85 protein-coding genes, 1 pseudogene and 1 riboswitch are annotated in these 103,837 nt (G+C 67.3%); of the genes and pseudogenes, 49 read left to right on the top strand and 37 right to left on the bottom strand.

All coding sequences use genetic code 11. The annotated features are described in order from the left end of the window. Positions 1 to 85: 85 nt before the first annotated feature. Positions 86 to 541 carry an O-acetyl-ADP-ribose deacetylase gene (locus NX068_RS17015; protein ID WP_263462454.1) on the top strand — a complete coding sequence of 152 codons (456 nt, stop codon included), beginning with the start codon at positions 86 to 88 and terminating at the stop codon, positions 539 to 541. 61 nt (positions 542 to 602) lie between these two features. On the opposite strand, the gene NX068_RS17010 is transcribed toward NX068_RS17015, so the two are convergent. Next, positions 603 to 998 (bottom strand): cupin domain-containing protein, encoded by a 396-nt coding sequence (locus tag NX068_RS17010; RefSeq protein ID WP_263462452.1) that lies wholly within the window; start codon positions 996 to 998, stop codon positions 603 to 605. A 68-nt stretch (positions 999 to 1,066) separates the two neighbouring features. Here NX068_RS17010 and NX068_RS17005 point away from each other — a divergent pair, with 68 nt between their 5' ends. The 22 genes from NX068_RS17005 (at position 1,067) to NX068_RS16900 (ending at position 34,639) form a co-directional block, all read left to right on the top strand. Continuing rightward, positions 1,067 to 1,846: an SDR family oxidoreductase gene (locus NX068_RS17005; protein WP_263462451.1), complete on the top strand. Its 780-nt coding sequence runs from the start codon at positions 1,067 to 1,069 to the stop codon at positions 1,844 to 1,846. Between the two features lie 54 nt (positions 1,847 to 1,900). Beyond that, positions 1,901 to 2,965, top strand: a complete 1,065-nt coding sequence (locus tag NX068_RS17000; protein WP_263462450.1) for a phosphotransferase — start codon at positions 1,901 to 1,903, stop codon at positions 2,963 to 2,965. 314 nt (positions 2,966 to 3,279) lie between these two features. After that, on the top strand, positions 3,280 to 5,160 hold the full coding sequence (locus NX068_RS16995; protein ID WP_263462449.1) for an acyl-CoA dehydrogenase: 1,881 nt from the start codon (positions 3,280 to 3,282) through the stop codon (positions 5,158 to 5,160). 60 nt (positions 5,161 to 5,220) lie between these two features. Continuing rightward, positions 5,221 to 7,521, top strand: a complete 2,301-nt coding sequence (locus NX068_RS16990; protein ID WP_263462448.1) for a 3-hydroxyacyl-CoA dehydrogenase NAD-binding domain-containing protein — start codon at positions 5,221 to 5,223, stop codon at positions 7,519 to 7,521. 32 nt (positions 7,522 to 7,553) lie between these two features. Further along, positions 7,554 to 8,738, top strand: a complete 1,185-nt coding sequence (locus NX068_RS16985; RefSeq protein ID WP_263462447.1) for an acetyl-CoA C-acyltransferase — start codon at positions 7,554 to 7,556, stop codon at positions 8,736 to 8,738. A 179-nt stretch (positions 8,739 to 8,917) separates the two neighbouring features. Then, the gene (locus tag NX068_RS16980; RefSeq protein WP_263462446.1) at positions 8,918 to 10,135 is read left to right on the top strand and encodes an acyl-CoA dehydrogenase family protein; all 1,218 of its coding nucleotides are present in this window, start codon (positions 8,918 to 8,920) and stop codon (positions 10,133 to 10,135) included. 195 nt (positions 10,136 to 10,330) lie between these two features. After that, positions 10,331 to 11,905 carry a long-chain-fatty-acid--CoA ligase gene (locus NX068_RS16975; protein WP_263462445.1) on the top strand — a complete coding sequence of 525 codons (1,575 nt, stop codon included), beginning with the start codon at positions 10,331 to 10,333 and terminating at the stop codon, positions 11,903 to 11,905. Between the two features lie 344 nt (positions 11,906 to 12,249). After that, entirely contained in the window at positions 12,250 to 12,630 is a 381-nt protein-coding gene (locus NX068_RS16970) for a hypothetical protein (RefSeq protein WP_263462444.1), read from the top strand. 144 nt (positions 12,631 to 12,774) lie between these two features. Further along, complete coding sequence (locus NX068_RS16965; RefSeq protein ID WP_263462443.1) at positions 12,775 to 13,503, top strand: enoyl-CoA hydratase-related protein; 729 nt, start codon at positions 12,775 to 12,777, stop codon at positions 13,501 to 13,503. Between the two features lie 125 nt (positions 13,504 to 13,628). Next, on the top strand, positions 13,629 to 14,420 hold the full coding sequence (locus NX068_RS16960) for a TIGR03084 family metal-binding protein (RefSeq protein ID WP_263462442.1): 792 nt from the start codon (positions 13,629 to 13,631) through the stop codon (positions 14,418 to 14,420). Continuing rightward, positions 14,413 to 15,339, top strand: coding sequence for a phosphatidylglycerol lysyltransferase domain-containing protein (locus tag NX068_RS16955; RefSeq protein ID WP_263462441.1), 927 nt, complete (start codon positions 14,413 to 14,415; stop codon positions 15,337 to 15,339). Before NX068_RS16960 ends, NX068_RS16955 begins: the two co-directional genes overlap by 8 nt. Positions 15,340 to 15,544: 205 nt before the next feature. After that, positions 15,545 to 17,170, top strand: a complete 1,626-nt coding sequence (locus tag NX068_RS16950; RefSeq protein WP_263462440.1) for an acyl-CoA carboxylase subunit beta — start codon at positions 15,545 to 15,547, stop codon at positions 17,168 to 17,170. 71 nt (positions 17,171 to 17,241) lie between these two features. After that, a complete protein-coding gene (locus NX068_RS16945; RefSeq protein ID WP_263462439.1) occupies positions 17,242 to 19,353 on the top strand; it encodes an acetyl/propionyl/methylcrotonyl-CoA carboxylase subunit alpha in 2,112 nt (703 codons plus the stop codon). Beyond that, positions 19,350 to 20,180, top strand: coding sequence for an enoyl-CoA hydratase/isomerase family protein (locus NX068_RS16940; RefSeq protein WP_263462438.1), 831 nt, complete (start codon positions 19,350 to 19,352; stop codon positions 20,178 to 20,180). Before NX068_RS16945 ends, NX068_RS16940 begins: the two co-directional genes overlap by 4 nt. 202 nt (positions 20,181 to 20,382) lie before the next feature. Further along, positions 20,383 to 22,317, top strand: coding sequence for a linalool isomerase (gene lis, locus NX068_RS16935; protein ID WP_442806760.1), 1,935 nt, complete (start codon positions 20,383 to 20,385; stop codon positions 22,315 to 22,317). A 473-nt stretch (positions 22,318 to 22,790) separates the two neighbouring features. Continuing rightward, positions 22,791 to 24,437, top strand: a complete 1,647-nt coding sequence (locus tag NX068_RS16930; RefSeq protein WP_263462436.1) for a DUF1302 domain-containing protein — start codon at positions 22,791 to 22,793, stop codon at positions 24,435 to 24,437. A gap of 33 nt (positions 24,438 to 24,470) precedes the next feature. Continuing rightward, complete coding sequence (locus NX068_RS16925) at positions 24,471 to 25,829, top strand: DUF1329 domain-containing protein (RefSeq protein ID WP_263462435.1); 1,359 nt, start codon at positions 24,471 to 24,473, stop codon at positions 25,827 to 25,829. Between the two features lie 229 nt (positions 25,830 to 26,058). After that, the gene (locus tag NX068_RS16920; RefSeq protein ID WP_263462434.1) at positions 26,059 to 27,282 is read left to right on the top strand and encodes a WD40/YVTN/BNR-like repeat-containing protein; all 1,224 of its coding nucleotides are present in this window, start codon (positions 26,059 to 26,061) and stop codon (positions 27,280 to 27,282) included. 65 nt (positions 27,283 to 27,347) lie between these two features. Beyond that, on the top strand, positions 27,348 to 29,918 hold the full coding sequence (locus NX068_RS16915) for an efflux RND transporter permease subunit (protein WP_263462433.1): 2,571 nt from the start codon (positions 27,348 to 27,350) through the stop codon (positions 29,916 to 29,918). Between the two features lie 72 nt (positions 29,919 to 29,990). After that, positions 29,991 to 31,091 carry an NAD(P)-dependent alcohol dehydrogenase gene (locus NX068_RS16910; protein WP_263462432.1) on the top strand — a complete coding sequence of 367 codons (1,101 nt, stop codon included), beginning with the start codon at positions 29,991 to 29,993 and terminating at the stop codon, positions 31,089 to 31,091. A gap of 71 nt (positions 31,092 to 31,162) precedes the next feature. Beyond that, on the top strand, positions 31,163 to 32,533 hold the full coding sequence (locus NX068_RS16905) for an aldehyde dehydrogenase family protein (protein WP_263462431.1): 1,371 nt from the start codon (positions 31,163 to 31,165) through the stop codon (positions 32,531 to 32,533). 240 nt (positions 32,534 to 32,773) lie between these two features. After that, on the top strand, positions 32,774 to 34,639 hold the full coding sequence (locus NX068_RS16900; protein WP_263462430.1) for an acyclic terpene utilization AtuA family protein: 1,866 nt from the start codon (positions 32,774 to 32,776) through the stop codon (positions 34,637 to 34,639). Positions 34,640 to 34,695: 56 nt separating this feature from the next. On the opposite strand, the gene NX068_RS16895 is transcribed toward NX068_RS16900, so the two are convergent. Further along, a complete protein-coding gene (locus tag NX068_RS16895; RefSeq protein WP_263462429.1) occupies positions 34,696 to 35,520 on the bottom strand; it encodes an SDR family oxidoreductase in 825 nt (274 codons plus the stop codon). A 226-nt stretch (positions 35,521 to 35,746) separates the two neighbouring features. After that, a complete protein-coding gene (locus tag NX068_RS16890; RefSeq protein WP_263462428.1) occupies positions 35,747 to 36,508 on the bottom strand; it encodes a helix-turn-helix transcriptional regulator in 762 nt (253 codons plus the stop codon). A gap of 477 nt (positions 36,509 to 36,985) precedes the next feature. Between NX068_RS16890 and NX068_RS16885 the strand changes: the two genes are divergently transcribed. From NX068_RS16885 to NX068_RS16875, 3 genes and pseudogenes are all read left to right on the top strand, one after another. After that, positions 36,986 to 38,071 carry an MBL fold metallo-hydrolase gene (locus tag NX068_RS16885; RefSeq protein ID WP_263462427.1) on the top strand — a complete coding sequence of 362 codons (1,086 nt, stop codon included), beginning with the start codon at positions 36,986 to 36,988 and terminating at the stop codon, positions 38,069 to 38,071. After that, complete coding sequence (locus tag NX068_RS16880; RefSeq protein WP_263462426.1) at positions 38,068 to 38,907, top strand: tyrosine-protein phosphatase; 840 nt, start codon at positions 38,068 to 38,070, stop codon at positions 38,905 to 38,907. The genes NX068_RS16885 and NX068_RS16880 overlap by 4 nt, the downstream gene beginning before the upstream one ends. A 605-nt stretch (positions 38,908 to 39,512) precedes the next feature. Continuing rightward, positions 39,513 to 39,710 (top strand): annotated as a pseudogene (locus tag NX068_RS16875) (helix-turn-helix domain-containing protein); the annotation flags it as partial. 136 nt (positions 39,711 to 39,846) lie between these two features. On the opposite strand, the gene NX068_RS16870 reads toward NX068_RS16875, so the two are convergent. The 3 genes from NX068_RS16870 to NX068_RS16860 are packed head-to-tail and all read right to left on the bottom strand — an operon-like array spanning position 39,847 to position 42,443. Further along, positions 39,847 to 40,302, bottom strand: a complete 456-nt coding sequence (locus NX068_RS16870; protein WP_263462424.1) for a DUF411 domain-containing protein — start codon at positions 40,300 to 40,302, stop codon at positions 39,847 to 39,849. Further along, complete coding sequence (locus NX068_RS16865) at positions 40,299 to 41,726, bottom strand: heavy metal sensor histidine kinase (RefSeq protein WP_263462423.1); 1,428 nt, start codon at positions 41,724 to 41,726, stop codon at positions 40,299 to 40,301. Before NX068_RS16865 ends, NX068_RS16870 begins: the two co-directional genes overlap by 4 nt. A 3-nt stretch (positions 41,727 to 41,729) precedes the next feature. Then, entirely contained in the window at positions 41,730 to 42,443 is a 714-nt protein-coding gene (locus NX068_RS16860) for a heavy metal response regulator transcription factor (protein WP_263462422.1), read from the bottom strand. A 169-nt stretch (positions 42,444 to 42,612) separates the two neighbouring features. Here NX068_RS16860 and NX068_RS16855 point away from each other — a divergent pair, with 169 nt between their 5' ends. From NX068_RS16855 to NX068_RS16840, 4 genes are all read left to right on the top strand, one after another. Further along, the gene (locus NX068_RS16855) at positions 42,613 to 42,978 is read left to right on the top strand and encodes a copper-binding protein (protein WP_263462421.1); all 366 of its coding nucleotides are present in this window, start codon (positions 42,613 to 42,615) and stop codon (positions 42,976 to 42,978) included. A gap of 119 nt (positions 42,979 to 43,097) precedes the next feature. Beyond that, positions 43,098 to 44,423, top strand: a complete 1,326-nt coding sequence (locus NX068_RS16850; RefSeq protein ID WP_263462420.1) for a TolC family protein — start codon at positions 43,098 to 43,100, stop codon at positions 44,421 to 44,423. Continuing rightward, positions 44,420 to 45,961, top strand: a complete 1,542-nt coding sequence (locus NX068_RS16845) for an efflux RND transporter periplasmic adaptor subunit (protein ID WP_263462419.1) — start codon at positions 44,420 to 44,422, stop codon at positions 45,959 to 45,961. Before NX068_RS16850 ends, NX068_RS16845 begins: the two co-directional genes overlap by 4 nt. Continuing rightward, positions 45,954 to 49,181: an efflux RND transporter permease subunit gene (locus NX068_RS16840; protein WP_263462418.1), complete on the top strand. Its 3,228-nt coding sequence runs from the start codon at positions 45,954 to 45,956 to the stop codon at positions 49,179 to 49,181. The genes NX068_RS16845 and NX068_RS16840 overlap by 8 nt, the downstream gene beginning before the upstream one ends. 343 nt (positions 49,182 to 49,524) lie before the next feature. On the opposite strand, the gene NX068_RS16835 is transcribed toward NX068_RS16840, so the two are convergent. From NX068_RS16835 to NX068_RS16820, 4 genes are all read right to left on the bottom strand, one after another. Next, positions 49,525 to 50,214: a helix-turn-helix domain-containing protein gene (locus tag NX068_RS16835; RefSeq protein ID WP_263462417.1), complete on the bottom strand. Its 690-nt coding sequence runs from the start codon at positions 50,212 to 50,214 to the stop codon at positions 49,525 to 49,527. Between the two features lie 284 nt (positions 50,215 to 50,498). After that, positions 50,499 to 53,999 (bottom strand): DEAD/DEAH box helicase, encoded by a 3,501-nt coding sequence (locus NX068_RS16830; RefSeq protein WP_263462416.1) that lies wholly within the window; start codon positions 53,997 to 53,999, stop codon positions 50,499 to 50,501. After that, entirely contained in the window at positions 53,986 to 54,792 is an 807-nt protein-coding gene (locus NX068_RS16825) for a HamA C-terminal domain-containing protein (RefSeq protein ID WP_263462415.1), read from the bottom strand. Before NX068_RS16825 ends, NX068_RS16830 begins: the two co-directional genes overlap by 14 nt. Positions 54,793 to 55,232: 440 nt before the next feature. Next, complete coding sequence (locus NX068_RS16820) at positions 55,233 to 56,360, bottom strand: aminotransferase class V-fold PLP-dependent enzyme (protein ID WP_263462414.1); 1,128 nt, start codon at positions 56,358 to 56,360, stop codon at positions 55,233 to 55,235. A 190-nt stretch (positions 56,361 to 56,550) separates the two neighbouring features. Here NX068_RS16820 and NX068_RS16815 point away from each other — a divergent pair, with 190 nt between their 5' ends. After that, positions 56,551 to 57,450, top strand: coding sequence for a DUF4351 domain-containing protein (locus NX068_RS16815; RefSeq protein ID WP_263462413.1), 900 nt, complete (start codon positions 56,551 to 56,553; stop codon positions 57,448 to 57,450). Between the two features lie 88 nt (positions 57,451 to 57,538). On the opposite strand, the gene NX068_RS16810 is transcribed toward NX068_RS16815, so the two are convergent. The 17 genes from NX068_RS16810 to NX068_RS16730 form a co-directional block, all read right to left on the bottom strand. After that, positions 57,539 to 58,549, bottom strand: coding sequence for an ABC transporter ATP-binding protein (locus tag NX068_RS16810; protein ID WP_263462412.1), 1,011 nt, complete (start codon positions 58,547 to 58,549; stop codon positions 57,539 to 57,541). Then, entirely contained in the window at positions 58,546 to 59,604 is a 1,059-nt protein-coding gene (locus NX068_RS16805) for an ABC transporter ATP-binding protein (protein WP_263462411.1), read from the bottom strand. Before NX068_RS16805 ends, NX068_RS16810 begins: the two co-directional genes overlap by 4 nt. Next, a complete protein-coding gene (locus tag NX068_RS16800) occupies positions 59,601 to 60,521 on the bottom strand; it encodes an ABC transporter permease (RefSeq protein WP_263462410.1) in 921 nt (306 codons plus the stop codon). The genes NX068_RS16805 and NX068_RS16800 overlap by 4 nt, the downstream gene beginning before the upstream one ends. 10 nt (positions 60,522 to 60,531) lie before the next feature. Beyond that, a complete protein-coding gene (locus NX068_RS16795; protein ID WP_263462409.1) occupies positions 60,532 to 61,512 on the bottom strand; it encodes an ABC transporter permease in 981 nt (326 codons plus the stop codon). Between the two features lie 141 nt (positions 61,513 to 61,653). Further along, positions 61,654 to 63,246, bottom strand: coding sequence for an ABC transporter substrate-binding protein (locus NX068_RS16790; RefSeq protein ID WP_263462408.1), 1,593 nt, complete (start codon positions 63,244 to 63,246; stop codon positions 61,654 to 61,656). 169 nt (positions 63,247 to 63,415) lie between these two features. Continuing rightward, positions 63,416 to 64,747, bottom strand: a complete 1,332-nt coding sequence (locus NX068_RS16785; protein WP_263462407.1) for an ATP-binding protein — start codon at positions 64,745 to 64,747, stop codon at positions 63,416 to 63,418. Next, on the bottom strand, positions 64,744 to 65,403 hold the full coding sequence (locus tag NX068_RS16780; RefSeq protein ID WP_263462406.1) for a response regulator transcription factor: 660 nt from the start codon (positions 65,401 to 65,403) through the stop codon (positions 64,744 to 64,746). Before NX068_RS16780 ends, NX068_RS16785 begins: the two co-directional genes overlap by 4 nt. Positions 65,404 to 65,406: 3 nt before the next feature. Beyond that, entirely contained in the window at positions 65,407 to 65,760 is a 354-nt protein-coding gene (locus tag NX068_RS16775; RefSeq protein ID WP_263462405.1) for a PepSY domain-containing protein, read from the bottom strand. A gap of 109 nt (positions 65,761 to 65,869) precedes the next feature. Then, the gene (locus NX068_RS16770; RefSeq protein ID WP_263462404.1) at positions 65,870 to 66,301 is read right to left on the bottom strand and encodes a DUF1841 family protein; all 432 of its coding nucleotides are present in this window, start codon (positions 66,299 to 66,301) and stop codon (positions 65,870 to 65,872) included. A 90-nt stretch (positions 66,302 to 66,391) separates the two neighbouring features. Continuing rightward, the gene (gene nth, locus NX068_RS16765; RefSeq protein ID WP_263462403.1) at positions 66,392 to 67,024 is read right to left on the bottom strand and encodes an endonuclease III; all 633 of its coding nucleotides are present in this window, start codon (positions 67,022 to 67,024) and stop codon (positions 66,392 to 66,394) included. 13 nt (positions 67,025 to 67,037) lie between these two features. Then, positions 67,038 to 67,739, bottom strand: coding sequence for an electron transport complex subunit E (locus NX068_RS16760; protein WP_263462402.1), 702 nt, complete (start codon positions 67,737 to 67,739; stop codon positions 67,038 to 67,040). Then, the gene (gene rsxG, locus NX068_RS16755) at positions 67,736 to 68,410 is read right to left on the bottom strand and encodes an electron transport complex subunit RsxG (RefSeq protein ID WP_263462401.1); all 675 of its coding nucleotides are present in this window, start codon (positions 68,408 to 68,410) and stop codon (positions 67,736 to 67,738) included. The genes NX068_RS16760 and rsxG overlap by 4 nt, the downstream gene beginning before the upstream one ends. Next, positions 68,407 to 69,411, bottom strand: coding sequence for an RnfABCDGE type electron transport complex subunit D (locus tag NX068_RS16750; RefSeq protein ID WP_263462400.1), 1,005 nt, complete (start codon positions 69,409 to 69,411; stop codon positions 68,407 to 68,409). The genes rsxG and NX068_RS16750 overlap by 4 nt, the downstream gene beginning before the upstream one ends. 4 nt (positions 69,412 to 69,415) lie before the next feature. After that, positions 69,416 to 71,191 (bottom strand): electron transport complex subunit RsxC, encoded by a 1,776-nt coding sequence (gene rsxC, locus NX068_RS16745; protein WP_263462399.1) that lies wholly within the window; start codon positions 71,189 to 71,191, stop codon positions 69,416 to 69,418. Then, positions 71,188 to 71,739 (bottom strand): electron transport complex subunit RsxB, encoded by a 552-nt coding sequence (rsxB, locus tag NX068_RS16740; RefSeq protein ID WP_263462398.1) that lies wholly within the window; start codon positions 71,737 to 71,739, stop codon positions 71,188 to 71,190. The genes rsxC and rsxB overlap by 4 nt, the downstream gene beginning before the upstream one ends. 16 nt (positions 71,740 to 71,755) lie before the next feature. Beyond that, a complete protein-coding gene (gene rsxA / locus NX068_RS16735) occupies positions 71,756 to 72,340 on the bottom strand; it encodes an electron transport complex subunit RsxA (RefSeq protein WP_263462397.1) in 585 nt (194 codons plus the stop codon). Positions 72,341 to 72,418: 78 nt separating this feature from the next. After that, positions 72,419 to 72,961 (bottom strand): NUDIX hydrolase, encoded by a 543-nt coding sequence (locus NX068_RS16730; RefSeq protein WP_263462396.1) that lies wholly within the window; start codon positions 72,959 to 72,961, stop codon positions 72,419 to 72,421. Positions 72,962 to 73,124: 163 nt separating this feature from the next. On the opposite strand from NX068_RS16730, the gene NX068_RS16725 reads away from it, so the two are divergent. From NX068_RS16725 to NX068_RS16680, 10 genes are all read left to right on the top strand, one after another. Next, positions 73,125 to 75,098 (top strand): sensor domain-containing diguanylate cyclase, encoded by a 1,974-nt coding sequence (locus tag NX068_RS16725; protein WP_263462395.1) that lies wholly within the window; start codon positions 73,125 to 73,127, stop codon positions 75,096 to 75,098. 142 nt (positions 75,099 to 75,240) lie between these two features. After that, positions 75,241 to 75,558, top strand: coding sequence for a flagellar transcriptional regulator FlhD (flhD, locus tag NX068_RS16720; protein WP_263462394.1), 318 nt, complete (start codon positions 75,241 to 75,243; stop codon positions 75,556 to 75,558). A 9-nt stretch (positions 75,559 to 75,567) separates the two neighbouring features. After that, positions 75,568 to 76,158 carry a flagellar transcriptional regulator FlhC gene (gene flhC, locus NX068_RS16715; protein WP_263462393.1) on the top strand — a complete coding sequence of 197 codons (591 nt, stop codon included), beginning with the start codon at positions 75,568 to 75,570 and terminating at the stop codon, positions 76,156 to 76,158. Positions 76,159 to 76,417: 259 nt separating this feature from the next. Further along, a complete protein-coding gene (gene motA, locus NX068_RS16710) occupies positions 76,418 to 77,272 on the top strand; it encodes a flagellar motor stator protein MotA (protein ID WP_263462392.1) in 855 nt (284 codons plus the stop codon). 44 nt (positions 77,273 to 77,316) lie between these two features. Further along, positions 77,317 to 78,351: a flagellar motor protein MotB gene (gene motB / locus NX068_RS16705; protein WP_263462391.1), complete on the top strand. Its 1,035-nt coding sequence runs from the start codon at positions 77,317 to 77,319 to the stop codon at positions 78,349 to 78,351. 92 nt (positions 78,352 to 78,443) lie between these two features. Continuing rightward, complete coding sequence (locus tag NX068_RS16700; RefSeq protein WP_263462390.1) at positions 78,444 to 79,415, top strand: chemotaxis protein; 972 nt, start codon at positions 78,444 to 78,446, stop codon at positions 79,413 to 79,415. Between the two features lie 9 nt (positions 79,416 to 79,424). Further along, on the top strand, positions 79,425 to 80,384 hold the full coding sequence (locus NX068_RS16695; protein WP_263462389.1) for a chemotaxis protein: 960 nt from the start codon (positions 79,425 to 79,427) through the stop codon (positions 80,382 to 80,384). A 29-nt stretch (positions 80,385 to 80,413) separates the two neighbouring features. Continuing rightward, positions 80,414 to 80,809: a chemotaxis response regulator CheY gene (gene cheY / locus NX068_RS16690; RefSeq protein ID WP_263462388.1), complete on the top strand. Its 396-nt coding sequence runs from the start codon at positions 80,414 to 80,416 to the stop codon at positions 80,807 to 80,809. A 91-nt stretch (positions 80,810 to 80,900) separates the two neighbouring features. Then, entirely contained in the window at positions 80,901 to 81,761 is an 861-nt protein-coding gene (gene cheZ / locus NX068_RS16685; RefSeq protein WP_263462387.1) for a protein phosphatase CheZ, read from the top strand. Between the two features lie 90 nt (positions 81,762 to 81,851). Continuing rightward, on the top strand, positions 81,852 to 83,729 hold the full coding sequence (locus NX068_RS16680; protein ID WP_263462386.1) for a chemotaxis protein CheA: 1,878 nt from the start codon (positions 81,852 to 81,854) through the stop codon (positions 83,727 to 83,729). Between the two features lie 74 nt (positions 83,730 to 83,803). Here the strand turns inward: NX068_RS16680 and tal are convergent, their stop codons facing one another. The 4 genes from tal to xseA all read right to left on the bottom strand — a co-directional run bounded on the left by tal (position 83,804) and on the right by xseA (position 88,110). After that, a complete protein-coding gene (tal, locus tag NX068_RS16675; RefSeq protein WP_263462385.1) occupies positions 83,804 to 84,883 on the bottom strand; it encodes a transaldolase in 1,080 nt (359 codons plus the stop codon). Between the two features lie 125 nt (positions 84,884 to 85,008). Further along, complete coding sequence (locus NX068_RS16670; RefSeq protein ID WP_263462384.1) at positions 85,009 to 85,806, bottom strand: pseudouridine synthase; 798 nt, start codon at positions 85,804 to 85,806, stop codon at positions 85,009 to 85,011. A gap of 112 nt (positions 85,807 to 85,918) precedes the next feature. Next, complete coding sequence (locus tag NX068_RS16665; RefSeq protein ID WP_263462383.1) at positions 85,919 to 86,503, bottom strand: superoxide dismutase; 585 nt, start codon at positions 86,501 to 86,503, stop codon at positions 85,919 to 85,921. A gap of 254 nt (positions 86,504 to 86,757) precedes the next feature. Further along, entirely contained in the window at positions 86,758 to 88,110 is a 1,353-nt protein-coding gene (xseA, locus tag NX068_RS16660; protein ID WP_263462453.1) for an exodeoxyribonuclease VII large subunit, read from the bottom strand. Positions 88,111 to 88,554: 444 nt separating this feature from the next. Here xseA and NX068_RS16655 point away from each other — a divergent pair, with 444 nt between their 5' ends. The 7 genes from NX068_RS16655 (at position 88,555) to NX068_RS16625 (ending at position 93,700) form a co-directional block, all read left to right on the top strand. Further along, a complete protein-coding gene (locus NX068_RS16655; protein ID WP_263462382.1) occupies positions 88,555 to 89,163 on the top strand; it encodes a MotA/TolQ/ExbB proton channel family protein in 609 nt (202 codons plus the stop codon). 9 nt (positions 89,164 to 89,172) lie between these two features. Continuing rightward, entirely contained in the window at positions 89,173 to 89,595 is a 423-nt protein-coding gene (locus tag NX068_RS16650; protein ID WP_263462381.1) for an ExbD/TolR family protein, read from the top strand. Between the two features lie 20 nt (positions 89,596 to 89,615). Further along, positions 89,616 to 90,614: a tetraacyldisaccharide 4'-kinase gene (gene lpxK / locus NX068_RS16645; protein WP_263462380.1), complete on the top strand. Its 999-nt coding sequence runs from the start codon at positions 89,616 to 89,618 to the stop codon at positions 90,612 to 90,614. Continuing rightward, entirely contained in the window at positions 90,595 to 90,786 is a 192-nt protein-coding gene (locus NX068_RS16640; RefSeq protein ID WP_263462379.1) for a Trm112 family protein, read from the top strand. The genes lpxK and NX068_RS16640 overlap by 20 nt, the downstream gene beginning before the upstream one ends. An 11-nt stretch (positions 90,787 to 90,797) precedes the next feature. Continuing rightward, a complete protein-coding gene (gene kdsB, locus NX068_RS16635) occupies positions 90,798 to 91,598 on the top strand; it encodes a 3-deoxy-manno-octulosonate cytidylyltransferase (RefSeq protein ID WP_263462378.1) in 801 nt (266 codons plus the stop codon). A 98-nt stretch (positions 91,599 to 91,696) separates the two neighbouring features. Further along, positions 91,697 to 92,350, top strand: coding sequence for an adenylate kinase (gene adk, locus NX068_RS16630; RefSeq protein ID WP_263462377.1), 654 nt, complete (start codon positions 91,697 to 91,699; stop codon positions 92,348 to 92,350). Positions 92,351 to 92,434: 84 nt separating this feature from the next. Next, positions 92,435 to 93,700 carry a 6-phosphofructokinase gene (locus NX068_RS16625; RefSeq protein WP_263462376.1) on the top strand — a complete coding sequence of 422 codons (1,266 nt, stop codon included), beginning with the start codon at positions 92,435 to 92,437 and terminating at the stop codon, positions 93,698 to 93,700. A 58-nt stretch (positions 93,701 to 93,758) separates the two neighbouring features. Here NX068_RS16625 and NX068_RS16620 read toward each other — a convergent pair whose 3' ends face one another. After that, positions 93,759 to 96,374: a glycosyltransferase gene (locus NX068_RS16620; RefSeq protein ID WP_263462375.1), complete on the bottom strand. Its 2,616-nt coding sequence runs from the start codon at positions 96,372 to 96,374 to the stop codon at positions 93,759 to 93,761. Between the two features lie 254 nt (positions 96,375 to 96,628). Here NX068_RS16620 and NX068_RS16615 point away from each other — a divergent pair, with 254 nt between their 5' ends. Continuing rightward, a complete protein-coding gene (locus NX068_RS16615) occupies positions 96,629 to 97,075 on the top strand; it encodes a hypothetical protein (protein ID WP_263462374.1) in 447 nt (148 codons plus the stop codon). Here the strand turns inward: NX068_RS16615 and NX068_RS16610 are convergent. From NX068_RS16610 to NX068_RS16590, 5 genes are all read right to left on the bottom strand, one after another. Further along, a complete protein-coding gene (locus NX068_RS16610; RefSeq protein WP_263462373.1) occupies positions 96,965 to 98,587 on the bottom strand; it encodes a glycoside hydrolase family 17 protein in 1,623 nt (540 codons plus the stop codon). The two genes, NX068_RS16615 and NX068_RS16610, sit on opposite strands and share 111 nt — an antisense overlap. 111 nt (positions 98,588 to 98,698) lie before the next feature. Next, positions 98,699 to 101,605, bottom strand: coding sequence for an aminomethyl-transferring glycine dehydrogenase (gcvP, locus tag NX068_RS16605; RefSeq protein WP_263462372.1), 2,907 nt, complete (start codon positions 101,603 to 101,605; stop codon positions 98,699 to 98,701). A gap of 29 nt (positions 101,606 to 101,634) precedes the next feature. Further along, the gene (gcvH, locus tag NX068_RS16600; RefSeq protein ID WP_263462371.1) at positions 101,635 to 102,021 is read right to left on the bottom strand and encodes a glycine cleavage system protein GcvH; all 387 of its coding nucleotides are present in this window, start codon (positions 102,019 to 102,021) and stop codon (positions 101,635 to 101,637) included. A gap of 76 nt (positions 102,022 to 102,097) precedes the next feature. Then, positions 102,098 to 103,186, bottom strand: a complete 1,089-nt coding sequence (gene gcvT / locus NX068_RS16595; RefSeq protein WP_263462370.1) for a glycine cleavage system aminomethyltransferase GcvT — start codon at positions 103,184 to 103,186, stop codon at positions 102,098 to 102,100. Positions 103,187 to 103,412: 226 nt separating this feature from the next. Beyond that, a riboswitch (glycine riboswitch) is annotated at positions 103,413 to 103,501 on the bottom strand. Between the two features lie 148 nt (positions 103,502 to 103,649). After that, a partial coding sequence (locus NX068_RS16590) for a hypothetical protein (RefSeq protein WP_263462369.1) occupies positions 103,650 to 103,837 on the bottom strand: 188 nt, incomplete at its 5' end.

Raw genomic sequence — 103,837 nt, 5'->3', positions numbered from 1 at the left:
CTCAACGCCATGGTCCGCACAGGCAAACATTGGGACAAATCGCTTCACGATGCTTGACTTCTAAGACGGTTACTCAGTCGATGCCATCGTGAACGCTGCGAACAGTTCGCTGCTGGGCGGTGGCGGCGTGGATGGAGCAATCCATCGGGCAGCCGGGCCGGAGCTCGTTCATGAGTGCAGGTCCTTGGGCGGTGGCAAGACGGGTCAAGCAAAGGCGACGAAAGCTTATCGCTTGCCCGCCAAGTACATCATCCATGCAGTTGGTCCAATATGGCGTGGCGGAAGCGATGGCGAGCCTCGGCTTCTGTCCGACTGCTACGCAAACTCGCTGGCCGTGGCCGAGAGTCTTGGCATTCGTTCAATTGCATTCCCAAGTATCAGCACCGGCATTTACGGCTATCCAAAGCTTGAAGCATCCCGGATTGCAGTCAGCACTGTCTTGGCGCATCGGTCAGCATGCATCGAGCAGGTCATATTCTGCTGCTTCAGTGATGAAGATTTGGATATCTACCAGATAACCATGGCAGGCCTTGCGGCCTGAAGATTTACTCAAGCCGGCACCTGTTGATCGAGTATTCACCTGACGCCGGGCAAAGCTGCCGCTATCGCTTGGAACGATCGTCGATGACGATCAAAAAGCTCGTGGGCTCGTCGGTTTCGTTGCGAAACTCGTGGATGCAATCGGACGGGAAGAACAGGGTATCTCCAGCCGAGACGACGAACGGTGTCTCGTCCAAAGTCACAGTCAGTGTGCCCTCATGGACATAAAGATGTTCTTCCACGCCTCCATGATGGGCAGGGAAGCGTACCGAGCGCTTGGCGGGCAAGACATTGAAGGCGAGGTCGACACCGCCATCTTCGAGTTGACCCGCCGGGCGGGGCCAGCCAATAGACGCAAGACGCCCGTTCCACCCCCGAATAGCCTGAATGCCAAGACCGGAGCCGCCAAGCGCGGCGCCCCGGCGGCGCGTCCGCCTATCCCGCGGATGCCGCCCCATGAAACCCCACGAGTCGGCATGATTTGACGCGAATCAGCCCAAGTCAGCGCATTCAGGAGGCTGCCCAGGTGTCATCGACCTTTTCCATTCCTTCGTTCGATCTCACCGGCCAACTGGCGTTGGTGACCGGCGCCAGCCGCGGCATCGGCGAAGCCGTCGCGCACACGCTGGCCGCCAGCGGTGCGCAGGTGCTGGTGGCCAGCCGCAAGGCCGATGCCTGCGAGCGGGTGGCTGGGGCGATCCGCGAGCAAGGCGGGCTGGCGCGGGCCTTGCCGTTCCATACCGGCGACGTGGAACAGATCCAGCACGCCTTCGAGATCGTCGCCGCCGACTACGGCCGGCTCGACATCCTGGTGAACAACGCCGCGACCAATCCGTATTTCGGCCCCATCGTCGACACCGATCCGGCCGCGTTCCAGAAAACCATGGACGTGAACGTGCGCGGCTTTTTCTTCTGCTCCTCGCTGGGCGCCAAGCTGATGGCGCGCCACGGCAGCGGCAGCATCGTCAATGTCGCCTCGATCAATGCCGTCGCCCCGGGGCCGGGGCAGGGCGTGTATTCGATCACCAAGGGCGCGGTGGTCACGATGACGCGCGCCTTCGCCGCCGAATGCGCGCCGCTGGGGGTGCGCGTCAATGCGCTGCTGCCCGGCGTGACCGATACCCGCTTCGCCGCGGCGCTGGTGAACGACCCGGCGCTGCTCGACACCATGCTGGCGCGGGTGCCGCTCAAACGCGTGGCGCAACCTTCGGAAATGGCGGGGGCGGTGCTGTATCTGGCCTCCGCCGCGTCGAGCTACACCACCGGCGCCTGCCTCACGGTGGATGGCGGTTTCCTGGCCCACTGAGCCAGCGGTCCAGCAACCCATCCATCCAGCGAACCATTGACGCGGAGCGCAATCATGCGGAACGACTTTGTCGGCACGATGCCGGTGCAGCAAAAACAGGCTTTCGAGGTCGAGCGGCTGGCGGCCTATCTGCGCGGGCACATCGCCGGCTTCGACGGCCCGCTGACGGTGGAGCAGTTCAAGGGCGGGCAGTCCAACCCCACCTTTCTGCTCAGTGCCGGCGAGGCGCGCTACGTGTTGCGCCGCAAACCGCCGGGCAAGTTGCTGCCGTCGGCGCACGCGGTGGACCGCGAATACCGCGTCATCACCGCGCTGCGCGACAGCGGGGTGCCGGTGGCGCGCACCTACTGTCTGTGCGAGGACGACGGCGTGATCGGCACGCCCTTCTACGTCATGGAATACGTAGCCGGCCGGGTGCTGTGGGAGGGCGACCTGCCCGGCTTCGGCGCGGCCGAGCGCGGCGCGGTGTATGACGAGATGAACCGCGTCATCGCCGCCCTGCACCGCGTCGATCCTCAAGCGGTGGGGCTGGCCGACTACGGCAAGCCGGGCAACTACTTTGAACGCCAGATCGCGCGCTGGAGCCGCCAGTACCGCGCCTCGGAAACCGAGCGCATCGACGCCATGGAACGGCTGATCGCGTGGCTGCCGGCGCATATTCCGCCGGGCGAGGAAACCGCCATCGTGCACGGCGATTTCCGCCTCGACAATCTGATCTTCGCCGCCGACGCGCCGCGCCTGATCGCGGTGCTGGACTGGGAGTTGTCCACCCTCGGCCATCCGCTGGCGGATTTCTCCTATCACATGCTGCCGTGGTATCTGCGGCCGGACGAGTTTCGTGGGCTGGTGGGCTTCGACCTGCCCGCTCTCGGCATCCCGTCGGCGGAAGACTATCTGGCACGCTACTGCCGGCGCACCGGCCGCGTCGTCGAGCCCGAGGCCTGGCGCTTCTATCTGGCCTACAACCTGTTCCGGCTGGCGGCGATCCTGCAGGGCATCATGGGGCGCGTGGTTGATGGTACCGCGTCCAGCCAGCATGCGCAGACCACTGGCGCGCGCGCCCGCGTCGTCGCCGAAGCCGGCTGGCGACAGGTCGAGCGCATCGGCCACGCCGGGTAGACGCGCACCGTGCCCGGCTCGGGGCAGGGCGCTAGCGGTTGTCACCGCCGCCGGGCGCCCCCTCTCTCCCCGACCCTCTCCCGCAGGGCGAGCGTATGCACACATCTCGGCATGCCCGGTTTTTCTCCCTCTCCCCCCGTGGGAGAGGGCCGGGGGAGAGGGGGCGCCACCACCGCTCCGTCCCAGCCCCGATCCTCCCATGTCCTCCCATCCGACACGACCAATTGACGCAAGCCCCCGGCCGCCCGCTTGGCTAACGTGTCTGCCATCGGCGCCGCCCACCCCGGCGCGCCACCTCATTTCGGGAGAACGCCATGGCCGAACTGCTGGGCCGCCGCGAGCTGGATTTTCTGCTCTACGAACTGCTCGACACCACCGCGCTGCTGGTGCGTCCGCGCTACCGCGAGCATTCGCGCGAGGTGTTCGACGCGGCCATCGATTTGTTCGCCCGCATCGCCGCCGCGCAGTTCGCACCCTATTACCGCAAGGGGGACGTCGAAGAGCCGCGCTTCGACGGCGAGCGGGTGCATCTGATTCCGGAAACCCAGGTGGCCTGGGACACGCTGCGCGCCAGCGGCTTTCTCAAGGCCCACTGCGACGAGGCCGAAGGCGGCCTGCAACTGCCCGAGATCGTGCTGCGTGCCGCCATGGCGCACCTGATGGTGGCCAACGGGCCGGCCACCGCGTATCCGTTTCTCACGCTGGGGGTGATCAACCTGCTGCGCGCCTTTGGCAGCGAGGCGCAGAAACAGCGTTATCTGGGGCCGCTGATGGACGGCGAATGCGCCGGCACGATGGCACTCACCGAGCCGGACCAGGGCTCCGCGCTCGGCGACATCCGCACCCGAGCCGAGCCGCAGCCGGATGGCAGCTACCGCCTGTTTGGGCAGAAGATGTTCATCTCCGGCGGCGAGCACGAACTGAGCGCCAACATCGTGCACATGGTGCTGGCCCGTATTGCCGGCGCGCCGGCCGGAGCGCGCGGCATCTCGCTGTTCCTGGTGCCGAAATGGCTGCCGGGCGATGGCGATGGAGAGGGGGGCATCGAGGTCGCCGGCACCGCCGCCGCGCCTGCGGCCATCCGCAACGACGTGGCGCTGGCCGGCCTGCTGCACAAGATGGGGCAGCGCAACTCGGTTACCACGGTGCTCAACTTCGGCGAGGCCGGCGGCGCGGTGGGCCATCTGGTGGGCGAGGCCGGGCAGGGGCTGGCGTGCATGTTCCAGATGATGAACGAGGCCCGCATCGGCGTCGGCCTGAATGCCGCCGCCACCGCGCTGCGCGGCTATCGCTACGCGCTCGACTATGCCCGCAGCCGCAAGCAGGGCCGCCCGGCGTCGCACAAGCAACCGTTGTCGCCGCAGGTGGCACTGACCGCGCATGCCGACGTGCGGCGCATGCTACTGGCGCAGAAAGCCTATGCCGAAGGCGGCCTGGCGTTGTGCCTGTATGCCAGTGCGCTTTTCGAGGACGAGCGCACCCACCCCGAGGCGGCGGCGCGGCAGCGTGCCGGCGAACTGCTGGACCTGCTCACCCCGGTGGTTAAGTCGTGGCCGTCCAGATACGGCTTCGTCGCCAACGACCTGGCCATCCAGGTGCTCGGCGGCGCCGGTTACACCCGCGAGCACCCGGTCGAGCAACTGCTGCGCGACCAGCGCATCAACGCCATCCACGAAGGCACGGAAGGCATCCACGCGCTCGATCTGCTCGGCCGCAAGCTGCGCCAGCACGGCGGCGCCGGTTTCGGCCACCTGCGCGCCGAGGTCGCCGCAGCGGTGGCCGCCGCGCGTGGCGAGGCGGTGCTGGCACCGTTGGCGACGGCACTGGAAACCCACTGGCGACTGCTCGACGACACCTCTACCGCGCTGCTGGCCGCCCAGGCGGCCGACGTCGACCGCGCGCTGGCCAACGCCACCGCCTACCTCGACGTCTTCGGCCGCGTGGTGATGGGTTGGCTGTGGCTGCGCCAGGCGTGCATCGCGGCGCAACGGCTGGCCGGCCTGGGGGCTGACGGTGGTGACTGCGCCGAGGCTAAGGACGAGCGCGAGGGCGCAAGCGAAGCCCATTTCTACCGCGGCAAGCTGCAGGCGGCACGCTGGTATCTGGCCTGGGAACTGCCGGCCATCGTGCCGCTGTGCCGGCTGCTGGGCGACGGCGACACCGTGGCGTACGAGATGCGCGATGCGTGGTTCTGAGGCGGATGACGAGGATGCATCGCGGCTCGGACGGGCAGGCTACCGGAATGCAGGCGAACGATGAACGGCAAGGCAATCGTGGATGGAGAGGACAAGCGGATGCGTGATGCGATGAACGACAGTGTGACCCATGTGACCCTGGAGCGGGCAGGCCGCATCGGCCTGGTCCGCATCGACCACCCGCCGGTGAATGCGCTCGCTGCGCCGGTGCGCGCCGGGCTGCGCGCGGCGGTCGATCGGCTGGCCGCCGAGGTGGCCGCCAACCCGGCTCCTGATCCGGCCCCGAACCCGATCACCCATCCGGCTCCTGATCCGGCCCACGCGGCATTGGCGGCGGTGGTGGTGTATGCGGCGGGGCGCACCTTCGTCGCCGGTGGCGACATCGCCGAGTTCGACGACCCGGACTACGACGTCACCCATTTGCTCGACACGCTGGCGCGGCTGGAAGGGCTGGCGCTGCCGGTGGTGGCGGCGCTGCACGGCAGCGTGCTCGGCGGCGGGCTGGAAATCGCCATGGCCTGCCACTACCGCGTGGCGCAGGCCGGCACGCGGCTGGGGCAGCCGGAAGTGCGCCTCGGGCTGCTGCCCGGTGCCGGCGGCACGCAGCGCCTGCCGCGCCTGGTGGGCGCCGGGCGGGCGCTGGAGATGATGCTGGACGGCCAGCCGATCGGCACCGACGAGGCGCTGCGGCTGGGCCTGATCGATGCGGTGGTCGACGGTGACCCACGCGCCGCCGCGCTGGCCTATGCCGAAAACCTGCTGGCGCAGGGGGCCGGCCCGCGCCGCAGTGCCGAACGCCCGGTAGCGATCGAGGCCAGGGCCGAGACCAGGGCCGGTGCCGAGACGGGGGCGGGGGCGTCGCCCCCGGCGCCCGATTGGGCGGACTTTTTTGCCCGGCGCCGGGCCGCGCTGGGTGCGCGGGCGGCGGCCTACCCGGCCTTGCCGCGCATCGTCGACGTCGTCGAGGCCGGCTGCACGCAAGGCTTCGCCGCCGGCCTGGCGGCCGAAACCCGGGCCTTCCAGGATTGCCTGCGCGCGCCGCAGTCGCAGGCCATGCGCGCGCTGTTCTTCGCCGAGCGCGAGGCGGCCAAGCTGCCCGGCCTGCCGGCCGACCTGCCCTTGCGCCCGATCCGCCGCGTCGGCGTGGTCGGCGCCGGCACCATGGGCGGCGGCATCGCCATGAACTTCGCCAACGCCGGCATTCCGGTGGTGCTCGTCGACAGCAGCGCCGAGGCGCTGGCGCGCGGCCTGGACATCGTGTGCCGCAACTACCAGGCCAGCGCCGCGCGCGGCAAGCTCGATGCCGCCGAGGTCGAGCGTCGCATGGCCTGCCTCAACGGCACGCTGGCGCTGGCCGAGCTGGGCGGCTGCGACCTGGTCATCGAGGCGGTGTTCGAGAACATGGCGCTCAAGCTGCAGATCTGCGCGCAGCTTGGCGAGGTGTGCCGGCCAGGGGCGATCATCGCTACCAACACCTCGACGCTGGACGTGGACGCGCTGGCGCGCGCCAGCGGCCGCGCCGGCGATTTCGTCGGCATGCACTTCTTCAGCCCGGCCAACGTCATGCGCCTGCTCGAAGTGGTGCGCGGCGCCCACACCGCCCCCGAGGTGCTGGCCACGGTGATGCGGCTGGCGCGCAGCATCGGCAAGGTCGCGGTGGCGTCCGGGGTATGCTACGGCTTCATCGGCAACCGCATGCTCGAAAGCTATCTGCGCGAATCCGAGTTCCTGCTGCTCGAAGGCGCCAGCCCGGCGCGCATCGACGCAGCCATCCAGTCGCTCGGCCTGCCGATGGGGCCGTGCCGCATGCTCGACATGGCCGGGCTCGACGTGGCCGCCAAGGTGGTGATCGAACACCGCGAGGCCGGCGGTCTGCCGCCCGACCCCAGCTACCGCGCCGCGGTGCAGCGCATGTTCGCGCTCGGCCGCTTCGGCCAGAAAACCGCCGCCGGCTACTACCGCTACGACGGCCGCACGCCGCTGCCCGACCCCGAGGTGGCCGACATCTGCCGCGCGCTGGCCGCCGAGCACGGCATCGCGCAGCGCGACGACATCGGCGACGACGAAATCATCGAGCGCTGCCTGTATCCGCTCATCAACGAAGGCGCGCGCATCCTCGAAGAAGGCATCGCCTACCGCACCGGCGACATCGACGTGGTGTGGACCTGCGGCTACGGCTTTCCCGACCACCGTGGCGGGCCCATGCACATGGCTGACCGCCTCGGTGCCGCGCACATCGTGCGCCGCCTCGAACACTACGCGCGCCAGCGCGGTAACCCGCACGGCTACTGGGACCGCTCGGCGCTGCTGGCGCGCCTGGCCGAACATGGCGGCCGCCTGGCCGATTTTCGCGGCGCCTGAACCCCGCCGCCCCACACTCTGGAGTCTGAACCATGCGTGAAGCAGTCATCGTGTCCACCGCACGAACCCCGATCGGCCGTGCCTTCCGCGGCGCGCTGAACAACATCAAATCGCCGACCCTGCTCGGCCACGCCCTGCGCCACGCGGTGGACCGCGCCGGCATCGACGGCGGCGAGATCGAAGACATCGTGCTCGGCAGTGTCCTCAGCGCCGGCACCGCCGGCCTGAACCTGGCGCGCACCGCCGGTATCGCCGCCGGACTGCCGGTCGGCGTGGCCGGCCAGACCCTCGATCGCCAGTGCTCCTCCGGCCTGATGGCGGTGGCCACCGCTGCCAAGCAGATCATGGTGGATGGCATGGACGTGGTGGCGGCCGCCGGCCACGAGAACATCTCCGCGGTGCAGAACCGCTACATGGAATGGGTGGCGGCCGAAACCGACCCGCGCGTCATCGAGCGTGTCCCTCACGCCTACATGCCGATGCTGCAGACCGCCGAACACGTGGCGGCGAAATACGGCATCTCGCGCGCGGCGCAGGATGCCTACGCGCTGCAATCGCAGCAGCGCACCGCGCAAGCGCAGCGCGACGGCCGCTTCGATGCCGAAATCGTGCCCATCGACACCGTGATGGCGGTGACCGACAAGATCACCCGGGTGCTGTCCTACCGCCCGGTGACGCTGGCGCGCGACGAGGGCAACCGCCCGGACACCACGCTGGACTCGCTCGCCGAACTCGAACCGGTGCTCGACGGCGGCACCGTCACCGCCGGCAATGCCAGCCAGCTGTCGGACGGCGCATCGGCCTGCGTGCTGATGGAGCGCTGCCTGGCCGAACGCCGCGGCCTGGCGCCGCTGGGCCTGTACCGGGGCATGGCGGTGGCCGGCTGCGCGCCGGAGGAAATGGGCATTGGCCCGATCTACTCCATCCCCCGGCTGTTGCGCCGGCACGGCCTCACGGTGGACGACATCGGCCTGTGGGAGCTCAACGAGGCCTTCGCTTGCCAGGCACTGTACTGCCGCGATTTTCTCGGCATCGACCCCGAACGCTACAACGTCGACGGCGGCGGCATCTCCATCGGCCACCCCTACGGCATGACCGGCGCGCGCCAGGTCGGCCATGCGCTCATCGAGGGCAAGCGGCGCGGCGTGCGCTACGTGGTGATCTCGATGTGCGTCGGCGGCGGCATGGGCGCGGCCGGGTTGTTCGAGGTGGCGTGATCCCGTCCCGCCAAAGGGCCGGCCGGCAGCCACTAGGCGCAAGACCGGCGTCATGGCGGGTTTTAAGCTGAAGCTGGTGTGATCGGCGGCAATAAATACTTTTATCTGATTTTTGCCGCTGTTCGTCGATATTCACCTCGTTATGCCGTTTTCCTCACCGACAGTCAGACGGAGATGCCATGGATTTCGCCTATTCCGAGAAGGTCATCGCCTTGCAGCGCCGCTTGGGCGCCTTCATGGACGAGTACCTGTACCCCAACGAACAGGCGGTGCTGGCCGAGCTGGAGCAGGGAGGCCCGTGGCAGTTCTCGCCCCTGATCGAAGGCTTCAAGGCCAAGGCGCGCGCGGCCGGGCTGTGGAATCTGTTCCTGCCGGACTCGGAATACGGCGCCGGGCTGAGCAATCTGGAATATGCGCCGCTGTGCGAGATGATGGGGCGGATCACCTTCGCCGCCGAAGTGTTCAACTGTTCCGCGCCGGACACCGGCAACATGGAAGTGCTGGCGCGCTATGGCAGCGAGGCGCAGAAAGCGCAGTGGCTGGTGCCGCTGCTGGAAGGGCGCATCCGCTCGTGCTTCGCCATGACCGAGCCGGCGGTGGCCTCGTCGGACGCCACCAACATCCAGGCATCGATCCGCCGCGATGGCGATGAATACGTCATCGACGCGCACAAATGGTTTTCCTCCGGCGCGACCGACCCGCGCTGCAAGATCTTCATCCTGATGGGCAAGACCGACCCGCACAACCCGGACCGCCACAAGCAGCAATCGATGATCCTGGTGCCGCTGGAAACGCCGGGCGTCACCGTGGTGCGCCCCCTGCCGGTGTTCGGCTTCGACACGCTCGACCGTGTGGCCGAAGTGCGCTTCGAGCAGGTACGGGTGCCGGCCGGCGCCATGCTGCTGGGCGACGGGCGCGGCTTCGAGATCGCCCAGGGCCGTCTCGGGCCGGGCCGCATCCACCACTGCATGCGCCAGATCGGCCTGGCCGAACGGGCGCTGGAACTGATGTGCCGGCGCACGCAGCAGCGGGTCGCGTTCGGCAAACCCATCGCCGAGCAAGGCGTCACGCTGGAGCGCATCGCCGAAGCCCGCATCCTCATCGAACAAGCGCGGCTGCTGACGCTGAAAGCGGCCTACATGATGGACACCGCCGGCAACAAGGCCGCCCGCGCCGAAATCGCCATGATCAAGGTGGCCGCACCCAACATGGCCGCCAGGGTCATCGACTGGGCCATCCAGGCGCACGGCGGCGCCGGCGTCACCAACGACGTGCCGCTCGCCGCTGCCTACGCCTGGGCGCGCCTGCTGCGCATCGCCGACGGCCCGGACGAAGTGCACCGCAACCAGATCGGCAAGCTCGAACTGAAGAAGTACCGTCCGGCGGTTCAGATCTAACGCCTGCCCGCGATGCCCGGGCAGGCCGGGCGGCACCAGACCTACGGCGCCGTCGCGGCAGGCGTTACAGTGGCCGTCGCGTCCAGCAGCGGGGTGCGGCAGGTGGCCGGTGCTTGCAGCCCTGCTGTGTTTCGATGCCAGACAAAAAACAAGCAACGGAGGACCGGCGCAGCGCCGGCCGCAGAGGAGACAGACGTGCAAACGCAAACCCTGAGTGAGCTGATCCGTTCGCGGGCCCGCGAACGGGGCGACGCCCCCGCGTTCGTGACCCCCGCGCGCACCTGGCGCTACACCGACCTCGATGCCGAATCGAACCGCCTCGCCAACGGCCTCACCGCGCTCGGCGTGGGCCCCGGCGACCGTGTCGGCTGCCTCACGCGCCACACCGCCGAATGCATCTGCCTGCTGCTGGCCTGCGCCAAGCTCGGCGCGGTGTGCGCCCCCTACAACTGGCGGCTGGCCGCCGGCGAGCTGGAATACGTCATCGGCCACGGTGAAGCGCGCGTGCTGCTGAGCGACGCCTTCATGCTGCCGACGCTGGCGCAGATCGCCATGCCCGGTGTGCGCCGCATCCTGGTGATCGACGCCCCCGACGGCGCCGATGCCTTGTCGGCCTTCCGCGCCGGTTTCCCCGCCACCGACTCCGGCGGCCCGGCACAGCCCACCGACACCGTGCTGCAACTGTGTTCATCCGGCACCACCGGCCTGCCCAAGGGCGTGGAGCTGACGCACTTCGGGCTGCTGGAAATGTGCGGCTACCTGCGCATCCTGTTCGGCCAGGGGTGCGACATCGTGCAGCTCAACGTGCTGCCGACCTTCCATGTCTCGGGTACCGTCAATGCGCTATGGACGGTGTTCGAAGGCGCCATGACCGTGGCCTACCCCGAGTTCGAGCCCGAGCGCGTGCTGCAGGCCATCGCCGAGCACCGCGTGCGCTGTGCCTTCCTGGTGCCGGCGATGATGCAGTTCCTGCTGCACAGTCCGGCCATCGGCAGCGCCGACCTGTCTTCGCTGCGCACCATCGCTTACGGCGGCTCACCGATCGGCGAACAACTGCTCACCGAGGTCATGCAAGCCTTCGGCTGCGACATGGTGCAAGTCTATGGCGCCACCGAAGCGTCCGGCACCCTCACCGTGCTGTCGGCGCAGGACCACCACCCCTCGCCGGAGCGCGTCGACCTGCTGCGCTCGGCCGGCAAACCCATCGCCGGCGTGGAACTGCGCATCGTCGATCTGGAAAGCTTCGCCGAACAACCCGAAGGCGTGGTCGGCGAAGTGTGGGTGCGGACCCGCACCCTGATGAAAGGCTACTTCCGCAACGACGAGGCCACCCGCGAAGCCTTTCCGCTGGGCCGCGACGCCGACGGCTTCGGCGGCTGGTACCGCACCGGCGACGCCGGCTACCTGCGCGGCGGCTACCTGTACATCCATGACCGTGTCAAGGACATGGTGATTTCCGGCGGCGAGAACATCTATCCCGCCGAAGTCGAAAACGCCGTGGCCCTTCACCCCGCGGTGGCCGAAGTGGCGGTGATCGGCATGCCCGACCCGGTCTGGGGCGAATCGGTGAAAGCCTGCGTGGTGCTGCGCGACGGTGCGCAAGTCAGCGAGGCCGAACTGCTGGCCTTCACCCGCGAACGGCTGGCCCACTACAAATGCCCCAAATCCATCGACTTCATGCCCGAACTCCCCCGCAACCCCAGCGGCAAACTGCTCAAGCGCATGCTGCGGCAGCGGTACTGGCCCGACGCGGTGAGGCCGATCGGGTAGGGGGCTGTTTCCGGCATCGGCCGATGAGGTCGACAAGGAGACTACCGCAGCAGCTCAGCCCCTCTCCTGAAGATGCTGCATGAAGCGAGCTGCATCGATGATTGCTCGGCGATGCGTAGCCATCTGCAGAACGCACCAGGAAGTGTCCAGCCTCACCCACGGTCCGTACGATGATCATGCGCCGCAGCATGGGCCGACGCATCACGCGCGAATCTGGAAAAAACGCCCCTCGGCCAGCCACTCAACACAAGTCCCCGCCCCGCCCATCCCCTATAGTCTCCCAACAACGCTGTGCGCCCGCTTCGTGGTGGGCCAGCGCATGCGGCGGGCAGACGGAGGACGGCATGGGGTGCTGTATTTTCGCGGTGATGATCGTCGGGCAGATCTTCGAGGGCTGGCGGCGTTTGAAGCGGTTTTTTGGCCTCGCGGCGGATGACTTCGATGACCTGCGGTTGGGCGGGCCGTCGCTCAGTGAGCGGCTACGCGGCTGGCTGCGGCGACCGGCGTTGCGGGTGGTCTTGGGCATGGTGCTGGCCGGTGAGGCGGTGGCCCTGGGGTATTGGGTCGAGACCGAGCATGGCGAGCATGTGCGCGGTGCGGTGGCGACGGTGGCGCGGGTGTTTGGCGCGGGCGGCGCGGGGGTGCCCGACGATGCGATCTGCCGGGCCGACCCGGAGGCCGTGGTTGCGGCGCTGCCGCTGGCGGTTCCCGCCGTGGCGCGCTGAGGGGGAGGGTATGAACAGTCCCGCAGGGCACAGGCCGGCATGGCCATCCGCACGCAGCGCCCGGTTTTCGCCGGGGTGGTGGTCGTATGATGGCAGCGGAGGGGCGCGATGAGTGAGCACATTCTCACCGCGCTGGAAGACGGCGTGCTGCGCATCCAGATCTGCCGGCCGCACAAGCGCAATGCGCTCGATTTCGCCATGTATGCGGCGCTGCATGCGGCGCTCGAACGGGGCGACGCCGATCCGGCGGTGCACGTGATGCTGCTGTGCGGGCAAGCGCAGGTTTTCAGCGCCGGTAACGATCTCGACGACTTTCTCGACCCGCGCACGCTGTCGCTGGACAGCCCGGTGTGGGCCTTCATGCGCACCATTGCGGCGGTCGGCAAACCGCTGGTGGCAGCCGTCGCGGGCAATGCCATCGGGGTCGGCACTACGCTGCTGCTGCATTGCGATCTGGTCTACGCGGCCGGGTCGGCGCGCTTTCGCCTGCCTTTCGTGCCGCTGGGCATTTGCCCGGAGTTCGGTTCGTCGTGCTTGCTGCCGCAGCGTATCGGCCATGCGCGGGCCGCCGAGCTGCTGTTTTTCGGCGAGGGCTTCGATGCGCACACCGCCTGGCGGCTCGGGCTGGTGAATGAGGTGTGTGGCGAGGCCGAATTGATGGCGCGTGCGGATGAGCGCGCCCGCACGCTGGCGGGTTTGCCGCAGGCGGCGCTGCGCTTGGCCAAGCATTTGCTCAAGGCGCCCGGGGCGCGGCATACGCAGCAGATCATGGACGACGAGATGCGGCACTTCATGACGCGCGTGCGCAGCGACGAGGCCCGTGCGGCGTTCCGGCACCTGGGGGTGGGGGCGGTGTCCCGTGCCACCGGGTAGGCGCGACCTCAGCCGCGAATGCCTGCTTTTTCGCGGCTGAAGCCGCGCCGACAATCCCTGTGGGCTGCGGATCGAACGAGTGCATGCGGTATCACCCCCACACACACAACCTCAGGATGACCCTCATGCGCGATCTGTGCACCGATCTGCTTGCGGAATACACCGAACTGGCGGTGCTGGCCGATACGTTGACGCCGGCGCAGTGGTCGCTGCCGACCGACTTCCACGGCTGGACGGCATTCGACGTGATCGGGCATCTGTGCTTTTTCGATCAAGCCGGCTTGCAGGCCGCCACCGATGCCGACGCCTTCGTCCGCGACCGTGATGCGGTGATGGCCGAGCTGGCGCGTGGCCGTCAGATCAGCGAAATCACCCGCGCGCGCTACGGCCATTTGAGCGGTGCCGAGCTGCTGGAGACGTGGCGGACGCAGTTCGGCCGGCTGGTGGCGGTGCTGGCCACCCGCGATGCCAAGGCGCGCCTGCCGTGGTACGGGCCGAGCATGAGCGCGCGCTCCTTCGCCACCGCCCGGCTGATGGAAACCTGGGCCCATGGCCAGGACCTGTACGACGCGCTGCGGCTGCGCCGTGTGCCCACCGTGCGCCTGAAGCACATCGCCCATCTGGGTGTGTCCACTTTTGGCTGGAGCTTCGTCAATCGCGGTCTGGCGGTGCCCGAGCCGCCGCCCCGGGTGAGCCTCGCCGCCCCCGACGGCGGCGTGTGGACCTGGCAGGGGCCGTCGGCCCACGAGTACCTGCGCGGCACGGCCGAAGAGTTCTGCCTGCTGGTGACGCAACGCCGCCACCGCGACGACCTGGCCCTGGATTACGGCGGTCTGGCCACCACGGCGTGGTTGGCGATTGCGCAGTGTTTCGCCGGCCCGCCGGCGGACGGCCCGGCGCCGGGGCAGCGTGGCTGAGGGCGCGGCGGCAGCCCCGGTGGTGGCCGAGGCCTTGTGTCCGTCGCAAGCGGATTGGGTGGAGGCCCGCCTGCGGCCGTTGCGGGTGGCGCAGGGGGCGGGATGCCCGGCGGAGTACAGCTTTTCCAACCTGTACCTGTTCCGCGCTGCGCACGACTACCGCTTGATACGCGACGCGGCGCTGCCGTGCATCGTCGGCCGCACCTACGACGGCGAAGCCCACGTGCTGCCGCTGTTCGACGTGGCCGGCGCCGATCCTGGCCATCTGGCGGCGCTGGTGGCCCGCCACGGCGCCTTGTATCCGCTGGCCGGGCACACCGTGGCCGGGCTGGATGCGGCCCGATTCACGGCACGGGCAGTGCGCGAAGATGCCGACTATTTGTACCGCGCCGCCGAGCTGCGCGCGCTGGCCGGCCCGCGGCTGCGCAAAAAGCGGGCGCAGATCCGGCAGTTGCTGGGCGCGCACCGCCTGCGCTGCTGCCCGCTCGGTGCGGCCGCCGATGACACGCTGGATGCCGCCGCCACCGCGTGCGACGACGCGTTGCGCGTGCTGGACGGCTGGATTGCTGAAAAGGGCAAGGCCGCTGGCGAAGCCGACCAACCCGCATGCGCGGCGGCGCTGCGGGCGCCATGGCTGGCCGCGCATGCGGGTTGGCTGTGGTACGCCGACGACCAGCCGGCGGGCTTTCTGCTGGCGCAGCGGCTCAACGCCGAGGTGATGGTGGTGCGTTTCGCCAAGGGGCTGGCAGCTTATGCGGGCGTGTTCCCGCTGATGTTCCACGCCCTGGCGCAGCACACCGATGCGCCGTGGATCAACTTCGAACAGGACCTTGGCGTGGCCAATTTTCGCCGCGCCAAGCTGGCCTACGCGCCGGCCATGCTGCTGGCGAAGTACCGCGTGGACCTGCGGCCGGGTTGAAGCGAGGTCGAGGCAGGGGCAGGTGTGGGGCGGCAAGCTGCCATCGACCTCACTCCCTCGTCTCTCCGCGCAATCGCCACGGCATGCCCGATGTCGGCGCCGGGCGACCAGCCAATTGACACAAGACCCCCGCGCGGCGGCGCCGTTAGGCTATGCCCATGCGGTGGCCGGCGCCGCCAGCAACGACCCAACGGGATGGTGAGACATGCAACGAATCGAATCGGAGATCCAGACGAGCGGCGACGCCTTCCAGGCCAACCGCGACAGCATGCTTGCGCTGGTGGCGCGCGTGCGCGAGCTGGAGGCCCGTACCCGCCAGGCTTCGGCCGCGTCCAAGCCGCGCTTCGAGCGCCGCGGGCAGTTGCTGCCGCGCGAGCGGCTGGCGCTGCTGCTCGACCCGGGCAAGCCGTTTCTCGAATTGTCCACGCTGGCCGGCTACTGCCTGGATACGCCCGATCCGGACACGAGCGTGCCGGGCTGCGGCGTGATCTGCGGCATCGGCTACGTGTCCGGCGTGCGCTGTGTCATCAATGCTTCGGATTCCGGCATCGACGCCGGTGCGATGCAGAGGATGGGGTTGCCGAAAGTGCTGCGCGCGCAGGAACTGGCGCTGGAGAACAAGCTGCCCTACGTGCAGCTCATCGAAAGCGCCGGCGCCAATCTGTTGCAATACCGCGTCGAGCACTTCGTGCAGGGCGGCAACATTTTCCGCAATCTGGCGCGGCTGTCGGCGGCCGGGCTGCCTGTGCTGGCGGTGGTGCATGGCTCGTCGACCGCCGGCGGCGCCTACATCACCGGGCTGTCGGACTACATCATCATGGTGCGCAACAATGCCCGCGCCTTTCTCGCCGGCCCGCCGCTGCTCAAGGCCGCCACCGGCGAGATTGCCACCGAAGAGGAGCTGGGCGGCGGCGAAATGCACACCACGGTGTCGGGGCTGGGCGATTACCTGGCCGAGGACGACCGCGATGCCATTCGCCTGGCGCGCGACGTGATGGCCCGCCTCGACTGGAACCGCGACCTGCCGCCCCCGTCGGTGGCGTGCGCGGTGCGCCCGCCGCGCTATAGCGGCGAGGAGTTGCTGGGCATCATGCCCACCGACCCCAAGCGCCCGGTGGACATGCGCGAGGTGCTGCTGCGCGTGGTCGACGATTCGGATTTCCTCGAATTCAAGCCCGGCTACGGCGCCGCCACCGTGTGTGCCCACGCTGCCATCGATGGCCACTCGGTCGGTATCATCACCAACAACGGCCCCATCGACCCGGCCGGCGCCACCAAGGCCACGCATTTCATCCAGGCCTGCTGCCAGGCGCGCATACCGCTGCTGTACCTGAACAACATCACCGGCTACCTGGTCGGCCGCAGCGTGGAAGAGGCCGGCATCATCAAACACGGCTCGAAGATGATCCAGGCCGTCTCCAACGCCACCGTGCCGCAGATCACGCTGTACTGCGGCGCCTCCTTCGGTGCCGGCAACTACGGCATGTGCGGCCAGGGTTTTCATCCGCGCTTCTGCTTTTCGTGGCCCAATGCCAAGACAGCGGTGATGGGCGGGGAGCAGGCGGCGCAGACCATGACGATCGTGGCCGAGGCGGCAATGAAGCGCAAAGGCCAGGCGGTGGATCAGGCCCGACTGGACAACATGCGGCAGCAGATCATCGACACTTTCGAGTCGCAGATGAGCGCCTTCGTCACCAGCGCGCGCCTGCTCGACGACGGCGTGATCGACCCGCGCGACACGCGGGCGGTGCTGTCCTTCGTGCTGGCGACCTGCCGCGAGGCCGCGTTGCGCCAGCCGCAGCCGATGCAGTTCGCGGTGGCGCGCCCCTGAGCACCGGCGCGGGCCACGCCCTGCGGCGGGCCGCGACGGCTTTCCCCGACAGCGAGAACAAACGTCACATCATGACCGACAAGACCCCCTTCACCAAGATTCTCATCGCCAACCGGGGCGAGATCGCGCTGCGTGTGATGCGCACCGCGCGTGCGCTGGGCTACCGCACCGTGGCAGTCTATTCCAGCGCCGACCGCCACGCCCGCCATGTCCGCGACGCCGATCAGGCGGTGTTCATCGGCGAGGCGCTGCCGGCGCAGTCCTACCTCAACATCGCTGCCATCATCGAGGCGGCACGCCGCAGCGGCGCCGACGCGGTGCACCCCGGCTACGGCTTCCTCGCCGAGAACGCGGACTTTGCCCAGGCCTGCCGCGATGCGGGGCTGGTGTTCATCGGCCCGTCGCCCGCCGCCATCGTCGCCATGGGCAACAAGGCCGGCGCCAAGCGGCTGATGCTGGAGGCCGGCGTGCCGTGCATTCCCGGCTATCAGGGTGACGACCAGCGTGACGACACGCTGACGGCGGCGGCGCGCGAGATCGGTTTTCCGCTGATGATCAAGGCTACCGCCGGCGGCGGCGGGCGCGGCATGCGCTTGGTGCATGGCGAAGCGCAATTCGCCGCCGAGCTGCGCAGCGCCCGTTCGGAGGCGCACAGCGCCTTCGGCAGCCCCGAGGTGATTCTCGAACGCGCCATTCTTGAGCCGCGCCATATCGAGATGCAGATCTTCGCCGACCGCCACGGCAACGTCATCCACCTGGGCGAGCGCGACTGCTCGGTGCAGCGCCGCCATCAGAAGCTCATCGAGGAAGCGCCGTCGCCGGCCGTGGATGCCGCGCTGCGTCAGCGTATGGGCGATACCGCGGTCGCGGCGGCGCGCGCCATCGGCTACGAAGGCGCCGGCACGCTGGAATTTCTGCTCGATGCCGAGGGCCGTTATTACTTCATGGAAATGAACACTCGGCTGCAGGTGGAGCACCCGGTAACCGAGTTGATCACCGGGCTGGATCTGGTCGAACTACAGTTGCGCGTTGCCGCCGGCGAAGCCCTGCCGCTGACGCAGGAGGGGGTACGCTTCAGCGGCCACGCGGTCGAAGTGCGGCTGTGCGCCGAGGCGCCGTCGCAGGGCTTCATGCCGCAAAGCGGCACCATGCACGTCTGGCAGATGCCCGCCGACGTGCGCGTGGAGCACGCGCTGGCCTCCGGCGAGGCGATTCCGCCGTTTTACGATTCGATGATCGCCAAACTCATCGCCCATGGCGAAAACCGCGAGGCCGCCTGCCGCAAGCTCGCCCGTGCGCTCGACGACGCCGTGGCACTGGGGGTGCCGACCAATCAGCACTATCTGGCGCGCTGCCTGCGGCACCCCGCGTTCCTGGCCGGCCACGCTACCACCGCATTCATCGCGGCGCATGGCGACGCCCTGCTGCAAGCCGACTCGGTGCCCGGCGAGGGCCATGGGGGGAATGGCGAACGCGATCCGGCCCTGTCGAAGACGTCGGGCGTGTCGAACCCGGGCGCGCAAGCCCTGGCGACGCTGCTGCTGCATGTGACGGCGGGCGAAGCCGGCGCGGCGACGGCGTCGAGGACGTCCGCCGCGCTGCCCGGCAGCGACATCACACACCGCCTGCCGATCGACTACCGCTTCACACTGGACGGCGCTGCGTGTGCCACCCGGCTACTCGAACTCGGCGCGGGCCGTTTTGCCGTGACGGTGGCGGGCGGCGAGCGGGTGCTGCGCCTGGCCGGCCGTTGCGGGCACGAACTGCGCTACGTGCATGACGGCCTGCTGCAGCGCGCCGCCTGCGTGCGCGACGGCGCAAGCTTGTGGTTCGACGATGGCGTCGCCGCCTACCGCGTGGAGGACGGCACCCATGCGGCGGCGGCGCGCAGCGACGGCGGTGATGCCGACGGCCGCATCCGCGCGGCGATGAACGGTCGCGTGGTGGCGGTGCATGTGGTGGTCGGTGACACCGTCGCGGCGGGCCAGCCGGTGCTGACGCTCGAAGCGATGAAAATGGAATACGTGCACTCGGCGCCGCTGGCCGGGCGGGTCGGCGCGCTGCATGCCGAAGTGGGCGGGCAGGTGGCGGCCTACCGGGTGGTGGCGGAAATCGCGCCGGAGCCGGCCCAGGGTGAGGCGCCGGCCGGCACGCCGGACGTGGCGCGGCAGGAGGTGGCATGATGCAGACCGATTCGCTTGCCGCCGGCGTTGCCGGTGCCGCCGTGGAGGCGGTGGCAGACGGTGCAGTGCTGCTGCACAAGCATGCCGCAGCGCTGTGGATCACCCTCAACCGCCCGGACAAACGCAATGCCCTCAACCTCCAGGTGATCGAGGGCATTGGCGAGGGCTACCGCCGCGCCCATGCCGATCCGTCGGTGCGCGCCATCGTCTTGACCGGCGCCGGCGACAAGGCTTTTTGCGCCGGTGGCGATCTGCAGCCGGGGCAGGGTTTCGTCTTCGATCATGCCCGCCCCAACGCCCCCTATGCCGATCTGCTGCGGCTGGCGGCCAACGCCACGCTGCCGTCGATTGCGCGCATCAACGGCACCTGCATGGCCGGCGGCATGGGCTTGCTGGCGATGACGGACATGGCGGTGGCTGCCGACCATGCGCTGTTCGGTCTGCCGGAAGTCAAGATCGGGGTGTTTCCGATGCAGGTGCTGAGCCTGTTGCAGCATCTGGTGCCGCCGCGCCTGCTGCGCGAGTGGTGCTTCAGCGGCGAGCCCTTCGACGCCGCCACGGCACGCGACAGCGGGCTGCTCAACCATGTGGTGCCAGCCGCCGAGCTGGATGTCAGGGTGGCGTGGCTGCTGGCGCGCCTCACCGACAAATCGCCCACCGCGGTCCGGCGCGGCCGCTACGCGATGCGGGCGATGGCGGCGATGAGCTTCGACGAAGCCATCGCCTATACCGAAGGCCAGCTGGCGCTGCTGAGCCTGACCGAAGACGCGCAGGAAGGGCTGGCCGCCTTCAGCGAGAAACGCCGCCCGGTGTGGCGCGGCCGCTAGTGGGGGGGGATGCGCTGCCGCCTGGTGTTTGGTATTGCCAGCGGGGGCCGGCGCTAGCCAATAAGCGCAAGTGTGGCGCGAGGACCGCCGGTATGGTGGCATCGGAGCATCCGTGCCGCGCGGGACGGACGGGTGCCATGAACGCCGCCAATACATGACGACCGGAAAGCGCGACCTTTCTAAGGAGGAGACAATGAGCAATATGGAATCGACCCGCACGCTGCGGCAGCCGATACAGTTGTTGCAGGGACACAAGGGGCCGGTCACGGCATCGCGCCACCGCCGCAATGCCGTGGTGTATGCGTTGCTGTGCGTGCTGGCGCTGACACCGGTGGCCACCGGGCAGTCGGCGGCGTGGCAGGCGGCCGGTCTGGGGCTGTTCATGCCCGGTGCAGGTTTCCTGGCGCTGGGCGGCGCCTGGGCCGTGCTGTTCCCGGTGACGGTGTTCGTCTTCTGGCTGTCGATCATCGCCTGGTTTTGGTCGGGCATGGTGGTGGCGCCGCTGACCATCTGGCTGGGCAGCGCCGCGCTGGCCGGCTGGCTGGCGGGCGAGGCGATCTGGCCGCCGGCGGTGTATCTGGCGCCGGCCGCCGCCGCCGCCACCTTCCTGTTCTTCCAGTATCGCGGCGCCAAGCGGCGGGCCAAGGACCGCGAGCACTTCAAGTTCCGCCAGAGCTTCTTCGCCGAGTCGCTGGCGGAGGTGCATCGGCGCGCCGCCAGCGAGCCGGTGCCCGGCGAGCGCGAGCTGACGCCGGATCAGTTGCAGGGCGTGCGCTATCTGCTCGATCTGGCCTTGCAGCCGGTCGGCCAGTACAAGGGCTACACCGTCATCGACCAGTTCCAGCCGGCGGCCCTGCGCTACCAGCTCAACCACCTCGGCTTCGCGCTGGGCATGGTGCAAGGGCATTACACGCCGAATTTCCAGAGCTATCTGGGCCAGGCGCAACGCAACGTGATCGACACTTACCGCGAACGCAAGGTGTGGGGCTACTGGGTGTATGAGTCGATGTGGGGGCACTTCAACTTCGCCGACTTCGACCCCGCCCGCAAGGACAACATCATGCTCACCGGCTGGTACGGCATGCATGTGGGCCAGTACATGCTCAATACCGGCGACACCCGCTACGGCCAGCCCGGCAGTCTTAGCTTCCGCCTCAACGACAAGACCTGCTACAGCCACGACATCCATTCCATCAACCAGTCGGTGCGGGAGAATTTCCAGCGTTCGGACTTCTGCCTGTATCCGTGCGAGCCGAACTGGGTGTACCCGGTCTGCAACATGTATGGCATGGGTTCGCTGGCGGTGTATGACGAGCTGTTCGAGCGCAGCGACACCGCCCAGGTGCTGCCCAAGTGGCTGCATATGCTGGATACCGAGTTCACCGACCAGAAAGGCTCGCTGGTCGGCCTGCGTTCGTACTGGACCGGGCTGGAAATGCCGTTCTATACCGGCGAGGCGGGCTTCGCCTTCTTCGCCAACATCTTCTCGACCGATCTGGCGCGCAAGCTGTGGGCGGTGGGGCGCAAGGAGTTGTCGATGTGCCTGACGCAGGACGCCGACGGCCAGACCCGGCTGACGCTGCCGAAGGAGGCGCTGGCTTTCTTCGACACCATCGACGCCGGCAACTACCGGCCGGGCAAGCTGTTCGCCTATGTGGCGGTGCAGATGTGTGCGCGCGAGTTCGGCGACGACGAACTGGCCGAGGCCGCGCGCCGCTCGATGGACCAGGATTGCGGCCCGGTGGTCGAGAACGGCGTGGCGCGCTACACCAAGGGCTCCACGCTGGCCAATATCTGGGGCGTGGAGGGCCGGCTGATGAGAACCGGCGATTTTCGCAACAGCTTCGTCAAGGGGCCGCCGCAATCGGTGTTCGCCGGCCCGGTGCTGGGCGATGCGCGCTATCCGGAGGTGCTGGTGGCCAAGGCCTTCAGCCGTGGCGAGGATCTGGAACTGGTGCTCTACCCGGGGGCCGGCGACGGACCGCAGACGCTGGGCCTCGAACGCCTCAAGCCCGGCGCCCGCTATGCGGTCGAGGGCGCGGCCAACGGCGACTTCACCGCCGATGCGGCCGGCCGTGCGTCGCTCACGGTCACGCTCAGTGGCCGCACGGCGCTACACATCGTGCCGAGCCATTGAGACGCCGCGTCGTTTCTGGGCGCCGGCTTCGCCCCTGCGCCCATGAGGGCCGGTGAGGCCGGGCGCACGCATGTCGCCTGCCGTACCAGAGTTCGAACCCTTTGCTCCTCGCTGGAGAGGGGGCGAGGTTGGCATGAATCTCCATTCTGCCGACACGATTTTGCGTCTCTGTGGGGGGCTCTCCCTCTCCCGGCTCTCCTCCACAAGGGGGAACTCTGCATGAACGCATCCGGCACCCCGCCGCTGGAGGGGTGCCGGCTTTTTTCGTTGTAACGCCGCCTCGCGGCGTACTGCACGCACATGGGGTAAACGGCTCCGCCGCGCACAGCCAATTGACGCAAGACGCCCCCCGTCGCGCTCCCTATCTTTACTGACACCTCGTCGCGTTGCGGCCGCTTGCCGGCGGTTCGGCCAGATGAGGCGGGCGCGGCGGATCGCGCTGCGAGCAGGTAAGAATAATTCGGAGGAGTCAGATGAACAATGCTTCGGTATCGGGCGCAAGCGTCAAGCGTGCCCTCAACAAGACCGCGCTGGCGGTGGCCTGCGCCATGACGGCCAGCGGCGCGGCGCAGGCTTTCAACATCGACACCGGCAACCCGGATCTTTCGATCCGGCTCGACAACAGCGTGCGCTACAACCTGGGCGTGCGCACCGAAGGGCGTGACGCGAAGATAGCCGACAACCCGAACTTCGACGAATCCGACGCCAGGTTCGACCGTGGCGACATCGTCACCAACCGCCTCGACCTGCTGTCTGAACTCGACATCACTTATAAGCGCAACTTCGGCCTGCGCCTCAGCGGGGCTGCCTGGTACGACCATGCCTATCGCAGCACCTCGGTGAAATCCAGCCCGGCGGTGGCCGCGCAGGGCTTTCACAGCAGCTACGACGGCGACCGCTATTCCAGCCATACCAAGCGCTATCACCGCGGCCCGTCGGGCGAGATTCTCGATGCCTTCATGTTCGCCAACTTCGACGTCGGCGACGTGCCGGTCAACTTCAAAGCCGGGCGGCACACCATCTACTGGGGCGAGTCGCTGCTGACCGCCGCGCACGGCATCGCCTATTCGCAGCAGCCGGTGGACTTCCTCAAGGCGCTCAACAACCCCGGTTCGGAAGTGAAGGAGTTGTACAAGCCGCTCGGGCAGATCTCCGCGCAGATCGGCCTCACCGATACGCTGTGGGTGGCCGGGCAGTATTACCTGGAGTGGGATCCGTTCCCCTTTCCCGAGGGCGGCACCTACCTGGGCCTGATGGACGGGCTGCTTGAAGGGCCGACCCGCCTGCCCCTGGCGCCCGGCTTCGCCGTACCGCACAGCAAGGACCTGAAGCCCAAGGACCGCGGCAACTGGGGAGTGATGGCGCGCTGGAGCCCGGCCTGGCTCGAAGGCACGCTCGGCTTCTACTACCGCAAGTACGACGAAAAGATTCCCTGGCTGACGCTGGGCGGCAACCCGGCCGACCCGGCCAGCCAGCACTACCGCTGGAGCTACGCCCAGGACGTGGAGCTGTACGGCATCAGCCTGAGCAAGGAAATCGGCGGCGTCAGCGTCGGCGCGGAAGTGTCCTACCGCAAGAACGGCGCCTTCAACAGCGCGGCCGGCTTCTCCAACGAGGGCGCTCGCGGCAATTCGCAGCACGTGGTGGTCAACGCGATGGGCCTGATCGGCAAGACGCCGCTGTTCGATACCGCCGTATATCTGGCCGAATTCACCTATGCGCGCTGGGACAAGGTCACCAGGAACCCCGAGCTCTTCAACGCCATGGGTTTTGCCCCGTGTGCGGGCAAAAGCAAGACCGACGGCTGCATCACCAAGGACTACTACGGCATCGGTGTGAATTTCACCCCGACCTGGTTCCAGGTGCTGCCGTCGCTCGACCTGAAGATGCCGATGACCTACTCGGTGGGCCTCAAGGGCAACGCCGCCAACCGCGCCGGCGGCTACCAGGGGCAGGGTGACTGGAGCATCGGCCTGAGCGCCGACTGGAAGCAGAAATACAACTTCACGCTCAAGTACGTCGATTACCTGATCAAGGTGAAGAACGACGGCACGGTGAATGGCGAACAGCCGATCAGCGACCGCGGCTGGCTGGTGTTCACCTTCAAGACCTCGTTCTGACGCGGGCGCAACCGGACAAAGGAGGAGACAGGCATGACATTCCCGAAAACTCTCATCGCTCTCGGCGTGGCGGCAGCGCTGGCCGGGCCGGTAAAGGCCGAAGTGACGCCGGAAGAAGCGGCACAGATCGGCACCACGCTGACCTGGATCGGCGCCGAACAGGCCGGCAACGCCGACGGCAGCATCCCGCCCTACACCGGCGGGCTGACTACGCCGCCGGCCGGCTACGACCCCAAGCAGCCCGGACTGCGGCCGGACCCGTTCGCCGATGAAAAGCCCTTGTTCTCCGTCGATGCCGGCAACATGGCGCAATACGAGGACAAGCTCACCGAGGGTACCAAGGCGCTGATGAAGAAGTTTCCCAGCTTCCGCATCGACGTCTATCCCACCCACCGCACCGCCGCGGTACCGCAATACGTGCGCGACAACACCGCCAAAAACGCGCTCGAATGCAAGACCACGCACGGCGGCGAGGGCGTGGACGGGTGTTTCGGCGGTATCCCGTTCCCGATTCCCAAGGACGGCTATCAGGCCATGTGGAACCACCTGCTGCGCTTCGGCGGTTTCTCGTACTACGTCACGCAGCGCAGCTACTACGTGGATAGCGCCGGCAGCAAGGTCATGACCGGGCAGAACGAGATCTACCAGGAGTACCCGTACTACGATCCCAACAAGACCAGCGCCGACAAGTACTGGATGCTGGCCTATACAGCCACCGCGCCGGCCCGCCTGGTGGGCGAGCAGACGCTGATGATCGACCCGCTCAACTGGGCCAAGGACAACCGCCGCGCGTGGCAGTACCTGCCGGGCCAGCGGCGCGTCAAGCTGGCGCCGGAAATCGCCTACGATACGCCGAACTCGCAGTCCGCCGGGGCCAACACCTACGACGACACCGCGGTGTTCTCCGGCAAGATGGACCGCTTCGACTTCAAGCTGGTCGGCAAGAAGGAAGTCTTCATCCCGTACAACCTGTACAAGTTCAGCGATCCCAAGCAGTGCCCGGACGAGGTGCTGGTGACGCCCAACCACCTCAACCCCGACTGCGTGCGCTGGGAACTGCACCGCGTGTGGGTGATCGAGGCCACCCTCAAGCCCGGCAAGCGCCACGTGTATTCCAAGCGCGTTTTCTATTGGGACGAGGACAGCTATTCGGCCGGCGCGTCCGATCAGTACGACGCCAGCGGCAAGCTGTACCGCATCGGCTTCGCCTACATGACGCCGCGCTACGAGGTGCCGGCGCCCACCGCCGACGTCTATGGCCACTACGACCTCGCCAACGGCATCTATGTGATCAACAGCATCGGTGCGGAAACCGGCGGCTACTACGACGTGCCACCGAATCCGTCGCGCTGGTGGACGCCGGAAGCAATGGCCGGACGCGGGGTGCGCTGAGCGGCCGGACCGTGCCCGCGGCGCGCCGATGGCGGCTGCGGGCACGGGTTTTGCCCTCGTGCCCGCGGTCCGACACTGCAGGAGCGGCTCCCGCCGTGGGCAGGCGGCAACAGGTCATTATTCGCGGCTAAAGCCGCTCCTACGGCATCACGCTCGAACGCTTGTAGACCGGGCTCCGGCCCCACTTCACTACCACCGCCACTGACGTGCGCGGCGGCAAGGAACACCTATGCAACGCCTCATCTTTTGGCCGCGGAGCTGCGCCGGTGCGCTGCTGGCCGTACTACTGGCTGCGCTGTGTGCGGCACCGGCAAGTGCCGAACGCGGCGCCCCCGGCAGTGCCGCAACGCCACCGGCCGTCGCACTCCCTGGAGTCCCTGCGCCATCTGCCTTCCGCGATCCGCTCGACACGCCGGCGCAGCCCAGCGCGCTGGCTGCCAGCAGTCGGCTGATCGCCGTGGCGGCGGCCGGCGCCGGCGCCGTCGCGGTGGGGCCGCGCGGGCACATTCTGTATGCAGAGGCGAGTGTCCAGCAGTGGACACAGGCGCAGGTGCCGGTCGGCTCCGATCTGGTGGCGGTGCATTTTCCCACCGCGCAACTGGGCTGGGCGGTGGGACACGACGGCGTGGTGTTGCACAGCCGCGATGGCGGCCACCACTGGCACAAGCAACTCGATGGCCGCCAGGCGGCGCAGCGCATGCTGGAATTCTATGAAGCCGAAGTGGCAGCACGCGGCGGCACGGCGACGGCGGTGGCCTCAGAGGCGGAGGCTGCGTCCGAATCGGAGTCGGAGGCTGGCGCTGCGCTCGAACGCGCCTTGTCCGAGGCGCGGCACTTTGCCGAGGACGGCCCGGTGCACCCGTTTCTCGACGTGTGGTTCGAGAACGAACGGCAGGGCTTCATCGTCGGCGCCTTCGGCTTGATTTTCCGCACCGAGGATGGCGGTGAAAGCTGGACGCCGTGGTTCCATCGCGTCGACAACCCGATGGGCCTGCACCTGTACGGCGTGCGCGGAGGCGGGCCGGGGCAGTCGGTATATGCGGTTGGCGAACGCGGCCTGATCCTGCGGCTGGACCACGACGTGGGGCGCTTCGTGGCGGTGCCCGGCGACTACGAAGGCACGTATTTCGGTGTTCTGCCGGGGGCGGCGGCGACGCTGGTGTTCGGCATGCGCGGCAACGCCTACCGCAGCACCGACGACGGGCGCAGTTGGCACAAGGTGGACACTGGCACCCGCGCCGGCATCCCCGCTGGCGCGGCGCTGGCGGCGGGGCGGGTGGCGCTGGTCAGCCAGGGCGGCGAACTGCTGCTCAGTACCGACCACGGCGCCTCGTTCGTGCGCAAGGCGGGCGAACGCGCGCGGCCGGGGGCGCTGGCAGGCATCGCGGCGCTGGGCGAGAACGGCATCGCCGTGGTCGGCGAACACGGCGTCGGCGCCGAAATACTGCAATGAGCGGGCACCGACCCGGCCCGGCATCCACTCCCCGCGAGTGACCGGAAAGCACAGGAAGCAAGGCTATGGCTATGGGCAACAACCGCATCGACGATATGCCGGTGATCCGCGATCTGCGGCAGTTCGATCCGCATTCCGGCAACCGCTTCGAACGGCTCATCTTCAACCACCGTTTCTGGGTGGTGCTGCTGTGTACCGTGGTGACCGGGCTGCTGCTGGTGCAGGGTACCCGGGTGGTGATCAACGCCAGCTTCGAGAAGATGCTGCCGCAGAACCACCCCTATATCCAGAATTACCTGGAACATGAAAAAGAGCTGCGTGGCCTGGGTAATACCTTGCGCGTGGTGGTGGAGAACCCGCACGGCGACATCTTCGATCCCGGCTACCTGCAGGCCCTGGCGGAGATCAACGACGCGCTGTTCCTGATGCCGGGCGTGGACCGCAGCTGGATGAAATCGCTGTGGACCCCGGTGGTGCGCTGGACCGAGGTCACCGAAGAAGGTTTCGAGGGTGGCCCGGTGATTCCCGACACCTACGACGGCTCGCCGGAATCGATGGCGCAGGTGCGGCTCAACATCGCACGCGCCGGCATCGTCGGCAGCCTGGTCGGCAACGACTACCGCTCCAGCATGATCGTGGTGCCGCTGCTGTCGCGCATCGAGGAAACCAATCAGCCGCTCAACTACGGTGCGTTATCGCGCATGCTGGAAGACAAGGTGCGCCTGCAGTACGAGGTGGCGCAGCAGGTCGAGGAGCGGGTGCGGCCGCTGCAGTCGGGCACGGTCAGGATTCACATCATCGGCTTCGCCAAGCTGGTCGGCGACCTCATCGACGGGCTGGTGAAGGTGATGATGTTCTTTGCCGTGGCGGCGGCGGTCGCCGCGCTCATCATTTACCTGTATACCCGCTGCGTGCGCAGCACCGTGCTGGTGGTGCTGTGCTCGCTGATCGCGGTGGTCTGGGAGGTGGGGCTGGTCAACATGCTCGGTTTCGAGATCGATCCGTTCTCGATCCTGGTGCCGTTCCTAGTGTTTGCCATCGGCGTGTCGCACGGTGCGCAGAAGATGAACGGCATCATGCAGGACATTGCGCGCGGTACCCACAAGCTGGTGGCGGCGCGCTACACCTTCCGACGCCTGTTCGTTGCCGGGCTGACCGCACTGCTGGCGGACGCAGTGGGGTTCGCGGTGCTGATGCTGATCGACATTCCCGTAATCCAGGATCTGGCGGTCACCGCCAGCATCGGCGTCGGTGTGCTGATCTTCACCAACCTGATCCTGTTGCCGGTGCTGCTGTCCTACGTCGGCGTCAGCCAGTCGGCGGCACAGCGCGCGCTGGCCGACGAGGCCGCCGAGCGGCGCGGGCGCGGTCTGGGCGCGGTGTGGCTGTGGCTGGACCGCTTCACCGAACGGCGCTGGGCGGTGTCGGCGCTGTTGGGCGCCGCCTTGCTGGCGGTGAGCGGTTTCATGGTGGCGCTGGAACTGCAGATCGGCGATCTCGATGCCGGTGCGCCGGAACTGCGGCCGGATTCCCGCTACAACTTGGACAACGCCTATGTGACCGCCAAGTACGGGCTCTCCAGCGATGTGTTCGCGGTGATGGTGAAAACCCCCAAGGACGGCTGCGAGCGCTTCACCACGCAGGTGGAGGCCGACCGGCTGGCGTGGACGCTGCGCCAGGTGCCGGGCGTGCAGACCACCGTGTCGCTGGTCGATTCGCTGCGCCATCACGTGGCCGGCACCTTCGAGGGCAGCCCGAAATGGAATGCGCTGGTGCGCAACGAGAAAATCACCAACGTATCAATCCACAGCATTCTCGGCTCGGGCACCGATCTGGTGAATTCCGAATGCTCGATCCTGCCGGTGATCGCCTATTTGTCCGACCACAAGGCCGACACCCTGGCGCGGGTGGTGGCGGCGGCGGAAGCCTTCGCCGCCGAGCACACCACGCCGGAGCGGCAGTTCCTGTTGGCGGCGGGCAGCGCCGGCATCGAGGCGGCCACCAACATCGTGGTGCGCGAAGCCAACCGCGAGATGTTGTTCTATGTGTATTGCGCCGTCACGCTGCTGTGCTTGGTGGCCTTCCGCAGTTGGCGGGCCACCGTGGTGGCAGTAGTGCCGCTGGTACTGACGTCGATTCTGGCCGAGGCGCTGATGGTGGTGCTGGGCATCGGCGTCAAGGTGGCGACGCTGCCGGTGATCGCGCTAGGCGTGGGCATCGGCGTGGATTACGCGCTGTATCTGCTGAGCGTGCAACTGGCCAACCAGCGCGCGGGGCAGTCGCTGGCTCAGGCCTACCGCGGCGCGGTGGCCTTCACCGGCAAGGTGGTGGCGCTGGTGGGCATCACGCTGGCGGCGGGCGTGGTGACCTGGGCCTGGTCGCCGATCAAGTTCCAGGCCGACATGGGTATCCTGCTGACCTTCATGTTCCTGTGGAACATGCTGGGCGCGCTGATCCTGATTCCGGCGCTGTCGCACTTTCTGCTCGGCCAGCCGGCCTTGGCGGGGGCGCCGCTGACGCCGACGGCGCCTCCGCCGTCGGCCGCTGCCGGCAGCCCGACGCGGAGCGCCGCACCACAGGGCGGGGGCCGTCCGCAGGCAGGGGCGGCCAAGCCATCGGTGGTGGCGATGAAGTAGTTCGCTCGACTCACCGGCATCGGCATCGCAAGGCACCGAATCCATACAGCAAGAACAGGAAAGGAGACTCCCATGGAAATTCAAGCCGCCATCGTCAAGGAAACCCACGGCCGCTTCTCGATCGAATCGCTCGAGCTGTCGGCGCCGCAGGCTGACGAGGTGCTGGTGCGCATCGTCGCCAGCGGCATGTGCCATACCGACCTCGCAGTGCGCGACCAGCACATTCCGCTGCCGTTGCCGATGGTGCTGGGGCACGAAGGGGCCGGCGTGGTGGTCGAGGTGGGCGCCAATGTGCGCAAGGTGGCGCCGGGCGACCACGTGGTGCTCACCTTTGCCTCGTGCGGGCAGTGCCCACGCTGCCTGCAAGGCAAGCCGGCCTACTGCGACGCCTTTCTGTCCTACAACGTCGGCACCTGCCGGCCTGACGGTAGCTGCACCCACCATCAACATGGCCAGCCGGTGGCGGCCAGCTTCTTCTACCAATCGTCGTTCGCCACGCATGCGATTGCGCACCACCGCAACGTGGTCAAGGTGCCGTCCGACTTGCCGCTGGAAACGCTGGCGCCGCTGGGCTGCGGCATCCAGACCGGTGCCGGCACGGTGCTCAACTGCCTGAAGCCGGCGGCCGGCAGCAGCATCGCAGTGTTCGGCATCGGCGCGGTCGGCCTGTCGGCGGTGATGGCGGCCAAGGTGGCCGGCTGCGCCACCATCGTCGCGGTAGACGTGCATGCCGAGCGGCTGACGCTGGCGCGCGAGCTGGGGGCGACGCATGCGGTGAACGGCCGCGACGGCGACGCGGTGGCGGCCATCCAGGCGCTGCAGCCGGGCGGCGTGGATTTTTCGGTGGAGGCGACCGGCATCCCGGCGGTGATGACGCAGGCGGTGGAGGCGCTGTCGGGCCTGGGCACGGCGGTGCTGCTGGGGGTGGCGCCGGCCGGCGCGCAGGTGTCGTTCAACGCCGCCACCTTGCTGGGCGGGCGCACCATCCGCTCGTCGATCGAGGGCGACAGCGTGCCGGACGTGTTCATTCCGCAACTGATCGAGCTGTACCGGCGCGGGCTGTTTCCGTTCGACCGCATGGCGCGCCACTACGCGCTGGCGGACATCGATCAGGCGGTCGCCGACTCGGAAAGCGGCGCCACGATCAAGCCGATCCTGCGCATGCCGGCCTGAGCGCTTCGGCCTGCTGCCGCGCCACCCGTTCTTCTCCTCCGTTCTTTCGAGGTTTCCTACCGAGGTTAGCCATGTCCGACATCTCTTGCCACGACGTACCGCTGGCCGACATCCAGCGTGTGTTCGCGCTGCAGAAACAACATCGATGGGTGCTCAAGGCCACCTCCGCCGAGGAGCGCAAACACAAGCTCGAACGGCTCAAGAGCGTGCTGCTGGCGCATGCCGGCGAGGTGGCCGAGGCCTTGCGCCAGGATTTGCGCAAACCGCTGGAAACGCCGCTGCCGCAGGAGCTGGCCGGCGTGATCGCCGACATCGACGACGCGCTGGCCCACCTGCACGAATGGATGGCGCCGGTGGCGGTGCCGTCGTCGCCGGCGCTGGCCGGCACGCAGGCCACCATCCACTATGAGCCGCGCGGCGTGTGCCTGTTGTTCGGGCCGTGGAATTTTCCCTTCCTGCTGGTGTTCGAGCCGCTGGTGCCGATGATCGCCGCCGGCAACTGCGTCATCGTCAAGCCCAACGAACTGGCCCCGGCCACCAGCCGGCTGGCGGCGAAGCTGATTCGCGAGGTGTTCGACGAGCGCGAAGTGGCGGTGTTCGAAGGCGGCGTGCCGCTGGCCGGTGCGTTGCTCGACCTGCCGGTCGACCACATCTTCTTCACCGGCAGCCCGAAGGTGGCGCGCACCGTGATGGCGGCGGCGGCGCGCCACCTGGCCTCGGTGACGCTGGAGCTGGGCGGCAAGTGCCCGGCGATCATCGACGCCACGGTGGATCTGAAGAAGGTGGCGGCCCTCGTCGGCGAGGGCCGCATGATGAATGCCGGGCAGATCTGCCTGTGCGCCGACCATGTGTGGATTCCGGAAGCCCTGCGCGACGCCTTCGTCGCGCACCTGACGGCGTTCCTGCGCGAGCGCTACTACCCTGGCGGCACGCTGGACAAGACGCGGTTCGGCCGCATCGTCGATACGCGCAACTTCGCCCGCGTCGGCGCGTACATCGACGACGCGCTGGCGCGCGGCGCGCGGCTAGCCTGCGGCGGCGAGCGCGAGGCCGACGACCTGACCGTGCATCCCACGGTGCTGGTGGACGTGCCAGCCGACGCCGACGTCATGCAGGAAGAAATCTTCGGCCCGGTGCTGCCGGTGATGACCTACCGCGACCCCGCCGAGATCGTCGACTTCGTGCGGCGCGGCGGCAAGCCGCTGGCGATGTACGTGTTCAGCGACGACGCGGCTTTCGTCCACACCCTGCGTCACCACACCTCGTCCGGCGGCGTCACCGTGAATGGCTGGGCCCTGCACTGGTTCGAGCCCAATCTGCCGTTCGGCGGCGTCAATGAAAGCGGCATCGGCCGTTATCACGGCGTGCATGGCTTCCGCGAGCTGTCGCACGAGCGGGCGGTGCTCGAGGTGCCCGGTGCCGCCGTCGCCCGGACGGGTTGAAGGGCCGCCTGTCGTTCTGTACCAACGCTGCCGTAGCAGCGGCGTCAGCCGCGAATAGTGACCCGCTGCAGCCTGTTCGCGGCTGGTGCCGCTTCTACTGTGATGTGCTGGTAGGGGGAAGGCCGGCTCAGCCTGCCACCACGAAGACCAACAGCCGCTTTCACGGGCGCTCGCTGTACTGGCGACCCCACCTTTTTCAAACGGATTTTTCATCCGATCACCGAGCGAGATTGCATAACGATGAGCACTCAAGACAAGATCGTCCGCATCGGCGGCGCGTCCGGCTTCTGGGGCGACAGCGCCGTGGGCGCGCCACAATTGGTGTACCAGGCCGAGATCGACTATCTGGTGTTCGACTACCTGGCCGAAACCACCATGGCCATTCTGGCTGCTGCGCGCAACAAGCACGCTGAACTGGGCTACGCCACCGACTTCGTCGAGGTGGCGATGCGCAGTGTGCTGGGCGAGGTGGCGCGGCGCGGCATCAAGGTGGTGTCCAACGCCGGCGGCATCAACCCGCGCGGCTGCGCCGCCGCGCTGGCGCGGCTGGCCGACGAACTTGGCGTGCGGGTGAGGATCGCGGTGGTCGAGGGCGACGACGTCGGCGCGCAGTTGCCGGCCTTGCGCGCCGCCGACCAGCGCGACATGTTCACCGGCGCCGCGCTGCCTGAGCGCATTCTCAGCGCCAACGCCTACCTCGGCGCCTTGCCGGTGGCGCAGGCGCTGGCGGCGGGGGCGGACATCGTCATCACCGGCCGCTGCGTCGACAGCGCCACCACGCTGGGCCCGCTGATGCACGCCTTCGGCTGGCAGGCCACCGATTACGACTTGCTGGCCGCCGGCAGCTTGGCCGGGCACATCATCGAATGCGGCTGCCAGGCCACCGGCGGGCTGCATACCGACTGGGAAAAGGTCGAACGCTGGGCCGACAGCGGCTATCCGGTGCTGGAATGCCGGCGCGACGGCAGCTTCGCCGTCACCAAACCGGCGGGTACCGGCGGCCTGATCGCGGCAGCGGCGGTGGGGGAGCAACTGCTGTACGAGATCGGCGATCCCGGCACCTATCTGCTGCCCGACGTGGTGTGCGACTTCCGCGATGTGCGCATCGAGCAGGACGGGCCCGAGCGCGTGGTGGTCAGCGGTGCGCGCGGGTGCGCGCCGACCGGCAGCTACAAGGTGTCGGCCACCTACCAGGACGGTTTCCGCTGCGCCGGCACCATGGTCATCATCGGCGTCGATGCGGTGGCCAAGGCGCGGCGTACCGGCGAGGCGATTCTTGAGCGCACGCGCACGATGTTCCGCCAGCGCGGCTGGCAGGATTACAGCGCGGCGCTGGTGGAGGTGATCGGCGCGGAAACTATGTACGGTCCGCATGCGCGCACCGCGCAGGCGCGCGAGGTGATGATGCGGGTGGCGGTCAACCACCCGCAGCGGGATGCGCTCGAACTGTTCGCCCGCGAAATCGTGCCGGCCGGCACCTCGTGGGCGCCCGGCACCACCGGCCCGGCCGGCGGGCGCCCGGGTGTGTCGCCGCTGATCCGGCAGTTTTCCTTCACGCTGCCGAAGCGCGCGGTGGCGGTGCAAGTGGTGCTGGACGGCGTGGACACGGCGGTGGCCATCCCGCTGGACGGCGCCGGCCCTGTGGCATCGGAGAATATTCAGGCGGCTACAACGGTGGCGACGACGGTGCATGCAGCGGCGCGCGGGGCGGGTATCGGAGAGGGAATCGGGGAGAATGAGGGCGCAGGCACCGAGACCGCGGTTTCGATGCCGCTACTGAAGCTGGCTTACGCCCGCAGTGGCGACAAGGGCAATATCTCCAACATCGGTGTGATTGCGCGCCACCCCGATTACCTGCCGCTGCTGCGGGCGCAGCTCACCCCCCAGGCGGTGGCGGCTTACTTCGCCCATCTGGTGCGCGGCGAGGTGCGGCGCTACGAGGTGCCGGGCATCCATGCCTTCAATTTCATGCTGTTCGACGCGCTCGACGGCGGTGGGCCGGGTTCACTGCGCATGGATCCGCTGGGCAAGGGCATGGGCCAGATGCTGCTGGACCTGCCACTGGCGGTGCCGCTGCCGCTGGCGCGGGCGCACGCGCTGATATGAGTGTGGGGAGACCGGCAGCCCGACGGGGCCGCCGGTCTGCTTGTCGTTGGCCGGTTTTACGCGGCCACGAACAGATCGAGCTCGGGCGCGATGCCCGGGATGGTGGCGTATGCATCGAAGTCGGTGACGCCGTGTTCGCGCAGCACTGCCTCGTCGAGGTGGAAGCGGCCGCTGGCGCCGGGGGCGCGGCTGGGTTGGGTGAGGATGCAGTGGGCGGCGTCGGCCATGATTTCCGGGACGCGGCCGACGGCCTCGGCCGGGGCCGCCAGGCGCAACGCCGAGGTGGTGATCAGTGTGCGCGGCCACAAGGCGTTGGCGGCGATGCCGTCGGCGCGCAGTTCCTCGGCGAAACCCAGCGTCAGCAAACTCATGGCGTACTTGGAGGTGGCATAGGCCGGGTAGGGCGCGAACCATTCGGGGCGGATGTCCGGCGGCGGTGACAAGGTGAGGATGTGCGCATTGGTGGAGCGCCGCAGATGCGGCAGGCAGGCCTGCACGCAGGCGAAGGTGCCGCGAACGTTGATGTCCATCATCAGGTCATAGCGCTTCAGCGGAGTGTCGGCGGTGCTGGTGAGGCTGATCGCGCTGGCGTTGTTGACGAGGATGTCGATGGCGCCGAAGTGCGCCGCCGCGTGGGTCACGGCGGCGTGGATGGCCGCCTCGTCGCGCACGTCGACCACCACCGGCAGGGCGTGGCCGCCGGCGGCTTCGACCTCGGCGGCGGCGCTGTGGATGGTGCCCGGCAGGTGCGGATCGGGCTCGGCGGTCTTGGCGGCGATCACCACGTTGGCGCCGTCGCGGGCAGCGCGCAGGGCGATGGCTTTGCCGATGCCACGGCTGGCACCGGTGATGAACAAGGTCTTGCCCGACAACTGGGTCATGCTGGGTCTCCCGTGTGAGCCGGCGGGGCCGGCGGATACGGGAGAGCGTAGTGCGCTCGGTGGGGGCGGGCTTGCGCGGAGTGGCTGGCCGGGCTGCGGGATCGCCCAAAAGACGAGAGTGGATGCGTTTTCGAGAAGGTTCACAAGATGGCTGTATGAGCTACTGGACGTGAACGACTTTTTTAGAGGGTTTCAGGTGCATGTCATTCGAGTGCGATGATCCTGCTCAGATGAATGGGCGGGCGGCGCCGGGCTGGACGATCACCGACAGGCGACGCGAGCCGGCGAAGATGTCCTTGGGGCGCAGGCCGTACACGCTGCGGATCGAATGGCTGAAGTGGGTCGAATCCGGGTAGCCGAGTTCGAGCGCCACGTCGGTGAGGTTGCGCGCCTGCGCCACATACGGCAGCAGTGCCCGCGCCCGCTTCCAGGCACGGTAGCGGCGGTAGCTGACCCCCACTTCGTCGGCGAACAGGTGCAGGAAGCGTGAAAACGACAGGCCGGCCTGGCTGGCGCCGCTATCGGCATGGTGCAGTTCGTACGGTTCGGCGCGGATGCGTTCGGCGACCTGGGCGATGCGGTGATCGAGCGGGCGGGTGACGAGGCGTACGCCGAAGAACAATTCGTCGAAATCGCGGGTGGACAGATGCGTCTGCCCGCACAGGCTCGAAAACACCTCGCCCAGCCGGTCGGCCATGTCGCAGTGCTCCAGCGGTCGGATGCCGGGGGCGAGCGAGGCCGGCAGGTCGGCCGGGTCGATGTATTCCGATTCGATCATCACCACGCCGATGAGGCGGTCATCGGTCGCCACCCAGTGCGGCAGGTAAGGGGGAACGACGGCGAAGCGGGTGGCGTGCCAGGGGCCATCTTCGATTCGGATGCGAAAAGGGCCCGCCAGGGAGAGGTACAGGGTCAACGACCCGAGGTTGCGTTGCTTGGGCGCACCCAACAGGCCGGCATAGGCGATGCGGTCGCGATTGATGAACATGACTCTGTCGGGGTGCTGCCCGGAGGCCCGAGGGGTGGGTGCCGGACTTCGGTACTGTCCGCAGCTGTGATCCATGGTGTGTCTCCTCCATACGGGTGGCCGTCTGATGAGTATCGCCGCAAGGCGATCCGCGATAGGGTTTCGCCGGTCCTAAGTTATCTTGGTACGCTGTCGCAAACAAAGCAAGTGATTGATTTTAAGTATTTTTATTATCTTTACATATCCTGGGGGAAGCCGGACGAGGCCGGACTCCCTGAGGCTGTCCGGCAGACCATAGCCGGCGGCGTCGGCGCCGTCTTGTGTTAACTGGTCTTGGGTTTTGCGCGGCGGGGGGCTTGCTGCGCAGGGGCTTTGTCCCCGGGGGGACAGCAACTCGACGCAAGACGGGATGACGGGCTGGAGCTTAACCTGCAAGGCAGGTGCTCGCTATGTCCGGTGTCGCAGCGCCTTTGCCGCCCTTTCTCACGGATGTCCGTCATGTTGCAAGCACTCGTTTACCCCTTTGCCGAATCGCCCGCCGCGGGGCAGCGGCAGGTGGTGGCGCCGGGCATCGAATGGCTGCGCCTGCCGCTGCCGTTCGATTTCGACCATGTGAATGTCTATCTGCTGCGCGACGGTGCGCACTGGCTGCTGCTCGATACCGGGCTGAATGCTGCCAGCACGCGCGACATCTGGTCGCGCGTGCTGGCCAGCTTGCCGGGCGGTGGCGCAGTGTCGCGCGTGGTGGTGACCCATGCCCACCCCGATCACGTAGGCCTGGCCGGCTGGCTGCATGAGAGGCTTGGCGCCCGCCTGTCGATGAGCGAAGTGGAATGGCGCACGCTCTCCCGCCGCGATACGGGGCATGCTGCGCGTGTCGCGGCTTACTGGCGGCGCGCCGGGGCGCCGGCGGCGATGGTCGAATGGGCCTGCGCGCGGCCGGCCGCCACCCATGCGCCGCTACCGCCCCGCGCCGCCTTCGCGTTTCTGCACGATGGCGATACGCTGCGCATCGGCGACGATGCATGGCAGGTGCTGTTCGGGCGTGGGCACTCACCCGCACACGTGTGCCTGTACTGCGTAGAACGCGCCATCCTGATTGCCGGCGACCAACTGCTCCCTGGCATCTCGCCGGTCGTCGGCATCTGGGAAGGCGATCTGGCAGGGCCGGGTGAGGCGGGCGTCGATGGCGCGGGCGTTGTGGGCTATGGCGGCTGCCCCGTGGCCGCGCCGGATGCCGACCCGCTGCGCGGCTGGCTGGCCACCCTCGACCGCCTCGAAGCCCTGCCGGCAGACGTGCTGGTGCTGCCCGCGCACGAAACCCCCTTCGTTGGCGTGCGCGCCCGCGTCCAGGCGCTGCGCGAACGCCACCAGCGCAAGTTCGCGCGCCTGCTCGATCTCTGCCGCGAACCGCAGACCACCTTCGCCCTGGCTCGGGCGCTGTATCCCCGTCACCTGAGCGAACTGCAAACCCTGTTTGCCTGCGCCGAAACCCTGGCGCATACCTGCTTTCTGCACGCCGAAGGGCGGCTGCAGCACGCCCGCGATGGTGCGGGCGTGGATGTCTGGCGGGCCGTGCCATGAGAGCTGCAGATGTGCCGGACGCGCCGGTGAATGATGACGACGCCATCGGCGTACCACAGCGGCTGCGGGGCGCGCCCAACTTTCGTAGCTTGTGCGGCTATCGCGCGGCGGACGGGCGCACCGTGCGCCGCGGCGTGCTGTTCCGGTCCAATGCCTTGTCCGACCTGAGCGCGGCCGATCTCGAGTGGCTGCGCACGCTGGACATCCGCCTGGTGTGCGACCTGCGCAGCATGCGGGAACGCGCGGCGCGCCCCAATCGCTGGCCCTCCGGGCCAGCGCCGGCGTTGCTGACCGCCGGCGATACCGGCGGCCCGACGGCGGTCAAGGCTGCGGCGTGGCGGGTCCGGCTGCGAGAACCGGATTTCGATGCCGCCGCCGCCCGGCGCTGGATGCGCGACGCCTACCTGGCCATGCCGACGCAGTACGCCGGCCTGCTAGCGGCCTTGTTCGCACGGCTGGCCGACGGCCGGGCACCGAACGTGCTGGTGCACTGCGCCGCTGGCAAGGACCGCACCGGATTCGTTTGCGCCATGCTGCTGCTGGCGCTGGATGTGCCATGGGAGACGGTGCTCGCCGACTACCTGTTGAGTGGCCGGCGCCAGCCTGCCGAGGCGTTGGCACGCAAGCTGTGGTGTGCCGATCAGGGTGTGCCGCCGCTCGACGCGCGTGCTCGCGCAGTGCTGCGGGCGATTGCCGGCGTCGAGGCCGAGTATCTGACAGCGGCCTGCGAGTGCGCCGCAAGGCACTTCGGTTCGGTTGCCCGTTATCTGGAGGTGGCCTGCGGGCTGGATGTCGCCCGCTGCGACTGCCTGCGTACGCGGTTGCTAACCAACTGACAGCGAGCAGCCCGAGAGGCCTGTGTCGAATACAGCAAAGGGGATGTGTGTTTTGTCGGGTAGGCGCATCTTCGATCAAAAAAATTCCGCATAGGGTCAAAAATACAAAAAAACCTGGCGCACCATGAGTTTTCTGAGGTGACCCATTATTGGCTACCCTCGCGCGCTCTTGCGCAGAGCCTTGGTCACCGGCAGCGGGCTTCAACTGGGTGGAAGGTGATACGGCGCGAATCGCGGCGTCCCTGTCCGTTCGCCGCGGCATGCCGCAGCGGACTGCGTGCTCGACTTGCAGAACGGAAGCTGCCGCTAGGGACGCGCCGATTCCTTCCTGTTCGGTTTCCAGGCCTGGCGTTGGTGGTTCCGGTCGGGAGCCCGGGGTCGATCTTTTCGCTCGCCCCGCGAGGTCCGAGATATTGCGCAAATGCTCCCGAATCTTGCGGAAACGTCTTGCTGGCTCCCTGTATCGTAATTCGTTCCTTTAGAGTGAATCGCGGCTGAAGAAAGCCTGCATTGCCGCTACTAACGGAGACGAAGATGAATCACAAGGCGGAAGCAAAAGACCAGCATCATGGTCATGAACACAAGCCCCGTAATGCTTCAAGGAAGCCGTGGGTGTGACGCCGTATCGTTTCCTGATCAACAAGAGAATGTCGATTGCAGCCGAGCGCCTGCGATCCGAGCGTTTTCCAATCAAGGTCATTGCACAGGACGTCGGCTTCTCGAGCAGCCGCCACTTTGCAGTTTCTTTCAAGGCCTGGTCCGGAAAAAGCCCGACCGATTACCGGGAAGAACGACTCCGCTGATTTTCACGGGCTCGTCGTCTCCTGGCATGCCTGTCGGGGACTCCCTTTGCGGTGAGGGCGGACTGACCCAGTGTGCGACAAGTCTAGGGTCACTGGGACATGCCTGCGGAGCCTTCGATGCAATGCGGCTCCGGGTTCAATGGCTGGCGAAAACCCCGGTGTTGCCCTCAGCATCGAAGCTCACCACATCATAGCGGTCGGCCGGGTAGGGGCCTTCCATGCCGGGCGAGCCCAGCGGCATGCCCGGTGCCGAGATGCCGGTGATGGCGGGCTTTTCGCTCAGCATGCGCTTGACGTCGGCGGCCGGCACGTGGCCTTCGACGATGTAGTTGCCGACCCTGGCGGTGTGGCAGGAACCCAGCGCGCGCGGCACGCCGGCCTGGTGCTTGATCTGGTCCATCTCCTGCGAGATGACTTCCTTCACCTTGAAGCCGTGTTCGCGCATGTGCTCGGCCCACTTGCCGCAGCAGCCGCAGTACGGGTCCTTGAACATCGTGACTTCGTCGTCGGCTGCGGCAGCGATGCCGGTGGCGCCCAGGCCGAGTACGGCAGCGCCGATCAGGGCGATCAGGGAGGAACGGACGGGGTTCATGGTGCAACTCCTGTGTGAGAGGGGGAGACGCCGCCCGTCGCGATGGCGCGCGGCAGCGTGAGGGTGAAGCGAGTCTGGCCGTCGGCCGAGGCGGCGCGGATGGCGCCGCCGTGGGCGAGAACGATGGAGCGGGTGATCGCCAGCCCGAGGCCGGCGCCTTCGCCCTTGCGGGTATGTTCGCTATTGGCGCGGTGGAAGCGGTCGAAGATGCGCTCCAACTGGTCGGGCGGGATGGTTTCGCCGGGGTTGGACACGGACAGCGTGACCATGCCATCAGGGGCTTCGTTCGCGTCGCCGATCTCGGTATCGATGGTGATGCCGATGCTGCTGCCGGCCGGTGTGTGGCGCAGCGCGTTGGACAACAGGTTGGACAGCGCGCGCCGCAGCATCAGCCTGTCGCCGGTGACGCGCGCCTGGCCGGCCAGCGTGATGTTCACGCCGCGGTCTTCGGCCAGCGCTTCGTAGAACTCGATCAGCGCGCGCGCCTCGTCGTCGAGCTGCACGGTCTCGACCGGGCGCGGCAGGCGGCCGTTCTCGGCCTGGGCGAGGAACAGCATGTCGCCGACCATGCGGGCGATGCGCTCGAACTCTTCCAGGTTCGAGGCCAGCACTTCGCGGTAGGCCTCGCTGCTGCGCGCGCGCGACAGCGCCACTTCGGTTTGCGTCATCAGGTTGGAGATCGGTGTGCGCAATTCGTGGGCGATGTCGGCGGAGAAGTCCGACAGCCGGGTGAAGGAGGCTTCGAGCCGTGCCAGCATGCCGTTGAAGGCGTCGACGAAATCGCGCACTTCGGCCGGCGCGCCGGCTTCGTCCAGCCGCAGCGACAGGCCGTCGGCCGACAGCCGGCGGGCGGTGCTCGTCACCCGCCGCAGCGGTGCCAGGCCGCGGTGGGCAGCCAGCCAGCCGAGCAGGGCGGCGACCAGTGCCGCGGCCGAGATGCCGAGCCACAATCCGCGTCGCACGTCGTCGAGGAAGTGCGCATGGTGGGAGATGTCCAGAGCCACCGCGACGCGCAGCGGCTCGCCGCCGGTGTCGGCCGGTGCCAGTTCGATCTCGCGGCCGATGAATTCCCGTCCGGCTTCGTGCCAGGTTTCGCCGCGCGCGTTCAGCGCGGCGCCTGCGCGTTGTGCGTCGGTGAAGGCCCGAGGCTGGATCGCGTGCAGCACGCTGCCGTCGGCCGCCCGCAGCAGCAGGCCGACGGTGTCCTGGCCGGCGAAGGCGGCATCGAGATGCTGTTCCGGCTCGGTGCCGGCTTCGCGGATCAGGTTGCCGACCAGGGTCAGCTTGGCCGCCAGTTCATGGGCGTCGAGTTCGTCGAAGTGGTGTTCGACCGCGCGCCCGAGCAGGATGCCGACCACGATCAGCAGGCCGGCGGTGAGCAGCGCGAACAACAGGGCGAGGCGGGCGGTCAGCGACAGCGGCATCGTTCAGCGCTCCGCCGGGGTGCCCGCATCGGCGGCCTCGCCCGCGTCGCCCGCGTCACAGACGTAGCCCATGCCGCGCACGGTGCGGATCAGCTTCGGTTCGAAGGCGTCGTCCACCTTGGCGCGTAGGCGGCGCACCGCGACTTCGACGACGTTGGTGTCGCTGTCGAAGTTCATGTCCCACACCTGCGAGGCGATCAGCGAACGCGGCAGCACTTCGCCGCGGCGGCGCAGCAGCAGTTCGAGCAGGGCGAATTCCTTGGCGGTCAGCTCGATGCGCTGGCCGGCGCGCTGGGCGCGGCGGCGCAGCAGGTCGAGTTCGAGATCGGCGGCGCGCAGCACTTCGGGCTCCTTGCCGCGACTGCGGCGCAGCAGGGTGCGCACGCGGGCGAGCAGTTCGGAAAAGGCGAAGGGCTTGACCAGGTAGTCGTCGGCGCCGAGCTCGAGGCCGCGCACGCGGTCTTCGACGCTGTCGCGCGCGGTCAGGAACAGCACCGGCATCTCGCGCCCACCGCTGCGCAGCGTCTGCAGCACGCCCCAGCCGTCCAGCCCCGGCAGCATGACGTCGAGCACGATCAGGTCGTAGTCGCCGCTGAGCGCCAGGTGCAGGCCATCCGGCCCGTTGCGGGCGAGGTCGACGACGAAGCCTGCTTCGGCCAAACCTTGGCGCAGGTAGTCGCCGGTCTTGGGTTCGTCTTCGACGATCAGGATCTTCATCGGGGCAGGGTGGAGCCGGGCTTGCCGTGTTGCTGGAACTGAAGCGCATTGTGCCCTGTGCGGCGGCGCGCGGACCGCAGATTACAGAGATGTAATCCTGGCGTCAGTTTGTCGACGGGGGTGGCGGGGCACCATCGGCTCATCCCCAATCCAACGGAGAGAGAGAGACATGGACAAGGCGCTTCGCATTCCTTCGCTGCGAATTTCCCTGCTGGCCTCGGCGCTGATCCTGGCCGCGCCCGCTGTCGCGCTGGCCCAGAGCGGGCACGACCACCACGGCGGTCATGGTACGACTGCCGTCGAACAGGCAGGTGATCATTCCGAAGGCACGGTGCGCAAGGTGGATGCCGCCGGCGGCAGGATCACGATTGCCCACGGCCCCCTGCCGCGGCTGGACATGCAGCCGATGACGATGGTGTTCGGTGTCACCGATGCGGCAATGCTCGAAGGCCTGAAGGCGGGCGATCGCGTGCGCTTCATCGCCGACAGGGTCGACGGCAAGCTCGTCGTGATCGAGCTGGAGCCCCTGCGCTGAGGCTTCGCCATGTCCGGGTTCGACTTCATCCCGATGCTCGAGCTGCAGCACTGTCCGCTCCCTTGCGGCCTGGACTCTCGTGGCCTGGCCGCCCGCGCTCGACATGTTCGGAGTCTGCAATGAACCGGCTTCGCAAGCCTGCGTTTACCCGTGTCCTGGCCGGCCTGCGTGCCGGCGCCGCAGCCTGCCTGGCCGTGACGGCGCTTGTGTTGCCGGGGGCGGCGCTGAGCGCAGACACTGGCGCGGGGAACGAAGCCGGCCTGGGCGCGGAGCCGCGCGGGCTGATCGACTATGCGCGCGAGCACAGCCCGGCCTATGCGGCCGACCGTGCCGAAGTCGAGGCAGCGCAGGCGCGCATCGAGGCAGCCGGGGCCTTGCCCGATCCGCGCTTCGAACTCGAACTGATGGACTTCACCAACACCATGAACGGCCGTTCGGCCTCGCTGCTGCCGGAGCGCGTCGGCGAGACGCGCTACCGCATCGTGCAGCCGCTGCCGGCCTGGGGCAAGCGCGAGCTGGATGTGAAGGCGGCCGAGGCGAGAGCGCGGCAGGCCGGCGCGGTGCGCGATGCCGGCTGGAGCGAGCGCGTGGCCGCGATCGAGGCGGCCTGGCTGCGCTATTACGCAGCCGACCGCGAACTCGGGCTGGCGCGCGATGCGCTGGCGCTGATGCAGGAGCTGGAAACCCTGGCGCTGGCACGCTACCGCCTCGGCCTGCTGCCGCAGCAGGCGGTGCTGCGCGCGCAGCGCGAGATCACCGAACAGCGCCTGCTGCTGCTGGCGCGCGAGCGTGCCCGCAGTGGCGCGGTAGCGGCGCTGAACGGCCTGCTGTCGCGCCGGCCCGATGCGCCGCTGGTCGCGCCGGCCGAACCCGGTCCGCTACCCGATCTGCGCGATGCCGCCGACCGCTTCGAGCGTGCGCGCAGCCTCAATCCGGCTGTGATGGCCGCAGCGGAAGGCGTCGGCCTAGCCCATACCGAGCGGGATCGTACCCGTCGCGACCGCCTGCCGGACTTCGGCATCGGCCTGACTCACAACCGACCCGACGAAGGGCGTTCATCCTGGGATCTGATGTTCGAGGTGACGATTCCCTTGCAGCAGGGCAGCCGGCGTGCCCGCGAATACGAAGCCGAACGCATGCTCGCCGCCGCCGAGGCGCGACGCGACGCGGCAGCCGATGAAGCCGCCGGCCGGCTGGGCGCGGCGTGGGCGTCCTATACCGGCGGACGGGACGGACTGCGCCTGCTGCGCGACAGTCTGGTGCCGCAGGCCGCAGCCACCCGCGACGCGGCGCGCAGCGCGCTGGCCGGGGGGCAGGTGGACTTCGACAGCGTGCTCGAGGCCGAGCGGCAGTTGATCGCCGTGCGCGAGCAGGTGCTGCAGGCCGAAGTCGAAGCCCGCCTGGCGCTGAGCGAAATCGAGAGATTGTCGGGAGAGATCAAGTGAACAGGACGGGATGGCTTGCCGCGCTGGTGGTGCTCGGCGCGCTGGCGGCGGGCGGTGGCTACTGGGCGGGGAGCCGGCAGATCGGGCATGACGGTACCGAACATTCAGGCCACGCCAGCGGGGCGGCGGGGACGCAGACGGACAGCCAGGGGCGCCAGATCCTGTACTACCGCAATCCGATGGGTCTGCCTGACACTTCGCCGGTGCCCAAGAAGGATTCGATGGGCATGGACTACATCCCCGTCTATGCGGGCGAGGAGCCGGGCGACGAAGGCGTGGTGAAAGTGAGCCCGGCGCGGGTGCAGACGCTGGGGGTGAAGACCGCGGTGGTCGAGCGGCGGCCGCTGTCGCAGTCGGTGCGCGCGAGCGGCCGTATCGAAGTCGATGAGCGCGCCCAGGCAGTCGTCGCGCCACGCTTCGACGGCTGGATCGAGCGCCTGCACGTCAGGGCGACCGGCGACGTGGTGCGCCGCGGCCAGCCGCTGTTTTCCACCTACAGCCCGGAACTACAGTCGGCGGGCGAGGAATTGCGCATCGCCGAACGCCTGCAGCGTGAAAGCGCCGCCGATCCGCAGGCCGCCGAGGCTGCTTCGCGACTGGCCGAAGCGACGCGCTCACGCCTGCGCAACCTGCAGGTGGCCGGACAGTCGGGGGCGCGCCAGACCCTGCACGCGCCGATCAACGGCATCGTGCTCGAGAAGACTGCGGTCGAAGGCGCGCGCTTCGCCGCCGGCGAGGCGCTGTTCCGCATCGCGGATCTGTCCAAGGTGTGGGTGATCGCCGACGTGTTCGAGCGCGATCTCGCGCAACTGCGGGTCGGCCAGTCCGCGCAGCTCGTGCTCGACGCCTTCCCCGGCCGCAGCTTCGAGGCGCGGGTCGCCTATCTGTACCCGACGCTGGATGCGGCCACACGCAGCACCCAGGTTCGGCTCGAACTGGACAACTCCGACGGCGCGCTGCGGCCCGGCATGTTCGCCCGCGTCGAAGTCCTGACCGGCAGCGATGCGCCGCGTATTGCCGTGCCGGCATCGGCCATCATCGACGATGGCGACCGCCAGGTGGTGCTGGTCGCGCTCGGCGAAGGCCGTTTCGCGCCGCGGCCGGTCCGCCTGGGCGTGCGCGGCAGCGATTTCGTCGAAGTGCTCGACGGCGTGGAGGACGGCGAACGGGTCGTGGTCTCCGCCAGTTTCCTGATCGATTCCGAGAGCCAGTTGCGCGCGGCGCTGTCGAATCTCGCCGATGCCGACGAAGGCGAGGCCGATGCGCCGCCTGCCTACGACACCGAAGGCAGCTTCGAGGATTTCGATGCCGAAACCGGCAGCGTCATGCTGAGCCACGAAGCGATTCCGGCGCTGAAATGGCCGTCGATGACGATGGAGTTCGGCCTCGAATCACCCGATCTCGTGCATGGCCTGGCGTCGGGCACGCCGATCCGCTTCCGTTTCGAGGAGCGCGGGCCGGGCGAGTATGTCGTCACCCGCATCGAGCCGGTCGGCGCCTCGCCGGCCCAAGGCGCGGCGGAGCATCGCCATGACTGATTCGGCACGGGATTCCGCCGGCGGCCGAGTGGAAGCCGGCGGCGGCACGGAAGGCTACCGGGCGGAGGAGGAATTCCGCGGGGCGGAAGGCGGTCTGCTGGGCTGCCTGATCGAGGCCTCGGCGCGCAACGTCTTCCTGGTGCTGCTGGCGACGCTGTTCCTGATCGGCGGCGGGCTGTACGCGATCAAGCACACGCCGCTCGATGCCTTGCCCGACCTGTCCGACGTGCAGGTCATCGTTTATACCGACTTCCCCGGCCAGGCGCCGCAGGTGGTGGAAGACCAGGTCACCTATCCGCTGACGACTTCGCTGCTGGCGGTGCCGCGTGCGCGGGTGGTGCGCGGCTTCTCGATGTTCGGCGCGTCCTACGTCTATGTGATCTTCGAGGACGGCACCGACATCTACTGGGCACGCTCGCGGGTGCTGGAATACCTGAGCACCGCGGCGGCGCGGCTGCCGCAGGGCGTGGCGCCGCAGATCGGGCCGGATGCGACCGGCGTGGGCTGGGTCTATCAGTACGCCGTCACCGGCAAGGACATGTCGCTGGCCGACACGCGCAGCCTGCAGGATTGGTATCTGCGCTACCAATTGACCCAGGCCGAGGGTGTGGCCGAAGTGGCCAGCGTCGGCGGCTTCGTGCGCGAATACCAGGTTACGGTCGATCCTTTCCGGCTGGCGGGCTACGGCATTGCCCTCGACGACGTCACGCGCGCGATCCGCGAATCGAACCGCGACGTCGGCGGCCGCATCATCGAGCTGGCCGAAAAGGAATACATGGTGCGCGGCCGTGGCTACCTGCGCGGCATCGAGGACATCGGCGGCATCGTGTTGAAGACCGGGAACGGCACACCGGTGCGCATCGCCGACGTCGGCCGCGTCGAGCAGGTGCCGGCCGAACGGCGCGGCCTGGCGGAGCTGAACGGCGAGGGCGAAGTGGCGTCCGGCATCGTCATGGCGCGCTTCGGCGAGAACGCGCTGGACGTGATCGACGCGGTCAAGGCCAAGCTCGGCGAAATCCAGGCCGGCCTGCCGGAGGGCGCGGAAATCGTGCCGGTGTACGACCGCTCGACCCTGATCCGGCGTGCGATCGACACCCTGAGCTGGACGCTGTTCGAAGAAAGCCTGATCGTCGCCGCAGTCTGCATCGTCTTCCTGCTGCACGTGCGCAGCGCGCTGGTGGCGATCGTGACCCTGCCGCTGGGCATTCTGGTGGCCTTCATCGGCATGAAGGCGCTCGGCATCGGCTCCAACATCATGAGCCTGGGCGGCATCGCGATCGCCATCGGCGCGATGGTCGATGCCTCCATCGTCATGATCGAGAACGCCCACAAGCGGCTGGAAACGCTGGGCGCGGACGCCAGCGAAGCACAACGCCGGGCGACGCTGATCGGCGCCTGCCGCGAAGTGGGGCCGGCGCTGTTCTTCTCGCTGCTGATCATCACCGTGTCCTTCCTGCCGGTGTTCACGCTCGAAGGCCAGGAGGGCCGGCTGTTCGCGCCGCTGGCATGGACCAAGACACTGGCGATGGCCGGCGCGGCGGTGCTGTCGGTGACGCTGGTACCGGTGCTGATGCTGTTCTTCGTGCGCGGGCGCATCGTGCCGGAGCACCGCAACCCGATCAACCGCGTGCTGGTGGCGGCTTACCGCCCGCTGATCGCGCTGGTGATGCGCTTCAGGCTGACAACCCTGGTGCTGGCGCTGGTCGCGATGGGGGTGACGCTGATCCCCGCGCGCCAGATCGGCAGCGAATTCATGCCGACGCTGAACGAAGGTGCGATCTTCTACATGCCGGCAGCGCTGCCCGGCATGTCGGTGACCGAAGCCGGGCGGTTGCTCGCCACCACCAACCGCATCATCAAGACCTTCCCCGAAGTCGAGTCGGTGTACGGGAAGGCCGGCCGCGCCAACACCGCGACCGACCCGGCGCCGCTGGAGATGTTCGAGACCGTCATCAACCTCAAGCCCGAATCCGAATGGCGCCCGGGCATGACGGTGGATGCGCTGATCGCCGAGATGGACGCGGCGCTGAAATTCCCCGGCCTGGCCAATTCATGGACGATGCCGATCAAGGCCCGCATCGACATGCTGTCGACCGGCATCCGCACACCGGTGGGCGTCAAGGTGTTCGGCAAGGACCTGGAAACCCTGGAACGGGTGGCGAAGGAGGTCGAAGCCGCAGTGCGCGCACTGCCCGGCACCAGCAGCGCCTACGCCGAACGCGTCGCCGGCGGCTACTACGTCGACATCGAACCGCGCCGCGACCAACTGGCGCGCCACGGCCTGACCATCGACCGCCTGCAGGAGGCGCTCGCCACCGCGCTCGGCGGCGAACGGGTGACGACGACGGTGGAAGGGCTGGAGCGCTACGACGTCAGCGTGCGCTACCCGCGCGCGCTGCGCGACGACCCGCAGCGTATCGCCGCCAGCGTGCTGGTGCCGACGGCCAACGGCGCGGTGCCGCTCGGCCAGCTTGCCGACGTGAGCATCGTCCGCGGCGCCGCGTCGGTGCGCACCGAGAATGCGATGCTGGCCGCCTACGTATATGTGGACACCCGCGAGAGCGACCTCGGCGCCTTCGTCGCCCGCGCCCGCCAGGCGGTGGCCGAGCAGGTCCAGTTCCCGCCGGGCTACTACGCCACCTGGAGCGGCCAGTTCGAGAACATGGAGCGCGCCGGCGAACGGCTTGCCATCGTCGGCCCGGTGACGCTGGCGCTGATCTTCGTGCTGCTGTACCTCAACTTCCGCCGCCTGGCCGAAACCCTGATCGTGATGCTGTCGGTGCCCTTCGCGCTGATCGGCGGCGTCTGGCTGATGTGGTGGCTGGATTACCAGATGAGCGTCGCGGTGGCAGTCGGCTTCATCGCCCTGGCCGGCGTCGCCGCCGAGACCGGCGTGATCATGCTGATCTATCTCGACCACGCATGGCAGCGCGTGTGCGCCACCTGCGCCGCCGAAGGCCGCCAACCCACGGCCGCCGAACTGCACGCCGCGGTGATGGAAGGCGCTGCAGGCCGCGTGCGGCCGAAGATGATGACGGTACTGACCATCGTCGTCGGCCTGCTGCCGGTGATGTGGGGCACCGGGGTGGGCAGCGAGGTCATGCGCCGCATCGCCGCACCGATGGTGGGCGGCATGGTGTCGTCGACGGTGCTGACGCTGGCGGTGATTCCGGTGTTGTTCGTGTTGGCGAAGCAGCGGGAGTTGCGGCGGGTGGGATGAGGGCGGGCTGCGCGGGTTTGAACCTGGCGTTCGGTGGTGGGGCTGTTGTTCGGCCAAAGCTGTTGTCCGATGCTTGGCCCCCGAGCTACGGCTACCGACCCACAAGAGACATTCGCCGTCTCCCGTCTCCAAAGGCAGGTTGCCGAGTGGAGCCGCCATACAATTCGGAGACTGAGCACGAACTGGTCGGCCATTGGCGTCATACGTCCTGCCGGCCGATTGGTCATCAACCCGTCCGTAGGCTGCCGACTACGGGCGGGTCAATTCAGTTAATGAATATGTCCTCTGAAGAGAGCGCCATATTGGCAGACCTGGTGGCGACGGGACCGGGAACCGCGGAGACTCAAAACTTGATGGGCATGTCCCTCGGCGTGGCAAATTCCGCAGGTTCTTTGCCCAGAGGGAACGAGACAAGGTACAGAGTGAGCATCTCCATTGGCTTAGCGGTCTCATCCCTGAATCTCACAGCAACCTTCCGGGTTGCGTAGCACAACGATACGCCCAGTTCCTTCAGGCTGTCGATGTGGCTTTGCATTTCGTCATGAATGTCGAGCTTATCCCTTTCTTGGTACAGGTCGGCGCAATCCCTGTATTCCCGAAAGTAGTCGGTTAGAAGCGCAAACGTCTCATCCGCCTCGCGTGCCATCGCGAAGCCCGAGGTAATGAGGTCCATGGCCGTCGTCTCAGCGAGTTGAGCGAGCAGCTTGCCAGTGGTGAGAGGCAGGGCTTCAAGCGTAATGTGCTCGCGGTCAAATATCTCCTTTTCTGCCTCAATCTCTGCCTCTGTAGGGAAGTGGAAAGGCTTGTTCAGAGCATCGATGTCTTCTAACTCAAAGGCCCGCGCCAAGGCGCGACGGGTATCAAGGTCGGAGTGCCGACCACTCTCGACACGCTGGATCGTCCGAACGCTCAAGCCAGATATTCCAGACAACTGCTCCTGGGACCATTTGCGGATGTCGCGCATAATCTTGACGAACGCAGCCAGCTCTTCGGGGCTCAGCAAACGGGGTTTCTTGGTTTGCTCAGTAGTCATCACTGTTCTCCTTTCTCGTTGGTGACGACCTCAGTTTGAGATCCTGTCTCCCGACAGAACACGACAGCGACCCGACAGCAACACGACACAGCCCGCGCCTCCCTGCGGCTGACGTTCGGATAAGCGGTCAGCGGTGCGACATCTCCGACTGTATCGGGTTAACGTAAAATTGCTGCCTCTTGGATTAGATTCCACTGTCTTCCAAGCGTGCTCGGTTCTCAGTTCGCCACTGGTTGGCGCTTCTGGTTGCCGCTGCAGGCGCAGAGCAACTCGACGGTTCCCATTCACGCATCGACGGACGGCCAGCGCAGTTTCCCGTGGCCGACGCGCAAGACATCCACCAGCCTCGTGTTACCCAGTAACCGACCCGAGAAGAGGCTGGGCTTGGGATCGACAGCCGGCTTCTTGAACGCGGCGATCCGCTGATAGTCGGGCGTGGCCAGCCAAGTCCGTCCGTCCCCCTCATCGGTGACGATCCGATAGAGGCCAGCAGGTGGGGCAGCCGCGGTGTCGAGCAGACGCTTGTAATGTTCGACCGACCATTTCTGAATACCTCCGCAGAGGGCTTCGGTTCGGAACCGCGCCCATAGCGCGGCCGTGTCGGGCGTCGGCCAGTCGCGGGCGTCCGTGTGGGCCGTGATCTCGTCGGATTCAAGCCAGGCCCGCATCTCGGCGGGCGTGAAGAAGGCAGGCTTAGCGTCCTCGATCGCCGCCATGGCTGCGCGCCGTGATGGAAGGCCCGCGCGAATCAGCATCGCCATCATGAACTGCGGGACGCCAGTTTCGACCGCCGCTGCGGCGCCGCCGGCCACAGTCTCCGGCGACCAGCCGAGGGACATGCGGCGGGTACGCACAGCTTCCAGTGCCCAGACCAAACGATAGGTAAAGGCCTCTTCGACGGCCCGCATGTTCTGCGGCCCGATCTTGGAAACCTCCTCGCCGGACACCCAGCTGCGTAGGATGCTTTTCCAGTTTGCCGGCAGCGCGTTCGCCTTGTCGGGGATGAAAGGCCGCATGAACAGCAGGCGTTCCCCAAGGCCGCCAAGCGCATCGACAAGTTCGTCGATGTCGCCGCTCAGCGCCGCCCCGTCAGCTCGGTCGAGGACTTTGGCCAGCTCGTCGGCCATGGCGTCGATGCTGAGGCCAGCCTCAAGCCCGACACCCATGGCGAAATGTCCGCGCCGCGCCTGCGCCGTGGTGGTCTTCCAAATGAGAGCGGCGCGTGCCTCGAACACCTTTTTGTGCAATGGGGCGACGCCCCCACCCTCTCGGGCGATCTGGCGAGCCCAGAGCGATCCCTGGAGTGCCTCGTCCAACAGCTTCGGCAGGTCGGCGCGATCGGAATCGAGTGCTTCGATCAGTCCGAACACGGTCGCATCGAGGCGTTCGACGATTTGCGAAAGCGGCTCCTCGTGAATGCTCTCCAACTCGTCATCGCCGCCTTCATCATCGTCGCCATCAGCGGCGTATTCCGCGTTGGCCGCCAAGTGCTCGGCAACCGCGGCTTCCTCCTCAGACGATCTCCAGGCTTCACGAGCATTGGCGAGATATTCCCAAGCATCATCGCGATCCAGGACACCTTCGCAGGACAGGCGCTCAAGGATCTCGGCGACGATCTGGATGAGGCCACTCTTCAGCGTGCGGGCCTTGGCGGAGGCGACCAGCTTTCGCCACTCCTCCTTTCGCCAATCGATCTTATCGAACATGACGTGGACGATGAGACCTTCGACGTCTACGAAGGCGCGCCCGGCGCGCCCGGCGACGTTCGCGAACTCCTCGCCTTTGATCTTCTCGGACGCCCGATACAGCACCGGCACTAACAGGACGGCGGCGTTGAGGTTGAGTCCCTGCGCCAGCGTCGGCGACGCGACGATGACCTTCAGGACACCTTCGGACAGCAGGACTTCCAGCTCGCGCAAAAACGGGCTCGGTAGCCGGCCGTGGTGAATGGCAACGCCTGCCTTCAGACAGGCGACGGCGGGATGGTCTTCGCCCAACCACTCCTTGCCCACCTCCAGAGCGTGGGTGATCGACGCCTCATCCTCCAGCAGCGAGTCCAGATAGCCGCGCTCGCAGAGGTCCACGACCTGCTTGCCGTAGCCCTCGACCCAATTCGCCTGGGTCGAGAAGATAAGGATCCGCTTGCCCTGGCTTGCGAACTCCCATGCGGCGAACAGGGTGAGATGCGAGTTCTTGCGCGGATAGGGTTTCTTCTCGTTCCCCCGCGCCGGCTTCTGCATGACGAATTTGTCGAGGAACGGCCCATCGTCGTCGAGGTCTAGCCGAAGCAGCGCGTCCTTGCCCCGCCAAGTGAGCGCGCCGAACCGCTGCCGTGTGGGGCGCCAGTCGGAAAGCACTGGCTCGCCCGGTTCGTCGGAGCGTATCCATGCGGTAAGATCGTTGAGTTCGTCGCCGCTGGGCAGGATAGCGGAGAGACAGACAATCCGGCGTTCGCGCGCGTCCGCGCGCCGAAGCAGGCGTTGCACCAGCGTCTCATAGCGGATCTCACGCTCGCTTGGGCCGATCATGTGGCCTTCGTCGAGGACGATAAGGCCAACATCATCGATCAGCGACGGGTCGCTTCGCAGGGCGAAATCGAGTTTCTCTGGCGTAGCGATGATGATCTCGCGGGTGCGCAGCGCGTCTTCATCGCCAGCCGAAAGGCCGCTGGCACCATAAAGGGAGGAGACGCTGAAGCCGAGGGGCGCGAAAGTCTTTCTGAAAGATCGCTCGGTCTGCGCCGACAGAGCGCGCAGCGGCGTGACGATCAGCACCCGGCGCGCCGACGATAGGGTCATAAGCGCGGCGATCTCCGCCACCCGCGTCTTGCCGGCGCTGGTGGGCAAGGCGACGACTAGGTCGTCCGTGACGTCGGTGGAACGCAGGGCCGCTTCGCGCTGTGATGGCCATAGCTCTACCTCGGAAGTCTTGCGAGCGTAGAGCGACGAGATGAACAGCCGGCGCAGGTCCGGGTATTTTTCCTCCGTTCCCCCTGGCGGCTCGGTCGGCAAATTCTGATGGAGGGAATGCTGCCAGAGATCATCGATAAGGTGACGGCAAATGTTCGAGATCCACCACAGCGGAACATTCTCCGCATTGTCCGCCAGACTCACTGCGGTGGCGAGCAGCGCCCGCGCGGTCTCGATTGGCTCGGATTCGCCTGTCTCGAGCGCGAAATCAAAATGCGCCAGCGCCCGGCAGATCGTCGTGTTGAGGATGGTAGACAGCGCGTCATCCACGTCAGCCTCTTCACCCCGCAGCGACTCGGCGATCTGCTCATCGTCGTGAGCTTCGTCATCCAGCCACTCGCGAACGAAATCACGCAACTGGCCAAGATCGCGCAGGATCAGGTGTTGGATCGCCGTCTCGCCTGGCGAGGCATTGAGATCGTTCGCAGTCTCGTTGAATAGCGAATAGGCGACGGCTGAGAAGCCGGCGAGGTGATAGGCTGCGGCGGCTATGGTGCGACGGAAGCCACGATCTGGCGACTCCGAATCGCCGTTGCGAACAAGGGCTTCGAAGGCGTTGGCAGCGCGCTCGAACGCCTTGATGGTCAAATTTGAGGCGCCAGCCTGAGCACGCAGGGCCATGGCGCCCCTGAGCAGGGCGAAGCCGTGTTCGGCAAGATCGGTTTCGATCGTCGCGCCCAGCGGCGGCGCATCAGGGGGCAACACGCCGTCCTCGCGCATCAGCGACCAAGCCGCACCGCGATAGAGGAGGTGCCCAAGGATACCGTCGCCGGTCGCGGTCGTCAGGAACGTGGTCAGTTCGTCAATCGTCTCCAAGGTTTTCCGCCTCCTCGTACATGGCCGCGATGAAGTCCTGGTGATCTTCGACGTGGATGTTCACGACGTAATGATCTCGACTGGTGCCCGTGGCGTCGAGGTCCTCTTTCAGCGAAGCGTGCGGGCCGTTGCCCGACACGGTGAAAAGCATGTGGTCGATGCGATCGGCGCGAAGGGACTTCAGGCCCACCTCGTCACGGAGACTGCGACCCAGCGCGTTGTCATCTGGATCGTTGCTCTCCAGCAGGCGGTTGGCGACAAACAGCAGCGAATCGGGCGTGCAACGGCCGTTGTCGCGGTTGAGCACCTTGCGGGCGTTCGTAACCGTGGCTTTGCCGAGTACCTTGTTGCTCTTGGCTTCGCCTTTTAGCAGCCAGAGCTTTTCACCGGCCCCATCGTAGCCAGCGCCGATGAAGTCATCCCCGCGCATGGCCATGTTGCGGCCGTCTTTGTAGCGGAGGCGGCGCACGGGGACGCGCAAGCCGATCTCTTCCTCGACCAACTCGGTCGCGAGGATCTCACCGAGATCGCCTGAGCGGCCCTTGGGCGTCTGGGGCATAGCCTCGATGAGAATCTTGGCAGCTACCTTATATCCGAGCCGATCGACGTCCTCGGCGATGCGTTCGAGTCGGTCGTAATGCGAGCGGATAGTCTCAGCCAAGTCAGCGCGAATCTCGTCGCGGCCGCCATCCTTCTCTACGTAGGTCCAGTAATGCTTGCGTTTTTCCTCTTCCTTGTTTGCCTCGCACCACCTTTCATATAGCCCCACAGCGCGCCCCCAATCAGTGAGCATGAATCGTGATAGCGATCATGCCCCACCGGCGAAGGCATTGTCGTGACTTCCATCACCGAATATCAGAGCCAAGGGCAGCTTCGGACACTGTCACGAGCCTCGAACGTCCGATACGAGGAGGTGATCCCGCGTATGGGCTAGGGGATGTGCGAGTCTGTCGTGCGGTAATAGGCTGGATTGCCAGTGGGCTGCTCTGGCGAAATTCCAAGGCTATGGCCGTTGACCGACTGGGTGTGGCTTTCGATCATCCATAGGCCGTTCGGCAGGTTTCAGAGTGAACCGGTCTTCTGGATGACTACTCAGGGGGAAAGACGAAGTTCCGCAGTTGGCCGAAAGTAACCATTCGAGCTCGTTGGCATTAACGACCGCAAAGGCCGAGAACGCCTCGTCACGCAGTCTTCGCCGGCGGCTAATGCCGGCCAGCGAAGACTGTTGAACTCTCAACCCAGCGCGTCGAGCGCCCGCTCCAGATTACCCACGGCGCGGTCGATGTTGCCCAGCTTGTCGAGGCCGAACAGGCCGATGCGGAAAGTCTTGAAGTCCGCCGGTTCGTCGCATTGCAGCGGCACGCCGGCGGCGGTCTGCAGGCCGGCGGCGATGAACTTGGCGCCGCTCTTGATGCCGTCGTCCTCGGTGTAGCTGACGACCACGCCCGGGGCCTGGAAGCCTTCGGCGGCGACGCTGCGGATGCCGCGCGATTGCAGCAGTGCGCGCACGCGGCGGCCGAGCTCCCATTGCGCGTCCCTGGCCTTGTCGAAGCCGAAGGCTTCGGTTTCCTTCATCATGTCGCGCATGGCGGCGAGCGCGTCGGTCGGCAGCGTGGCGTGGTAGGCGTGGCCGCCGGCCTCGTAGGCTTCCATGATCTGCAGCCACTTCTTCAGGTCGGCGGCGAAGCTGGTGCTGGTGGTGGCGTCGATGCGTTCGCGCGCGGTGGTATTGAGCATCACCATCGCCGCGCAGGGCGAGCTGCTCCAGCCCTTTTGCGGCGCGCTGATCAGGATGTCGACGCCGCAGGCCTGCATGTCCACCCACACGGCGCCGGAGGCGATGCTGTCGAGCACGAACAGGCCGCCGTGTTCATGTACCGCGTCGGCCACTGCGCGCAGGTAGTCGTCGGGCAGGATCATGCCGGCAGCGGTTTCGACGTGCGGCGCAAAGACCAGGTCGGGGCGGTGCTGGCGGATGGCGGCAACGACTTCGTCGATCGGCACCGGCGCGAAAGGTGCCTGCGGGCCGCTGCTGGTCGGGCGGGCCTTGAGGACGATCGATTCGGACGGGATGCCGCCCATCTCGAAAATCTGCGTCCAGCGGTAGCTGAACCAGCCGTTACGGATCACCAGGGTCTTCTTGCCGGTGGCGAACTGGCGCGCCACCGCCTCCATACCGAACGAGCCGCCGCCGGGCACGAGTGCGACCGCGCTGGCGTTATAGACCTTCTTCAGCGTCGCCGAGATGTCGCGCATCACGCCCTGGAAGGCCTTGGACATGTGGTTCAGCGAACGGTCGGTGAACACCACCGAGTATTCGAGCAGGCCATCGGGGTCGACGTTGGGCAGCAGTCCGGGCATGGGTGATCTCCAGTTTTGTTTGCGGGGGCCGGATGTTTCCATCGGGCGGGCGGCAGTCAACGACCTGCCGGAAACGGCCGATTGTAGCCGAAGGTGAGACGAAGGCACTGTGGGGGATACGTCCAATAATGATATTGACATTGAGCGAGTGCGTGATGATGATCCTGGCATCACCAGCCGGAGTGCCGCCATGTCTGCTCCCAACAGTCACGACCAGAACTTCAAGAATCTGATCCTCGACTATCCGCGTCAGGCGCTGGAGTTCTTTGCTCCGGACGAAGCGATGCATATCGACGAATCGGTGCGGATTACGCCGATCCGGCAGGAGCAACTGAAGAACCGCCTCGGCGACCGCTTTCACGAACTGGACGTGCCCTTGCTGGTGGAGTGGCCCGACGGTCGCAGGGAGGCGTTGCTGTTCGTGCTGGAAGAGAAAAGTGATCCGGCACGCTTCTCCATCCACCGGCTCGGCCATTACTGCCTCGATCTGGCCGAACTGTGCAAGACCGATCGCGTGGTGCCCGTGGTGGTTTTCTTGCGCGGAGACGCGCGTATCCGCAAGCGGCTGGAACTGGGGAGTGAGAATCATGCTTTCCTGTCGTTCCGCTACCTGTTCTGCATTCTTGACGAGATGCCAGCCGAGCAGTTCCGCGACAGTGACAACATCGTCGCCCGGCTCAATCTGCCCAACATGGCTTATGTGAGACAGGCTGCGGTCGATGTCTTCGCCTGGGCTTTCCAAGGTCTGCTGGAACTGGAACCGGACATGGAAAAGCGCCTCAAATACATGGACTTCATCGACATCTACAGCCGGCTTACCGATAATGAGCGTGAGCTTTTTGCCGAACAGTACCCGCAGGAGAAGCAGACCATGATGACTTGGAGCGAACGCGTGCGCAGCGAGGGCGTGCAACAGGGGATGCACCAAGGTGAACTCGCCGTGTTGATTCGGCAGCTTACACGCCGTTTCGGTCCGCTCGATCCGGTGACGGATGAGCGCTTGCGCAAGGCAAAATCGGTAGAGCTGGAACAATGGGCTGAGAACATCCTGGATGCGCGAACCTTGGAGGATGTATTCAGTGAGAAGTGAAGCCCGAGGGGTTGAACTGGAAGAAACGGCACCTGTTTGTGGGTGCCGTTTTCATTTGCTTGCTTGCGATACTGGCTGGGGCCTGGGGTCAGGGTGGCAGCAGGGACGGGGCAGAGGGACCGTCGTGCAAATGACAGGCAGCTCGATGGCCGGGTGAAATCTCGCGCAACACCGGCCGTTCCTCGCGGCAGCGGGCGAAGGCGTGCGGGCAGCGCGGGTGGAAGTGGCAGCCGGATGGCGGCGACAGCGGCGAGGGCAGTTCGCCGCGGATGGCGACGAAGCGTTTCTTCTTGGCCTTCAGCGTCGGCGCGTCGGCGATCAGGGCCTGGGTGTAGGGGTGGGCGGGCGCGGTGAACAGTGCGTCCGCCGGGGCGCTTTCGACGATGCGGCCCAGGTAGAGGATGGCGACGCGCTCGCACAGGTGGCGCACGACGCCGAGGTCGTGGCTGATGAACAGGTAGGTCAGGCCGAGGCGGCTGCGCAGTTCGCCGAACAGGTTCAGCACCTGGGCCTGCACCGAGACGTCGAGCGCCGCGACTGGCTCGTCGCAGATCAGCAGTTCGGGTTTCACCGCCAGCGCGCGGGCGATGCCGATGCGGGCGCGCTGGCCGCCGGAGAACTGGTGCGGGAAGCGGCTCGCCGCGCCGGGGTCGAGGCCGACCTGGCGCAGCAGCTCGGCGACGTAGTCCGCCTGTTCGCGGCGGGTGATCAGGCCGTGGGTGCGCGGCGCTTCGGCGATCAGCTCGGCCACCCGCATGCGTGGGTTCAGCGAAGCGGACGGATCCTGGAAGACCATCTGGATGCCGTTGGCCGCCATCGGCGTGGCTTCGATTTCCTTGCCGTGCCACAGGCGCGTGCCCCGGTCGGGCGACAGCAGGCCGGCGGCGACGCGGCCGAGGGTGGATTTGCTGCTGCCGGATTCGCCGACCAAGCCGAGCACTTCGCCGGCGGCAATGTCGACGTCGATGCCGTCGAGCGCGTGCACGCGGGCGGGCGGCGGCAGCCAGCCGAGGCGGATGCCGAGGCCTTCCAGCCAGTCCGGCCGGGGGCCGAAGTGCTTGTGGATGCCGTGGAGGGCGAGCAGCGGCGGGGTGCTCATGACTGCACTCCAATGGCGGTGCTCGCCTCGGGCAGGGCTTCGCCGGGCGACAGCGGGTGCCAGCACAGCGCTTCCTGGCCGTCTGCCGTCTCGACTCTGGGGGGTACTTGCAGGCAGGATTCGTTCGCGCGCGGGCAGCGCGGGCGGAAGGCGCAACCGGCCGGCAGCGCCGACAGCGGCGGCGCGCTGCCGGGAATCTGGCGCAGCGGCTCGCCGCGGTGGTGGCCGCGCGCCAGCGCGGCGGCGGGGGTGGCGTCGAGCAGGCCACGGGTGTAGGGGTGGGCGGGGCGTTCCAGCACCTGGGCGGTGCTGCCCTGCTCGACGATGCGGCCGGCGTACATCACGCAGACACGGTCGGCCAAGCCGGCGACCACCGACAGGTCGTGGGTGATCCAGATCAGGCCGGTGCCGGCTTCGCGGCACAGGGTCTGCATCTCGTACAGGATCTGCGCCTGGATGGTGACGTCGAGCGCGGTGGTGGGTTCGTCGGCGATGATCAGGTCGGGCTGGTTGAGCAGGGCGATGGCGATCGCCACGCGCTGGCGCATGCCGCCGGAGAGCTGGTGCGGGTAGCTGCGCAGGCGCTCGGCCGCGGCCGGGATGCCGACCCGTTCGAGGGCGTCGAGCGCGCGGGTCTGCGCCTCGGCGCGGGATATACGGCGGTGGGCGAGCACGGCCTCGACCATCTGGGTGTCGATGCGCAGCACCGGGTTCAGCGTCAGCATCGGGTCCTGGAAGATCATCGCGATGCGGTCGCCGCGCAGTGCGCGCCAGGCTTTGGCCGGCAGGCCGCGCAGTTCGCGGCCGTTCAGCCGCACCGAGCCGCCGGCGACGTAGCCGGGCGGATCGACGAGGTCGATCAGCGAGTAGCCGGTCATCGACTTGCCGCAGCCGGATTCGCCGACCAGGCCCAGCACTTCGCCAGCCGCCAGTTCGAAGCTGATATCGTCGACCGCCGTCACTTCGCCATCGCGGTTGCGGAAGCGGGTGCTGAGGTGTCGGACGCGCAGCAGCGGTTCGGCGCCGTGGGTGGTGGAGGGCGGGATCGACGTCATTGTGGTTGCAGGCGCGGATTGAGGATCTCGCGCAGGCGGTCGGCGACCAGGTTGAGGGCAACGATGGTCAGCAGCAGCGCCACGCCGGGGAACACGCTCATCCAGTAGCGGCCGGAATACAGGTACTGGAAGCCGTTGGATATCAGCAGGCCGAGCGATGGCTCGGTGACCGGCAGGCCGAGGCCGAGGAAGGACAGCGTGGCTTCCAGCGCGATCGCCGCCGCCACCTGCAGCGCGGCGACGACGATCAGCGGCGGCAGGCAGTTGGGCAGCAGGTGGCGGAACAGGATGCGCGGCGTGGATAGCCCGAGCAGGCGGGCGGCCTCGATGTATTCGCGCCGGCCTTCGACCAGCGCCGCGCTGCGCGTGGTGCGGGCGTAGTAGGCCCACTGCGAGGCGACCAGGGCGATGACGATCTTGTCCGTGCCCTGGCCGAACAGCGCCAGCAGGATCATTGCGGTGAGGATCGCCGGGAAGGACATCTGGATGTCCACTGCGCGCATCACGAAGGCATCGATGCGCCCGCCGGCATAACCCGCCACCAGCCCGAGCGACATGCCCAGCGCCAGTGCCAGCAGCGTGGCGCTGAAACCGACGGCGACGCTGATGCGCAGGCCGTAGAGGATCGCCGACAGCATGTCGCGGCCCTGGCCGTCGGTGCCGAGCAGGTAGTGCAGGCTGCCGTCGGCACTGGTGCTGCCCGGCGGCAGGCGCGAATCCATGATGTCGAGCTGCGACAGGTCGTAAGGATCCTGCGGCGCGATCCAGGGTGCGGCCAGCGCCGCGGTGACGATCACCAGCAGCAGGACCAGCCCGGCGAGCGCCAGCGGGCTGGTCGCGTAGGCGCGGATCAGCGTGCGCCAGCCGCCTGCGCTCGGGTGGGAGGCTGAGATAGCGGAAGAAGCAGAGGCCGTCATTGGCTGAATCTCATGCCGTCTGTCCGCCCGCGAGGCGTACCCGCGGGTCGAGCGCGGCGTAGAGCAGGTCGACCACCAGGCTGATCAGCGTGTAGATGAACACGATCAGCAGCAGGTAGGCGACCACCACCGGCCGGTCGAGCTGGTTGATGGAGTCCAGCAGCAGCTTGCCGATGCCGGGCCAGGCGAAGATGGATTCGGTGACGACCGAGAAGGCGATCAGGGTGCCGAATTCCAGCCCGACCACGGTGACGACCGGGATCATGATGTTCTTCAGCACATGCACGCCGACCACGCGATGCGGCGGCAGGCCCTTGGCGCGGGCGAAGCGCACGTAGTCCTGCAGCAGCGCCTCGCGGGTGCCGCTCTGGGTCAGGCGGATCACCAGCGCGAGCTTGAACAGCGCCAGGTTGAGTGCCGGCAGCAGCAGGTAGCGCCAGCCGCCGGGCGCCAGCAGCGACCATTCGAGGCCGAGGAATTCGCGCGTCGGCCCGCGCCCGCCGGACGGCAGCCAGCCGAGATGCACCGAGAACACCATGATCAGCATCAGCCCGACCCAGAAGGTCGGCAGCGAAAAGCCCAGGATCGAGCCGGCCATGATCGTGCGCCCGCCGAAGCTGTCCGGTCGCAGCCCGGCCCACAGGCCGAGCGGAATGCCGAGCAGCACCGCGATCAGCAGCGCGCTGACGGCCAGCTCCAGCGTCGCCGGCAGGCGCTGCACGATCAGTTGCAGCGCCGGTGTGCCGTGCAGGAAGGAGTTGCCGAGGTCGCCCTGCAGCGCGTTGCCGAGGAAACGCCAGTACTGCACCCACAGCGGCTGGTCCAGCCCCAGCGCCGCGGCCACGCGGGCGGTGTCGGCCGCGGTGGCCTGCGGATCGACCAGCATGTCGAGCGGATTGCCGACGGCGTAGACGCCGACGAACACCAGCAGCGACATGATGAACAGCACCTGGGCGGTCTGCAGCAGGCGGCGCAGCAGGAACAGGGTCATGCGGCGGCTCCGTTACGGCAGGCCGGCGCTTGTTCAGAGCTGTAGGATGGGTAGAGTCGAAGGCGCAATCCATCACGTTGCGATCGATGATGGGTTTCGCTGCGCTCTACCCATCCTGCGCCAGCCCCGGGGCGGCTTTCCTCAACGCACACTGCGAATTTCATGCGCAAACGTGAACTCGTCGATGCGGCCATCGTAGGCGAAGCCCTTGCGCAGTGCCCAGGTGGCGAGCTGGTGATGCGAGGGGATCACCGCCAGGTCGCCCAGCGCGACGCCGGCGGCTTCGCGGGCGAGGCGTTCGCGCTCGGCCGGCTCGACCGCGGCCAGCGCGCCGGCCACCAGTTCATCGACCTTCGGGTTGCTGTACTTGCCCCAGTTCCAGCTGCCCCAGCCGGTGTCGGGATCGATGGTGCCGACGATGGAGCGCAGCGTGAAGTCGGTGGCGAGCGAGCCCCAGCCCAGCAGCGCGAAGCTGTATTCGTGCGCGCGCGCCTTGCCGAAGTAGGTGGCGACCGGCTGGGTCTCGACCCGCGTCCTGATGCCGATGCGGTTGAGGAACTGGGCGACGGTCTGCACCACCTGCTCGTCGTTGATGTAGCGGTTGTTGGTGCCGTGGATGGTCAGCGAGAAGCCGTCGGGGTAGCCGGCTTCGGCGAGCAGCTTCTTGGCGCCTTCGGGGTCGTAGGTCTCGAGCGGGATCCGGTCGTTGTAGCCGAAGATGCCCGGGGCGTTGATGTTGGAAGCCGGCTCGGCCAGGCCTTCTAGCGTGCGTTCGACCAGCGCCTGGCGGTTGATCGCCTTGGAGATCGCCTGGCGCACGCGCAGGTCCTTGAGCGGGTTCCTGGCGAGCGGCTTGCCGTCCTTGTCGGCGACGAAGGGGCTCTGGTCGCGGAACTGGTCGAGCTGCCAGAACAGCGTGCGCCAGGTGGTGTGCTGGGCGAGCGTGACCTGCGGGTTGGTCTTGAGCCGGGCGAGGTCGGCGGCGGGCACGTTCTCGATCACATCGACGTCGCCGGCCAGCAGCGCCGACAGGCGCGGCGCGTCGGAGGCGAGGATGCGGAACACCACCTTGTCCCATTCGGGCTTGCTGCCCCAGTAGCGCTCGTTGCGCGTGATCTCGATGCTTTCGCCCTTGCGGAAGGCGGCGAACTTGAACGGGCCGGTGCCGATCAGCGCCTTGCCGGTGTTGAAGTCCTCGGTGCCGGCGTTTTCGGCGGCCTTTTTCGACACCACGTAGATCGAGATCAGGTCGAGCGGCAGCGGGCCGTAGGCCGACGCGGTGTGCAGGTGCACGGTGTGGGCATCGATGATTTCCTTGCGGACGATCTGATTGGTGTAGCTGGTGAAAGGGCCGGGGCTGTTCTTGATCGTGCCGGGACGGTCGAGCGAGAACACCACGTCCTCGGCGGTGAGCGGCGTGCCGTCGGAGAAGACGACGCCCTGGCGCAGCTTGAACTCCCAGGTGGTCGGCGACACCGCGCGCCAGCTTTCCGCCAGCCCCGGGACCAGCTTGCCGCTGGCGTCGGACTTCACCAGGGTGTCGAAGATGTGGTCGGAAAAGGCGATGTTCGGCGCGATGTTGACGAAGTGGGGGTCGAGCGAGGTGACGTCGGACGACAGGCCGATGCGCAGGTCGGCGGCCCAGGCCGGCAGCAGCGCGCCGGCCGTGGCGGCGCCGAGCAGCAGGCGGGTCAGCAGGGAAGGACGACGGGAAACGGAGGCGTGCTGCGGCATGGGTGGGTTCTCCTGGCAAATGAGGGCACGGTGCGTGCCCCGATTGTCCGTTGCCGGCCCATGGGGCGGAACGATGAAATGCTGGTTTGCTTATGCTAGCGCATGCATCACCGGGCGAGCGGAAAGCTGTCTTGCGCAGGCTGCCCGCTCCATTTAATGAAACGGGCTGCTACAGCGGCAGGCGCAGGGATACGCGCAGGCCGCCCAGCGACGGAGAGGGCGCGTAGCCGATCGTGCCGCCGTATTGTGCGACGATGTCGCCGACGATGACCAGGCCGATGCCGTGGCCCGGGCGCCGCTCGTCGCTGCGCAGGCCGGCGGTGCCGAGGCTGTGGATCATGTCCGGCGGTACGCCGGGGCCGTCGTCCTCGATGGTGCATGCCAGGGCGCCGGGGGCCTCGGCCTCACCGGCGAGGCGCAGCACGACGCGTGAGCCTGCCCATTTGCAGGCATTGTCGAGCAGGTTGCCGAACAGTTCCAGCATGTCTTCGCGGTCGAGCGGGTAGTGGCGCTCGGGTACGTCGAGGACGATGTCTAGCGCGCGCTCGGCATGAAGCTGACGCAGGGCCAGGGCCAGGGCCTGGAGCTGGGCGCGGGCGTCGAAGCCTTCGCGGGTGGGGCCGCCGCCGGCGAGCCGGGCGCGGCGCAGTTCGCGTTCGATGGTGTCGCGCATGGTGTCGACCTGGGCCTGGATGGCCCGGGCCGAGGTTTCGGCCCCTTGCCGCTGCAGTTCGTCGGCGTGGTGCTGCAGCACGGCCAGCGGGGTCTTGAGGGCGTGCGACAGGTTGCCTACGGTGTGGCGGATGCGGCCGAGGCGCTGGGCGTGATGCTGGGCGAGGCGGTTGAGGGCGTCGAGCATCGGCTGGACTTCGCGCGGGGCCTGCCGGTCGAGGCCGGCGGCTTCGCCGCGCTCGATCCGGCGGCAGGCAGCGGCCGCGTCCTGCAGTGGGGCGAGGCCGCGCAGCAGCAGGCGGCGCTGCAGGATCAGCAACAACAGCAGGGCGATGCCCAGGCCGGCGAGCATGCGCTGGCCGAAGCTGGCGATGGCGTCGTCGAGCAAGGATATGTGCTGGGTGACGATGACCATGATGCCACCGTCGGCGGACGGGAAGTGTTTGGCATAGACCAGCAGCTTCTGCCGTGCGGGGCCGTCGAGGCGGAACACGGCTTCGCCGCTGGCGTCGGGCGGCGGCAGGACGAGCTCTTCGTCCCACAGCGAGCGCGAGCGCAGCCAGGGGCCGTCGCCTTTGCGGATCATGAAGTAGTGGCCGGACAGGGGGATCTGGTAGGCCGTGCCGGCCGAGCCCTCCGCGGCGGTTTCGGGGTCGTCGGCATCGAGCACGTGGACGTAGAGCAGGCCGGCGTCGTTCTTCAGGCGCGAGACCACGTAGTCTTCGACCAGGCGATGGGGGAAATCCTGCAGCGCGAAGGCGAGCAGCAGGCCGGCGGCGACCAGTACCAGGGCCATTGCCAGCGACAGACGGTTGAGCAGCGACGTCATGGCAGGAAGCGGTAGCCCTGGCCGCGCCGGGTCTCGATGCGCTCGTTGCCGAGCAGGCTGCGCAGCCGGCGCACGTAGACCTCGATGACGTTGCTGTCGTGCTCGGCGCCGTGGTCGTACACATGCTCGTAGAGTTGGGTCTTGGACAGCACTTCGTCCGGATGCCGCATGAAGTAGCGCAACAGGCGGAATTCGGTGGCGGTCAGGGTCTGCTCGCCGCCGTCGTCGCCGCACAGGCACTGGCGCGCTTCGTCGAGCCGCCATCGGCCGGCGCGCAGCTCCAGCGTGGGCGCCGGGGCGCTGCGGCGCAGCAGCGCCTGCAGCCGGGCCAGCAGTTCCTCGACGTGAAAAGGCTTGCCCAAGTAGTCGTCGGCGCCGGCCTGCAGGCCTTCGACGCGCTCGGCCCAGCCGTTTCGGGCGGTGAGGATCAGCACGGGCAGTCGGCTGCCGGCCGCGCGCCATTCGCGCAGCACGTCCAGCCCCGGCTTGCCGGGCAGGCCGAGGTCGAGCACCGCGGCGTCGTAGGCTTCGGTGGCGCCGAGGTGGGCGCCGTCGATGCCGTTGCCGGCGACATCGACGGCGTAGCCCTCGTGCTCGAAGCGGCTGCGCAACTGCCCGGCCAGATCGGGGTCGTCTTCGACGACGAGCAGGCGCATGGCTTATTTCGTTTTGCGGCGCAGGATTTCGCCGCTGGCGGCGTCGATTTCGAGCTTATGCACCCGGTCGGCGTCGTCGATGATCTTCACCTCGTAAACGTAGCTGCCGCGTTCGTGGTCGAGTTCGACTTCCACGACCTGGCCGGGCTGGGCGGCGCGGCCGCGGGCGAGGATGTCTTCCATCGGCAGGATCTTGCCGCTTTCGCGCAACTGGCGGACTTCGCTGGCGCGTGTGCGCTCGTCCGAGGCGTGGGCGGTGGCGGGCTGCAGGCCGGTGGCGGCCAGCGTGGCGACGGCGAGGCTGGCGATGGCCGCGGCGACGCTGCGGCGGGCGGTGTGAATCTGGTGGATGTTCATGATGGGCTCCTTGCGGTTTGGCTGTCCGGGGATGGGACGGACACAGTGTCGCAGGGCCTGGCTGAAGCCAGGCTGAAAGCCGCCATGCCTGTTCATGGCCTGCGGGCCGTCAGCCGATGCCGGCCTTTTTCTTCAGACAGGCGACGTAGGCCGTGCCGTTGGGCGGGGTGCCGTTGCGCTGGGCGTTGAACAGCATTTCGCCGAGGCATTCGAGCGCATCGTGCATGGCGTCGTGGCGGTCGCCATGGCGCGCGCAGGCGGCCTCGAAGGCGGCGCGGATGCCGGGCGGCTGGTCGATGGAGAGCTGTTCCTCGATCGCCAGGTGCAGCGACAGATGCAGGAAGGGGTTGATGCCGCCGTCCTCGGGGGTGAAGTCGCGGTCGATGGCGTCCGGGTCTTCGACGATGGCGTGGTATTCCGGGTGGTGGCCGATGATGTCGGCGGCGATGGTTTCCATCGGCGTCAGCACCTCGCGCGCCTGGTGCTTGCGCCAGCTTTCGATGAAGAAGTTGCGGACCTGGTCGCGGCTGGGGTTGAACATGGGGGCTCCGGGAGGTGTTCTTGGGGAAGGGGGCGGGCTGCAGGATTCGATGCTGCTTGCCGGCTTCGGTTCGTTTGTGCCGTGGGGGCGTCAGCCGGTCTTGTCGCGGAACAGGCACAGGTCGCGCACGATGCACTGGCCGCATTTCGGGCTGCGCGCGGTACAGACGTAGCGCCCGTGCAGGATCAGCCAGTGGTGGGCGTCGAGCAGGTAGTCCTTGGGGACGCGGCGCATCAGGGCCTTTTCCACTTCCACGACGTCCTTGCCGGGGGCCAGGCCAGTGCGGTTGGAGAGGCGGAAGATGTGGGTGTCGACCGCCATCACCGGCTGTCGGAACACGGTGTTGAGCACGACGTTGGCGGTCTTGCGGCCGACGCCGGGCAGGGCTTCGAGCGCGTCGCGGTCGGCCGGCACTTCGCCGCCGTGGCGTTCGAGCAGCAGGCGTGACAGCGCCAGGGTGTTCCTGGCCTTGTTGCGGAACAGGCCGATGGTCTTGATGTGCTCGGCAATGCCGGCTTCGCCGAGCGACACCATCGCCTCGGGCGTTGGTGCGTCGGCGAACAGCTTGCGGGTGGCGATGTTGACGCTGCGGTCGGTGGCCTGGGCCGACAGCACCACCGCCACCAGCAACTGATAGGGCGAAGCGTATTCCAGCTCGGTCTGCGGGTTCGGGTTGGCATCGTGCAGGCGGCGGAAGAATTCGCGGACCGCGTCGCGTTTCATCAGGGCCATGGTTTCAGTTCACCCCGGCCGGTTCGGCGTCCGTGCTGGCCGGCGCCGTGGGCGGGTGTTGGCGCGTACGCTCGGCCAGCTTGGCGTTGATCGTATTGAAGGCGGCGATCAGGCAGCCCAGCGTGATGAAGGCGCCGGGCGGCAGCATCGCCACCAGGAAGCCGGGATAGTCGTCGCCGAACACGTTCCAGGCCGACAGCGAGGGGACGATCATCTCGATGCCGGAGAACAGCGTGCCGGCGCCGAGCAGTTCGCGGATGCCGCCGAGCAGGCCGAGCACCCAGACCAGGCCGAGGCCCATCATGACACCGTCCAGGGTGGAGGTGAGCGGGTCGTTCTTGGCCGCGTAGGCTTCGACGCGCGCGAGCACGATGCAGTTGGTGACGATCAGCGGGATGAAGATGCCGAGCACCAGGTAGAGATCGTGGAAATAGGCGTTGAAGCTCAGATCCACCACCGTCGTCAGCGCGGCGATGATCAGGATGAAGACCGGGATGCGGATCTCGTAGGGGATGTAGCTGCGCAGCGCCGAGACGGCGAGGTTGGCCAGCGCCATCACCAGGATGGTGGCCAGGCCGAGGCTGACCGCATTCACCATGCTGGTGCTGACGGCGAGGATGGGGCAGAGGCCGAGCAGCTGGGCGAGGCCGGTGTTCTGCTTCCACAGGCCGTTGTGGGCGAGCTCGCGGAATTGCTGGATGTTCATGGCTGCGCTCCGAAAGTGCTGCCGGCGGGGGCGGTGAAGAGGTCGTGCTGGCGGGCCGTGGCCCAGGCAGTGGCGCGGCCGACGGCGCCGACCACCGCGCGGGCGCTGATCGTGGCGCCGGTGCGGTAGCCGAAAGTACCGCCGTCCTTGCGCACCGACCAGTTTGCCGGATCGGTTTCCTGCCAGGTGGTGACGGCGAACTGGCCGATCCAGGGCATGTCCTTGCGGCGGTCCTTCTTCGGGTCGATGTAGTCGCCCAGGCCGGGGGTTTCCTTGTGTTCGGTGACACGCACGCCCGACAGCAGGCCGTTGGTGTTGATCGCGACCACCAGCGAGATGCGGCCGGCGTAGCCGTCGGCGGCGACTGCCTCGACGATCAGCGCGACCGGCTCGCCGGCCTTGCGCGCACGCCAGACCCTGCCGCCCTTGTCGAGGCCGAGCGCGGGGGTGGGGCCGAGGTGCACGTAATCGTCGAGCAGGGCGTTGTCGTAGCTGTCCGGCGGCAGCACCTCGTCGATCAGCCGCATCTGCGCTTCCTGCGCCGAAGCTTCGATCGCCGGCCGGGTGCGGTCGTAGGTGAAGGCCATCATCGCGGTGAAGGCGACGGTGAAGGCCAGCATGATCGCGGCGGTGCGCAGCGAGGTGCGCAGGGCGTCATTGGCCGTGCTCATCGCCGTTCCCCGCGGTGGCCGAAGACGCGCGGCTGGGTCTTCATGTCGATCAGCGGCACGCACAGGTTCATCAGCAGCACGCCGAAGGCGATGCCTTCGGGATAGGCGCCGAAGTTGCGGATGATCCAGGCGATCAGGGCGACGCCGGCGGCGAAGATCAGCTTGCCGCGCGGCGTGGTGGCGCCGGACACCGGATCGGTGACGATGAAGAAGGCGGCGAGCATCGCGCCGCCGCTGGCCAGATGGAACAGCGGCGAGGCGAAACGGGCCGCATCGAACAGCCAGAACAGTCCGGACACCAGCGCCAGGGTGGCGATGAAGGCGGCCGGCATGTGCCAGGTGATGACCCGCGCGGCGAGCAGGAAGAGGCCACCAACGGCGTAGCCGAGCGCGATCCATTCCCAGCCGCTGCCGCCGAGGAAGCCGAAGGCCGGCCCCTGCCTGAGCACGTCGACCGGGCCGGCGCCGGCATGCAGGCCGCTGCGCAGGGCGTCGAGCGCGGTGGCGCCGGTGAGGCCGTCGATGTCGCGCGCGCCGCCGAGGATCAGGCCGAGCTGGGTGCCGAAATCCATTCCGCCAACGGGTGGCCACTGCGACATCAGCGCCGGATAGGCGACGATCGCCGTGCAGTAGGCCACCATCGCCGGGTTGAAGGGGTTCTGGCCGAGGCCGCCGTACAGCTGCTTGGCGATCACGATCGCAACCAGTACGCCGATCATCGTCAGCCACCAGGGTGTGATCGGCGGAAAGCACAGCGCCACCAGCCAGGCGGTCAGCACCGCCGACAGGTCGCTCAAGGCGATCGCCACCGGGCGCTTGCGCAAGGCCAGCACCAGCGCTTCGGCGGCGAGCGCGGTGCCGGTGGCGATGGCGAGATTGACCAGGATGCCGGCGCCCACGGTGTAGACGTAGGCGGCGATGCCGGGCAGCAGCGCCAGCAGCACCAGACCCATGAGACGCTGGACGCTGGCCGGTTTGCGGATGTAGGGGGCGTGGATCATGGGCTCAGCGGGCCTCGTCTTCGGCGCGGGCGTCCCTGGGTTCCGCCGTTGCCACCGTAGCCCCGCTGCCGGTTTGGGTTCCGGCCTCGGTGCCGGCCTGCTGGCGGCGGGCTTCGATGGCGGCGATCTCGGCCTGGGTCGTGGGGCTGAGGTCTGCGGTGTTGCGGGGGGCTGCTGCGGCCTTCTGGGCCTGGGCGCGGGCGAGCGCGGCGGCGATCAGGGCTTTTTTCTTCGCCGCGGGATCGTCGGCAGCCGGGACACCGGGCGCCGGGGCGCCGGGCTGTATGCTGGCAGTTGCTGACGCTCCGCTGGCCGCAGGCGTGTCTGCAGCGGTTTCGCTGGCAGTGCGGGTGCGGGTTTCCGCGGCCTTGGCGGCCAAGCGGGCGGCTTTTTCTTCCTTCTCCCGCTCTTGGCGGAAGTTGCGGAACTCGAAGCGTTCGCGGGCCTGGTCGGCGGCGTTCCTGTCGCGTTCGCCGGCGGCGATCTCGCTCTTGGCGAAGCGGTAGTAATCGACCAGCGGAATGTGCGAGGGGCAGACGTAGGCGCAGCAGCCGCATTCGATGCAGTCGAACAGGTGGTAGGCCTTCGCCTTGTCGAAGTTGCGCGCGCGGCTGAACCAGTACAGCTCGAAAGGCTGCAGTTCGGCCGGGCAGGCGCGGGCGCATTCGCCGCAGCGGATGCAGGGCTGCTCGGGTGGTGGTGGCGGCATCAGCGTCGGCGAGGCGGCGATGATGCAGTTGCAGGCCTTGGTCACCGGCACGTCGAGCCGCGGCAGGGCGAAGCCCATCATCGGCCCGCCCATCAGCCAGCGGTCGGTGTCGGCTGCGGGTGCGGCGAGCGCCAGCAGTTCGTCGATCGGGGTGCCGATCAATACTTCCCAGTTGCCGGCATGGGCGACGTTGCCGGTGAGGGTGACGATGCGATCCACCAGCGGCTCGCCGTGCACGATGGCACGGTGCGCGGCGTAGGCGGTGCCGACGTTGAAGCACTGCACGCCGTATTCGGCACCGAAGCGGCCGTAGGGGATCTCGATGCCGGTCAGGGTGCGGATGAGCTGCTTCTCGCCGCCCATCGGGTAGAGCGCGGGCACCGGCAGGATGCGCACTTCGTCGCCGGCCTCGCGGGCGGCGGCGCGCATCGCCTCGATGGCTTCGGGCTTGTTGTCCTCGATGCCGATCAGCAGTTCGCGCGCGCCGATCAGGCGGAAAAGGATGCGGGCGCCGGCCAGCACTTCGGCGGCGCGCTCGCGCATCAGGCGGTCGTCGCAGGTGATCCAGGGCTCGCATTCGCCGCCGTTGAGGATCAGCGTGTCGACGCCGCCTCCACTGCCGAGCTTGATGTGGCTGGGAAAGGCCGCGCCGCCGAGGCCGACGACGCCACAGTCGCGCAGCCAGGCCAGCGCCGCATCGCGGCCGGCGCTGTCGATGTCGAAAGGCTGGCGTTCGATCCAGCGTTCCTCGCCGTCGGGCTCGATGACGACGCAGCGCGTCGGCAGGCCCGAGGGGTGGGCCATCGGGTAGGGGCCGAAATCGACCACGGTGCCGGAAGTCGGCGCATGCACCGCGGTGCCGAAGCTGCCTTCCGACTCGCCGATGCGCTGGCCCTTGAGCACTTTCTGGCCGACTTCGACGCAGCAGCGCGCGGTCGTGCGCGTGCTCTGGCGCAGCGGCACGATCAGGCGCGAAGGCAGCGGCGCGCGGCGGATCGGCGTGCCGGCGGACTCGTCCTTGTGGCCTTCGGGAGCGACGCCACCGTGGAACTTGAACAGGCGGGCGATCATGCGGCTTTCCTGATGTCGATCACCGGGTACTTCCATTTCCAGCTCTGGACGGTCTCGGCGACCGGCTCCATGCTGATGCAGTCGACCGGACAGGGCGGCAGGCACAGTTCGCAGCCGGTGCACAGCGGCGCGACCACGGTGTGCATCTGCTTGGCCGCGCCGACGATGGCGTCGACCGGACAGGCCTGGATGCACAGCGTACAGCCGATGCAGGTCTGCTCGTCGATGACGGCAACGGCCTTGGGTTTTTCGACGCCGTGCTCTTCGGACAGCGGCTTGAATTCGCGACCGAGCAGGTCGGCCAGCTTGCGGATGCCTTCCTCGCCGCCCGGCGGGCACTGGTTGATGTCGGCCTCGCCGCCGGCGATGGCCTGGGCGTAGGGCTTGCAGCCGGGGTAGCCGCACTGGCCGCACTGCGTCTGCGGCAGCACGGCGTCGATCTTGTCGACCAGCGGGTCGCCTTCGACCTTGAAGCGCACCGCGGCGTAGCCGAGCGCGGCGCCGAGCACGAGGGCGAGGGCTGTCATGGCGAGAATGGCGGTCAGCATCGATCGTGCCTTTCCGTCACTGGAAGCGATCCAGGCCGGCGAAGCCCATGAAGGCCAGGCTCATCAGGCCGGCGGTGATCATCGCGATCGCCGTGCCCTTGAACGGCACCGGCACGTCGGCGCCGTCGAGGCGTTCGCGGATGCCGGCGAACAGCACCAGCGCCAGCGTGAAGCCGACCGAGGAGCCGAAGCCGAACAGCAGCGATTCGAGCAGATCGTGGTTCATGCCGACGTTGAGCAGCGGCACGCCGAGCACCGCGCAGTTGGTGGTGATCAGCGGCAGGTAGATGCCGAGCACCTGGTGCAGCAGCGGGCTGGTCTTCTGGATGACCAGTTCGGTGAGCTGGACGATGGCGGCGATGACGACGATGAAGGACAGCGTGCGCAGGTAACCGAGATCGAAGGGCTGCAGCAGGTAGTGGTCGATCAGGTAGCTCGAGCCCGAGCCGAGCGTGAGCACGAAAGTCGTCGCCGCGCCCATGCCGATCGCGGTGTCGAGCTTCTTCGACACGCCCATGAAGGGGCACAGGCCGAGGATGCGGACGAAGACGACGTTGTTGACCAGGACGGCGCCGATGACGATGAAGATGTAGCCGGTCATGATCCGCCGGGGAGAATAAACGGCCGATTATCGCCCGTGGGGCGAAGGTGCTTCAAGCCTCGGGGCCCGGCGGGGCGCTCAGACGGCCGGCGGGGGTGCCAGGCTGGCGCTGTGGAAGGACCAGTGGCCGCGGCGGCGGTCGTCGAAGAAGTGGCGCAGCGTCAGGCCGATGCTGCGAAAGGCGATCCGGTCCCAGGGGATGTCTTCTTCGCGGAACAGTGCCACCTCGAGCGACTCCTCGCCGGCACGGAAATCCAGATCGAGCAGGCGGGCGCGGTAGATCAGATGGACCTGGCTGATGTGCGGCACGTCGATCAGCGTATACAGTTCTCCCACCGCGATGCGCGCGCAGGCCTCTTCGGCGGTTTCGCGGGCGGCCGCCTCGACGGTCGTCTCTTCGTTTTCCATGAAGCCGGCGGGCAGCGTCCAGTAGCCGTGGCGCGGTTCGATCGCGCGGCGACAGAGCAGGATCCGGTCTTCCCACTCTGCCAGCGCGCCGACCACCAGTTTGGGGTTCTGGTAATGGACCGTGCCGCACTGCGGACAGACGTGGCGCAGATGGCTGTCGCCGGCGGGGATGCGGATTTCGACCGGGGCGCCGCAGTTCGAGCAGAAGTTCATGGAGAAGGTGAAGTCAGGAGCAGAGGCAGGGAGCGTTCTTTTCGTTGTCGATTCTAGCGTGCTTTTTCGCACGAATCGGGGATAACATTTGACATAGAATTACAAACTTGGTCGAATTTTTTTACGTAACCGGACCGGAAGCCGGACACGATTCGAGGATTCCATGCTGCAGCCGATTGATATGAAGCGTTTCGAACAGATCAAGGCGGCAGGCGATCTTCCGTCGCCGCGTGGCGTGGCGATCGCGATCATTCGGCTCACCCAGTCTCCGAACGTGTCGGCGGCCGAACTGGCGCGGACGATCAAGGGCGACCCGGCTTTCGTCGGACGCCTGATCAAGGCGGCCAACTCCTCGCTGAGCGCGGGCAAGCGCGCGGTGGTGTCGGTGCAGGATGCACTGATGGTGCTCGGCCTGCCTTCCGTGCGGACGATGGCGCTGGGCTTTTCCCTGTTGTCGAACTATCGCAAGGGTGCCTGCGAAGCTTTCAATTATGAGCACTTCTGGTCCTTTTCGCTGGTGATGGCGCTGTCGATGCAGGCGCTGGCGCTGCGCGTGCGCGTGCTTGCCGCGGACGAGGCCTTCAGTCTCGGCCTGCTTGCGCGCGTCGGTGAACTGGCCCTGGCGACACTGTATCCGGCGGAGTTCGGCCGCGTGCTGCGCGAAATCGCGGCGACGCCGGCCCTGCACCAGCTCGAGCTGGAGGAGAAGGCCTTCGCCATGACGCATTGCGAACTCGGTGCCGCGATGCTGACGGACTGGGGGCTGCCGGAAGTCATGGTCGCGCCGATGCGGTGCTACGAAACGCCGGAGCAGGTCGGCTTCGCCGAAGCCGGCCGGGAAGCCGGCCTGCTGCAATGCCTGGTGCTCGCGCGGGCAATCGCCCGGCTGTGCCTCTCGCCCGAGTCCGAGCATGCGAACCTGATGTCGCCGATGCTGCGGCTGGCGAGCCGGCTCGGGATATCGCACGGCGATTTCATCGCATTGTGCGAGAACGTCGGGCGTGAATGGGGGGAATGGGGCAAGTTGCTGCTGCTTGAGACCAGGCAGGCGCCCGAGTTTTCCCAACTGTTGTCCACGCAGGAACCGTCCACTGCCGAAGCTGCCCGGCGTTCCCGGGGCGGTTCGGGCCAGCGCCCGGGCGCTGCGGGCGACGAGTTCCTGGACGATGAAGCAGTTCGCGTGCTCGTGATCGGTGCCAACGACGACGAGCGTGCATGCATGCGTTCGACGCTGGACCCGGAGTCCTTCCTGATCACCGAAGAGGAAGATTACGACCAGGGGATCGAGCGGGCGATCGACATCCAGCCGCAACTGATGGTCGTCGATTGGGGGCATGCAGGCCGTTGGGCCGACTGGATCCGGGCCTTGCGCGACACCCGTTTCGGCGCTTCGCTGTATCTGCTGGTGCTGCTCGACGAACTGGACGAAGAAGCCCTCAAGAAGGCCGCCGAAGCGGGGGCTGACGATTTTCTCGTGCGGCCGGTCTGCCAGAGCGCGTTGGCGCTGCGGATGCAGGCGGGGCGTCGCATGATTCTGCTGCAGCTCCGGCTCGAACACGAGCGCGAGGAGCTTCGGCATTTCGCCGCCGAACTGGCAATCTCGAACCGGCGCCTGCAGGAGGCGGCGATGACCGATGTGCTGACCGGCGTGCCGAACCGGCGGTATGCCATCGATCGCCTGCACATGGAGTGGGCTGCATGCGCCCGCCACCACCGCCCCCTGACGGTGATGGTCGCGGACCTGGACGGTTTCAAGGAAATCAATGACGCGCATGGGCACGACGTCGGCGACATCGCCTTGCGCCAGGTGTCGGAAGTGCTGCGCGAGGAACTGCGTGCGCAGGACGTCCTCTGCCGCATGGGCGGAGACGAGTTTCTCGTCATCTGCCCGGATGCCGATCTGAATGCGGCGCTTGCCTGCGCGGAACGCCTGCGGGCGGCAGCGGCCAATCTGGAGATCGAAACGGGCGGTCCGCAGCTGCGTCTTTCGGTCAGCATCGGCGTGGCGACGCGCGACGAATCGATGCCGGCGATGAAGGCGCTGATCAAGCTTGCCGATCGTGGGGCTTTCCTTGCCAAGGCGCGCGGCCGCAACTGCGTCGTGGCGCCGCAGCGCGCCGATCATCCAACTGGCTGAACTGCCGGCCGTGGGCGCTGCTGTTGCTTCCGGGCAACGCCGATGCTATCCGATTACGCGTCAGTGTGACTTTGTAACTTGCTGATACGAATAATTTGCTCTAACTTCGACGCCGCTCGTCCCCGAAAGGGATTGGAAATTTATGGACCGACCCGACTTCCTGGCCGAAATTCGTGAACTGAACCTCGCCTATCTGATGCTTGCACAGCAGATGCTGCGCAGCGATCGGGCGACGGCGATGTTCCGGCTCGGCATCGGCGACGAACTGGCCGAACTGATCGCGACGATGAGTTCGGCCAAGCTGGTGAGAATGGCGGGAAGCCAGATGCTGGTGCCGTGCTTCCGCTTCGATGATGCCCAGCTTGCCCGACTGATGGCGGGCGAGGGGCGTGATGCGGTGAGTGCCGGCCTGCATGCCGCAATCATCGCCGCAGGCAAGGCCGCCCAAGGTGCGGCCTGAGGAGCAGACATGAAGAACAAGAGCGTGCTCGACGAGGCGGACGACATCCGCCGTGCGGTGGAAATGGTGCAGCTCGGTGCGCGCATGCAGATGCTCGAAGTCGAGACCAGGCTGAGCCGTGAGAAACTGCTGCGCATCTACAAGGAAGTTCGTGGCGTCTCGCCGCCGAAAGGGATGCTGCCGTTCTCGACCGACTGGTTCATGACCTGGCAGCCGAACGTGCATTCGTCGCTGTTCATGGGGTTGTACCGCTTCTACGTGGAGCGCGCCGCGCTGAGCGGCCTCGATGCGATCATCAAGGCCTACCATCTTTATCTCGACCATCTCGAAGCCAGCACGCTGGAACCGGCACTGAGCCTGACGCGTGCCTGGACCCTGGTCCGGTTCTTCGATGCCGATCTGCTGCAGATGGCCTCGTGCAAATCGTGCGGCGGCAGCTTCGTCGCCCATGCCCACGACCCGGTGCACGATTACGTATGTGGCTTGTGCAACATGCCGTCGCGCGCAGGCAAGTCCGGCTCGACCAGGACGCGCACGGCCAAGCCGAAGGCGGTGGCCAAGCGCAAGCCGGCGAGCAGGGCCGTGGCCGAGACGGCCTGAAGCAGAGGATTCGCCACCCGTAAGGGCGGCACGGAATGAAGGGCTGCCCGCAGGCCGGGGCAGCCCTTTTTCGTTGCTGCGTCTCCCCGGAGGGCAGCAACCATACGCAGTGAGGGAGCGTGAGGGCCGTTTTTCGTGCCGTCCAGCCAGGCGGGTGCCGCCCGATTCAAGTTTTTCCGGTGCCTGACGATAAAAGTCACGGGTTCTGGATTCCGTTGCGGTTAGGCTGTGCCGCGGCGTCTTCATCTTGGAGTGAGTTGTGTTCCTGATCATCGGCTACGTCATCATCCTGGCCGCCTCGCTCGGCACCTACGCGGTGCATGGAAGCCTTGCCGCGCTGTGGGTGCCGATGGAGTATCTCGCCATCGTCGGCCTGATGATCGGCGGCTTCGTCGCGAGCAACGGCGGCAAGGCGATCAAGGCCACGATCGGCGCGCTGCCGTCGGTATTCAAGGGTTCGGTGTACAACAAGGCCATGTACGTGGATCTGCTGGCGCTGCTCTACGAACTGCTCGCCAAGGTCCGCAAGGAAGGCCTGATGTCGATCGAAGGGGATATCGAGAATCCGGAGTCCAGCCCGATCTTTTCCAAGTACCCGAGCGTCACCGCCGATCATCACGCGATCGAGTTCCTGACCGACTACCTGCGCATGATGGTGGGCGGCAACCTGAATGCGTTCGAGATCGAGAACCTGATGGACATGGAGATCGAAACGCACCATACCGAGGCGCACCAGGCGCCCCACATCGTGTCCAAGGTGGCCGATGCGCTGCCGGCCTTCGGCATCGTCGTCGCGGTGATGGGGGTGGTGAACGTCATGGGTTCGGTGGGCCAGCCGCCGGCGGTGCTGGGCAAGATGATCGGCGGCGCGCTGGTCGGTACCTTCCTCGGCATTCTGCTGTCCTACGGTTTCGTCGCGCCGATCGCCGGCCAGCTCGAACAGAAGGTCGAGGAAAGCGGCAAGATCTACCAGGTCATCAAGGTCGTGCTGCTTGCCAGCATGAATGGCTATGCGCCGCAGATTGCGGTCGAATTCGGCCGCAAGGTGCTGTATTCCAACGATCGGCCCGGCTTCGTCGAGCTCGAGCAGGAACTCAAGAACCGCAAGGGTTGAGCGATGCGCACGCAGATCGGCCAGGGATGTGAAGGGAGCGCGGCGTGAGCGACGACACCCAGCAACCCATCGTCGTCAAACGGATCAGGAAGGGCGGCGGCGCGGCGCACGGCGGCGCGTGGAAGATCGCCTATGCCGACTTCGTCACGGCAATGATGGCCTTCTTCCTGCTGATGTGGCTGTTGGGCTCCACCGCCCAGGGCGACCTCGAAGGCATCGCCGACTATTTCCAGAATCCGATCAAGATGTCGATGGAAGGCGGAGACGGCACGGGCGACAGTTCGAGCGTGATTCAGGGCGGTGGCGAGGATCTGACGCGCTCGGTGGGCCAGGTCAGGCGAGGCGACGTCGAGAGCACCCGCTCGATCAACATGGATGCGGCGGGCGGCAAGCGCAAGAGCGAAGCCGAGATCAGCGCCGAGAAACTGGCCGAGCGCCGGGAGCGCACACGCCTGATCGACCTCAAGGGCCGTCTCGACGCGATCATCGAAGCCAATGCCTCGCTGCGCCAGTTCAAGAACCAGATCCTGATGGACATCACCACCGAAGGCCTGCGAATCCAACTGGTCGATGAGCAGAACCGGCCGATGTTCATGTCTTCGAGCGCCGAACTGAGGCCGTATACGCGCGACCTGCTGCGCACGATCGCCGGTGCGCTGAACGACGTCGATCACCGCATCAGCCTGTCGGGACACACCGATTCGTCCCAGTACGTCGGGGGCGAGCGAGGCTTCTCGAACTGGGAGCTGTCGTCGAACCGCGCCAACGCATCGCGCCGCGAACTGGTCGCGGGCGGGCTCGAAGCCGGCAAGATGGTCCGCGTCGTCGGCCTGGCCGACACCATTCCGCTCAACCGCGCCGACCCCTTCGATCCGATCAACCGGCGCATCAGCATCATCGTGCTGAACAAATCGACCGAAGATGCGATTCGCAGCCAGACCAGCACGGCCGGCGTCGATGTCGGCGCCGGCGACGACCGCGAATCGATCGGCGGGCAGATCGACAGCAACGTCCCGGTGCCGCTGCCGGGCGGGCCGCGAGGCAGCCTGATCCAGGGGCTCCCGCCACCGCCGAGTTGAGTCGGCGGGCTCAAGTCCTGGCGAATCCGGCCGATATCGAATCCATACCGTCGCAAATGCGATAACCGATTCTTGCCCCAGACGGGGGGAACATGTCCGACCTTCTGAAGAACATCGACGCGCGTACCCGGCTGGCCGGGACGAACAAGCTCGAAATCCTGTTGTTTACCCTCGGCATCGACGGCCGCACCGGACGGCGCGAGACCTTCGGCATCAACGTGTTCAAGGTGCGCGAAGTCATGCGCACGCCGAGCATCACCGCCGCGCCCGAGATGCCGGCCTCGGTCGAAGGCATGGTGAGCCTGCGCGGCACGCTGGTGCCGGTGGTCGATCTGGCGCGCTACATCGGCATGAGCGTCGAGACGCCGCGCGAGATCATGATCGTCACCGAATACAACGGCCACACCCAAGGTTTCCTGGTCGAGGCCGTCGATACCATCCTGCGCCTGGACTGGTCGCAGATGCGGGTGCCGCCCGAGATGCTGACGGCCAACATGGGTGGCCTCGTCACCGCCGTCACCGAATTGCCGGGCGGCAAGCTGGTGATGATGCTCGACGTCGAGAAAGTGCTGTCCGAGACGACCCGCTACGACAACGAATACATCTTCAAGGACATCGTCCAGTTGCCGGATGGCGATGGCCGTGTGGTGTATTTCGCCGACGATTCCTCGGTGGCGCGGCGCCAGATCCAGCAGACGCTCGACGCCATGGGCGTGCGCCACGTCTCGGCGGTCAATGGCCGGCAGCTGTGGGAGGAGCTGAATCGCGCCGCAGCCCATGCGGAGGCCAGCGGACGCAAGATCGGCGATCTCGTCAGCCTGGTGCTGACCGACGTCGAGATGCCCGAAATGGACGGCTACATCCTGACCAAGCAGATCAAGTCCGACCGCCGCTTCGCGGGCATTCCGGTGATCATGCATTCGTCGCTGTCGGGCAACTCCAACCAGCAGCTGGGGATGTCGGTGGGAGTGGATGAATACGTGCCCAAGTTCGAGCCGCAGCGCCTGGCGCAGACCCTGAGCCGCCTGCTGGTCGAAGGCGTCGCGCCGCAGGCGCAGGATTGAGGAACCGCCATGCTGAACCTTGCCCAGGAAGAATCCGCGCTGCTCGACTCGGTCGTCAGCCGTACCCAGCTTGCAGGCTCCAACTGCATGGAGATCCTGTTGTTCTCGCTCGGCACCACCGAGCATTTCGGTATCAACGTGTTCAAGGTGCGCGAAGTCTCGAAGACGCCTTTCATCACCCGCACGCCCAACATGCCGACCGGCGTGGAAGGCTTGATCTCCCTGCGCGGCAACGTCATTCCGGTGCTGTCGCTGGCCGGCATCCTCGGCGTCGCCCAGCCCGGCACGCTGAACGAAGGCGCGATGATGGTCACCGAGTACAGCAAGCGCACGCTGGGTTTCCTGGTCGAGGAAGTCGATCGCATCATCCGCGTCGATTGGGAGAAGGTGCGCACGCCCGAGAATGTGTCGGGCGGCAGCCATGCCTACATCACCGCCATCACCGAACTGCCGGACGGGCGCCTGGTGTCGATCCTCGACGTCGAGAGCATCCTGGCCAACACCTTCGGCGATGCGGTGGTCGGCAACATCGAGCCGATCGGCAACGGCCACGAGGTCAACGTCTTCTTCGTCGATGACTCGGGCGTGGCGCGGCGCAAGATCACCGAAGTGCTCGACAAGCTCGGCGTGCGCCACAAGCACGCGCAGAACGGCCTCGAGGCATGGACGCGCCTGGTCAGCATCGCCGATCATGCCGAGCATACGGGCCGTCCGGTGGCCGAGGAGATCGACCTCATCATGGTCGATGCCGAAATGCCCGAGATGGACGGTTACGTGCTGACGCGCAACATCAAGGCCGATACGCGCTTCGGCGGAATTCCGGTGGTGATGCATTCCTCGCTGTCGTCCGAGGCCAACCGGGCGATGGGCAAGCGGGTGGGGGTGGATGCGTACGTGGCAAAATTCGACGCTGACGTACTTGCTGAAACCCTGAGGCCGCTGCTCGCGCGTGCGCGCCGGGCAGCCTGAGCCGAGCCGGAATGAATGGAGAACCTGGAATGTCCGACCCCAAACTCAAATTTCTCGTCGTCGATGATTTCTCGACCATGCGACGGATCGTCCGCAACCTGCTCAAGGAGCTGGGCTACACCAACGTCGATGAAGCCGAGGATGGTGCGATCGCGCTGCAGAAGCTGGCTTCGGGGCAGTTCGACTTCGTCGTCACCGACTGGAACATGCCGAACATGGACGGGCTGACGCTGCTGCAGACGATCCGCCGCACGCCGCAGCTCAAGCACCTTCCGGTGCTGATGATCACCGCCGAGGCGAAGAAGGAAAACATCATCGCCGCGGCTCAGGCCGGTGCCAGCGGCTACGTCGTGAAGCCGTTCACCGCGGCGACGCTGGCGGAAAAACTGCAGAAGATCTTCGAAAAGATGGGGCGCCCGGCATAGGAAGGCCCAGCACAGGGGCGCCCGGCATGGGGACGCCCGACCGAGGGCACATCACCTGAACGCTTGCGTATCCCGAGCATGGAGTCTGGACATGAGTAAACGGCCTAAATTCGACGAGTCGGGCGACTCGGACGACCTTCAGGCACTGTTCGACAGCATCGCCGCGCAACCCGCCGAGGCTTTCCCGGCCGCTGCGGCGCCGCAGACCGCGTCGATGGCTGCCGCTGCCGATGAAGCCGGAGACAGCGACGAGTTGCAGGCCTTGTTCGACGCAGTGTCGGCGGAGACCGGCATCGCCGAACCACCACTGGTCGAACGTGCGGGCGGGGAGCTGCAGGACGCCGACGGCGATCGCGCGGTTTTCAACCGTTTGGGACACATGACTCGCCAACTGCACGATGCGTTGCGCGAGCTCGGCCTGGATGCCAGCCTGCAGGAGGCGGCCCAGGCGATTCCGGATGCCCGCCAGCGGCTGGACTACATCGCGCAGATGACCGAGCAGGCGGCGAGCCGCGTGCTCAATGCCACGGACATCGCCCGCCCCCTGCAGGACGGGATCCAGCAGAAGTCGGCGGTCTTGCGCTTGCGCTGGGACGAGGTGTTCGCCGGCAAGGTGTCGCCCGAGGACTTTCGCTCGCTGAGCATCGAGACGCGCGATTTTCTCGGCGAGGCCGAAGCCGACAGCGCGGCGACCGGCGCGCAGTTGATGGACATCATGATGGCGCAGGACTTCCAGGACCTGACCGGCCAGGTCATCAAGCGCGTGCTGCAGACCGCCCAGGCGCTCGAGTCGCAGTTGCTGGAAGTGCTGCTCGAGACCGCGCCGCCGGCGGTGAAGGTCGAGTGTGCGGGCAGCCTGATGAACGGGCCGGTCATCGACGGCAAGACGGCCGATGGCATCGTGACGAACCAGGAGCAGGTCGACGACCTGCTCGAAAGCCTGGGTTTCTGAGCCGGGCATGCCGGTCGACGCGTGGGCCTTGCATGAGGACGGACCGGGAAGACCGCATGTCCGCAGTGGAAAAAGTGGAGCGAGAAGAGCATGAGTGATTTTGCCGGAATGGAAGACCTGTTGCAGGACTTCCTCATCGAGGCCGGGGACCTGTTGTCCGGGGTCGACAACAAGCTGGTCGATCTGGAGCGCTCGCCCGAGGATCGCAGCCTGCTCAACGACATCTTCCGCGGCTTTCACACGATCAAGGGCGGTGCCGGCTTCCTGAATGCGGCCGAGCTCGTGAATCTGTGCCACCTGACCGAGAACCTGTTCGACAAACTGCGCAACGGCGAACTGTCGATCACGCCCGAAGCAATGGACGTGATCCTGGCCGCCACTTCCGCGGTGCGCGAAATGTTCGGCTTTCTCGAAAGCGGGACCCAGCCGCCGCCGGCAGACCCAGATCTGATGGCGCGTCTGAAAGCCGCGCTGGCGGGCGAGCCGATCGCGGCTGCGCAGCCTGCGGCGGAAGGCGTCGGCCTGCCGCTGCCGGGCGAGCCGGCCTGGGACCTGCTGTACGCGGCCGTGGCTGGCAAGCCTGCGACCGCAGCCGCAGCGCCATCGTCCGTCGTGCCGGCTGCTGCGCCGGCCAAGCCGGCTCCTGCCGAAGAGATCATCAAGGCGGCGATCGGGCGGCGCGCCACCGACAAGCCGGGCGTTTCCGGGCCGGTCGGTCGGCGCGACAGCGAGCGCCAGCGGGACAATTCGATCCGCGTCGATACCGCGCGCCTCGATCAGGTGCTGAACCTGTCCGGCGAGATCGGCCTGACCAAGAACCGGCTCAATGCGCTGCGCAGCGACATCCTCAGCGGCCGCAACGATTCCGAAACGCTGCATGCGCTCGATCTCGCCGTCAGCCAGCTCGACCTGCTGGTCTCCGACCTGCAGAACGCGGTGATGAAGACCCGCATGCAGCCGATCGGCCGGCTGTTCCAGAAATATCCGCGCATCGCCCGTGACCTGGCCCGCAATCTCGGCAAGGACGTGGAACTGGTGCTGGTCGGCGAGGAAACCGAGATCGACAAGACGATGATCGAGGATCTGTCCGACCCCATCATCCACCTGGTCCGCAATGCGGTGGATCATGGCGTCGAAGACCGCGCCGGCCGCATCGCCGCCGGCAAGCCGGAGAAATCGATCGTCCGCCTCGAGGCGCGCCAGGAGGGCGACCACATCGTCATTCTCGTCGCCGACGACGGCCGCGGCATGGATGCCGAGCGCCTGCGCAGCAAGGCGCTGGCCAAGGGCCTCATCACCGATGAGGAAGCCAGCACCATGGACGAGCGCCAGAGCTACAACCTGATCTTCCTGCCCGGCTTCTCGATGGCGGAGCAGGTGTCGGACGTGTCGGGCCGCGGCGTAGGCATGGACGTGGTGCGCACCAACATCCAGAAGCTCAACGGCAGCATCGAGATCCGTTCGCAGCAGGGCAAGGGCACGACCCTGATCATCAGCCTGCCGCTGACGCTCGCGATCCTGCCGGTGCTGCTGGTGCGCCTCGGCGAGCAGCCTTTCGCCGTGCCGCTGGCGATGGTGCGCGAGATCCTGCCGATCGACCCGGCCATGGTCCAGGACGTCGGCGGCAAGGCGACCATGGTGGTGCGCGGCGAAGTGCTGCAGATCCTGCCGCTGTCCTCGCTGCTCGGCTGGCCGCAGGAGCGGGCGCCGCAGTACGGCGTGCTGATGCAGGCGGCCGAACTGTCCTTCATCCTGGCGATCGACAGCTTCGCCGGCCGTGAAGATGCGGTGATCAAGTCGCTCGACGATTTCCGGCCGAAGGGGGTTGCCGGCGTGACCACCTTGTCGAACGGCCAGATCGTGCTGATCCTCGACATGAAGGAGCTGCTCGGTACTGCCGGCGACCATCGCGGCGTGCCGCGCGCGGCGCTGATGCGCAGCCGGGAAGCGCTGGCACTGGCTTCCTGAGCGGACGTAAACCGGAGCCGGGCCTTTCGCGTGCTGCACGCGAAAGGCCCGGCTTCATTTTGTGGGCAGTGTGTTTAGGCGGTGAGTTCGAGCAGCGCGGCAAACGCCTGTTCGAACTGCCGCAGGCCTTCCTGCTGCAGGCGCTCGCCGGCCTGATTCAGGTCGATGCCGTGCCGCTCCAGCGCAGCGTACTGTGCCGCGGCATCCTCGATGTCCTGGCCCACGGTGTCGGCCGTCACCTTGCCGTGGTCGCGCAGTGCGTCCAGCGTGGCGTCGGGCAGGGTGTTGATGGTTTCGGCGCCGATCAGCGGTTCGACGTAGAGCAGATCGCTGTAGGCCGGATTCTTGGTGCCGGTGCTCGCCCACAGCATCCGCTGCGGCCGTGCGCCGGCTGCGCGCAGCGCGGCGAAATCGGGTCCGTTGAAGCGTTCGCGGTAGCGCAGGTAGGCGAGCCTGGCAGTGGCCACCGCGCTCTTGCCGCGCAGGGCCAGCGCTGCGCCGCCCAGTTCTTCGAGCTGCTTGTCGATCAGGGTGTCGACCCGCGACAGGAACAGGCTCGCCACCGACATGATGCGCGTCGCGTCGCCGCCAGCCGCCAGCAGGCGTTCGAGGCCGCGCAGATAGGCCTGGGCAACGGCTTCGACGTGGGCGAGCGAGAACATCAGCGTGACGTTGACGCTGACGCCGGCGCCGATCAACTGCTCGATGGCGTCGATGCCGGCCGGCGTCGCCGGCACCTTGATCAGCAGGTTGGGGCGGTCCACCGCGGCTTTCAGGCGCAGGCCGGCGGCGAGCGTGCCGGCGGCGTCGTGAGCCAGCGCGGGCGAGACTTCCAGGCTGACGTAGCCGGCATCGCCGCCGCTGTCGCGGTGCAGCGCCGCCAGCAGGTCGCAGGCCCGCTGCACGTCCGGAATCACCAGCGCTTCGTAGCGTGCTTCGGCACTCAGCGGCTGTGCTTTCAGGGCGGCCAGGTCGTCCTCGTAATAGCGCCCATCCGCGATCGCCTTGTGGAAGATCGCCGGGTTGGTGGTGACCCCGGCGATGCCGTCGTCGGCGATGAAGCGTGCGAGATGGCCGTCGTTGAGCAGGGTGCGGGAAAGGTTGTCGAGCCAGATCTGCTGGCCGTGCTGGCGTACCTGGAGCAGCGGGTTCATCGATGTACCTGAAGTGTGCATGAGTGATCGGACATGCCTGCATCCTGCGCAGGAGAGCATTGCCGGGAAGAGACCGATTGTGCCCTGAAATCGCCGCGCGGGGGAGGAGGGCGCGGCAGCGGCTCTCAACCCAGCAGCGTGTCGTCCCAGCCCAGTGCCCGGCTGACGGCCTCGAAGTCATCACCGGGGCGGCACTGCAGGTTCAGTCTTGCATCGCTGACGGGATGTTGCAGGCCCAGCCGGGTGCAGGCCAGCAGCAGGCGACGGCTGCCGAACAGGGTCTGGAACAGGCGGTTGTGCCGGCCCTTGCCGTAGCTGGCGTCGCCGATGATCGGATGCGAGATGTGCTTCAGGTGGCGGCGCAGCTGGTGCCGCCGGCCGGTTTCCGGCAACAGCTCGACCAGGGCGTAGCGGCTGCTCGGATAGCGGTCGACCGCATGCGGCAGTTCGGCCGTCGCCAGGCGGCGAAAGCGCGTCAGCGCGGGCAGGGCGATTTCGCCGCCCGCCGATTCGGCGGGGCTGTCCGGGTCCGTTTCCTCGTCTTCCGGCAGGCCGTCCCGCCGGCCGGCGCCGTAGCCCTGCCTGCGTTCGATCGGGTCCAGGCGGCGTACCAGCGGATGGTCGATGATGCCTTCTTCGGGCGGATGGCCGCGCACGATGGCGACGTAGCGCTTGTCGACCGTATGGGCCTCGAACTGCCTGCCGAGTGCGGCGGCGACTTCGCGGTCGAGCGCGAACAACAGCACGCCCGAGGTGCCGCGGTCGAGCCGGTGGGCGGGATGGACGCGCTGGCCGATCTGGTCGCGCAGCAGTTGCACGGCGAAGCGTTCCTCGTGCGCGGCGATCGGGCTGCGGTGCACGAGCAGGCCGGAGGGTTTGTCGATGGCGACGAGCCATTCGTCGCGATACAGGATGTCGAGCATGGGCTGTCGGACTCGCAGCGCCCTGCAGGCGGGGCGCTGCGAAAAAGAAAGCGGCCGCGAAGGGCCGCTTCCGTATGTCTGCCTTGCCCGGCCGAGGCCGGGCCAGGGTGCATCAGGCGAAGTTCTGCGCCGCGAAGTCCCAGTTGGCCAGCTTGTCGAGGAAGGTGGCGACGAAGTCCGGACGGCGGTTGCGGTAGTCGATGTAGTAGGCGTGTTCCCACACGTCGATACAGAGGATGGCCTTGTCGGCGGTGGTCAGCGGAGTGCCGGCGGCGCCCATGTTGACGATGTCGACCGAACCGTCGGCCTTCTTGACCAGCCAGGTCCAGCCCGAACCGAAGTTGCCGACCGCGGACGCCTGGAAGGCCTTCTTGAAGTCGTCGAAGGAGCCCCACTTGGCCTTGATCGCATCGGCCAGCGCGCCGGTCGGCTCGCCGCCGCCGTTGGGCTTCATGCTGTTCCAGAAGAAGGTGTGGTTCCAGACCTGGGCGGAGTTGTTGTAGATGCCGCCGGCCGGCGCCTTCTTGATGATGGCTTCGAGTTCGAGGTTTTCGTACTCGGTGCCCTTGATCAGGTTGTTCAGGTTGGTGACATAGGCCTGGTGGTGCTTGCCGTAGTGGAATTCCAGGGTCTCGGCCGAAATGTGCGGGGCCAGGGCGTCCTTGGCGTAGGGCAGGGCGGGCAGGGTGTGTTCCATGCGTATCTCTCCTTGTTAAGGTGTTCTGAAAACTCTTGCGAAGCCCGACGAGTCCGGTCGGGATCCGCGTCCGGCGAAAACGCTCGCGGCCGACATCATAGGCGCACGAGCGGGCGCCTGTCAGCTTCCGGCGGTGGTCTTGTCGAGAGTGAAGCTCCCGGCGGGCAGCACTGGGCGGATTCCCTGGGGGCTGCCTGGCGGGGCCTCCAGGCGGCCCCCCCTTCCCGTCGGGATCGACGCGGCCAAGGCCTGGTTCAGTCCTTTTGTCCGGCTTCGTTCGGCCCGGCCCCGGTCACGCGCGTATGCAGCGTGCCGTCGGCCAGCTGTACGTCGACTGCCATGCCGGCACCGGCCTCGCCGACCGAACGCAGCACGCGGCCCCGGCTGTCGCGGGCGATGGCGTAGCCGCGCGCGAGCACGGATTCCGGGCAGAGGTGCTGCAGATGGGATGCCAGGGTTTCGAGCCGTTCCCGGCGCTGCCGCAGGCTTGCCTGCGCGGCGCGCTGCAGCTCGTGGCCGAGCTGCGCGACGAGCCGCCGGGTGCCGGACAGATCCGGCTGCAGCCTGGCCAGGCGCAGGCCGAGCGCGGTCTGGCGGAAGCGCGCCTGTTCGAGCCGGTGCTTCATGGCTCGTGCCAGCCTGCCGGCACGGGCATCGATGTCGGCCCTGGTCTGGCGCAGGCGCTCGCTTGGATGGACCAGGCGCAGCGAAGCCCTGTCCAGCCGCTGGGCCAGGGTTTCGAGCTGGCGTTCGATGCCGCGCTCGAGCCGCGGGCCGAGTGTGGCGATCTCCTGGTGCGCTGCATGCCAGCCCGCGCTGGCCAGTTCGGCTGCGCCGGTCGGTGTCGGTGCCCGAAGGTCGGCGGCGAAGTCGGCGATGGTGAAATCGGTCTCGTGGCCGACGCCGCTGACGACGGGCAGCGGACAGGCGCGCAGCGCGCGGGCGAGCGCTTCGTCGTTGAACGGCCACAGATCTTCCAGGCTGCCGCCGCCGCGCACCAGCAGCAGCACGTCGATGCCGTCCCGGTCGGCGCGTCTGCCTGCCGTGGCGATGGCCTGTGCAAGGCGCGGCGCCGCGTCGGCGCCCTGCACGGGTGCTGGATAAAGCACCAGCGGTAGATGCGGCGCGCGCCTGGCCAGCGTCACCAGCACGTCGCGCAGCGCGGCGGCGGCAGGCGAGGTGACGAGGCCGATGCCGCGCGGAAAGCGCGGCAGGACACGCTTGTTGCCGGCATCGAACAGGCCTTCGGCGGCAAGCCTGTCCTTGAGTTGGTTGAAAGCTTCGAACAGGTTGCCGATGCCGGCCTGGCGGACGCTTTCTATATTGAGCTGATAGTCGCCGCGCGCTTCGTACAGCGTCGTGAGCGCACGCACTTCGACCCGCATGCCGTTCTCGGGGCGGAAGGGCAGGAGTTGGGCGCGGTTGCGCCACATTGCGCAGCGCACCTGCGCATCGCTGTCCTTGAGGGTGAAGTAAAGGTGGCCGGAGGCCGCCCGGGTGAGATTGGAGATTTCGCCGCCCACCCACATCAACGGCAGGGCTGCCTCCAGCGCCTGGCGGGCGAGGCGGTTGAGCGCGGACACCGTAAGTATCGGGGCGGACAGCATTCCAGTCATGCGAGGGGCATCGCCAGGGGCGCGCGAGAAGTGGGGAGAAGCGCGGATTGTAGCGGAATCCACAGCTCCGCCAGGCTGTCAAGGGTCTTGCGGCAAGTCCTTGATCTACAAGGGGTGAGAAAATAAGTATTTGTTTTAATTGAAAATAATATATTGCACAAATTTTCATCGGAGTGTCTGAATGCTTGCAGCGACGGGCTTTGAGGCCCACATCCAGAAAAAACCCACAAACTTATCCACAGCTTCTGTGGATTGCTCGCCGGCTTGGTCCGGGTCCTGGGGGTAACGCGGGCGTTGCCGGTTTGGCATATCCCGCGTGGAAGCCCGGGCGGGGTCCGGGTTGGGCATATTCCACGTCTCGATACGCATCTTGCTTGTCGCCGCCGGCTTGCGGGCGCTAAAGTTCCGCTTTTGCGCAATAGGGGAGCAGCCAGCGTGTTCGCGATCATCCAGGAAGTGGGCTGGCCGATCTGGCCGTTGATTCTGGCTTCGGTCGTGGCGCTGGCGCTGATCATCGAGCGTTCGCTCAGCCTGCGGCGCTCGCGCGTGGTGCCGCCGGGCCTGCTGCAGAACGTGCTCGACGATCTGCGCAAGCAGGGCGTGTCCGATGCGATGACCGAGCGCGTCAACGCGCACTCCCCGCTCGGCCGCGTGCTGGCGGCGGGCCTGCGCAACGTCAGCAGTTCGCGCGAGGTCATGAAGGAATCGATCGAGGAAACCGGCCGTGCGGTCGCGCACGAACTCGAACGCTACCTGACCACACTCGGCACCATCGCCGCGATCAGCCCGCTGCTGGGGCTGTTCGGCACCATCATCGGCATGATCGACATCTTCGCCTCGCAGGGCGTCAGCGGCGCCAATCCTGCCCAACTCGCCCAGGGCATCTCGATCGCGCTGTACACCACCGGACTCGGCCTGATCATCGCCATTCCGGCGATGATCTTCTGGCGCCACTTCCGCGCCCTCGTCGACAGCTTCGTCATCGACATGGAGCAGCAGGCGGTGAAGCTGGTCGAAGTGGCGCATGGCGAGCGGCGCGACTGAGGGGCCGGCATGAACTTCCGCCGCGGCAGCCGCAACGAAGAGCCCGAGATCAACCTGATCCCGCTGATCGACGTGGTGCTCGTCATCATCATCTTCCTGATGCTGACGACGACCTTTTCCAAGGTGTCGGGGCTCGAGATCAACCTGCCGTCGGCCGAAGCAGAGGGCGTGGATACGGTGCCCAACGAGATCCTCGTCGCCGTGACCGCGGCCGGCGAAGTGCTGGTCAATCGCCAGCCGGTCGCCGAGCCGAGCGTGGAGTCGCTGGCTGCGGCGCTGGGCAAGGCCGCGCCGGGCGGCGGCGGCGAGCCGGTGATCGTGATCAATGCCGATGCCAAGGCTGCGCACCAGAACGTCATCGACGTGATGCAGGCGGCCCAGCGTGCCGGTTTCAGCCACGTGACCTTCGCCACCCAGGCGCCGGCGCAGTGAGCCGCTGAGGGGCGCGGACGATGGTGGCCCAGGCTCCGGCCTTCTGGCGCAGGCGCGACCTGCCGGCCCGGCTGCTGCAGCCGCTGTCCTGGCTGTTCGGCGCGCTGGCGCGGCGCCGTCGCCGGACGACACGGCCGGAGAGGCTGCCGGTACCGGTGATCGTCGTCGGCAACATCGCCGTCGGCGGCAGCGGCAAGACGCCGGTGGTGCAGTGGCTGGTGGCCCGACTGAGCGCGGCGGGCCGTCGTCCCGGCATCGTCAGCCGCGGACACGGCGGCCGGATCGAAGGCGTTGCCGCCGTGCCGGCCGATGGCGATCCCGCCGTCTATGGCGACGAACCGGTGCTGCTCGCCGCCAGTTGCGCTTGTCCGCTGGTCGTCGGCCGCGACCGGCCGGCGGCGGCGCGCGAACTGCTGCGCCTGCATCCCGAGTGCGACGTGATCGTGGCCGACGACGGCATGCAGCACTATCGTCTCGGGCGCGACGTCGAGATCGCCGTGGTCGACCCTGCCACCTTGGGCAATGGCCTGCTGCTGCCGGCCGGGCCGCTGCGCGAGCCGGTCGGGCGCCTGGCGGAAGTCGACGTCGTGATCGCCCACGGCACGCTGCCGCCGGCGCTGGTGGCGGCCCTCGGCGGCGTGCCGATCTTCCCGATGCAGTTGCGGGGCGGCGCCCTGCGTGCACTCGGGGCGCCGCAGCGAACCCTCGAACTGGAAGCGCTGCGCGGCCGCCGCGTGCATGCGGTGGCGGGCATCGGCCGGCCGCAGCGCTTCTTCGAGCAGCTTGAAACCGCCGGCCTGGTGGTGCTGAGGCATCCCTTCCCCGATCACCATGCTTTCACCCCGCCGGATCTGGCTTTCGCCGAAACCTTGCCGATCCTGATGACGGCCAAGGATGCGGTAAAATGCCGGGCTTTCGCGCCCGACGACTGCTGGGAGTTCCCGGTCGAGGCGCAGATCGGTTCGGGCGCCGCCGAACGCATTCTGGAGAAACTGGAGCATGGACGCACGTCTGCTTGAAATCCTCGTCTGCCCGTTGTGCAAGGGTCCGCTGGACTACCTGAAGGACAGGCAGGAACTGGTGTGCAAGGGCGACCGGCTCGCCTTTCCGATCCGCGACGGCATCCCGGTGATGCTCGACGAGGAAGCGCGCGCGATGAGCGCCGAGGAAGTCGACGCCCTGCGCGCGTGACGGAGGCCGAGATGGCGACGCCCGCGGTGAGCACTCCGTTCCGTATCGTCATTCCGGCGCGCCATGCGTCGACCCGCTTGCCGGGCAAGCCGCTGGCGGACATCTGCGGCAAGCCGATGATCGTGCGCGTGCTCGAACGCGTGCGCGCGGCGGGTGCGCAGGAAGTCTTGGTGGCGACCGATCATGAGGGGGTCCGCGACGCCGTGCTGGCCGCTGGCGGCGAGGTGGTGATGACGCGCGCCGACCATCCCAGCGGCACCGATCGCCTGGCCGAAGTGGCGATGCAGCGCGGCTGGGGCGACGAGGACATCGTCGTCAATGTGCAGGGCGACGAGCCGCTGATCGACCCGGCCATCGTGTCGGCGGTGGCCGCCGCGCTGGCCGACGACGCCGACGCCGCGATCGCCACCGCGGCGCATGCGCTGGCCGGGGTGGACGAGGCTTTCAACCCCAACGTGGTCAAGGTGGTGTGCGACGCCGCCGGCCGTGCGCTGTATTTTTCCCGCGCGCCGATTCCCTGGGCACGTGACGCCTTTGCCGCAGGGCGCGATGCCTTGCCTCAAGGTTTGCCTGAGGGCCTGCCGATGCTGCGCCACGTCGGCCTGTATGCCTACCGGGTGGGTTTCCTGCGCCGCTATGCCGATCTGGCGCCTTCGCCGATCGAGCACTGGGAGGCCCTGGAACAACTGCGAGCGCTGTGGCACGGCTACCGCATCCGCGTGCTCGAACTGGCGGCGGCACCGGCCGCCGGCGTCGATACGGCCGAGGATCTGGCGCGCGTCAGGCAGTCGTTTCGCATCGAAGGGGTTTGACCGGCGGCCACGCGTCGGTTAACTTCGCAGGGTTTCGCATAAAAGTACAAACAAGCGGCCGTGCTGCACGGCCGATATTCTTTTCTTCGGGAGGGTGTATGCGATTGATTCTGTTGGGACCGCCGGGAGCGGGCAAGGGTACGCAGGCCAATTTCATCAAGGAGAAGTTCGGCATTCCGCAGATTTCGACCGGTGACATGCTGCGCGCCGCGGTCAAAGCCGGCACGCCGCTCGGCATCGAGGCCAAGAAGGTGATGGATGCAGGTGGCCTGGTGTCGGACGACATCATCATCGGCCTGGTCAAGGATCGCCTGCAGCAGCCCGACTGTCAGGCCGGCTACATGTTCGACGGCTTCCCGCGCACCATTCCGCAGGCCGACGCGATGAAGGACGCCGGCGTGCCGATCGATTTCGTGCTCGAAATCGACGTGCCCGACAGCGAGATCGTCGAACGCATGAGCGGGCGCCGTGCCCACCTGGCGTCGGGCCGCACCTATCATGTCAAGTACAACCCGCCCAAGGTCGAGGGCAAGGACGACGTCACCGGCGAAGACCTGGTGCAGCGCGACGACGACAAGGAAGAGACGGTCAAGAAGCGTCTCGACGTCTACCACGCCCAGACCAAGCCGCTGGTCGAGTACTACAGCAAGTGGGCCGCTTCGGGCGACGCCAAGGCGCCCAAGGTGCGCAAGATCGAAGGCCTGGGTGCGGTCGAGGACATCACCGCGCGCGCGTTCGAAGCGCTGAAGTAAGCGCGCAATCCACGTTCCTGACGGCCGGCTCCCGTAGTGGGACCGGCCGTTTCGTTTGCTGATTCAGGCCTGGCGGCTTCCATCATGGCGCGATCGAATCTTCTCTACGCTCACTCCGGCGGCGTCACCGCCGTCATCAACGCCACGGCCAGTGCGGTGATTGGTGCTGCACGGGCTCATCCAGGACGCATCGGCAAGGTCCTGGCCGCCCATCGCGGCATTCTCGGCGTGCTGGCGGAAGACCTGATCGATACCGCTGCGCTCGACGACGCGGCGCTGCAGCGCCTGTCGCTGCGTCCGGGCGGGGTATTCGGCTCCTGCCGCTTCGACCTGCCCCGAGCCGATACGGCGGACGGCAAACGTGTGATGGACAGATTGTTCGAGGTCTTCGCCGCGCACGATATCGGCCATTTCATCTACAACGGCGGCAATGGCTCGATGGACGTGGTCGGGCGCCTGCGCGACGCGGCGCGGGAGCGCGGCTATCCGCTGGTCTGCATCGGCGCGCCGAAGACGGTGGATAACGACATCGCCGGCACCGACTGCTGCCCGGGCTTCGGCTCGGCGGCGAAGTATCTGGCGACCTCGATGCTGGAGGCCGGGCTGGACATCCGCTCCATGGTCGGCAGCCGGGGCAGCGTGTTCGTGATGGAAGTGATGGGGCGCAATACCGGCTGGCTCGCGGCGGCGACCGCGCTGGCCGCCGGTGGCGACGCCGATGCGCCGCCGCACATCGTGCTGGTGCCGGAAGCGGGCTTCGACGAGGAGGCGTTCCTGGCCGAAGTCCGGCGCGTCACCGAGCGCCTGGGCTATTGCGCGATCACGGTCGCCGAAGGCATCCGCAACGCCGACGGCAGCCTGATCATGGAGAAATCGCGCGACTCGCGCGGCTACGTCCAGCTCGGCGGCGCGGGCTCGGCCGTTGCGCGCATGATCCATGAGCGCCTGGGCTACAAGTTCCATTGGGCGATTCCCGACTATCTGCAGCGCGCCGGCGGACACTGGCTGTCGGCGGTGGACCGCGAGCAGGCGCTGGCGGTCGGGTGGGCAGCGGTCGAGATGGCGCTCGACGGACGCAATGGCTGCTTTCCGGCGATCCGGCGGCTCGGCGAAGCGCCGTACCGCTGGGAAGTCGGTACCGAGGACGCCGCCGCCATCGCCAACCTGGAGCGCACGCTGCCGGCGGCCTTCGTGCGCGCCGACGGCCTGCACGTCACCGCGGCGGCCTGCGATTACATCCGGCCGCTGATCGAGGGCGAGGTGCCGCAGCCCACCGCGGGTGGCCTGCCCGATTACGGCACGCTCGCCTTGCCGCCCGTGGCGCGGCGGCTGCCGCCCTGGCAGGCGTAGTCGCCACGCCGGTCCGCGCCTGTTTCCGGCGCCTGCCGGGCAATCCGGAGGCGGGCGTTCAGGCGCCGGCGGGCAGTGCGTCGGGCTTGGCGCCCGCCACCGGGCGCTCCGGCATGTAGGCCGCGATCTGGCACAGGATCGCAGCGACGTAGGGGATGCACTGCAGGCACAGGATGCCGACCCACAGCTGGGTCTCGAGGTTGTCGGCACCGCGCTGGGCGACCAGCGTGGCGGCGCCGAGCAGCAGCGCCACCAGCATGCCGATCTCTTCGCGGATCGGGTTGAAGAAGGCGAGCGCGCCGCCGCCGCGCCAGCCCTTGGGGGTGACGACGAACACGCCCTTCTTCTTGACCAGGCCGGCGAACACGCCGCGGGCGATGGCATGCGCCAGGCCGACCGACAGGATCGAGGCGCCGAGGATGTCCTTCCAGGGGCAGTCCATGGTGCGGCGGTACAGGATCGGGCCGAGCGCAGCCTTGAAGGCCATGAAGCCGAGGATGGGCAGCGCCAGCGCCGTCACCGGCAGGCCGAAGGACTTCGGGAACAGCAGGATGCCGAGCGTCCACGCCAGGCTGCCGAACGCGAACACCAGTTGCAGTGCATCCCCCAGCCAGGCGAACCAGCCGGTCAGGAAGTGGTAGCGCTGGGCCAGGTTGAGGTTGCTGCGGCCGATCATGTGCGGCAGGTGGGCCTTGAGAATCTGCATCGCGCCGAAGGCCCAGCGGAAGCGCTGGCTCTTGATCGCGGCAAAACCCGAGGGCGTCAGGCCGCGGCCGAGGACGTGGTCCACGTAGCGGGTGTCGTAGCCCTTTTCGATCAGGCGCAGGCCGAGCTCGGTGTCCTCGCAGATGCACCATTCCGACCAGCCGCCGACTTCCTCGAGCGCGAGGCGGCGCACCAGGGTCATGGTGCCGTGCTGGATCAGCGCGTTGCGCTCGTTGCGGTGGTGCATGCCGATGCGGAAGAAGCCGTCGAATTCCCAGTTGCACATGCGCTTGAACGGCTGGCCTTCCCAGTCGCGGTGGGCCTGGGGCGCCTGCACGACGGCGACGTCGGGCTTGTCGAAGTGCGGGATCAGGCTGGCCAGCCAGTCCGGATCGACGACGTAGTCGGCATCGACGACGCCGACCACTTCGGCGCGCGGGTCGGTGACCTTGAGGCCGTAGTTCAGCGCCCCGGCCTTGAAGCCGGGCCAGTTGGCGAGATGGAAGAAGCGGAAGCGCGGACCGAGTTCGGCGCAGCGCTTTTCCAGCGGCTTCCACAACGCTTCGTCGCGGGTGTTGTTGTCCAGCACCAGCACTTCGAAGTTCTGGTAGTTCAGCTTGGCCAGGCTGTCGAGGGTGGCGATCACCATCTCGGGCGGCTCGTTGTAACAGGCCAGGTGCACCGAGACGAAGGGCTGCTGGTCCGGGGCGTGCGGCGGCAGCGGCATGAAGCGGCGCTGCCACTGCTTCTTGAACAGCATCTCGCCGAACTCGAAGCCGTGCGACAGCAGCACCGCGGCGGTCAGGATGGTGGCGCCGATCAGCAGGCCGAGGCCGACGAGGTCGCGCTGGGTTAGGTAGTAGTCGACCGGCACGTTGAGGCCGACGATCAGCGTCGATACGCAGGCCTGGATCAGGCCGGCGAGGAAGACGCGGCCGAAGACGTTCCAGTCGGACAGGAAGAAGGCCACCAGTAACATCGGCAGGAAGGCGAGCGCCGCGGCATTCATGGCCTTCTTCGACCAGTGCGGGTCGCGTTCGACGATGCCTTCGAGAGCGAATTTCTGCTCGCGGTCGGCGTTGTACATGCCCCAGTAGGGGCCGGCCCAGCCTTCGACGTCGACTTTCCAGGGCTGGTCGATCGCTTCCATCAGGAAGTAGTCGATGCGCGCGGTGCGGGGGTGGGCGAGGAATTCGCGGATGAAGCGCGCCTGGTTGTCGAGCGAGGGAATGGCGGCGCCCAGCGTCGGTCCCTTGCTCGGCCAGCCGATTTCGCCGACCACGATCTTCTTGCGCGGGAAGGTCCTGGCCAGTTCGTCGTAGCGTTCGAAAGCGTAGTCGACGGCGGCCTCCACCGGCACGCCCTCGTGGTAGGGCAGCAGATGGACGGTGATGTAATCGACGTGCTCGACCAGTTCCGGATAGCGCAGCCAGACGTGCCAGGGTTCGGCAGTCGATACCGGCTTGCGCACGGCCTTGCGGACGCGGTCGAGGTAGCCGATGACGTCCTCGGGCTTGAGGTCGCCGCGCAGGATGGATTCGTTGCCGACCATCAGGCGTTCGACGTGGCGCATCTTGCGTGAAGCGTCGATCAGCGCCGTGATCTCGCGTTCGTTCTTTTCGAGGTCGGGGTCCAGCCAGGCGCCGGCGGTGACGTTCATGTCGCGCTGGCCGGCGAGCGTCAGCAGGACCGGCATGTCGGTGACGCCGTAGGTGCGCAGGCCGTCGGATGTGCGGGCGAGCAGGTCGAGGTCGGCGGTGAGTTCTTCCGTTGTCGGATAAGTGCCCTTCAGCGGGCTTTGATCGCGCTGGAAGCCGTTGTAGGCGAAGCCCTTGATGCTCTGATTGGTGCTGATGAACTCGGCGCCGCGGTTGAACTGCTGCCAGATCCAGTGCTGGAGGAAGGCGACGCCCGCGGCGATGGCGAGTGCGATCGCGATGCGATAGAGGAGCGAGGCGGCCTGTTTCATGTTCGAATCCTGAACGGCGTGGGGATGACGCCGAAAAACGGGTAAAACGCGGACAAAATGGAAAAGCCTATGCGATTGTGCGGACCTTGCTGCGTTGCATAAATGTTTTCGGCAGACAATCGACGATTCTGTCGCAGATGCTCGGTGCCGGCATTCTATGCACGCTTTCAGCTGCTTACGAGCCACATCCAGTGCCAATTTGCAACATCGTGCGATATCGTTGCCGAAGGTCTGATTTACAAGGAAAAGGCGGGATGAGGTGGAATAATTCGGGCAAATATGGTGTTGCAGCAATCCTGCTTTCGGCTCTGCTGGTGCTGGCCTCGGCCTGGGGCGTGCGTCATGGCCTGCTGGAAAACGGGGTGCTGCCGCGTGATTGCACCCTGCCCGATGCGCATGGCGGCCTGTGCCTATTCAAGACGGCTCTGGTGGAGAGTTTCCTGCATCAGCGCATGGGCTGGTTCAGCCTCGCCTGCGGCGGCCTGGCCTTCGTGCTGGGCCGGCGCTGGCTGGCCTGGGTCGGCTGGCTGAGCGGACTGGCCGGGCTGGTGCTGTACAGCTATGAGCCGGCCGCCGTCGGCAGCCTGCTGTCACTGCTGGTGCTCGCCCGTCCCGGGCAGCGAGCGGGCGAGAAGGGGGATGGCAAGGACGAGGCCGGTGGCCAGCCAGGCGACGGCCTGGGGGTTGGCCGGCTCGCTTGACCAGCGCCCGATCACCGAGATTGCGATGATTGCCGCGCAGATGCGCTCGGCGCGGCCGTGCACAGCCTGTGTCCAGCCGAGCACGCCGAGCAAGGCTGCGGGAGCGAGATAGAGCAGGGTCGGGAAGTCGCGGTAGCGCGGATCGACGAACAGCAGCAGTGCGGCGATGGCGGCGGCGAACAGCAGCAGGCCGCGTAGCAGACCGAGCGCGCCATCCGGCCAGCAGCCGGTGGAGGTCCGGCGCAGTGTCCGCCATGCTTGTTCGGCGCTGGGGATGGCGGCGCCGCGCCATGCGGCGAAGCCTGCGGCGAGCAGGATGCCGAGCAGCGCGACAGCGCCGAGCACCGTCCATTCGAGCGCATCCCGGTAGGCGAGGTGCGCATGTTCGGCATGGAGCACCGTGATCAGGCCGGTGGTGGCGCCGAGGACGATCAGCGCTGCCCGCCGCAGGGGGCCGCCCCAGGCAGTGCCGAGGCCGAGCAGCAGACCTGCCGCCGCGCCGGCGGCGAGGCCGGCGATGACGCTGCCCAGCCCCGAACGCTCGGCCACCGGGCCGGCGAACGGAAATTTCGGCTCCAGCGTCGAGGCGTCGAGCATGCCCCAGAAGCCGCCCACCGTGCCTTCGAGCCGGCGTTTCCAGGGCTGGTCGATGGCTTCGATCAGGTTGTAGTCCCAGCCCTGCGCATGGGCCTGGTGGACGAATTCCCTTACATATCGCGCCTGGTTGACCTGCGACGGACGCGACTCCTCGCGCTGGCGCCCCTGGCTCGGCCAGCCGGTTTCGCCGATCAGGACGTGCTTGCCGGCGAAGTGTTCGCCGACGTGCCTGCGGGTTGCGGCGACGTGTTCGAGCGCATCGGCGATGTCGACCGGTTCGTCCTCCCAGAAGGGCAGGATGTGGACGGTGACGAAGTCGACTTCCTGCGCCAGGCTGTCATGCTGCGTCCAGAATTCCCAGACGTCGGCGTAGGTGACCGGCACCTTGGCGCGCGCCTTGGCTTCGCGGATCAGCGCGCGCATTTCGTCTTCGCTGCGCTCGCGCCGCAGCAGCACTTCGTTGCCGACGATCAGGGCGCGGACGACGTCGGCATTGTCGTTGGCGAGTCCGATCGCACGCTCGAGCTCGGCGGTGTTCATTTCCCGGTCGTAGCCGATCCAGGCGCCGAGCAGCACCTGGACGCCGACTTCGCGCGCGATTTCGGGCACTTGTTCCAAGCCTTGATTGACCGAATACAGGCGCACGCAATCGGTGATCCCGGCCAGGGCGCTGAGGTCGGCATGGATCTGCTCGCGGGAAATGCGCAGGTTCGGATCGAAGGGGGTCTGCCCGGGGCGGTGGTAGGGAGCGTAGGAGACGCACTTCAGCTTTTCGCCGCCGGCCAGGCGAAGATCGTGCATGGGCACCGGGCGGGTCTGCCAGCCGACCCATGCGAGCAGGCCGGCGAGCAGGGCCAGGTGGCAAAGCAGCAGGGCGAGCCAGAGCGGCTTGCGGTCATCGTGGAGCTTCGGCATGGTGGATCGGTCTGCAGAGGCGGGCGGTGGAGATGAGGCCGTGGGGGAAAAAAGAAGCCACGCCCCAGGCGAGGCGTGGCTTCGGTGCGACAGGTGTGGATTCTACCGGACTCAGCTTTCGTAGTCGCTCATCGGCACGCAGGCGCAGAACAGGTTGCGGTCGCCATAGACGTCGTCGATGCGATTGACGCTGGGCCAGAACTTGTTTCCCGCCACCCAGGGCAGCGGGAACACTGCCTGCTCGCGCGAGTACGGGCGCGACCATTCGCCGATGAAATCGGCCTGGGTGTGCGGCGCGTTCTTCAGCGGATTGTCGTCCGCAGGCCAGGTGCCGTTCTCGATCTGGCGGATTTCCTCGTGGATCGCGATCATCGCGTCGGCGAAGCGCTCCAGTTCGTGCAGATCTTCCGACTCGGTCGGCTCGACCATGATGGTGCCGGCCACCGGGAAGGACATCGTCGGCGCGTGGAAGCCGTAGTCCATCAGGCGCTTGGCGATGTCGACCTCGCTGATGCCGGTCGCCGCCTTGATCGGGCGGATGTCGAGGATGCACTCGTGGGCGACGCGGCCCTGGCTGCCGGTGTAGAGCACCGGGTAGTGCTGCTGCAGCCGCGCGGCGAGATAGTTGGCGTTGAGGATCGCCACCTCGGTGGCACGCTTCAGCCCTTCGCCGCCCATCATCGTGATGTACATCCACGAGATCGGCAGGATGCTGGCCGAGCCGAAGGGCGCGGCGGAAACGGCGCCCTGGCCGAGGTTGGCCCGTCCGGCGTCGCCAGTCGGCTGCACGACGTGGTCGGCCATGAAGGGCGCGAGGTGCGCCGCCAGCGCGATCGGCCCCATACCCGGCCCGCCGCCGCCGTGTGGGATGCAGAAGGTCTTGTGCAGGTTCATGTGGGTGACGTCGGCGCCGATCGTGGCGGGCGAGGTCAGCCCGACTTGGGCGTTGAGGTTGGCGCCGTCCATGTAGACCTGGCCGCCGTGGGCATGGACGATCGCGCAGATTTCGCGGATCGACTCCTCGAACACGCCGTGGGTCGAGGGGTAGGTGATCATCAGCGCGGCGAGCCTGTCGGCGTGCTGCTCCGCCTTCGCCTTCAGGTCGGCGACATCGACGTTGCCGTTGTCGTCGCAATCGACGACGACCACCTGCATGCCGCACATCTGCGCGGTGGCGGGGTTGGTGCCGTGGGCCGAGCGCGGGATCAGGCAGACCGTGCGCTGGGTATCGCCGCGGCTGGCATGGTAGCGCGCGATCGCCACCAGACCGGCGTATTCGCCCTGGGCGCCGGAGTTGGGCTGCATGCAGACCGCGGGGAGGCCGGTGATCGCGCGCAGATGGTCGGCCAGGCCTTCGATCATCTCGAGATAGCCCGCAGCCTGCTCGCGCGGCGCAAAGGGGTGCAGGTTGGCGAACTCGGGCCAGGTCACCGGGATCATCTCGCTGGTGGCGTTGAGCTTCATCGTGCACGAGCCGAGCGAAATCATCGAATGGTCGAGCGCGAGGTCGCGGTTCTGCAGCTTCTTCAGATAGCGCAGCATCTCGTGCTCGGTGTGGTGGGTGTTGAACACCGGATGCGACAGGATCGCGTCGCCGCGCAGCAGCGCCGGCGGGAGTCGGCCGCCGGCCTGGGCCACGCGCGTATCGAGCGCATCCAGCGCGCTGACGTCAGCGGCAGCGGCGCCGAAGCAAGCCAGTATTGCGGCGATGTCGTCGCGGGTGGTGGTTTCATCGACCGACAGGCCGAGGCGGCGGTCCGACACCCGGCGCAGGTTGTAGCCGGCGGCGAGGGCGGCGTCGGCAATGGCAGTGGTGCGGGGGCCGGTGTCGACTTCGATAGTGTCGAAGAAGGCATTGCTGCCGGCGTCGAAGCCGGCGTCGCTCAGGCCGGCGGCGAGCATCGCGGCGAAGCGGTGGATGCGCGCAGCGATGGTGCGCAGCCCCTGCGGGCCGTGATAGACGGCGTAGAAGCCGGCCATGTTGGCGAGCAGCACCTGGGAGGTGCAGATGTTGGAGTTCGCCTTCTCGCGGCGGATGTGCTGTTCGCGCGTCTGCAGTGCCATGCGCAGCGCGGTCTTGCCGCGGGCGTCCTTCGAGACGCCGATGATGCGGCCCGGCATCGAGCGCACATGGGCTTCGCGGGTGGCGAAGAAGGCGGCGTGCGGGCCGCCGAAGCCCATCGGCACGCCGAAGCGCTGCGCCGAGCCGAGCGCGATGTCCGCACCCATGGCGCCCGGGCTCTTCAGCAGCACCAGCGCCATCAGGTCCGAGGCGACGGCGACGACGGTGCCCTTGGCCTTGGCCGCGGTGATGGTTTCGCTCAGGTCCGTGACTTCGCCGCGGGCGTTCGGGTATTGCAGCAGCGCGCCGAAGACCTCGTGCAGGGCGGCATCCTCCGCCTTGCCGAACACCAGTTCATAGCCGAAATAGTGGGCGCGGGTGCGGACCACGTCGATCGTCTGCGGGAAGCAGGCTTCGTCGATGAAAAAGGCGTTCGATTTGGACTTCGACACCCGGCGCGCCATCGTCATCGCCTCGGCGGCAGCGGTGGCTTCGTCCAGCAGTGAGGCGTTGGCGAGTTCCAGGCCGGTGAGGTCGATCACCATCTGCTGGTAGGTCAGCAGCGCTTCGAGGCGGCCTTGCGATATCTCGGCCTGGTAGGGGGTGTAGGCGGTGTACCAGCCCGGGTTTTCCATGACGTTGCGCAGGATCACCGCCGGCGTGTGCGTGCCGTAATAGCCCATGCCGATCATGGACTTGTTGACGACGTTGCGGCCGGCGATGGCCTTCAGCCTGGCGAGCGCCTCGTGTTCCGGCGTCGCCGCGGCGAGCGGCAGCGGCGCTTCGAGGCGGATGCCCGTGGGTACGGTCTGCTCGATCAGGCTGTCGAGATTGCCGACGCCGAGTGTCGCGCACATGCGTGCGACCTCGTCGGCGTTCGGTCCGAGATGGCGATGGATGAAGGCATCGCGCTGCTCCAGCCGGGCGAGCGGAGCAGAAAGCAGGGAGTCGGTCATGGTCGGTCGGAAAACTCGGGCGTGGGTGTTCAGGCCTGGGCGATTTCGGCGGCGTAGCCGGTGGCGTCCATCAGGGCATCGACATCGGCAGCATTGGCCGGCTCGAGCTTGAACAGCCAGTTGGCGTAGGCGTCGGCATTGACGCTTTCGGGGGCGTCGGCCACGTCCTGGTTGGCGGCAATGATTTCGCCGGCGACGGGCGCGTAGATGTCGGATGCGGCCTTGACGGATTCGATCACGGCACATGCTTCGCCGGCGCTGACGCTGCGGCCGGCTTCGGGCAGTTCGAGGAAGACGACGTCACCCAGCGCCTCCTGGGCGTGGTCGGTGACGCCGATGGTCAGGCTGCCGTCGTCTTCGACGCGGATCCATTCGTGGGACTTGGTGTACTTCAGTTCGTTGGGGATGTTGCTCATGAGAGGTTCTCCGGACTGGATCGAATGAAGGGACCGGATGTTTGGCGACCGGTCCCGTGGAATGGTGCTTGTATGCTCAGACGAGCGGCTTGCCGTTGCGAACGAAGGGAAGCTTGACCGTACGGGCCTTTAGCCGCTTGCCGCGGATCTTGACTTCGACGTCTTCGCCTGCCTGCGTCGCAAGCGGGACGCGGACGAAGCCGATGGAACGTTCGAGCGTCGGCGAGAAGCTGCCGCTGGTGGTTTCGCCTTCGCCGGCAGCCGTGAAGACCTTCATGTGGGCGCGCAGCACGCCCTTGTCCTCGAGGATCAGGCCGAGCAGACGGCGGCTGGCAGCTGCGGCTTCCAGCGCGGCGCGGCCGACGAAGCCGCGGTTTTCGTCCTTTAGATCGACGGTCCAGGACAGGCCGGAATCCAGCGGCGAAACGCTCTCGTCCATGTCCTGCCCATACAGATTCATGCCGGCTTCCAGGCGCAGCGTGTCCCGCGCGCCCAAGCCGCAGGGCTTCACGCCGGCGGCGGCGAGGGCTTGCCACATGCTTTCCGCGCGGCTGGCCGGCAGGGTGATCTCGAGACCGTCTTCGCCGGTGTAACCGGTGCGCGCAATCAGTAGTTCGCCGGCGCGAACGGCACTGAACGGTGAGGGGAGGTCTTGTGTGGACAGTTCGGGAATCGCAGTGCGGGCGCGTTCGATCGCCTGCGGGCCCTGGATTGCGATCATCGCCAGGTCGCGCCTGCTGGTCAGCGTCACGTTGGCGCCGGTGCCGGCGATGCGTGTGCGCATCCAGGCGACGTCCTTGTCGGCCGTGCCGGCGTTGACGACGATGCGATAGTCGTCGGCACCGAAGCGATAAACGATCAGGTCGTCGATGACGCCGCCCTGTTCATTGAGCATGCAGGAGTAGAGCGCTTTGCCCGAGTCGCTCAGCTTGGCGACGTCGTTGGCAAGCAGTCCGCGCAGGAAGGGCGTTGCGTCCGGGCCCGTCAGATCGAGCGCCAGCATGTGCGATACGTCGAACATGCCCGCATCGCGGCGCACCGCGTGGTGCTCCTCGATCTGCGAGCCATAGTTGACCGGCATGTCCCAGCCGGCGAAGTCGACCATGCGTGCGCCGGTGGCGACATGGGTTGCATGGAGCGGGGTGTGCCTGGAAGAGGTGCTCATCGTTGCGGCTCCGGTAGTCGTGAACGAAAAAGGGCGAACGCGGCCAGTTTGCCGGATTCGCCCCATCTGTCCCTTGTACCTGAGAGATTTCGCCCTGAGCCGCTGCGTCAAGCGTATCTATATATAGATAGATGTTCCTGAACGCTGAGCGCGGCAAAGACCCGGGCGGTGCCCCTTCGGTGGGTGCGTCACGCCGTCGGGCGTCCGCACCGCTCTCCAGACTTGCACTTCGCACGCGGTCCTTTTGCCTGAGCGGTTCCGGGGGGTTGCGCCTTCGGCGACTCCGTGTCGGGAGTTCTCTCCCGCGTGTCGCGCGCAAGATAGCACATCGCGGCATGGCGTGAACAGCATGACTCGCGTTGATGGCGCGATCGTGAATGCCTTTTCTCGGTGCTTGGCAGTACTGTCCCGGACCGGAGAAGTGCGCTGCATTGGTGGCGTGCAGGGAAAATTTGGATGCGTTTCACTTTGTGCTTGCGCTTTTATTTTTGGTGTCTATAATGCCGATCTTTCTCGCGGCGCCCGGGTTTGATTTCGGGTGATGCGGGGCTTCCGGGTGGGTTTGGAGGCGGGCTTTTTCGGGTTGTTTTTCTGGTTTTTGTTTTTCAGGAAGGCGGTTCGGGGTGGTTGACAGGGAGTTGTCTGTTGGTC

Origin of the sequence: Thauera carbonicopians, assembly GCF_025699485.1 — a bacterium.
Lineage (GTDB): Bacteria > Pseudomonadota > Gammaproteobacteria > Burkholderiales > Rhodocyclaceae > Thauera.
Note: the sequence above shows the minus strand (reverse complement) of the source record. Positions and strands in the feature narration are given on the sequence as shown.

What these genes read in the sequence shown, in the direction of transcription:
- cheY (WP_263462388.1), top strand. Translation starts at nt 80,414, where the DNA reads ATGTCCGACCCCAAACTCAAATTTCTCGTCGTCGATGATTTCTCGACC.
- NX068_RS16700 (WP_263462390.1), top strand. Translation starts at nt 78,444, where the DNA reads ATGTCCGACCTTCTGAAGAACATCGACGCGCGTACCCGGCTGGCCGGG.
- NX068_RS16725 (WP_263462395.1), top strand. Translation starts at nt 73,125, where the DNA reads ATGCTGCAGCCGATTGATATGAAGCGTTTCGAACAGATCAAGGCGGCA.
- NX068_RS16820 (WP_263462414.1), bottom strand. Translation starts at nt 56,360, where the DNA reads ATGCCCGGACTGCTGCCCAACGTCGACCCCGATGGCCTGCTCGAATAC.
- NX068_RS16945 (WP_263462439.1), top strand. Translation starts at nt 17,242, where the DNA reads ATGACCGACAAGACCCCCTTCACCAAGATTCTCATCGCCAACCGGGGC.
- NX068_RS16960 (WP_263462442.1), top strand. Translation starts at nt 13,629, where the DNA reads ATGCGCGATCTGTGCACCGATCTGCTTGCGGAATACACCGAACTGGCG.
- NX068_RS16695 (WP_263462389.1), top strand. Translation starts at nt 79,425, where the DNA reads ATGCTGAACCTTGCCCAGGAAGAATCCGCGCTGCTCGACTCGGTCGTC.
- NX068_RS16825 (WP_263462415.1), bottom strand. Translation starts at nt 54,792, where the DNA reads ATGCTCACTGATTGGGGGCGCGCTGTGGGGCTATATGAAAGGTGGTGC.
- xseA (WP_263462453.1), bottom strand. Translation starts at nt 88,110, where the DNA reads ATGCTGTCCGCCCCGATACTTACGGTGTCCGCGCTCAACCGCCTCGCC.
- NX068_RS16800 (WP_263462410.1), bottom strand. Translation starts at nt 60,521, where the DNA reads ATGACGGCCTCTGCTTCTTCCGCTATCTCAGCCTCCCACCCGAGCGCA.
- NX068_RS16625 (WP_263462376.1), top strand. Translation starts at nt 92,435, where the DNA reads ATGGCGCGATCGAATCTTCTCTACGCTCACTCCGGCGGCGTCACCGCC.
- NX068_RS16970 (WP_263462444.1), top strand. Translation starts at nt 12,250, where the DNA reads ATGGGGTGCTGTATTTTCGCGGTGATGATCGTCGGGCAGATCTTCGAG.
- NX068_RS17000 (WP_263462450.1), top strand. Translation starts at nt 1,901, where the DNA reads ATGCGGAACGACTTTGTCGGCACGATGCCGGTGCAGCAAAAACAGGCT.
- kdsB (WP_263462378.1), top strand. Translation starts at nt 90,798, where the DNA reads ATGGCGACGCCCGCGGTGAGCACTCCGTTCCGTATCGTCATTCCGGCG.
- NX068_RS16995 (WP_263462449.1), top strand. Translation starts at nt 3,280, where the DNA reads ATGGCCGAACTGCTGGGCCGCCGCGAGCTGGATTTTCTGCTCTACGAA.
- NX068_RS16985 (WP_263462447.1), top strand. Translation starts at nt 7,554, where the DNA reads ATGCGTGAAGCAGTCATCGTGTCCACCGCACGAACCCCGATCGGCCGT.
- NX068_RS16885 (WP_263462427.1), top strand. Translation starts at nt 36,986, where the DNA reads ATGTTGCAAGCACTCGTTTACCCCTTTGCCGAATCGCCCGCCGCGGGG.
- NX068_RS16925 (WP_263462435.1), top strand. Translation starts at nt 24,471, where the DNA reads ATGACATTCCCGAAAACTCTCATCGCTCTCGGCGTGGCGGCAGCGCTG.
- flhD (WP_263462394.1), top strand. Translation starts at nt 75,241, where the DNA reads ATGGACCGACCCGACTTCCTGGCCGAAATTCGTGAACTGAACCTCGCC.
- NX068_RS16790 (WP_263462408.1), bottom strand. Translation starts at nt 63,246, where the DNA reads ATGCCGCAGCACGCCTCCGTTTCCCGTCGTCCTTCCCTGCTGACCCGC.
- NX068_RS16915 (WP_263462433.1), top strand. Translation starts at nt 27,348, where the DNA reads ATGGCTATGGGCAACAACCGCATCGACGATATGCCGGTGATCCGCGAT.
- rsxC (WP_263462399.1), bottom strand. Translation starts at nt 71,191, where the DNA reads ATGATCGCCCGCCTGTTCAAGTTCCACGGTGGCGTCGCTCCCGAAGGC.
- flhC (WP_263462393.1), top strand. Translation starts at nt 75,568, where the DNA reads ATGAAGAACAAGAGCGTGCTCGACGAGGCGGACGACATCCGCCGTGCG.
- NX068_RS16785 (WP_263462407.1), bottom strand. Translation starts at nt 64,747, where the DNA reads ATGACGTCGCTGCTCAACCGTCTGTCGCTGGCAATGGCCCTGGTACTG.
- NX068_RS16910 (WP_263462432.1), top strand. Translation starts at nt 29,991, where the DNA reads ATGGAAATTCAAGCCGCCATCGTCAAGGAAACCCACGGCCGCTTCTCG.
- NX068_RS16860 (WP_263462422.1), bottom strand. Translation starts at nt 42,443, where the DNA reads ATGAAGATCCTGATCGTCGAAGACGAACCCAAGACCGGCGACTACCTG.
- lis (WP_442806760.1), top strand. Translation starts at nt 20,383, where the DNA reads ATGGAATCGACCCGCACGCTGCGGCAGCCGATACAGTTGTTGCAGGGA.
- NX068_RS16980 (WP_263462446.1), top strand. Translation starts at nt 8,918, where the DNA reads ATGGATTTCGCCTATTCCGAGAAGGTCATCGCCTTGCAGCGCCGCTTG.
- NX068_RS16670 (WP_263462384.1), bottom strand. Translation starts at nt 85,806, where the DNA reads ATGCTCGACATCCTGTATCGCGACGAATGGCTCGTCGCCATCGACAAA.
- NX068_RS16615 (WP_263462374.1), top strand. Translation starts at nt 96,629, where the DNA reads ATGAGGTGGAATAATTCGGGCAAATATGGTGTTGCAGCAATCCTGCTT.
- NX068_RS16855 (WP_263462421.1), top strand. Translation starts at nt 42,613, where the DNA reads ATGGACAAGGCGCTTCGCATTCCTTCGCTGCGAATTTCCCTGCTGGCC.
- rsxA (WP_263462397.1), bottom strand. Translation starts at nt 72,340, where the DNA reads ATGACCGGCTACATCTTCATCGTCATCGGCGCCGTCCTGGTCAACAAC.
- NX068_RS16730 (WP_263462396.1), bottom strand. Translation starts at nt 72,961, where the DNA reads ATGAACTTCTGCTCGAACTGCGGCGCCCCGGTCGAAATCCGCATCCCC.
- NX068_RS16895 (WP_263462429.1), bottom strand. Translation starts at nt 35,520, where the DNA reads ATGACCCAGTTGTCGGGCAAGACCTTGTTCATCACCGGTGCCAGCCGT.
- cheZ (WP_263462387.1), top strand. Translation starts at nt 80,901, where the DNA reads ATGAGTAAACGGCCTAAATTCGACGAGTCGGGCGACTCGGACGACCTT.
- NX068_RS16780 (WP_263462406.1), bottom strand. Translation starts at nt 65,403, where the DNA reads ATGCGCCTGCTCGTCGTCGAAGACGACCCCGATCTGGCCGGGCAGTTG.
- NX068_RS16650 (WP_263462381.1), top strand. Translation starts at nt 89,173, where the DNA reads ATGAACTTCCGCCGCGGCAGCCGCAACGAAGAGCCCGAGATCAACCTG.
- rsxG (WP_263462401.1), bottom strand. Translation starts at nt 68,410, where the DNA reads ATGAGCACGGCCAATGACGCCCTGCGCACCTCGCTGCGCACCGCCGCG.
- NX068_RS16795 (WP_263462409.1), bottom strand. Translation starts at nt 61,512, where the DNA reads ATGACCCTGTTCCTGCTGCGCCGCCTGCTGCAGACCGCCCAGGTGCTG.
- NX068_RS16870 (WP_263462424.1), bottom strand. Translation starts at nt 40,302, where the DNA reads ATGAACCCCGTCCGTTCCTCCCTGATCGCCCTGATCGGCGCTGCCGTA.
- NX068_RS16665 (WP_263462383.1), bottom strand. Translation starts at nt 86,503, where the DNA reads ATGGAACACACCCTGCCCGCCCTGCCCTACGCCAAGGACGCCCTGGCC.
- NX068_RS16805 (WP_263462411.1), bottom strand. Translation starts at nt 59,604, where the DNA reads ATGACGTCGATCCCGCCCTCCACCACCCACGGCGCCGAACCGCTGCTG.
- NX068_RS16750 (WP_263462400.1), bottom strand. Translation starts at nt 69,411, where the DNA reads ATGATCCACGCCCCCTACATCCGCAAACCGGCCAGCGTCCAGCGTCTC.
- NX068_RS16835 (WP_263462417.1), bottom strand. Translation starts at nt 50,214, where the DNA reads ATGACTACTGAGCAAACCAAGAAACCCCGTTTGCTGAGCCCCGAAGAG.
- NX068_RS16760 (WP_263462402.1), bottom strand. Translation starts at nt 67,739, where the DNA reads ATGAACATCCAGCAATTCCGCGAGCTCGCCCACAACGGCCTGTGGAAG.
- NX068_RS16900 (WP_263462430.1), top strand. Translation starts at nt 32,774, where the DNA reads ATGAGCACTCAAGACAAGATCGTCCGCATCGGCGGCGCGTCCGGCTTC.
- lpxK (WP_263462380.1), top strand. Translation starts at nt 89,616, where the DNA reads ATGGTGGCCCAGGCTCCGGCCTTCTGGCGCAGGCGCGACCTGCCGGCC.
- NX068_RS16920 (WP_263462434.1), top strand. Translation starts at nt 26,059, where the DNA reads ATGCAACGCCTCATCTTTTGGCCGCGGAGCTGCGCCGGTGCGCTGCTG.
- NX068_RS16810 (WP_263462412.1), bottom strand. Translation starts at nt 58,549, where the DNA reads ATGAGCACCCCGCCGCTGCTCGCCCTCCACGGCATCCACAAGCACTTC.
- gcvT (WP_263462370.1), bottom strand. Translation starts at nt 103,186, where the DNA reads ATGAGCACCTCTTCCAGGCACACCCCGCTCCATGCAACCCATGTCGCC.
- NX068_RS16905 (WP_263462431.1), top strand. Translation starts at nt 31,163, where the DNA reads ATGTCCGACATCTCTTGCCACGACGTACCGCTGGCCGACATCCAGCGT.
- NX068_RS16950 (WP_263462440.1), top strand. Translation starts at nt 15,545, where the DNA reads ATGCAACGAATCGAATCGGAGATCCAGACGAGCGGCGACGCCTTCCAG.
- NX068_RS16850 (WP_263462420.1), top strand. Translation starts at nt 43,098, where the DNA reads ATGAACCGGCTTCGCAAGCCTGCGTTTACCCGTGTCCTGGCCGGCCTG.
- NX068_RS16640 (WP_263462379.1), top strand. Translation starts at nt 90,595, where the DNA reads ATGGACGCACGTCTGCTTGAAATCCTCGTCTGCCCGTTGTGCAAGGGT.
- tal (WP_263462385.1), bottom strand. Translation starts at nt 84,883, where the DNA reads ATGAACCCGCTGCTCCAGGTACGCCAGCACGGCCAGCAGATCTGGCTC.
- NX068_RS16610 (WP_263462373.1), bottom strand. Translation starts at nt 98,587, where the DNA reads ATGCCGAAGCTCCACGATGACCGCAAGCCGCTCTGGCTCGCCCTGCTG.
- NX068_RS16840 (WP_263462418.1), top strand. Translation starts at nt 45,954, where the DNA reads ATGACTGATTCGGCACGGGATTCCGCCGGCGGCCGAGTGGAAGCCGGC.
- NX068_RS16930 (WP_263462436.1), top strand. Translation starts at nt 22,791, where the DNA reads ATGAACAATGCTTCGGTATCGGGCGCAAGCGTCAAGCGTGCCCTCAAC.
- gcvP (WP_263462372.1), bottom strand. Translation starts at nt 101,605, where the DNA reads ATGACCGACTCCCTGCTTTCTGCTCCGCTCGCCCGGCTGGAGCAGCGC.
- adk (WP_263462377.1), top strand. Translation starts at nt 91,697, where the DNA reads ATGCGATTGATTCTGTTGGGACCGCCGGGAGCGGGCAAGGGTACGCAG.
- NX068_RS16770 (WP_263462404.1), bottom strand. Translation starts at nt 66,301, where the DNA reads ATGTTCAACCCCAGCCGCGACCAGGTCCGCAACTTCTTCATCGAAAGC.
- NX068_RS16990 (WP_263462448.1), top strand. Translation starts at nt 5,221, where the DNA reads ATGAACGGCAAGGCAATCGTGGATGGAGAGGACAAGCGGATGCGTGAT.
- NX068_RS16940 (WP_263462438.1), top strand. Translation starts at nt 19,350, where the DNA reads ATGATGCAGACCGATTCGCTTGCCGCCGGCGTTGCCGGTGCCGCCGTG.
- NX068_RS16880 (WP_263462426.1), top strand. Translation starts at nt 38,068, where the DNA reads ATGAGAGCTGCAGATGTGCCGGACGCGCCGGTGAATGATGACGACGCC.
- NX068_RS16890 (WP_263462428.1), bottom strand. Translation starts at nt 36,508, where the DNA reads ATGTTCATCAATCGCGACCGCATCGCCTATGCCGGCCTGTTGGGTGCG.
- NX068_RS16620 (WP_263462375.1), bottom strand. Translation starts at nt 96,374, where the DNA reads ATGAAACAGGCCGCCTCGCTCCTCTATCGCATCGCGATCGCACTCGCC.
- NX068_RS16680 (WP_263462386.1), top strand. Translation starts at nt 81,852, where the DNA reads ATGAGTGATTTTGCCGGAATGGAAGACCTGTTGCAGGACTTCCTCATC.
- NX068_RS16775 (WP_263462405.1), bottom strand. Translation starts at nt 65,760, where the DNA reads ATGAACATCCACCAGATTCACACCGCCCGCCGCAGCGTCGCCGCGGCC.
- rsxB (WP_263462398.1), bottom strand. Translation starts at nt 71,739, where the DNA reads ATGCTGACCGCCATTCTCGCCATGACAGCCCTCGCCCTCGTGCTCGGC.
- NX068_RS16865 (WP_263462423.1), bottom strand. Translation starts at nt 41,726, where the DNA reads ATGCCGCTGTCGCTGACCGCCCGCCTCGCCCTGTTGTTCGCGCTGCTC.
- nth (WP_263462403.1), bottom strand. Translation starts at nt 67,024, where the DNA reads ATGAAACGCGACGCGGTCCGCGAATTCTTCCGCCGCCTGCACGATGCC.
- NX068_RS17010 (WP_263462452.1), bottom strand. Translation starts at nt 998, where the DNA reads ATGGGGCGGCATCCGCGGGATAGGCGGACGCGCCGCCGGGGCGCCGCG.
- NX068_RS16815 (WP_263462413.1), top strand. Translation starts at nt 56,551, where the DNA reads ATGTCTGCTCCCAACAGTCACGACCAGAACTTCAAGAATCTGATCCTC.
- gcvH (WP_263462371.1), bottom strand. Translation starts at nt 102,021, where the DNA reads ATGAGCAACATCCCCAACGAACTGAAGTACACCAAGTCCCACGAATGG.